Annotated in this window: 110 protein-coding genes, 2 tRNA genes and 2 rRNA genes (1 of these 114 only partly in view); 75 read left to right on the forward strand and 39 right to left on the reverse strand. The window is 54.7% G+C overall.

Annotation, left to right across the window (positions count from 1 at the left end):
• From F3J37_RS12015 to dkgB, 4 genes are all read left to right on the forward strand, one after another.
• Positions 1 to 107, forward strand: a 23S ribosomal RNA gene (locus tag F3J37_RS12015); the annotation flags it as partial.
• A gap of 229 nt (positions 108 to 336) precedes the next feature.
• A 5S ribosomal RNA gene (rrf, locus tag F3J37_RS12020) occupies positions 337 to 452 on the forward strand.
• 102 nt (positions 453 to 554) lie between these two features.
• A tRNA-Asp gene (locus tag F3J37_RS12025) sits at positions 555 to 631 on the forward strand.
• A 171-nt stretch (positions 632 to 802) separates the two neighbouring features.
• Complete coding sequence (gene dkgB / locus F3J37_RS12030; protein WP_166933605.1) at positions 803 to 1606, forward strand: 2,5-didehydrogluconate reductase DkgB; 804 nt, start codon at positions 803 to 805, stop codon at positions 1604 to 1606.
• A gap of 12 nt (positions 1607 to 1618) precedes the next feature.
• Here the strand turns inward: dkgB and yafC are convergent, their stop codons facing one another.
• Complete coding sequence (gene yafC / locus F3J37_RS12035) at positions 1619 to 2527, reverse strand: DNA-binding transcriptional regulator YafC (protein WP_166933607.1); 909 nt, start codon at positions 2525 to 2527, stop codon at positions 1619 to 1621.
• 100 nt (positions 2528 to 2627) lie between these two features.
• Between yafC and F3J37_RS12040 the strand changes: the two genes are divergently transcribed.
• Both F3J37_RS12040 and F3J37_RS12045 read left to right on the forward strand, forming a co-directional pair.
• Positions 2628 to 3806: an MFS transporter gene (locus F3J37_RS12040; protein WP_166933609.1), complete on the forward strand. Its 1179-nt coding sequence runs from the start codon at positions 2628 to 2630 to the stop codon at positions 3804 to 3806.
• A gap of 148 nt (positions 3807 to 3954) precedes the next feature.
• Positions 3955 to 4755: an endonuclease/exonuclease/phosphatase family protein gene (locus tag F3J37_RS12045; protein ID WP_034825421.1), complete on the forward strand. Its 801-nt coding sequence runs from the start codon at positions 3955 to 3957 to the stop codon at positions 4753 to 4755.
• Here F3J37_RS12045 and F3J37_RS12050 read toward each other — a convergent pair.
• The 4 genes from F3J37_RS12050 to gloB form a co-directional block, all read right to left on the reverse strand.
• Positions 4752 to 5447 carry a cyclase family protein gene (locus tag F3J37_RS12050; RefSeq protein WP_166933611.1) on the reverse strand — a complete coding sequence of 232 codons (696 nt, stop codon included), beginning with the start codon at positions 5445 to 5447 and terminating at the stop codon, positions 4752 to 4754. The genes F3J37_RS12045 and F3J37_RS12050 overlap by 4 nt on opposite strands.
• Positions 5448 to 5454: 7 nt before the next feature.
• Positions 5455 to 6774, reverse strand: a complete 1320-nt coding sequence (locus tag F3J37_RS12055; protein ID WP_166933613.1) for an MFS transporter — start codon at positions 6772 to 6774, stop codon at positions 5455 to 5457.
• Between the two features lie 305 nt (positions 6775 to 7079).
• A complete protein-coding gene (mltD, locus tag F3J37_RS12060) occupies positions 7080 to 8450 on the reverse strand; it encodes a murein transglycosylase D (protein WP_034825415.1) in 1371 nt (456 codons plus the stop codon).
• A 71-nt stretch (positions 8451 to 8521) separates the two neighbouring features.
• On the reverse strand, positions 8522 to 9277 hold the full coding sequence (gene gloB, locus F3J37_RS12065; protein ID WP_166933614.1) for a hydroxyacylglutathione hydrolase: 756 nt from the start codon (positions 9275 to 9277) through the stop codon (positions 8522 to 8524).
• A gap of 40 nt (positions 9278 to 9317) precedes the next feature.
• On the opposite strand from gloB, the gene F3J37_RS12070 reads away from it, so the two are divergent.
• Entirely contained in the window at positions 9318 to 10052 is a 735-nt protein-coding gene (locus F3J37_RS12070; protein WP_058961571.1) for a class I SAM-dependent methyltransferase, read from the forward strand.
• Here the strand turns inward: F3J37_RS12070 and rnhA are convergent.
• Entirely contained in the window at positions 10037 to 10504 is a 468-nt protein-coding gene (rnhA, locus tag F3J37_RS12075; protein ID WP_034825410.1) for a ribonuclease HI, read from the reverse strand. The genes F3J37_RS12070 and rnhA overlap by 16 nt on opposite strands.
• A 53-nt stretch (positions 10505 to 10557) precedes the next feature.
• Here rnhA and dnaQ point away from each other — a divergent pair, with 53 nt between their 5' ends.
• The 3 genes from dnaQ (at position 10558) to F3J37_RS12085 (ending at position 11500) form a co-directional block, all read left to right on the forward strand.
• Positions 10558 to 11289 (forward strand): DNA polymerase III subunit epsilon, encoded by a 732-nt coding sequence (gene dnaQ / locus F3J37_RS12080; protein ID WP_034825408.1) that lies wholly within the window; start codon positions 10558 to 10560, stop codon positions 11287 to 11289.
• A 15-nt stretch (positions 11290 to 11304) separates the two neighbouring features.
• Complete coding sequence (locus F3J37_RS28370) at positions 11305 to 11433, forward strand: hypothetical protein (protein ID WP_255464768.1); 129 nt, start codon at positions 11305 to 11307, stop codon at positions 11431 to 11433.
• A tRNA-Asp gene (locus tag F3J37_RS12085) sits at positions 11424 to 11500 on the forward strand. Before F3J37_RS28370 ends, F3J37_RS12085 begins: the two co-directional genes overlap by 10 nt.
• Positions 11501 to 11579: 79 nt before the next feature.
• Here the strand turns inward: F3J37_RS12085 and F3J37_RS12090 are convergent.
• Positions 11580 to 13073 carry an NCS1 family nucleobase:cation symporter-1 gene (locus F3J37_RS12090; RefSeq protein WP_034825407.1) on the reverse strand — a complete coding sequence of 498 codons (1494 nt, stop codon included), beginning with the start codon at positions 13071 to 13073 and terminating at the stop codon, positions 11580 to 11582.
• 145 nt (positions 13074 to 13218) lie between these two features.
• Here F3J37_RS12090 and F3J37_RS12095 point away from each other — a divergent pair, with 145 nt between their 5' ends.
• From F3J37_RS12095 to puuE, 3 genes are read left to right on the forward strand one after another with little or no spacing between them, the layout of a single operon-like run.
• A complete protein-coding gene (locus tag F3J37_RS12095; protein ID WP_045813704.1) occupies positions 13219 to 13941 on the forward strand; it encodes a GntR family transcriptional regulator in 723 nt (240 codons plus the stop codon).
• Positions 13938 to 14669 carry an allantoin racemase gene (gene hpxA, locus F3J37_RS12100; protein ID WP_166933616.1) on the forward strand — a complete coding sequence of 244 codons (732 nt, stop codon included), beginning with the start codon at positions 13938 to 13940 and terminating at the stop codon, positions 14667 to 14669. The genes F3J37_RS12095 and hpxA overlap by 4 nt, the downstream gene beginning before the upstream one ends.
• A 34-nt stretch (positions 14670 to 14703) precedes the next feature.
• On the forward strand, positions 14704 to 15663 hold the full coding sequence (gene puuE / locus F3J37_RS12105; protein WP_097117572.1) for an allantoinase PuuE: 960 nt from the start codon (positions 14704 to 14706) through the stop codon (positions 15661 to 15663).
• Between the two features lie 107 nt (positions 15664 to 15770).
• On the opposite strand, the gene hpxZ is transcribed toward puuE, so the two are convergent.
• The 4 genes from hpxZ to F3J37_RS12125 are packed head-to-tail and all read right to left on the reverse strand — an operon-like array spanning position 15771 to position 19334.
• Complete coding sequence (gene hpxZ / locus F3J37_RS12110) at positions 15771 to 16154, reverse strand: oxalurate catabolism protein HpxZ (protein WP_166933618.1); 384 nt, start codon at positions 16152 to 16154, stop codon at positions 15771 to 15773.
• Between the two features lie 2 nt (positions 16155 to 16156).
• A complete protein-coding gene (locus tag F3J37_RS12115) occupies positions 16157 to 17554 on the reverse strand; it encodes an AtzE family amidohydrolase (RefSeq protein WP_166933620.1) in 1398 nt (465 codons plus the stop codon).
• Positions 17551 to 17736, reverse strand: coding sequence for an oxalurate catabolism protein HpxX (gene hpxX / locus F3J37_RS12120; RefSeq protein WP_034825399.1), 186 nt, complete (start codon positions 17734 to 17736; stop codon positions 17551 to 17553). The genes F3J37_RS12115 and hpxX overlap by 4 nt, the downstream gene beginning before the upstream one ends.
• An 11-nt stretch (positions 17737 to 17747) precedes the next feature.
• The gene (locus F3J37_RS12125) at positions 17748 to 19334 is read right to left on the reverse strand and encodes a gamma-glutamyltransferase family protein (protein ID WP_166933622.1); all 1587 of its coding nucleotides are present in this window, start codon (positions 19332 to 19334) and stop codon (positions 17748 to 17750) included.
• A gap of 175 nt (positions 19335 to 19509) precedes the next feature.
• Between F3J37_RS12125 and hpxU the strand changes: the two genes are divergently transcribed.
• The 10 genes from hpxU to katG all read left to right on the forward strand — a co-directional run bounded on the left by hpxU (position 19510) and on the right by katG (position 29179).
• Positions 19510 to 20349: a MurR/RpiR family transcriptional regulator HpxU gene (gene hpxU / locus F3J37_RS12130; RefSeq protein WP_166933623.1), complete on the forward strand. Its 840-nt coding sequence runs from the start codon at positions 19510 to 19512 to the stop codon at positions 20347 to 20349.
• Positions 20350 to 20543: 194 nt separating this feature from the next.
• Positions 20544 to 21329 carry a transporter substrate-binding domain-containing protein gene (locus F3J37_RS12135; protein WP_058961562.1) on the forward strand — a complete coding sequence of 262 codons (786 nt, stop codon included), beginning with the start codon at positions 20544 to 20546 and terminating at the stop codon, positions 21327 to 21329.
• 4 nt (positions 21330 to 21333) lie between these two features.
• On the forward strand, positions 21334 to 22002 hold the full coding sequence (locus F3J37_RS12140) for an amino acid ABC transporter permease (RefSeq protein WP_166933625.1): 669 nt from the start codon (positions 21334 to 21336) through the stop codon (positions 22000 to 22002).
• Positions 21999 to 22655, forward strand: a complete 657-nt coding sequence (locus tag F3J37_RS12145) for an amino acid ABC transporter permease (RefSeq protein ID WP_058961561.1) — start codon at positions 21999 to 22001, stop codon at positions 22653 to 22655. The genes F3J37_RS12140 and F3J37_RS12145 overlap by 4 nt, the downstream gene beginning before the upstream one ends.
• A complete protein-coding gene (locus F3J37_RS12150) occupies positions 22636 to 23367 on the forward strand; it encodes an amino acid ABC transporter ATP-binding protein (RefSeq protein ID WP_034825388.1) in 732 nt (243 codons plus the stop codon). The genes F3J37_RS12145 and F3J37_RS12150 overlap by 20 nt, the downstream gene beginning before the upstream one ends.
• Positions 23368 to 23387: 20 nt before the next feature.
• A complete protein-coding gene (locus F3J37_RS12155) occupies positions 23388 to 24623 on the forward strand; it encodes a pyridoxal-phosphate-dependent aminotransferase family protein (RefSeq protein ID WP_097117565.1) in 1236 nt (411 codons plus the stop codon).
• Positions 24620 to 25879 carry an allantoate amidohydrolase gene (hpxK, locus tag F3J37_RS12160; protein WP_166933627.1) on the forward strand — a complete coding sequence of 420 codons (1260 nt, stop codon included), beginning with the start codon at positions 24620 to 24622 and terminating at the stop codon, positions 25877 to 25879. The genes F3J37_RS12155 and hpxK overlap by 4 nt, the downstream gene beginning before the upstream one ends.
• Positions 25880 to 25890: 11 nt before the next feature.
• Positions 25891 to 26385 carry a 2-oxo-4-hydroxy-4-carboxy-5-ureidoimidazoline decarboxylase gene (gene uraD, locus F3J37_RS12165; RefSeq protein ID WP_166933629.1) on the forward strand — a complete coding sequence of 165 codons (495 nt, stop codon included), beginning with the start codon at positions 25891 to 25893 and terminating at the stop codon, positions 26383 to 26385.
• Positions 26382 to 26717, forward strand: a complete 336-nt coding sequence (gene uraH / locus F3J37_RS12170) for a hydroxyisourate hydrolase (protein WP_034825380.1) — start codon at positions 26382 to 26384, stop codon at positions 26715 to 26717. The genes uraD and uraH overlap by 4 nt, the downstream gene beginning before the upstream one ends.
• Before the next feature lie 263 nt (positions 26718 to 26980).
• Positions 26981 to 29179, forward strand: coding sequence for a catalase/peroxidase HPI (gene katG / locus F3J37_RS12175; RefSeq protein WP_166933630.1), 2199 nt, complete (start codon positions 26981 to 26983; stop codon positions 29177 to 29179).
• A 44-nt stretch (positions 29180 to 29223) separates the two neighbouring features.
• Here katG and F3J37_RS12180 read toward each other — a convergent pair whose 3' ends face one another.
• From F3J37_RS12180 to F3J37_RS12195, 4 genes are all read right to left on the reverse strand, one after another.
• Positions 29224 to 29640 carry a helix-turn-helix domain-containing protein gene (locus F3J37_RS12180; protein WP_034825376.1) on the reverse strand — a complete coding sequence of 139 codons (417 nt, stop codon included), beginning with the start codon at positions 29638 to 29640 and terminating at the stop codon, positions 29224 to 29226.
• The gene (locus F3J37_RS12185; protein WP_166933782.1) at positions 29637 to 29948 is read right to left on the reverse strand and encodes a type II toxin-antitoxin system HigB family toxin; all 312 of its coding nucleotides are present in this window, start codon (positions 29946 to 29948) and stop codon (positions 29637 to 29639) included. Before F3J37_RS12185 ends, F3J37_RS12180 begins: the two co-directional genes overlap by 4 nt.
• A gap of 117 nt (positions 29949 to 30065) precedes the next feature.
• Entirely contained in the window at positions 30066 to 30836 is a 771-nt protein-coding gene (locus F3J37_RS12190) for an amidohydrolase (protein WP_166933632.1), read from the reverse strand.
• Positions 30824 to 31984, reverse strand: coding sequence for a pyridoxal phosphate-dependent aminotransferase (locus F3J37_RS12195; RefSeq protein ID WP_166933634.1), 1161 nt, complete (start codon positions 31982 to 31984; stop codon positions 30824 to 30826). Before F3J37_RS12195 ends, F3J37_RS12190 begins: the two co-directional genes overlap by 13 nt.
• 130 nt (positions 31985 to 32114) lie before the next feature.
• On the opposite strand from F3J37_RS12195, the gene F3J37_RS12200 reads away from it, so the two are divergent.
• Genes F3J37_RS12200 through F3J37_RS12210 form a run of 3 tightly spaced genes read left to right on the forward strand, consistent with a single transcriptional unit; the run spans position 32115 to position 33953 of the window.
• Complete coding sequence (locus tag F3J37_RS12200) at positions 32115 to 32729, forward strand: methylthioribulose 1-phosphate dehydratase (RefSeq protein ID WP_160867981.1); 615 nt, start codon at positions 32115 to 32117, stop codon at positions 32727 to 32729.
• Complete coding sequence (mtnC, locus tag F3J37_RS12205) at positions 32726 to 33409, forward strand: acireductone synthase (RefSeq protein ID WP_166933635.1); 684 nt, start codon at positions 32726 to 32728, stop codon at positions 33407 to 33409. The genes F3J37_RS12200 and mtnC overlap by 4 nt, the downstream gene beginning before the upstream one ends.
• Position 33410: 1 nt before the next feature.
• Positions 33411 to 33953 (forward strand): 1,2-dihydroxy-3-keto-5-methylthiopentene dioxygenase, encoded by a 543-nt coding sequence (locus F3J37_RS12210; RefSeq protein WP_097117557.1) that lies wholly within the window; start codon positions 33411 to 33413, stop codon positions 33951 to 33953.
• Between the two features lie 166 nt (positions 33954 to 34119).
• On the opposite strand, the gene mtnA is transcribed toward F3J37_RS12210, so the two are convergent.
• On the reverse strand, positions 34120 to 35139 hold the full coding sequence (gene mtnA / locus F3J37_RS12215; RefSeq protein WP_166933637.1) for an S-methyl-5-thioribose-1-phosphate isomerase: 1020 nt from the start codon (positions 35137 to 35139) through the stop codon (positions 34120 to 34122).
• A 105-nt stretch (positions 35140 to 35244) separates the two neighbouring features.
• Here mtnA and mtnK point away from each other — a divergent pair, with 105 nt between their 5' ends.
• A complete protein-coding gene (gene mtnK, locus F3J37_RS12220; protein WP_166933638.1) occupies positions 35245 to 36444 on the forward strand; it encodes an S-methyl-5-thioribose kinase in 1200 nt (399 codons plus the stop codon).
• Between the two features lie 40 nt (positions 36445 to 36484).
• On the opposite strand, the gene fadE is transcribed toward mtnK, so the two are convergent.
• A complete protein-coding gene (gene fadE, locus F3J37_RS12225; protein ID WP_166933640.1) occupies positions 36485 to 38929 on the reverse strand; it encodes an acyl-CoA dehydrogenase FadE in 2445 nt (814 codons plus the stop codon).
• A gap of 243 nt (positions 38930 to 39172) precedes the next feature.
• Here fadE and lpcA point away from each other — a divergent pair, with 243 nt between their 5' ends.
• On the forward strand, positions 39173 to 39751 hold the full coding sequence (lpcA, locus tag F3J37_RS12230) for a D-sedoheptulose 7-phosphate isomerase (protein ID WP_034825351.1): 579 nt from the start codon (positions 39173 to 39175) through the stop codon (positions 39749 to 39751).
• Between the two features lie 49 nt (positions 39752 to 39800).
• Complete coding sequence (locus tag F3J37_RS12235) at positions 39801 to 40568, forward strand: class II glutamine amidotransferase (protein ID WP_058961548.1); 768 nt, start codon at positions 39801 to 39803, stop codon at positions 40566 to 40568.
• Here the strand turns inward: F3J37_RS12235 and dpaA are convergent.
• A complete protein-coding gene (gene dpaA, locus F3J37_RS12240) occupies positions 40539 to 41282 on the reverse strand; it encodes a peptidoglycan meso-diaminopimelic acid protein amidase (RefSeq protein WP_058961547.1) in 744 nt (247 codons plus the stop codon). The two genes, F3J37_RS12235 and dpaA, sit on opposite strands and share 30 nt — an antisense overlap.
• Positions 41283 to 41525: 243 nt before the next feature.
• On the opposite strand from dpaA, the gene dinB reads away from it, so the two are divergent.
• A complete protein-coding gene (gene dinB, locus F3J37_RS12245; protein WP_038648775.1) occupies positions 41526 to 42581 on the forward strand; it encodes a DNA polymerase IV in 1056 nt (351 codons plus the stop codon).
• A gap of 73 nt (positions 42582 to 42654) precedes the next feature.
• Here dinB and F3J37_RS12250 read toward each other — a convergent pair whose 3' ends face one another.
• From F3J37_RS12250 to pepD, 4 genes are all read right to left on the reverse strand, one after another.
• A complete protein-coding gene (locus tag F3J37_RS12250) occupies positions 42655 to 43725 on the reverse strand; it encodes a sugar ABC transporter substrate-binding protein (RefSeq protein ID WP_166933642.1) in 1071 nt (356 codons plus the stop codon).
• A 27-nt stretch (positions 43726 to 43752) separates the two neighbouring features.
• The gene (locus tag F3J37_RS12255; protein ID WP_166933644.1) at positions 43753 to 44751 is read right to left on the reverse strand and encodes an ABC transporter permease; all 999 of its coding nucleotides are present in this window, start codon (positions 44749 to 44751) and stop codon (positions 43753 to 43755) included.
• Positions 44748 to 46253: a sugar ABC transporter ATP-binding protein gene (locus F3J37_RS12260; protein ID WP_166933646.1), complete on the reverse strand. Its 1506-nt coding sequence runs from the start codon at positions 46251 to 46253 to the stop codon at positions 44748 to 44750. Before F3J37_RS12260 ends, F3J37_RS12255 begins: the two co-directional genes overlap by 4 nt.
• 330 nt (positions 46254 to 46583) lie before the next feature.
• The gene (gene pepD / locus F3J37_RS12265) at positions 46584 to 48044 is read right to left on the reverse strand and encodes a beta-Ala-His dipeptidase (protein WP_166933648.1); all 1461 of its coding nucleotides are present in this window, start codon (positions 48042 to 48044) and stop codon (positions 46584 to 46586) included.
• Positions 48045 to 48298: 254 nt separating this feature from the next.
• On the opposite strand from pepD, the gene gpt reads away from it, so the two are divergent.
• The 3 genes from gpt (at position 48299) to crl (ending at position 50637) form a co-directional block, all read left to right on the forward strand.
• A complete protein-coding gene (gene gpt, locus F3J37_RS12270) occupies positions 48299 to 48757 on the forward strand; it encodes a xanthine phosphoribosyltransferase (protein ID WP_034825338.1) in 459 nt (152 codons plus the stop codon).
• A gap of 121 nt (positions 48758 to 48878) precedes the next feature.
• Complete coding sequence (gene frsA, locus F3J37_RS12275; RefSeq protein WP_166933650.1) at positions 48879 to 50126, forward strand: esterase FrsA; 1248 nt, start codon at positions 48879 to 48881, stop codon at positions 50124 to 50126.
• A 109-nt stretch (positions 50127 to 50235) separates the two neighbouring features.
• On the forward strand, positions 50236 to 50637 hold the full coding sequence (gene crl, locus F3J37_RS12280) for a sigma factor-binding protein Crl (protein ID WP_034825334.1): 402 nt from the start codon (positions 50236 to 50238) through the stop codon (positions 50635 to 50637).
• A 113-nt stretch (positions 50638 to 50750) separates the two neighbouring features.
• Here the strand turns inward: crl and ompC are convergent, their stop codons facing one another.
• Complete coding sequence (gene ompC, locus F3J37_RS12285; RefSeq protein ID WP_166933652.1) at positions 50751 to 51881, reverse strand: porin OmpC; 1131 nt, start codon at positions 51879 to 51881, stop codon at positions 50751 to 50753.
• Positions 51882 to 52127: 246 nt separating this feature from the next.
• Between ompC and proB the strand changes: the two genes are divergently transcribed.
• The 11 genes from proB (at position 52128) to F3J37_RS12340 (ending at position 64770) form a co-directional block, all read left to right on the forward strand.
• Positions 52128 to 53231 (forward strand): glutamate 5-kinase, encoded by a 1104-nt coding sequence (gene proB / locus F3J37_RS12290; protein WP_034825331.1) that lies wholly within the window; start codon positions 52128 to 52130, stop codon positions 53229 to 53231.
• Between the two features lie 10 nt (positions 53232 to 53241).
• Entirely contained in the window at positions 53242 to 54495 is a 1254-nt protein-coding gene (gene proA, locus F3J37_RS12295; RefSeq protein WP_166933654.1) for a glutamate-5-semialdehyde dehydrogenase, read from the forward strand.
• 352 nt (positions 54496 to 54847) lie between these two features.
• Entirely contained in the window at positions 54848 to 55579 is a 732-nt protein-coding gene (locus tag F3J37_RS12300; RefSeq protein WP_097117545.1) for a S24 family peptidase, read from the forward strand.
• Positions 55580 to 55992: 413 nt separating this feature from the next.
• The gene (locus tag F3J37_RS12305) at positions 55993 to 56271 is read left to right on the forward strand and encodes a transcriptional antitermination N peptide (RefSeq protein WP_166933656.1); all 279 of its coding nucleotides are present in this window, start codon (positions 55993 to 55995) and stop codon (positions 56269 to 56271) included.
• A gap of 181 nt (positions 56272 to 56452) precedes the next feature.
• Positions 56453 to 56920: a glycoside hydrolase family protein gene (locus tag F3J37_RS12310; protein WP_034825324.1), complete on the forward strand. Its 468-nt coding sequence runs from the start codon at positions 56453 to 56455 to the stop codon at positions 56918 to 56920.
• Between the two features lie 2 nt (positions 56921 to 56922).
• The gene (locus tag F3J37_RS12315) at positions 56923 to 57267 is read left to right on the forward strand and encodes a DUF7940 domain-containing protein (RefSeq protein ID WP_176505737.1); all 345 of its coding nucleotides are present in this window, start codon (positions 56923 to 56925) and stop codon (positions 57265 to 57267) included.
• Positions 57264 to 57557 (forward strand): hypothetical protein, encoded by a 294-nt coding sequence (locus tag F3J37_RS12320; protein ID WP_166933658.1) that lies wholly within the window; start codon positions 57264 to 57266, stop codon positions 57555 to 57557. The genes F3J37_RS12315 and F3J37_RS12320 overlap by 4 nt, the downstream gene beginning before the upstream one ends.
• A 201-nt stretch (positions 57558 to 57758) precedes the next feature.
• Positions 57759 to 59504, forward strand: coding sequence for a putative phage tail protein (locus tag F3J37_RS12325; protein ID WP_166933660.1), 1746 nt, complete (start codon positions 57759 to 57761; stop codon positions 59502 to 59504).
• Positions 59505 to 60683: 1179 nt separating this feature from the next.
• Positions 60684 to 61991, forward strand: coding sequence for an oligosaccharide flippase family protein (locus F3J37_RS12330; RefSeq protein ID WP_166933662.1), 1308 nt, complete (start codon positions 60684 to 60686; stop codon positions 61989 to 61991).
• A complete protein-coding gene (locus tag F3J37_RS12335; protein ID WP_034825312.1) occupies positions 61988 to 62983 on the forward strand; it encodes a glycosyltransferase family 2 protein in 996 nt (331 codons plus the stop codon). Before F3J37_RS12330 ends, F3J37_RS12335 begins: the two co-directional genes overlap by 4 nt.
• Positions 62984 to 63480: 497 nt before the next feature.
• Complete coding sequence (locus F3J37_RS12340) at positions 63481 to 64770, forward strand: HAAAP family serine/threonine permease (RefSeq protein ID WP_097117541.1); 1290 nt, start codon at positions 63481 to 63483, stop codon at positions 64768 to 64770.
• 37 nt (positions 64771 to 64807) lie between these two features.
• Here F3J37_RS12340 and F3J37_RS12345 read toward each other — a convergent pair whose 3' ends face one another.
• The 3 genes from F3J37_RS12345 to dbpA form a co-directional block, all read right to left on the reverse strand.
• Entirely contained in the window at positions 64808 to 66364 is a 1557-nt protein-coding gene (locus F3J37_RS12345; protein ID WP_166933664.1) for a methyl-accepting chemotaxis protein, read from the reverse strand.
• Between the two features lie 300 nt (positions 66365 to 66664).
• On the reverse strand, positions 66665 to 67627 hold the full coding sequence (locus tag F3J37_RS12350; protein WP_166933665.1) for a chemotaxis protein: 963 nt from the start codon (positions 67625 to 67627) through the stop codon (positions 66665 to 66667).
• 125 nt (positions 67628 to 67752) lie between these two features.
• Positions 67753 to 69132 (reverse strand): ATP-dependent RNA helicase DbpA, encoded by a 1380-nt coding sequence (gene dbpA, locus F3J37_RS12355; RefSeq protein WP_160867966.1) that lies wholly within the window; start codon positions 69130 to 69132, stop codon positions 67753 to 67755.
• Between the two features lie 388 nt (positions 69133 to 69520).
• Between dbpA and F3J37_RS12360 the strand changes: the two genes are divergently transcribed.
• Positions 69521 to 69718, forward strand: coding sequence for a hypothetical protein (locus tag F3J37_RS12360; RefSeq protein ID WP_038648725.1), 198 nt, complete (start codon positions 69521 to 69523; stop codon positions 69716 to 69718).
• Positions 69719 to 69796: 78 nt separating this feature from the next.
• Here F3J37_RS12360 and F3J37_RS12365 read toward each other — a convergent pair whose 3' ends face one another.
• Complete coding sequence (locus F3J37_RS12365) at positions 69797 to 71164, reverse strand: amidohydrolase family protein (protein WP_166933666.1); 1368 nt, start codon at positions 71162 to 71164, stop codon at positions 69797 to 69799.
• Between the two features lie 89 nt (positions 71165 to 71253).
• Entirely contained in the window at positions 71254 to 72114 is an 861-nt protein-coding gene (locus F3J37_RS12370) for a LysR family transcriptional regulator (protein ID WP_058961528.1), read from the reverse strand.
• 87 nt (positions 72115 to 72201) lie between these two features.
• On the opposite strand from F3J37_RS12370, the gene F3J37_RS12375 reads away from it, so the two are divergent.
• From F3J37_RS12375 to yniD, 6 genes are all read left to right on the forward strand, one after another.
• Positions 72202 to 73371, forward strand: coding sequence for a cyanate transporter (locus F3J37_RS12375; protein WP_166933668.1), 1170 nt, complete (start codon positions 72202 to 72204; stop codon positions 73369 to 73371).
• Between the two features lie 228 nt (positions 73372 to 73599).
• A complete protein-coding gene (lldP, locus tag F3J37_RS12380) occupies positions 73600 to 75249 on the forward strand; it encodes an L-lactate permease (protein ID WP_166933669.1) in 1650 nt (549 codons plus the stop codon).
• Positions 75246 to 76031 carry a transcriptional regulator LldR gene (gene lldR, locus F3J37_RS12385; protein WP_166933671.1) on the forward strand — a complete coding sequence of 262 codons (786 nt, stop codon included), beginning with the start codon at positions 75246 to 75248 and terminating at the stop codon, positions 76029 to 76031. The genes lldP and lldR overlap by 4 nt, the downstream gene beginning before the upstream one ends.
• A complete protein-coding gene (gene lldD / locus F3J37_RS12390) occupies positions 76031 to 77221 on the forward strand; it encodes an FMN-dependent L-lactate dehydrogenase LldD (protein WP_166933673.1) in 1191 nt (396 codons plus the stop codon). The genes lldR and lldD overlap by 1 nt, the downstream gene beginning before the upstream one ends.
• Before the next feature lie 67 nt (positions 77222 to 77288).
• Positions 77289 to 77717, forward strand: a complete 429-nt coding sequence (locus tag F3J37_RS12395; protein ID WP_034830472.1) for an OsmC family protein — start codon at positions 77289 to 77291, stop codon at positions 77715 to 77717.
• Between the two features lie 78 nt (positions 77718 to 77795).
• On the forward strand, positions 77796 to 77903 hold the full coding sequence (yniD, locus tag F3J37_RS28120; protein WP_097117533.1) for a small membrane protein YniD: 108 nt from the start codon (positions 77796 to 77798) through the stop codon (positions 77901 to 77903).
• Positions 77904 to 78014: 111 nt separating this feature from the next.
• On the opposite strand, the gene F3J37_RS12400 is transcribed toward yniD, so the two are convergent.
• The gene (locus tag F3J37_RS12400) at positions 78015 to 78248 is read right to left on the reverse strand and encodes a hypothetical protein (RefSeq protein WP_034830475.1); all 234 of its coding nucleotides are present in this window, start codon (positions 78246 to 78248) and stop codon (positions 78015 to 78017) included.
• A 111-nt stretch (positions 78249 to 78359) separates the two neighbouring features.
• On the reverse strand, positions 78360 to 78530 hold the full coding sequence (locus tag F3J37_RS12405; RefSeq protein WP_007887091.1) for a hypothetical protein: 171 nt from the start codon (positions 78528 to 78530) through the stop codon (positions 78360 to 78362).
• Between the two features lie 213 nt (positions 78531 to 78743).
• Between F3J37_RS12405 and F3J37_RS12410 the strand changes: the two genes are divergently transcribed.
• Complete coding sequence (locus tag F3J37_RS12410; RefSeq protein ID WP_034830477.1) at positions 78744 to 78929, forward strand: hypothetical protein; 186 nt, start codon at positions 78744 to 78746, stop codon at positions 78927 to 78929.
• Positions 78930 to 78971: 42 nt separating this feature from the next.
• On the opposite strand, the gene F3J37_RS12415 is transcribed toward F3J37_RS12410, so the two are convergent.
• Positions 78972 to 79619 carry a CPBP family intramembrane glutamic endopeptidase gene (locus F3J37_RS12415; protein WP_034830547.1) on the reverse strand — a complete coding sequence of 216 codons (648 nt, stop codon included), beginning with the start codon at positions 79617 to 79619 and terminating at the stop codon, positions 78972 to 78974.
• Positions 79620 to 79835: 216 nt separating this feature from the next.
• On the opposite strand from F3J37_RS12415, the gene F3J37_RS12420 reads away from it, so the two are divergent.
• From F3J37_RS12420 to F3J37_RS12430, 3 genes are all read left to right on the forward strand, one after another.
• A complete protein-coding gene (locus tag F3J37_RS12420) occupies positions 79836 to 82430 on the forward strand; it encodes a bifunctional diguanylate cyclase/phosphodiesterase (RefSeq protein ID WP_166933675.1) in 2595 nt (864 codons plus the stop codon).
• 322 nt (positions 82431 to 82752) lie between these two features.
• Positions 82753 to 83052 carry an I78 family peptidase inhibitor gene (locus tag F3J37_RS12425; RefSeq protein WP_045833892.1) on the forward strand — a complete coding sequence of 100 codons (300 nt, stop codon included), beginning with the start codon at positions 82753 to 82755 and terminating at the stop codon, positions 83050 to 83052.
• A gap of 172 nt (positions 83053 to 83224) precedes the next feature.
• Positions 83225 to 83542: a hypothetical protein gene (locus tag F3J37_RS12430; RefSeq protein ID WP_166933677.1), complete on the forward strand. Its 318-nt coding sequence runs from the start codon at positions 83225 to 83227 to the stop codon at positions 83540 to 83542.
• Positions 83543 to 83655: 113 nt separating this feature from the next.
• Here F3J37_RS12430 and F3J37_RS12435 read toward each other — a convergent pair whose 3' ends face one another.
• A complete protein-coding gene (locus F3J37_RS12435) occupies positions 83656 to 83910 on the reverse strand; it encodes a biofilm development regulator YmgB/AriR family protein (RefSeq protein ID WP_034830488.1) in 255 nt (84 codons plus the stop codon).
• Positions 83911 to 84302: 392 nt separating this feature from the next.
• Here F3J37_RS12435 and F3J37_RS12440 point away from each other — a divergent pair, with 392 nt between their 5' ends.
• A complete protein-coding gene (locus tag F3J37_RS12440; protein ID WP_166933678.1) occupies positions 84303 to 85610 on the forward strand; it encodes a multidrug efflux MFS transporter in 1308 nt (435 codons plus the stop codon).
• Here the strand turns inward: F3J37_RS12440 and F3J37_RS12445 are convergent.
• Positions 85549 to 88629 (reverse strand): beta-galactosidase, encoded by a 3081-nt coding sequence (locus F3J37_RS12445; RefSeq protein WP_166933680.1) that lies wholly within the window; start codon positions 88627 to 88629, stop codon positions 85549 to 85551. The two genes, F3J37_RS12440 and F3J37_RS12445, sit on opposite strands and share 62 nt — an antisense overlap.
• A gap of 253 nt (positions 88630 to 88882) precedes the next feature.
• On the opposite strand from F3J37_RS12445, the gene F3J37_RS12450 reads away from it, so the two are divergent.
• From F3J37_RS12450 to F3J37_RS12480, 7 genes are all read left to right on the forward strand, one after another.
• Positions 88883 to 89029 carry a hypothetical protein gene (locus tag F3J37_RS12450; protein WP_166933682.1) on the forward strand — a complete coding sequence of 49 codons (147 nt, stop codon included), beginning with the start codon at positions 88883 to 88885 and terminating at the stop codon, positions 89027 to 89029.
• A gap of 210 nt (positions 89030 to 89239) precedes the next feature.
• Positions 89240 to 89494 (forward strand): anti-adapter protein IraP, encoded by a 255-nt coding sequence (iraP, locus tag F3J37_RS12455; RefSeq protein ID WP_034830496.1) that lies wholly within the window; start codon positions 89240 to 89242, stop codon positions 89492 to 89494.
• Positions 89495 to 89630: 136 nt separating this feature from the next.
• The gene (locus tag F3J37_RS12460; RefSeq protein ID WP_034830548.1) at positions 89631 to 89933 is read left to right on the forward strand and encodes a PsiF family protein; all 303 of its coding nucleotides are present in this window, start codon (positions 89631 to 89633) and stop codon (positions 89931 to 89933) included.
• Between the two features lie 224 nt (positions 89934 to 90157).
• Complete coding sequence (locus F3J37_RS12465) at positions 90158 to 91681, forward strand: sodium:solute symporter family protein (RefSeq protein WP_166933683.1); 1524 nt, start codon at positions 90158 to 90160, stop codon at positions 91679 to 91681.
• Positions 91682 to 91683: 2 nt separating this feature from the next.
• The gene (locus F3J37_RS12470; protein WP_166933685.1) at positions 91684 to 92457 is read left to right on the forward strand and encodes a 6-phosphogluconolactonase; all 774 of its coding nucleotides are present in this window, start codon (positions 91684 to 91686) and stop codon (positions 92455 to 92457) included.
• Between the two features lies 1 nt (position 92458).
• Positions 92459 to 93613 carry an N-acetylglucosamine-6-phosphate deacetylase gene (locus F3J37_RS12475; protein ID WP_240154098.1) on the forward strand — a complete coding sequence of 385 codons (1155 nt, stop codon included), beginning with the start codon at positions 92459 to 92461 and terminating at the stop codon, positions 93611 to 93613.
• A 154-nt stretch (positions 93614 to 93767) separates the two neighbouring features.
• A complete protein-coding gene (locus F3J37_RS12480; protein WP_166933688.1) occupies positions 93768 to 95303 on the forward strand; it encodes an FAD-dependent oxidoreductase in 1536 nt (511 codons plus the stop codon).
• A 64-nt stretch (positions 95304 to 95367) separates the two neighbouring features.
• Here F3J37_RS12480 and proC read toward each other — a convergent pair whose 3' ends face one another.
• Positions 95368 to 96180, reverse strand: a complete 813-nt coding sequence (gene proC / locus F3J37_RS12485; RefSeq protein ID WP_034830503.1) for a pyrroline-5-carboxylate reductase — start codon at positions 96178 to 96180, stop codon at positions 95368 to 95370.
• A gap of 141 nt (positions 96181 to 96321) precedes the next feature.
• Here proC and F3J37_RS12490 point away from each other — a divergent pair, with 141 nt between their 5' ends.
• Complete coding sequence (locus F3J37_RS12490; RefSeq protein ID WP_034830508.1) at positions 96322 to 96765, forward strand: YaiI/YqxD family protein; 444 nt, start codon at positions 96322 to 96324, stop codon at positions 96763 to 96765.
• Here the strand turns inward: F3J37_RS12490 and F3J37_RS12495 are convergent, their stop codons facing one another.
• A complete protein-coding gene (locus F3J37_RS12495) occupies positions 96766 to 97470 on the reverse strand; it encodes a DUF2076 domain-containing protein (protein WP_058961466.1) in 705 nt (234 codons plus the stop codon).
• Positions 97471 to 97756: 286 nt separating this feature from the next.
• Here F3J37_RS12495 and aroL point away from each other — a divergent pair, with 286 nt between their 5' ends.
• The 8 genes from aroL (at position 97757) to F3J37_RS12535 (ending at position 103720) form a co-directional block, all read left to right on the forward strand.
• Entirely contained in the window at positions 97757 to 98281 is a 525-nt protein-coding gene (gene aroL, locus F3J37_RS12500; protein ID WP_034830512.1) for a shikimate kinase AroL, read from the forward strand.
• A gap of 111 nt (positions 98282 to 98392) precedes the next feature.
• Positions 98393 to 98584 (forward strand): YaiA family protein, encoded by a 192-nt coding sequence (locus F3J37_RS12505; RefSeq protein WP_034830514.1) that lies wholly within the window; start codon positions 98393 to 98395, stop codon positions 98582 to 98584.
• A gap of 290 nt (positions 98585 to 98874) precedes the next feature.
• On the forward strand, positions 98875 to 99627 hold the full coding sequence (locus F3J37_RS12510) for an IclR family transcriptional regulator (RefSeq protein ID WP_034830515.1): 753 nt from the start codon (positions 98875 to 98877) through the stop codon (positions 99625 to 99627).
• A gap of 169 nt (positions 99628 to 99796) precedes the next feature.
• Entirely contained in the window at positions 99797 to 101356 is a 1560-nt protein-coding gene (locus F3J37_RS12515) for an OPT/YSL family transporter (protein WP_058961463.1), read from the forward strand.
• A gap of 15 nt (positions 101357 to 101371) precedes the next feature.
• Positions 101372 to 102304 (forward strand): DUF1177 domain-containing protein, encoded by a 933-nt coding sequence (locus tag F3J37_RS12520; RefSeq protein ID WP_034830519.1) that lies wholly within the window; start codon positions 101372 to 101374, stop codon positions 102302 to 102304.
• A 2-nt stretch (positions 102305 to 102306) separates the two neighbouring features.
• The gene (locus F3J37_RS12525; protein WP_160834046.1) at positions 102307 to 102984 is read left to right on the forward strand and encodes an AroM family protein; all 678 of its coding nucleotides are present in this window, start codon (positions 102307 to 102309) and stop codon (positions 102982 to 102984) included.
• Between the two features lie 104 nt (positions 102985 to 103088).
• Complete coding sequence (gene ppnP, locus F3J37_RS12530) at positions 103089 to 103373, forward strand: pyrimidine/purine nucleoside phosphorylase (protein ID WP_034830521.1); 285 nt, start codon at positions 103089 to 103091, stop codon at positions 103371 to 103373.
• A 155-nt stretch (positions 103374 to 103528) separates the two neighbouring features.
• Positions 103529 to 103720: a hypothetical protein gene (locus F3J37_RS12535; protein WP_034830522.1), complete on the forward strand. Its 192-nt coding sequence runs from the start codon at positions 103529 to 103531 to the stop codon at positions 103718 to 103720.
• Positions 103721 to 104237: 517 nt separating this feature from the next.
• On the opposite strand, the gene rdgC is transcribed toward F3J37_RS12535, so the two are convergent.
• Positions 104238 to 105149: a recombination-associated protein RdgC gene (gene rdgC / locus F3J37_RS12540; protein WP_034830523.1), complete on the reverse strand. Its 912-nt coding sequence runs from the start codon at positions 105147 to 105149 to the stop codon at positions 104238 to 104240.
• A gap of 145 nt (positions 105150 to 105294) precedes the next feature.
• Between rdgC and mak the strand changes: the two genes are divergently transcribed.
• A complete protein-coding gene (mak, locus tag F3J37_RS12545; RefSeq protein ID WP_034830525.1) occupies positions 105295 to 106206 on the forward strand; it encodes a fructokinase in 912 nt (303 codons plus the stop codon).
• Positions 106207 to 106271: 65 nt separating this feature from the next.
• Here mak and eat read toward each other — a convergent pair whose 3' ends face one another.
• On the reverse strand, positions 106272 to 107636 hold the full coding sequence (eat, locus tag F3J37_RS12550; protein WP_166933690.1) for an ethanolamine permease: 1365 nt from the start codon (positions 107634 to 107636) through the stop codon (positions 106272 to 106274).
• Between the two features lie 270 nt (positions 107637 to 107906).
• Here eat and F3J37_RS12555 point away from each other — a divergent pair, with 270 nt between their 5' ends.
• A complete protein-coding gene (locus F3J37_RS12555) occupies positions 107907 to 108911 on the forward strand; it encodes a phosphotransferase enzyme family protein (protein WP_166933691.1) in 1005 nt (334 codons plus the stop codon).
• Between the two features lie 351 nt (positions 108912 to 109262).
• Positions 109263 to 110324 carry an AraC-like transcriptional regulator QhpR gene (gene qhpR / locus F3J37_RS12560; protein WP_166933692.1) on the forward strand — a complete coding sequence of 354 codons (1062 nt, stop codon included), beginning with the start codon at positions 109263 to 109265 and terminating at the stop codon, positions 110322 to 110324.
• Here qhpR and F3J37_RS12565 read toward each other — a convergent pair.
• Both F3J37_RS12565 and F3J37_RS12570 read right to left on the reverse strand, forming a co-directional pair.
• Complete coding sequence (locus F3J37_RS12565) at positions 110284 to 110703, reverse strand: cell envelope integrity TolA C-terminal domain-containing protein (RefSeq protein WP_166933693.1); 420 nt, start codon at positions 110701 to 110703, stop codon at positions 110284 to 110286. The two genes, qhpR and F3J37_RS12565, sit on opposite strands and share 41 nt — an antisense overlap.
• 192 nt (positions 110704 to 110895) lie before the next feature.
• A protein-coding gene (locus tag F3J37_RS12570) for an AAA family ATPase (protein ID WP_166933694.1) crosses the window boundary here: on the reverse strand, positions 110896 to 114351 show its 3' portion. It continues 222 nt past the right edge of the window; 3456 of the gene's 3678 nt are visible here — the last part of the coding sequence; its start codon lies off the right edge, out of view; the stop codon is at positions 110896 to 110898.

A 114351-nucleotide genomic window follows, 5' to 3' on the forward strand; every position in this document is an offset into this window, starting at 1 on the left:
TGAGAGTCCTGAAGGGACGTTGAAGACGACGACGTTGATAGGCCGGATGTGTAAGTGCAGCGATGCATTGAGCTAACCGGTACTAATGACCCGTGAGGCTTAACCTTACAACGCCAGAGGCGTTTTTTGAGAGACGCAGAAGTAGATTTTCAGCTTTGTTCATCCGGATAAAAGAATTAGCGATGTCCTGCGGAGTTAAGTCCGAAGGATTTTGCGCTGAGTCAAGGCGCCGACCGAGACGGAACGAAGGAGCATACTGAGGTATGTGACTGAGTTACGCGAGGGAGAGCAACGCAGCATCAGCACAAAAGACACAGGACAGAGCACAGGAATTTGCCTGGCGGCTGTAGCGCGGTGGTCCCACCTGACCCCATGCCGAACTCAGAAGTGAAACGCCGTAGCGCCGATGGTAGTGTGGGGCCTCCCCATGCGAGAGTAGGGAACTGCCAGGCATCAATTTAAGACTCATTCGTGAGTCGTGACCTTTCAGGTGACACTGAAAGGGCGAAACACCCGAAGTCAGAACGGTTTTCTGATTTTGGTACAGAATCGGTGGAGCGGTAGTTCAGTTGGTTAGAATACCTGCCTGTCACGCAGGGGGTCGCGGGTTCGAGCCCCGTCCGTTCCGCCACTTAATTGATAAGCCCTGACTTAATAAGTCAGGGCTTTTTCATGTCTAAAATTCAAGTTCAATTGTTGATTTAATCGCAATATTCTTCTGCTTATAAGCGGATTTTTCAGCAATAATAATGCTGCCACAATGTTCCCCATCGAAATCATTCACAAAACGATGAGGAAAAACATGACAATCCCTGCCCTTGGTTTAGGTACTTTCCGCCTGCAAGACGATGTTGTAATTCATTCCGTAAAGACAGCACTGGAACTGGGTTATCGTGCCATTGACACCGCGCAAATCTATGAAAATGAGGCTGCTGTTGGTCAGGCCATTTTTGAAAGTGGAATAGATCGTCACCAACTCTTTATTACCACCAAGATTTGGATCGAAAATCTCACTGCTGAAAAACTCATACCGAGTTTGCAGCAAAGTCTGTCAAAACTGCGCACCGAGTATGTTGATCTTACATTGATTCACTGGCCTTCACCTGGCGCAGCAGTCCCGGTCAAAGAGAGTATGCAGGCATTAATGGCAGCGAAAGAGGCGGGCCTGACGCGCCAGATTGGCATATCAAACTTCCCGATTGCGCTCATGAGAGAGGCCATTGCCGCAGTTGGCATTGAAAATATCGCCACCAACCAGATTGAACTCCATCCCTTCCTGCAAAACAGCGAGGTAGTTGCATTTGCTAAGCAGCAAGGAATGCACATCACGTCTTACATGACTTTGGCTTACGGTGAGGCACTAAAGGATGCGACCATCCAGGCGATTGCACGCAAACATCAGGCGACACCGGCACAAATCGTTCTGGCGTGGGCGATGCAATCTGGCTTCAGCGTGATCCCTTCTTCGACTAAGCGCGATAATCTGGCCAGCAATATGGATGCTGCTAACTTAACGCTTGATGTGGAGGATATGAAAAGCATCTCATCACTGGATCGCCAGCAGCGGTTGGTTAGCCCTGAAGGGTTGGCTCCGGACTGGGATTAAGTTACGAAATATTCAGCCCTGCATTCGCCAGGGCTGTTGCTTAACCCACTCACTGAGAAAGTCGATAAAAGCACGTGCTCGTTGGCTAACGCCCAGATCGCTGTAATAGACCGCGTTGAACGGCATCGCTACGGGTACTCGCTGCTGCGGCAACACCTCAATAAATGTTCCATCCGCGATTTCGCTGTCTACCATGTAATCGGAGAGACAAGCGATACCTTGATCATCAAGACACAGTTGTTTAATGGTTTCACCGCTGTTTGAGGACATTCCCGGCACGATGTCATAAAGATCATGACCATTCTCAGAAACAGGCCAACGGTTCAGGCGCAGCGGTTCTACGAAACCAAGGCATTCATGATTTATCAAATCTGATGTCGAAATGGGGACGCCCCTTTTCGCCAGATAAGCCGGAGTTGCTACCAATTTGCGATAGCTGATAAACAGCAAACGTGCTCGTAAGGTTGAGTCCGTCAGGTTGCCTGCGCGAATAGCCACATCGACTTTACGTTCAATCAGATTAATAAAACTCTCAGACGAAATCAGCGACAGGGTGACGTCGGGGTAGCGCTCACGGAAGGGTTTAATCATCGGCAGAATCAAATGCAGAATGACCGGCGTGGCAGCGTCTATGCGCAGAAGACCTTGCGGAGCTTGCTGACGTTCCATGAGCTCATTTTCAGCGGTCGACATCTCCTGCATAAGTTTCTGAACGCGTTTAAAGTAGTCCTCACCTTCCTGAGTGAGCGCGAGCTGACGCGTGGTGCGCGTGAGTAATGCCACTCCAAGTTTATTCTCCAGCTTTTTAACTGTACGGCTCACCGCCGAATTCGCCATCTGCAGTTGTTCCGCCGCACGGCTAAAACTACCGCTTTCGACCACAGCAATAAAAACTTTCAACTCATCCGACGATGCTTTCATTATGCTCCCCGAGGCAAAAGTCTATTCTCACTTTGCATCTTTTTGTCATTAAAGCATGAGTCGATAATGACGCCCATCAAAACATTCATGGGAGTCAATCATGCCACTTGCACTCTGGGCGCTGACTATCAGCGCCTTCGCTATCGGAACCACAGAATTCGTTATCGTCGGTCTTATTCCTACGATTGCGGAACAACTTAACATCACGTTGCCTTCCGCAGGAATGCTGGTGTCAATTTATGCCCTTGGTGTCGCCGTGGGGGCGCCAGTGCTGACCGCTTTAACCGGCAAAGTGCCGCGCAAGCCACTGCTGATAGGGCTGATGGTGCTCTTTACGTTGGGCAACCTGGTCGCCTGGTTGGCACCGAACTATGAGACATTGGTGATTGCTCGATTGCTAACGGGATTGGCACACGGTGTTTTCTTCTCGGTCGGTTCGACGATTGCGACAAGTCTGGTAAGCAAAGAGAAGGCAGCAAGTGCCATCGCCATTATGTTTGGCGGTCTGACGGTAGCATTGGTGACTGGTGTACCCTTGGGTACGCTGATTGGTCAGCACTTTGGGTGGCGTGAAAGTTTCCTCGCAGTTTCCTTGTTAGGTGTCATTGCTTTAGTCAGCAGCATGGTACTGATACCGCGTAATGTTGCGCAGCCACCTGTTACCACTTTGGCACAGCAAGCGCGCGTCATGGTGAACCCACGCCTGCTATTAATCTATGCTATTACCGCGTTGGGCTACGGCGGTGTGTTTACTGCCTTTACTTTCCTGGCGCCGATGATGCAGTCATTAGCCGGTTTTTCCCCGACAGCGGTCAGTGTCATTCTGCTGGGGTATGGTATCTCTGTAGCCATTGGTAATATCTGGGGTGGCAAGTTGGCCGATCGTCACGGGGCTGTACCCGCATTAACGCTAATCTTTAGCGCATTGGCGGTATTGCTGTTGATATTCCAGTTTACGGCTAATACACACTTTATGGCGCTGGCAACGGTGCTAGTGATGGGGATTTTTGCCTTCGCTAACGTACCGGGCCTGCAGGTCTATGTGGTGCAGAAGGCTGAGTCCTATGCGCCTGGTGCAGTTGATGTGGCGTCAGGACTGAATATCGCGGCGTTTAACATCGGGATTGCACTAGGGTCATTGGTTGGTGGTCATATTGTCGAACACTATGGTCTGGCTCAAACCCCCTGGGTTGGTGCTGTCATTGTTTTTATCGCGCTATTGCTGGTAAGACTGAGCGGTCAGCTCGACAAACCCCGTACTGCATTTGCCACGGAATAATGAGGTCAACAACCCGCTAAAGGGCGGGTTGTTACCGTAATATGCTGTGAAGCTAATTCCGACAATTAACAACGCCAATTGAAACCCTGTCCTAAAATCCCTATAACTGTCAGGTGAAGTTGTAGTCGTAAATCAGCCAGGCGGGAAAGTGCGAAAGAAAACATATGCAATGCGTTACACAGCGGGTCAGCCTGCAGAGCGGATATTTCCGCCCGGGGCGATGTTGCATCTGGGACAGGCGCTGCCGCCTGGTGCACCGTTACCTGCGGATCCTGCATTGCGGGTTTTAGTCTGGAATATCTTCAAGCAGCAGCGGGCTGATTGGATGTCCGTACTGCAGGGTTTCGGCAAAGATGCTCACCTTGTTTTACTTCAGGAAGCACAAACCACCCCTGAGTTGGTCAAATTCGCCACCAGTAACTATCTGGCGGCCGATCAGGTACCTGCCTTCGTCTTACCCCAACATCCCTCTGGCGTGATGACGCTCGCTTCTGCGCATCCTGTGTATTGCTGTCCACTGCGTGAACGCGAACCTTTGTTACGCCTGGCTAAGTCGGCGCTGGTGACGGCCTATCCACTGCCGACCGGCGAAATGCTGATGGTGGTCAATATCCACGCGGTGAATTTCAGCCTTGGCGTGGATGTCTACAGCAAGCAACTTGGTCCGATTGGCGAACAGATTCAACATCATCGCGGACCGGTGATCATGGCCGGCGATTTCAATGCCTGGAGCCGTCAGCGCATGAACGCGCTGTATCGCTTTGCCGAAGAGATGGCATTACACGAAGTGAATTTCACGGATGACCATCGGCGTAAAGCGTTTGGCCGTCCGTTAGATTTTGTCTTCTACCGTGATATGAAAGTTAGCGAGGCTTCTGTGCTGGTCACGCGCGCTTCTGATCACAATCCACTGTTAGTCGAGTTCACGCCAACAGCGCTTGCCCGCTAAGTCTCAATGAACGCAATCGCCCGCACCGGCGAGGCTGACCCGCGCTCAATTCGAAGTGGTAGTGCAAGAAAGCAAAAATGCGCAGGCAACATCTCTAAGTTAGCCAGATTTTCGATAATAAGATTATCGTTACCCAGTACAGCTAAATGCGCGGGATTTTCTGCATTGCCAAAGGCATCGAGCGAGAGGGCATCGGTGCCAATTACCTTTACACCTTTTGCAATCAGATAAGCAGCACCTTCCGCAGAAAGCCCCGGCCAATCCTGCAGAAATGCGCTGTGATCGGGTTTAAGAGCCCATTTTTCATGCCAGCCTGTGCGAAAAATGACGATGTCATCAGCCTCAATTGCGCCAAAGTCCCTTTCCCAAAGTTGAATATCCTTAACACCAAAAGTGTGGCAGGGCGCAATATGTCGCATATCCAGCAGCAGGCCCCGGCCCATTAACTGGCATACATCAATCTCTTCGATTGTCTTGCCGCCTTCAATAAAGTGTGAAGGAGCATCGACATGGGTCCCGCAATGATCCCCCATGATTATCTGGCAGTTATAATTTCCATCGCCGGTTGAATAAGTTTCATTATCCGCACGGATAAATTTCGGGTGTGTCGGCCATACGGGCATGCTGGTTTGATGTAAATGACTAAGTTCTATTATTTTGCTGCTGCGAATCTGTTTCCAGAGAGCTGTCATGTCATCCTCACTTATTCACATTTACCGTTTCTTTGAGCAGGGCAAGGGGAATGCAAGAAAGCAGCAGCATCCCGACGATTACGGCATAGTGCACGCTGAAACCCCACGTATGAATAATCCAGCCGCTAACAGGGGCGACCAGAATGCCAGCGATACCCACCGCCAAACCAATCATCAATCCAAGGCTCGAAGCTGCTGCATGAGGTGAAGAATCAATCAGCAGCGCATACGCAACAGGATAGGGCGAATTGCGGAACAGCCCCCAAAAAATCAGGATTCCCCAGGCAAGTGCGGCAGAATGAATAAAAATGCAGAGCGAACAGGCAAGGATCCAGCCCGCGATAATGATCGTCAGAGATGTCTTACGCCCGCGTTTATCCGAAAAACTGCCCCAAACGATCTGACCAATCCAGCCAGTGATGCCCGAAGCACCCGAAATGATGGCGGCGGTGGATAGGTCCAAACCGACCTCACGTGTGAGTTGAAGGGTTAAGAAGTTTGCAATCCCCATTTCAGCCCAGATAAAACCAAAGACCAGTGCAATCGCCATCAGGCAATTACGGTTTTTAAGGCAGCTAAAGGAATTTTTCAGGCTGGATTTCTGCGGTTTGGCTTCGAGCGGGCGAGTCAGTTTGTGTTCGTCGATCCAGTTAAAGACGCGTTGATGATTTTTTTTGGTTCCTATAATCAACTGCAATACCACGATGATTAATCCGATCAAAGGGATAAACAGAAATGCATGGCGCCAATCACCAAACATTAAAATTGCAGCAATTAAAATCGGACCAATGAATTGCCCAAGCGGAAAACCGGTGTGATGTACGCCAATGGCGAAACCTCGATTTTCTTTTTGCCACCACTCGCCAAGCAATGCCACATTAATGGGCTCTGAGCCGCCGGTACCCATCCCCATAAAAACACGCAGCGCCTGAAATGCCCCCAGCGATTTGCAAAATGCTGTAGCAACACCAGATATGATCTCCAACAAAACTGCCAGGCACCAGCTATAGCAGCGGCGATAACCGCTACCGATATAATCGGAAAGCAGGCCAAATAGCACCGCACCGGACAACGTACCGAAGAAGCTTAGCGAGTTAATCCACCCAGCCTGCACTTCACTAAGATTGAAATCCTTCATTATTGCCGGCAATAGGGTGGGTAAGATGATACGGTCTATCGAGTTCATCAAGATAGCAAGTGTCGTGATGACCAGCATGGCCCATGATAAAGGATGGGCACGTGGTAACCAGCGTGGTGTTGTCGTGTTCGTTTGCTGCCCTGAAGCATTATCTGCTTCCTTAAGCTGTTCGTTAAGGCTATCGCTCATTCTCAACCCTTATCCTACCGATGGTTTATCGAATCACTGAACTCACGGTTCAGCGATAGAGTGAATGCACGCCATGTAACATTTAAATTACGAATGCGGCGCCTTTCGTTAACACTATCGGTTGGCTTCTACCATACAAGTTGCTCCGGGTGGATATTTGACCAACATCACGTCTAAGGGTTTTTAATCGGGATAAAAGTCTTCAGAAGGGGAATGAGGAGAGAGGAGAAAGATAACAGGTTGCCACGACCTCGTTGAGGTAATAAAAATGAAAAAGGCTGACAAAAGTCAGCCTTTTCGACGCATTAGGTATCAGGTGTTGCGCTATTCTTCACAAACAGCGTGAGCTTATCGCCCGGCTGAATGTCTTTAGCGTCACTGTTCCAGCGCATAACATCCTGGGTGTTCACACCATGACGTTTTGCAATACTGGCAAAAGAATCACCCTTACGAACACGGTAGGTGATGCTGTTGCCGTTATCAGCCAACTGCGTTGCTTTGCCGCCCACCGTCAATTTCTGACCGATGCGTACTGAAGCACTACGCAAGTTGTTCTGCTGTTTCAGTGCACTGACGCTGACGCCAAGCTTGTTAGCAATTGCTGACAAGGTGTCGCCTTTACGTACCGTGTAGTTGTTTCCTGCTGCACTGACTTTCGCCATTTCAACAGGCTGCACGGATGCAATGTCACCGGATGCCAGTGAATTGCGCAGCTTAGCAACGTTGGACTTAGGCACCATAATATAGTGCGGTCCGTTTGGCGCAGTGGTGCCGTTTTTATAACCCGCATTGAAGCTCTTCAATTTGTTGAGCGACATGCCGGCCATATCTGCAGCCTGCGTCAGTTCAATCTGCTGTCCCACTTCCACACGTGCTAAAGCACGGCTTTCGTTCGGGGTCGGCAATTTGATACCGTACTGCTTGTTGTTCTTGAGGATTTCACTCAAGGCCAACATCTTAGGTACATAGACCGTGGTTTCGCGTGGTAACGATAAGTGCCAGAAATCAGTCGGCTTGCCGCGCGCCTTATTCTGTTTTATCGCTTTCAGCACGCGTCCTTCACCGCTGTTATAGGCGGCCACTGTTAACAACCAGTCACCGTCAAACATACCGTTCAGACGCTGCATCATATCCAGCGCAACTTTGGTCGAGGCCACCACATCGCGGCGTCCGTCATACCATTGGTTCTGTTTCAAACCATAGTTTTTGCCCGTTTGTGCAACAATCTGCCAGATGCCAGCGGCATTCGCAGAAGATGTTGCATGTGGGTCAAAAGCGCTCTCCACTATGGGTAGCAGTACCAGTTCCATCGGCATTTTACGTTTCTGTATCTGCTCGACAATCCAGTACATGTACGGCTCTGCCCGTAATGTTACATCGTGGAGATAGCTCTTATTTTTTAAAAACTTTGTTTTTTGTTCGCGGATCCGGGGGTTTTCCGGAATCCCCATCTTCAACTCGTCACTAATGTGATTCCAGAGATCGGTATCTTCTGCGAGGCTTGTTCCATCATCCTGCCAGCGCTGCGATAATAATTGATCTCCGTACTTTCCATTTTCACCTTGACCAGCTGAAGACAGGCTCTGTGCATGCTGTACGGGGATATTGGCGTCATTCCTTGATGCCTGACATCCTACCAGCAAGACCGAGGCGAGTAAGATCGCTTTAGCCTTCATGTGTGTGTCAATAGTTCGCTTAAAAGACGAGCAACTATACGTTAGGGGTACACACAACACAACCTTAAATATCAAAAACGGTCTTTCTTCTCGCGTAGATCAGCGAAAGTTTGCCATAACGGGGAGGAAGCAACATTAGTCCCCAAAGCCTTTTGTAAATCAGCATCTTGCGTACGGAGAAATAAATTTATATCCCGCTCAAGTGCCAGTTTTGTTGGCAAAGTAATGCGATTTTCTGCACGTAAGTCCTTAATTTGCTGATACCTTGCCAAAATTTTCGGGTCATGAGGCAGAATAGCCGCAGCAAACTTCATATTGGATAAAGTGTACTCATGAGCGCAACAAATCAGGGTATCTGCGGGGAGTTCATTAAGCTTTTGAAATGAATCAAACATTTGTTCTGCTGTGCCTTCAAATAATCTTCCACAGCCGCCAGAAAACATCGTGTCACCACAGAAAAGATAAGGTGAACTGAAATATGAGATATGTCCTAAAGTGTGTCCGGGTGTTGCGATGACACGGAAATCTAGCCCAAGCAGGGTAAATTCATCATTCTCGGCGACGATATGTTTTGCCCCCTTATCCGCGGTTTCCTCTGGTCCGTAAACCGCGATATCGGGATAGTGTTGCAATAATTCGGCGACACCGCCGACATGATCGTGATGATGATGCGTGAGTAAAATGGCCACCGGTTGCCACTTGTTGACTCTGATTTTATCCAGCACCGGTTGAGCCTCGCCGGGATCGACGATCAGACAGTTTTTATCATCGTCCGTCAGTGTCCAGATGTAGTTATCCTGCAACGCGGGAATACTGGTAAGATTCATAAACACCTCTCAGGTCGTAGAAAAAGGATAATGGTAGAGCATGAAGCCAGCGAAAACACGCCAGGTTCTGACTGCGCCGCGCTCCTGGCGCGATATGCCATGGGGCGATTATTTTCGCGATGCACTCACGCAGCAGTTGCAGCCTTACCTTGGAAAGCTGTATGGCTTTCATATGCTTAAACTTGGCAGCCTCAGCGCAGAAATCAATACCCGTCAGTGTGCCATATCGCATCAGGTAAATGTGGGCATTGAGGGCGATGACTTGCAGGTGATCGCCAATACCACGCAATTACCTTTTGAAGCGAAATCGATTGATGCTTGTTTGATGGCGCATACCCTGGCATGGAGTCAGGATCCCCATCGCGTGTTACGAGAAGTGGATCGCGTCCTGATTGACGATGGTTGGATGATTATCAGCGGGTTCAACCCGTTCAGCTTGCTGGGGATCAGCAAAGGTATCCCGGGTTTGCACGCCCGTGCGCCATGGAGCGGACGCATGTTCAGCCAGGTACGCTTGCTCGACTGGCTCAGCCTGCTCAACTATGAAGTGGTCTATCGCACCCGTTTTCAAGTGGTGCCGTGGCATCGGCAGGGCGGCAAAGTGATCAGTGCGCACCTGCCCGCGCTGGGATGTCTGAACATTGTGGTGGCACGCAAACGAACATTCCCATTAACGCCCACCAAAGCGAAGAAGAGCTTAAACAAAGCGCAGGTCAGACAAACGGTGAATGCCACCCGGCAATTTCGTGAAGTGAAGGATCAGGATTCGACCTGATAGCCGACATCATCCTGCGTCGGATGACCGGCTGCGCTGCGTGCCAGTTCGTCGCAGCGCTCGTTTTCCGGATGACCGGCGTGACCTTTTACCCATTCCCACTTAATTTCATGGTGGCTGAGCGCGAGATCGAGTCGCTTCCAGAGATCGACATTTTTCACCGGCTTTTTATCGGCCGTTTTCCAGCCGCGCTTTTTCCAGTTATGGATCCAACTGGTGATGCCCTGGCGCACATACTGACTGTCGGTGCTGAGCACCACTTCGCAGGGCTGCGTTAGCGCCTCTAACGCCACAATCGCCGCCATCATTTCCATGCGGTTGTTTGTCGTGAGTCGATAACCGGCGCTGAACTCTTTTTCATGTGGGCCATAACGTAAAATGGCACCGTAACCGCCGGGGCCGGGATTGCCCAGGCAGGATCCATCGGTGAATATTTCTACCTGTTTGCGCATCTCTGGTAGACTTCCTTCTGACAAAACGCCAAGTCTGACATAAAACGAGTCCTATGAGCACTGCAAATAACCGCCAGATCGTCCTCGATACCGAAACCACCGGCATGAACATGATCGGTGTGCACTATGAAGGACATCGCATCATTGAAATCGGTGCGGTTGAGGTGATTAACCGTCGCCTGACCGGCAACAACTTCCATATGTATCTCAAGCCCGATCGGCTGGTGGATCCGGAAGCTTTCGGCGTTCACGGTATTGCCGATGAGTTTCTTGCCGATAAGCCGATGTTTGCAGACATCGCCGATGAATTCCTCGAATACATCCGTGGTGCAGAGCTGGTGATCCATAACGCGTCGTTCGATATCGGCTTTATGGATTATGAGTTTGGCATGCTTAAGCGCGGTATCGGCAAAACCGACACCTTCTGTCAGGTGACAGATAGCCTGGCGATGGCGCGTAAAATGTATCCAGGCAAGCGCAATAGCCTCGATGCACTGTGTAATCGCTACGAAATCGACAACAGCAAACGTACGCTGCACGGCGCATTGCTCGATGCCGAAATTCTGGCTGAAGTGTTCCTGATGATGACGGGCGGCCAAACTTCGCTGGCTTTCTCGGCGGAAGGCGATCAGAGCAGCCAAAATACCGGCGATAACATTCAGCGCATCGTGCGTCCGAGTTCAGGATTACGCGTGGTCAACGCCAGCGATGATGAGATTATCGCACATGAAAGCCGTCTGGATTTAGTGTTGAAGAAGGGCGGAAGCTGCCTGTGGCGGGCCTGAATGGGCTGATTTTGCGTGGAAAAGCAACGTAAAGCTGAAAAAATCGGCAAACGATTCATTCCCTCAGAAAAAGCATTGACGGTTCATAAGGCTGCCATTAATATTCGCCTCGTTCTCGACGGGGAACAAAGCGCGGAGCGGTAGTTCAGTTGGTTAGAATACCTGCCTGTCACGCAGGGGGTCGCGGGTTCGAGCCCCGTCCGTTCCGCCAATCATTAAAGAAGCCGATGCAGAAATGCATCGGCTTTTTGCTTTTTCAGGCTGGCATCGGCGCCAACCTGATCATCAGATCAATCCTTCTGCACCGCCACTTCCTGACGATAGGTGCCCACTGAGACTTCACGATCGGCGCGAGCCAGCCAGCGATAGCAACCTGCACCTAATGCCACACCAATAAACCAGCTGAAGTTTGCCACGGCATGCAGTGACGGAATAAAGCTGATCACCAGGCAAATACCTACCGACGGCAGCAGTGCGGCAATCGCTTTCGGGTTAAAGCCACCGCGATACCAGTAGCGTCCTTTTGGTGTGTCATCAAACAGGTCGTCCACGTAAACCTTGCTGCGCTTAATCAGATAGAAATCGGCCACCAAAATGCCAAACAGCGGGCCGATAAAGGAGCCCAGCACATCCAGCGTGTAATGAATCAACTCCGGTGACTGGAACAGATTCCATGGCGTCAGCAGAACAGAACCCACTGCGGCAATCATTCCACCGGTACGGAAACTGATTTTCTGCGGTGAGCAATTTGAGAAGTCGAAAGCCGGGGAAACAAAGTTCGCCACGATGTTGATGCCGATAGTGGCGATAATCATGGTGAGTAAACCAATCGCGACGGCGACATCATTGCCAACCATGCTCACGGTCTCAATGGGATCGGTAATCATGCGGCCGAACAGCGATTGGGTACCTGACACGATCACCACGGTGACAATCGAGAACAGCAGGAAGTTAAACGGCAGGCCCCAGCGGTTCCCCCGGCGGATTTCCCCCATGCTTTTACCGTAGCGAGAGAAGTCACCAAAGTTGAGTAATGGGCCAGAGAAGTAAGAGACCACTAATGCGGTGGCGGTGATCATCTGCCAGGTTTGCTCACCAGTGCTTAACTGCTTGCTGGCCAGCGTAAAGGAGATACCGTCAAAGCCGGTTTTGTATACAATCCAGCCCGCCAGCGCCACCATCACCACGTAGACAGCCGGACCCGCCACATCGATAAAGCGTTTAATCGCGCTCATGCCGTGCCAGAACACCATGGCCTGCAGGAACCACATCACGCCGAAGCAGCACCAGCCCAGTTGAGATAACCCCAGCCAGCTGCTTTGCGTCATCCCGCTTAATGAAGGGAAGAACTTCAGCAGTACCAGCATCAGCGCATTAGCCGCTAAATAGGTTTGAATGCCATACCAGGCGAAAGCGATCAGGCCGCGAATCACCGCGGGGATATTGGCACCAAACACGCCGAATGCCTGACGTGAAATCACCGCGTAAGGCACGCCCGCCATCTGGCTCGGTTTGGCGACGAGGTTGGCACACAGCTGTACGATGCAGATACCTACCAGCAGACAAAGCAGCACCTGCCAGCTCGCCAGTCCCAACGTAAAGAAGCTGGCGGCGACCACATAGCCACCCATGCTGTGCACATCCGACATCCAGAAAGAGAAAATGTTATACCACGACCAGTTCTGGTCGCGCGTGGGCGCCAGATCTTCATTACACAGGCGTGGACTGTAGTGGGCGTTGGCGCCAGAGGCCACCCCGGAGGTCACTTCAGAATGATTTGGCATGAAACCTGCTCCTCTAACAACATGGGAAAAATAATCACAGCGTGAAACGGTATTGCAGGATCCAGGCCAGAATTGATTTCTTGTATACAAAAAATTAATTTCACGTATACGATGTGCTGTGCACAGACACTTACCGGAGCAGGTAATGAAGAGCGAAACAGGCCAGAAAACGGCTGCCGATCTGAATGATCGCGACGAACCCATCTATCAGGCATTACTCACTGCCATTGTTGAACATCAGCTGCCGCCGGGCAGCAAATTGCCAGAAGAGGCGCTATCAGAAGTCTTTGGTGTGAGCCGAACCGGCATTCGCAAGGTGCTACAACGCCTCGCGGCGGTGCAAATGATCACCTTGTCGCCCAGGCGTGGTGCACAAGTGGCCACGCCGGGCGTTGACGAGGCGCGCGATATCTTTGCCACACGCAGCTTACTCGAGTGCGCCAATTTGCCCGCGGTGCTGGCTCACGTTCAGCCACCACACCTTGCAGCCCTGAGCACACTCATTGAGGAAGAGCAGCAGGCTCACGAACAGCACGATGGTGCGGCGGCAATTCGGCTCTCTGCGGCTTTTCATATTCAGCTACAGGCGATTTCCGGTAATCAGGTACTGACGGATATGGTGACGCGCCTGACACAGCGCTCATCATTAGTGATTGCCGCCTATGGTGCGCCCTGGCAGCGCGGGTGTCGTTGCGATCATCACGATCGGCTGGTGGATCTGTTGCGGCAGAAAGATCTGCCGGCGCTTACCGCCGCACTGCAGCATCACTTCGAACACATCGTGGCCAGCCTGCATTTTGAGCGCAGCGGCGAAACCTTACCCGACTTCACCCGGTTATTTTCCGGTCACAATGGAGCCGCATCATGAGCCTGATTCAGGTGATCAACCCCAATACCAGCCTGGCGATGACAGAAACCATCGGTGCAGCCGCACGTGCGGTAGCGGCACCAGGAACTGAAATTCTGGCGGTGTGTCCAAGCCAGGGCGTGCCATCGATTGAAGGGCATTTCGATGAAGCGATTGCGGCGATCGGCGTACTGGAACAGGTCAGGCTCGGCAAAGCACAGGGCGTGAGTGGCCACATCATTGCCTGCTTCGGCGATCCGGGTTTACTGGCCGCGCGAGAACTGGCCAACGGTCCGGTGATTGGTATTGCGGAAGCCGCCATGCACACGGCAACGCTGGTGGCGACGCGCTTTTCAATTGTCACCACGCTACCGCGCACCCTGGTGATTGCCCGCCATCTGCTGCAGCAGTATGGCTTTACCCATCATTGTGCGGCGTTGCACGCTATCGATCTCCCGGTGCTGGCGCTGGAAGATGGCAGCGGCGTGGCGCAGGAAAAAGTGCGCCAGCACTGTATTCAGGCAAAACGCGAAGATGGCAGCGGCGCGATTGTGCTGGGCTGTGGCGGAATGGCCTCACTGGCACAGGAGCTGACTAAAGAGCTGGGTCTGCCGGTGATTGATGGCGTAAGCGCGGCGGTAAAAATGGTGGAATCACTGGTGGCGCTGGGCTTGGGTACCAGCAAACATGGCGATTTAGATTACCCGATTGAAAAACCGCTCAGCGGCGCATTTCAGCACCTAAACTAAGTGCTGGTTGAGGACTGACTAAGGAATTTACAGAATGAGTGATGTATCTGAAAAGAAAGAGTACAGCTTCAACAAAAACTACCCGCGTGACCTGATTGGTTATGCTAACCATCCGCCGCACGCGCAGTGGCCGGGCAACGCCAAAGTGGCGGTGCAGTTTGTCCTCAATTACGAGGAAGGCGCAGAAAACAATGTGCTGCACGGCGATGCAGGATCTGAACAATTCCTGTCCGATATCATTGGCGCCGCCAGTTACGCCGACCGCCATATGTCGATGGATTCTCTCTATGAATACGGTTCGCGCGCAGGCTTTTGGCGCATTCACAACGAGTTCCAGAAGCGCGGATTGCCATTAACGGTTTTCGGCGTGGCGATGGCGCTGGCGCGTCATCCGGAGATTGTGGACGCCATCAAAGTCGCGGATTACGACGTAGTCAGCCATGGCTGGCGCTGGATCCATTATCAGTCGATGGATGCTAAAACTGAACGCCAGCATATGCAGCAGGCGGTGGATGTGCTGCGCGATTTGTTTGGTAAAGCACCCACCGGCTGGTACACCGGCCGCGACAGCCCGAATACGCGCCGCTTAGTGGTGGAGAACGGTGGCTTCAGTTATGACAGTGATTATTACGGCGACGATCTTCCGTTCTGGACGCAGGTGACGTGCCAGGATGGCACGGTGAAACCGCATCTGATCATTCCTTATACGCTGGAATGTAACGATATGCGCTTCGCCTCGCCACAGGGTTTTAATACCGCCGAGCAGTTCTTTGTCTATCTGCGTGACACCTTTGATGTGTTGTATGAAGAGGGCGACACCGCGCCGAAGATGATGTCGATTGGCATGCACTGTCGACTGCTGGGCCGCCCGGGCAAATTCCGTGCCTTGCAGCGTTTCCTTGACCATATCCAGCAGCATGAGAATGTGTGGGTTTGTACGCGCCAGCAAATCGCTGATCACTGGATGGAGACGCACCCGGCTCCTGCTGTTTAACGACCAGCGATACTCCGCGCCGACACATTTGGCCGGTACGACATGAACTGTCGTACCGGCCCTGACCACGCGAGTTAAGTCTTACTGACGAGCGCCGGTTTACCCCGCTAGCTCATTAAACTCACCTGCGCCGCGACAATCCGCCACCCATAAGGCATGCGCACCCATGTTTGCTGCTGGCGACCCATCTTCTCCACGCCTTCACGCGTAAACTCAGTACTGCACACCGCGTAGTCATCTCCAAAGGTGGTGATCACCGTATTACGTAGCGTGCGCGCCAATCCCTTCGATGGACGGGCAGCGCGAAATGCACGGATCTCATCAATGCCATACAGATTTTCCCCTGCGCCCAAACGCACGGTGCGATCGTCGTGCCAAAACAATTCATCCAGCACATCAACATTGTTGCTGATCAGCGCTTCTTCATAGCGATAAAACGCAGCGGTCACCTCAGCCAGCACAGCAGGACGATCAATATGTTCAGGTGTCATGGTTACGCATCCATCAGGGTAGTTTGTGGCAGGGTCAACCCTTGCTGCTGCAGTGCCCAGGCGGCGCGCAGTGCAAGATGTTCTTTAAACGGTGCTGCGATTAACTGTAAGCCAATCGGTAATCCGCTGGCAGTTTGCAAAGGCACGGTACAGACCGGCAAGCCGAGGAAGGAAATTGGCTGCGTTAACATGCCCATACTGGCGCGCGTCGGCAAATCCTGGCCGTTAATATGAATCGTCTCTTGCCCAATGGTGGTCGCGGTGCAAGGGGTCGCCGGCGCAATCAGGACATCGAATTGTTCAAACAGCGGTAACACCTGCTGTTGGAAATGACGGCGGAAGCGCTGCGCCTGCACATACCACGCGGAAGGCAGCATCGCTCCGGCCAGCAGACGCTCGCGAGAGTTCGGTTCGAATTGCTCGGGCATATTGCGCAAAGCGGGCAGATAGTGATTGCCGCCTTCTGAGGCGGTGAGGATAAAGGCCGCTGAACGGGCAATTTCCGCGTTGGCTAACGTGACGGCTTCGCTGGCATCCAGCGCTTGTGCCACCACTTGCACGGCGGCACGCGCTTCTTCGCTGCACCAGGTCGAAAAGAAACCACCCAACACTGCGCTACGTATGCCTTCTGCGCCTTTTACTAATCCGTCACTGGCCGGTTCCTTCGCCTGCGCAGCCTGGAAAGCATCGCTGGCATCGTGACCTTGCAGCGCATCGTACACCAGACTCAAATCTTCTACCGAGCGAGCAAACGGACCGATATGATCGAGGCTGGCGACAAAAGGATGGCTGCCACTGCGCGATAAGCGACCAAAGGTCGGTTTGAGTCCATAGATACCGCACAACGAGGCCGGCACGCGGATCGAACCATTGGTATCGGTGCCCAGTGAGAAGTGCACTAAGCCTGACGCGACAGCCGCCGCCGAGCCGCCTGAGGAACCACCGGCCACGCGGCTCAAATCGCGTGGATTATGGGTCGGGCCATAATGGGTGTTTTCGGTGGTAAAGCCGTAAGCGTAGGCATCCATATTCAGCATGCCGGAGAGCAGTGCACCGGACTGACGCAGTCGACTCACCGCCCACGCATCTTCGCGGGCCGCTGCACGTTCACTGAATAAGCTGGCACCAGCAAGGGTGCTGTGACCGGCGACATCAAACAGGTTTTTAACCGCATAAGGAATACCCGCCAGCACAGGCAATACTTCACCGCGCTGGCGTTGCAAATCGACCTGATCCGCCTCGCGCAACATACGCTGACCGGTGACTTCGGTCCACGCATTGAGTGCAGGATTGTGCTCTTCAATGGCGTTCAACGTCTGTTGCGCCACTTCACGGGCGCTAATATCACCTTGATTCAGCGCATGATTGAGCGCTTTGATGGATAACGATGCCAGTTTCATGGATGAAACACTCCTGCCACTTCCAGCCGGTCATCCAGCGGGAAAGCCATGAGCGGTTCAGCCATGGCGGCGATGCGATTGAACTGCACCAGCAATTCAGCGCGACGTGCTTCGTCCAGCTCCAGAGCCAGAATCTGTTCCATTTGAGCGATATAAGCCGCCCAGTCCGGTTGCGAATGCATGATGGTTTCCTTTAAAAGCCGGCTGCGCTGCCGTTGCTACGTGGATCGAAGGCACCTTCCAGCATGCCGTTATTGTGTCTGACGATGGCGCCAGCGTGGCCGACGACTTCGCTGAAATCAGGCAACAGCTCAACGTCATGGCCGAGTTCGCGCAACTGCTGCACCGTTTCTGCTGACATGCGCGCTTCGAGTTTGAGAGAGTCAGAGGATTGTCCCCAGGTTCGCCCCAGCAACCAGCGCGGTGCACTGACCGCCTGTTGTAGTGGCTGTCCCTGAATCACGTGGCGGGTAAAAATCGCCGCCTGCGTTTGTGGTTGGCCATCGCCCCCCATTGATCCGTAAACCATCGTGCGGCCATCTTTCAGGCGCGCAGCCGCTGGATTTAAGGTATGGAACGGTTGTTTACCGGGTTCCAGCGCCAGCAGATGGCCCGGTTGCAGGCTAAAGGCTGCACCGCGGTTTTGCCAGGTAATGCCTGTACCCGGTAACACGACGCCGCTGCCAAATTCGTGATAAATGCTCTGGATAAAGGAAACGGCCAGCCCGCTGCTGTCCATCACCCCCATCCATACGGTATCGCCAGGACCTCGCCCGGTTCCCCACGGCGCGGCTTGTTGGTCATTAATTTGCGTTGCCAGTGTGGCAAGATGATCGGCGTTCAGTAGGTCTTGCACATTGAAGTCGATATGGCGCGGATCGGTGATGTGTTCGTCGCGCAAGGCAAAGGCTTTTTTGGTGGCCTCAACAATGCGGTGCACAGTTTGTGCCTCATCCGCCTCTGCCATGTTCAACCGGTCGGTGATGCCCAGAATGGCCAGCGATACCAAACCTTGCGTCGGTGGCGTCATATTCCAGATGTCGCCCTCGCTGTGTGCCAGATGTAGCGGCGTGCAGCGGCGCGCGTGCTGTTTCTGAAGATCTTCCAGGGTGATCGGCATGCCCAGCGCGGTCATTTCACGTGCCAGATGGTGGGCCAGTTCGCCGCGATAGAAACTCTCCAGACCCTGTTCACTCAACACGCTAAGTGTATTGGCAAGCGCGGGCTGGGTAAAACGGCTACCGGCACCAGGCACGGTGCCGTCAGGCAAGAAGGTCGCAGCGAAGCCGGGTTGATCAAGCAATTCATGTTGCTTTGCGGCAGTGGCGGCAGCCTGCGATGCGGTAACAGGAATGCCATCGGCAGCATAGCGAATGGCGTCACGCAGCAAACGGGCTAACGGCAACGGCGCAGAACCTAGCTCTTCAGCTAGCGTTAACGCCTCCTGCCAGCCACTCACCGTGCCTGCTACGGTGAGCGCTGCTTTAGGACCGCGATGCGGAATATGGCTTTCGCCGTGATAGAAGTCGAGGTGGGCGAGTGAGCCTGCTGCGCCACTGGCATCGATAGCGATAGGATCGCCATTGGGCGGCACGACTAACCAAAAGCCATCGCCACCCAAGCCGTTCATGTGCGGGTAGACAACCGCGATAGTGGCCGCTGCCGCTACCATCGCTTCAATCGCGTTGCCGCCTTCGCGTAAAACCGCCAGTGCGCTTTCACTGGCGAGATGATGTGGGGTGACGGCCATACCGAGCGGGGCCATGTTGCTCTGTATCATAGTGAACTCATCATCATTGATTCTTTTGTAGGGGGATTGGGTTAGTGGTCGCCGTAATGGGAGCCCCTACAAATCCGTGAGGTGATCAAAGCAAGAGCTGTTCCAGTTTTGGTCGGACATCAATGTGGATCGATTTGTGCTAGCTTGTGATGAAACGAAAGTTACAGGACCAATGATGAAACAGCTTGATGAACGCCTTCGCAGTCACTATCCGCAACTGTCGCCGCAGGAGCAGCGTATTGCCGATTTTGTGTTTGACCATTTTGATGACCTGATCAGCTACAACAGCGCCGAGCTGGCGCGGCTGAGCGGGGTATCGAAGGCGACAGTCAGCCGCCTGTTTAAACGTCTGGGCTATGAGAAATACAAGGACATGCGTGATGAGCTGCGTACGCTGCGTCAGAGCGGGATGCCCCTCACCGACAATCGCGATGCAGTGCAGGGCAATACCTTACTGTCGCGTCATTACAAGCAGGAGATGGCCAACCTGACGCAGTGGGTGAACAGCATCGACCCGCAGCAGTTTGGCAAAGTGATTCAGGCGCTGGGTGCTGCAAAGCGGGTGTTTATTATCGGCATGCGTAACGCCTATCCGGTGGCATTGCACCTGCGTCAGCAGCTGATGCAGGCGCGTCCGCAGGTACATGTGTTACCACAACCCGGCCAGACGCTGGGCGAGGAGCTGGTGGATATCACAACGGAAGATATTGTGGTCGTGATGGCCTTCCGCCGCCGTCCACGCATCATCCGCCCGCTGATGCAGCAGCTACAGCAGAGCAACATCCCGGTGCTGGCGCTGTGCGAGCCGCAGGCACAGGGCATTATCACCCTGGCACACTGGCAGCTGTGCGCGCCGCTCGATAGCGTCTCCGCCTTTGATAGCTATGCCTCGGCGATGAGTCTGATCAACCTGCTGGCAAATGCACTGCTGCATGAAATGCTGTCGCAAGGCCGTCAGCGTATTCATCAAATTGCCGATCTTTATCAGCAACTGGATGAACTGGAACACCGATAGTGGGCACCACTTTGGTGCTTTGCACCTTTTTTGATCGGATTTTAATACGGGCGCAATGCCCGTTTTTATCGCCTTAAACTCCGTGTTTATTCGTTTTTCTTCCCTTTGCGCCCCACACCCTGCGGTTGGCACATTAGTTGCAAATCGTTTTATCAAGAATCTTTTGTTTCACGATAAACTCACCGGGGTGCATAATGAAAAAAGTTTTACTGGCAGTCGCAGGCGCAGCATTGCTGATGGCTCAGGTCGGCAGTGCGATGGCCGATCAGCTACAAGACATTCAGAAGCGTGGCGTCATCCGCATTGCGGTGCCGCAGGACTTCCCGCCGTTTGGTTCAGTCGGTACCGATTTACAGCCACAAGGCTATGACATCGACATGGCCAAGTATCTGGCGAAGCAGATGAAACTGAAGTTGCAGCTCGTCCCGGTCTCCAGCGCCAACCGCGTGCCTTATCTGCAAACCGATAAAGTGGATCTGGTGATCTCCAGCATGGGCAAAAACGCCGAACGCGAGAAAGTGATCGATTTCAGCCGTGCCTATGCGCCGTTCTTCCTCGGCGTATTTGGTCCAAAAGGCGAGCCACTGAAAGATGCGGCGGCATTGAGCGGCAAATCAATTGGTGTGACGCGCGGTGCAGTGGAGGACATGGTGTTGAGCGATGTGGCGCCAAAAGATGCGCAGGTGAAGCGTTATGAAGATAACAACACCACGCTGTCAGCTTACCTGTCAGGTCAGGTGCAGTATGTCGCGACCGGTAACCTCGTGGTGGCTGCCATTGCGCGCCAGAACGCAGAAAAAGCGCCGGTGCCGCAGTTCATGCTAAAAGATTCACCGTGCTTTATCGGCCTGAAGAAAGATGAGCCAGCGCTGAAAGACAAAGTGAACGTGTTGATTGAGCAGGGCATTAAAGACGGCACGCTGAACAAGCTGTCAGAAGAGTGGCTGAAAGCCCCACTGCCAGCTAACCTCGGCGCATAACGCAATGATTGGGCAACTCAATTTTGCAGATCTCTGGCCGCACTGGCCAGAGTTACTGGCAGGGCTGTGGGTCACGATTCAGATAACGGTGCTGGCCACCGTCGGCGGGGTGAGCCTGGGGATTCTCGGCGCGGCACTGCGCAGTGGCAAACCGAGCTGGGCGAGTCGCATCTGGGGCGTTTATGTCGAACTGATCCGTAATACGCCATTCGTGGTACAGCTGTTTTTTATCGTCTTTGGTTTGCCCAATCTTGGTCTGAAACTGACGGCGGGCGAAGCAGCGCTGCTGGCGATGTTGATTAACCTTGGCGCGTACAGCACTGAAATTATCCGCGCCGGGATTCAGGTGACGCCGAAAGGGCAGTGGGAAGCGGGCCGTGTGCTGGGGTTGACCCGCACGCAGACTTTTATCCGCGTGGTTCTGCCGCCGTCGCTGCAACGTATTTATCCGGCGCTAGTCAGCCAATGCATCATTGTGATGCTGGGTTCATCGGTGGTGTCGCAGGTGTCGTACGAAGAGCTGACCTTCGCCGCCAATCTGATTCAGTCACGCACTTTCTTGAGTTTTGAAGTCTATCTGGTGACCACGTTGATCTACCTGGCGTTGTCGATTGCCATGCGACAGCTGCTGCTGGCGATGGGGCGTAAATGGTTTGGAGCGCAGCCCGCATGACAACCTTTACTGACTGGGACATCCTTCGCAACCTGCTGCTGGCGGCGCGCTGGACGATTTTACTGTCGCTGGTGGCCTTTTTTGGCGGCACGCTGGTGACCTTACCGCTGCTGTTTTTACGCCTGCTGAAGCGCCCATGGTTGACGCGCCTGATTCGCTGCTACACCGAACTGTTTCAGGGCACGCCGTTGTTGATGCAGCTGTTCCTCGCCTTCTTTGGCGTCGGGCTGTTTGGCATTGATGTGGCGCCCTGGACCGCCGCTTCGCTGGCATTAACTTTCTACACCAGCGCATTTTTGGTGGATATCTGGCACGGCAGTATTCGTGCGCTGCCGAAGGGCCAGTGGGAAGCATCGCGTTGCCTCGGACTGACTTTTGGTCAAACGCTGTTTCGCGTGGTGGCACCGCAGGCGATTCGCATCGCCATTGCGCCGACCGTAGGCTTTGCCGTTCAGGTGATTAAAGGCACCGCGCTGGCCTCGATTATCGGTTTCGTCGAGCTGACGAAAGCCGGCACTATTTTGAACAATGTGACGTATCAGCCCTTTAAGGTATTTGGCCTGGTGGCGCTGGGTTACTTCCTGATGTGTTATCCGCTGTCGCGTTACAGCCAGTACCTGGAGAAAAAATTCAATGCCGCTCATCACCATTAATCAGGTCCAGAAGTACTACGGCGACAACCACGTCCTGAAAGGTGTCGATCTGGATATCGACAACGGCGAGGTGATTTCGATCATCGGCCGCAGCGGCTCGGGCAAAAGTACCTTGCTGCGCTGCATGAACGGACTGGAGGGCTACCAGGAAGGCAGCATCAAACTCGGCGGTATGACGATCACCGACCGTGAATCCCAGGCGCGTGAAATCAGCCGCTCGGTGGGCATGGTGTTCCAGAACTTCAACCTGTTCCCGCACATGACCGCGCTGGAAAACGTGATGCTGGCGCCGCGCCGGGTGCTGAAGAAAAGCGAAGCCGAATGTCGCGAGCTGGCGACGCAGATGCTGGAGAAAGTCGGCCTCGGCGAACGCATCAACTACTACCCGGCCAATTTATCCGGTGGACAACAGCAGCGCGTGGCGATTGCCCGTGCGCTGGCGATGCAGCCGAAAGTATTACTCTGTGACGAGATCACCTCAGCGCTCGATCCTGAACTGGTGGGCGAAGTGCTGAAGGTGCTGGAACAGCTGGCTGCCGAGGGCATGACCTTGATCCTCGTTACACATGAAATGAACTTCGCCCGTGATGTGGGCGATCGCGTGGTGTTTATGCATCAGGGCCGTGTCTGGGAGCAGGGTGACAGCAAAACGCTGTTTGCCAATCCGCAGACCGCCGAGCTTAAACAGTTTATCTCCACCGTCCGTCTTTAAGTCTTCAAAAGGAATAGCACATGGATATCAGTCAGTTTTCGCAAATTAATCCACCACAACGCCTGCTGATGGGCCCTGGTCCTATCAACGCCGATCCGCGTGTCCTGCGCGCCATGTCGAGCCAGCTGCTGGGTCAGTACGATCCGGCGATGACGCACTACATGAATGAAGTGATGGCGCTGTATCGTGGTGTATTTCGTACCGAAAACCGCTGGACCATGTTGATTGACGGCACCTCGCGCGCCGGTATCGAAGCGATTCTGCTCTCGGCTATCCGTCCGGGCGACAAAGTGCTGGTGCCGGTGTTTGGCCGCTTTGGCCATCTGCTGTGTGAGATTGCCCGCCGCTGCCGCGCCGAAGTGCACACTATTGAAGTGCCGTGGGGCGAAGTGTTCACCCCCGATCAAATTGAAGACGCGATCAAAAAAGTGCAGCCGCGCCTGCTGCTGACGGTGCAGGGTGATACTTCCACCACCATGCTGCAGCCGTTGGAACAACTCGGCGCCATCTGCCAGAAATATGGCGTGCTGTTCTATACCGATGCCACCGCTTCACTGGGCGGTAACGTGCTGGAAACCGATGCCTGGGGACTGGATGCGGTCTCTGCCGGGATGCAGAAGTGCCTTGGCGGTCCGTCGGGTACTTCTCCGATCACCCTCAGCCCGCAGATGGAAGCGGTGATCCGCAAACGTAAGTGTGTGGAAGAGGGCATCCGTACTGCGGATCATCAGGATGGCGATGAGGAGATGATTTACTCCAACTATTTCGATCTCGGCATGATCATGGATTACTGGGGGCCGGAACGTCTGAACCACCATACCGAAGCCACCACCGCGCTGTTTGGTGCACGTGAGTGCGCGCGTTTGATGATGCAGGAAGGGCTGGATAACGGCATTGCACGTCATAAGTTGCACGGCGAGGCGATGCTGAAAGGTATTCAGGGCATGGGCCTCGAAACCTTTGGTGACCTGAAGCACAAGATGAACAACGTGCTTGGCGTGGTGATCCCGCAGGGCGTGAATGGCGACCAGGTGCGCAAATTGGTGCTGGAAGATTTTGGTATTGAGATCGGCACCTCGTTTGGCCCGCTACACGGCAAAGTGTGGCGCATCGGCACCATGGGCTACAACGCGCGCAAAGATTGCGTGATGCAAACCCTGAGCGCGCTGGAAGCGGTATTGAACCATGTGGGTTACCGTTCGACACAAGGCGCGGCCATGCAGGCGGCGTGGGATCATTACGGGAGCCACGCATGAGCAAAAGCCTGATGACCGCCAGCGAGGCGCAGTCCGCCGCTGCCCGCGTCATGGCACGCTGCGATGCCCTGGCTGAAATCAGTGAAAGTGAGGATGGTCTGACGCGTGTCTATCTCTCCCCTGAACAGGTCCGCGCCAACGCCCGCGTGGCAGAATGGATGCAGGTGGCCGGCATGACCACCTGGCAAGATGCTGTGGGCAATATCTGCGGTCGTTATGAGTCTGCTGAACCCGGCGCGCAGGCGCTGCTGTTGGGCTCTCATCTGGACACGGTGCGCAATGCCGGGCGCTATGACGGCATGCTGGGTGTGCTGAGTGCTATTGAAACCGTACAGTGGCTGCACGATCGTCAGCTGCGCTTACCGCTGGCGATTGAGATTGTCGGGTTCGGCGATGAAGAGGGCACGCGCTTTGGCATCACGCTGTTGGGCAGCCGGGGTATTACCGGCACATGGCCCGAGAGTTGGGTCACGCATCCGGATGGAAACGGTATAACTGTGGCGGAAGCGATGCAGGATCTCGGTCTGGACGCTGCCAACATTTTGCAGGCAGCACGCGACGTCAACGACATTGCGGCTTACCTTGAACTGCACATTGAACAAGGGCCGTGTCTGGAACAGGAAGATTTGGCGCTTGGCGTTGTGACCGCGATTAACGGCGCGCGTCGTTTGAATTGCAGCTTTATCGGTGAAGCGGGCCACGCTGGCACGGTGCCGATGACCCATCGTAAAGACGCACTGGCCGCCGCCGCCGAGTGGATGGTGTTTGTTGAGCACACCACTGCCGAGCAAGATCCACAACTGGTGGCCACGGTCGGCACCCTGAGCTGTTTGCCGGGCGCCGTGAATGTTATCCCCGGTGAAGTGCAGTTTTCACTGGATGTGCGTGGGCCGCAGGATGAGCCGCTGGAGCGCCTGTTGTCCGCGCTGCTGACACAAGCCGAAGCGATTGCCTTGCGGCGTGGACTGACTTTTACCGCTAGCGAATATTACCGTATTGCGGCAACCGCCTGTGATGCACGTTTGCAACAGGCGCTGAGCCATGCGGTGGAAACCGTACAGGGCCGCAGCGTTTCTTTGCCAAGCGGCGCAGGGCACGACGCGATTGCGATCGCCGATCGCTGGCCAGTGGGTATGCTGTTCGTGCGCAACTATCGCGGTATTAGCCATCATCCAGCCGAGTCCGTGCAGGTAGCCGATGTGGCATTGGGCGTGCAGGCTTATCTGCAAGCGGTCAACGATCTGGCACAGGCTTAAGGAGCCGTTGCATGGAGTTAGCGGTGTTTAACGATGCCACGCCCAATGAGGCACACACAGCGATAGCCCACTGCGTGGCAATTCCTGACTGGCAGCAGGCGCTGGTGGCCGCACGGCCTTTTGCGGATGTGGAAGCGCTCTATACGACCGCTGAAACACTGGCAAAGCGCTGGCAAGGTGCCGAACTGGAACAAGCATTACGCGCTCACCCCCGTATTGGTGAAAAAGCCGCGGGCGCGGGTATAGAGGCAGTATTGTCACGCAATGAGCAGTCGGCGATGCAGCAGGCCGATGGCGCGCTGCAATTTGCCATGCTGGCGGGCAATCAATCCTATGAACAGCGCTTCAACCGGGTGTTTTTGATTCGTGCCAAAGGGCGGAGTGGCGAGGAGATGCTGGCGGAATTGCAGCGCAGGCTCAACAATGATGCAGAGACAGAGCAGCAGGAAGCGCTGACGCAACTGCGTGAAATCACCCTGTTACGGCTTAAGGAGAGCATTGTATGAGCACCATTACCACTCACATTCTGGATACCGCGCTGGGTAAACCCGCTATCGGCGTGGCCATATCCCTGGAGCAGAACAGCCCGGAAGGCTGGTTGCCGATGGCGGAGGGGGAAACCGATAGCGATGGCCGTATTAAAGATTTAACGCCCGAGCCGTTAGCACCGGGCCATTATCGATTGACCGCAGAGATCGGTGACTATTTCGCTGCTGACGGACGCGATGCGCTGTACGTCAGTGCACAGATTGATTTTGTGATTGGTTCGGCGGGCAGCCATTATCATCTGCCGTTTCTGATCTCACCGTGGTCGTGGTCAACCTATCGCGGCAGCTAATTTTGTCACGGCCACCCTAAATGGCGACCCTGCAACACTCCAGTGACTGCAGGGTGCGCATTTAGGGACAACTGGCTGCAAACGACACCTGTTTTAGTGACGAAATTATGCGCAACTGACGATAAAACCCTGCTTTCTGTGCGTCATGTCACACGCTGCGCTTGAAAGACAGTAACTATCAAAACCTTCGGTTCATCCAAATATATTCTTTCACAAGGTACGGTTATCTTTACCGGACAATGTGAAGCAAACGGAGCCGAAAAATGAGCACGCACGACAATAACGATAATGCAGCAGCGTCAGGCAAGTGCCCCTTTCATCACGGGGCGTCTGAAGAAAAAAGCGTACTGGCACGTGGCGCGGGGAGCGGAACAACCAACCGCGACTGGTGGCCAAATATGTTACGTGTCGACCTGTTAAATCAGCACTCCAACCGTTCCAATCCCCTCAGTGAAAACTTCAACTACCGCGACGAGTTCAGCAAGCTGGATTACCCGGCGTTAAAAGCGGATATCCGCGCTATTCTGACCGACTCTCAATCCTGGTGGCCAGCCGACTGGGGCAGCTATATTGGGCTGTTCATTCGCATGGCGTGGCACAGTGCCGGTACTTACCGCACCGTGGATGGTCGTGGTGGTTCCGGCCGTGGGCAGCAGCGTTTCGCGCCGCTTAACTCCTGGCCAGACAACGTTAGCCTCGATAAAGCACGTCGCCTGCTGTGGCCGGTAAAACAGAAATACGGTCAGAAAATTTCCTGGGCCGACCTCTATATTCTGGCGGGTAACGTCTCGCTGGAAAATGCCGGCTTCCGCACCTTTGGTTTTGGTGCCGGACGTGAAGACGTGTGGGAACCGGATCTGGATGTGGATTGGGGTAACGAAACTGAATGGCTGGCGCATCGCCACCCAGAAAGTCTTGGCAATGCGCCGGTGGGTGCCACCGAAATGGGCCTGATATACGTCAACCCGGAAGGCCCGGAAGCCAGCGGCGATCCGAAATCAGCAGCACCAGCGATTCGCGCCACCTTCGGCAATATGGGCATGAACGATGAAGAGATCGTCGCGCTGATTGCCGGTGGTCATACATTGGGGAAAACGCACGGTGCGGCAGCCGCCAGCCATGTGGGTGTTGATCCAGAAGCCTCGCCAATTGAAGCGCAGGGCCTCGGCTGGAGCAGCAGCTACGGCAGCGGTGCCGGTGCTGATGCGATTACCTCCGGTCTGGAAGTGGTGTGGACGCAGACGCCTACCCAGTGGAGCAACTACTTCTTCGAGAACCTGTTCAAATACGAATGGGTACAGACACACAGCCCAGCAGGCGCGATCCAGTTCGAAGCGGTGGATGCGGAAGCGATCATTCCAGACCCGTTCGATCCCGAGAAAAAGCGCAAGCCCACCATGCTGGTGACCGATCTGACGCTGCGTTTTGACGAAGAGTTCGGCAAGATCTCCCGCCGTTTCCTCAACGATCCGCAGGCGTTCAATGAAGCCTTTGCCCGCGCCTGGTTCAAACTGACCCACCGCGATATGGGGCCAAAAGCGCGTTACATCGGTCCGGAAGTGCCAAAAGAAGATCTGATCTGGCAGGATCCATTGCCAGCCGCGATCCACCAGCCAACCGCTGATGAGATCACTGATCTGAAAGCGAAGATTGCTGCTTCCGGTCTCAGCGCCAGCCAACTGGTCTCTGCGGCCTGGGCATCTGCTTCCACTTTCCGTGGCGGTGACAAACGTGGCGGGGCCAACGGTGCACGTCTGGCACTGGCACCGCAAAACGGTTGGGCAGTGAATGCCAGCGTGATTCACGATGTGCTGCCAACCCTGCAAAAAATTCAGCAGGAGTCTGGTAAAGCGTCGCTGGCGGATGTGATCGTTCTGGCCGGCAGCGTGGGTATTGAAATGGCTGCCGCAGCGGCGGGCGTGGCGGTGCAAGTGCCGTTTACACCGGGCCGTGTGGATGCGCGTCAGGACCAAACTGAGGTGGAGTCATTTGACGTGCTGCAACCGCTGGCTGATGGTTTCCGTAACTATCGTCGTATCACAGGTGGCTCATCCACCGAAACCCTGCTGCTGGATAAAGCACAACAACTGACGCTGAGCGCACCGGAATTAACCGTGCTGTTGGGTGGTCTGCGTGTGCTGGGCACCAACTTCGATGGTAGTCAGCACGGTGTGTTCACCGATCGTGTCGGCGTACTCAGCAATGACTTCTTCGTCAACCTTCTGGATATGCGCACTGCATGGCGCGCCACCGATGAGAGCGCCGAGCTGTTCGAAGGCCGCGATCGTGCCAGCGGTGAAGTGAAGTACAGCGCCACCCGTGCCGACCTGGTGTTTGGTTCCAACGCCATTCTGCGCGCACTGGCTGAAGTCTATGCCAGCAGCGATGCCAAACAGAAGTTCGTCAATGACTTCGTGGCAGCCTGGACCAAAGTGATGAATCTGGATCGCTTCGATCTTTAATCACATTAAAGCCGCAGCGGTGACACGCTGCGGCTTTTTTCTGTTTAATCTTCGCGGAATGCCTCAAACGGCACGTTAAAACGTTTTGCCAGCGCAGCTTTATGCTTATCCGTTAACTTACGTTCACCTTTCAAAATCCGGCTAACATACGAACGCTGACCAATTTCCTGAGTGAAAGATGATTGGTTTAAATCGTGTTGATCCATCAAAACTCGTAGCAGCGCGACTCCACCTGGCAGAGTCTTAATGCGTGCATTGAAGGCTGAAAATTCCGGCGCGTGCTCTTCGTATTTCGCGACTTTATCAGCCAGCATATCAATCAGTGGATGAGAAGGCTGATGCTCAACCAAATACTCAACCAGCTCTAGCGCTTGCTCATAATCTGCTTTCGATTGACTACCGCCAAGCAGGGGGACGGCTTTAATCAGGTTATCTGAGGCCTGAATAGCTTCGGCGATCATTCTTTGTTCTCCCGATAGAACGTAACTAATTTGTCGTATTCAGCATGAGTACTGATGTGCTTAATGAAAATACGTCCAGCGATGAAATCGGCGAAAAACATCAACCTGAGATTGTTACTGCCAACATTGATTACCCACCATTTCGCCCGATATTTCATTCGGTCCAGGCTTGGAAAGAAATCTTTAAGCGCTTCAGGATCGGCAAAATCTCTGCCATGTAAAGTCCGGTAAGTGGCGTCCAGTGCTGCTGCATCATTGGGAAAACGCAACGCAGCCTCAGCAAACATCTTCCTTGAAATAACGTGCATCATTCCCTCGGCATGTTCCAACATGGAAACATTGTAGCCGAAGTTAGGGGTGTTTCCAATGTGGAAACAAAAATTAAAAAAGAGAGGAAGCCGCGCCAGAAAGACGCGGCAAGACGTTTACTTCAATGTATAGCCATCGGCATCGCGCCACGCCGGGAAGCGTTCGCGATAGGCTTGCAGATCGTCCAGCGACAATTCCGCATCGAGACGGGCGCGGGCAAAAGGCTCGCCTGCGGCCAGAATCTCGCCCAATGGCGAAATAATCCGACTGTCCCCGCTGTACTGATGGCTGTTGCCATCGCTACCGACGCGGTTGCAACCGGCAACGTACGCCTGGTTTTCAATCGCACGTGCTAACAGCAGTGACTGCCAGTGCAGCGCACGTGGTGCTGGCCAGTTGGCAACGTACAGCGCCAGATCGTAATCATTGTGATTGCGAGAGAACACCGGGAAACGCAGGTCGTAGCAAATCTGTGGCAGAATACGCCAGCCGCGCCAGGTGAACACTTCACGCGTATCGCCCGCGACATAGTGTTCATGTTCATTCGCCATGCGGAACAGATGGCGTTTGTCGTATTGATGCACAGTGCCATTCGGCTCGACCAGCAGAAAACGGTTCACGGCGCCTTTTTCAGTTTGAATCGCCGCGCTGCCGCCGACTAACGCATTGCTGGTTTTCGCATGGCCGTGCAACCACGCAATCACCTGCTCCTGCGGTAGCGAACTTTCTGCTGCTTCCATGGCAAAACCCGTGGTGAACATTTCCGGCAGCAGAATCAAATCGCGACCTTCAATGCCTTTCAATACGCCATCGAAGTGATGCAGGTTGGCTTCGCCGTCCATCCAGCTCAGGGTTTCCTGCAGAACAGTAATTTTTAAAGCTGACATAAGCGCTCCGCAGCGGCGATAAGTGTCGCGGGTTGTTTGGCAAAGCACAGGCGAATCAGCTTGTGCGGGAACGGATCGGCACAGAATACCGACAACGGAATGGCTGCCACGCCGACTTCTTTGGTTAGCCATTGGCAGAAACTGACGTCATCCAGATCGGAAATGGCGCTGTAATCCAGCAGCACAAAGTAAGTGCCTTCGCACGGCAACACCTTGAAGCGGCTACCCGACAATGCATCAACCAGACAATCGCGGCGTTCGCGATAGAAGGCCGGCAGGTCACGATAGTGTTCCGGCTCCTGACGCAGCATATCGGCAATCGCCAGCTGCGCCGGGGTATTAACCGAAAACGTCAGATACTGGTGTACTTTACGGATTTCGGCGCTGATCGCTGCTGGTGCAACACAGTAGCCCACTTTCCATCCGGTCATATGGAAGGTTTTGCCAAACGAAGAGACGGCAATGGCACGCTGGCGTAACTCGGCATGCGCTAACACGCTGGCGTGGCCCTCTGCATCAAAACAGATGTGTTCGTAGACTTCATCGCTCAGCACATAGATTTCCTGCTCAGCGATCGCCTGCCATAACTCGGCATAATCGCTTTTTCGCCACACGGTCGCAGAAGGGTTGTGCGGCGTATTCAGAATGACTAAACGGGTTTTCGCGCTCAGCAAGCTGCGGAATTCACTCCAGTCAACGCGGAATCCCGGTGGCTGCAATGCAATGCGTTTCAGCACGCCGCCGGCCAGTTGAACAGCAGGCGCGTAACTGTCGTAGCTGGGATCGAAGCAGATTACTTCATCGTCCGGACGCACCAGCGCCGTAATCGCGGCATACAGTGCCTCGGTCGCGCCCGCGGTCACGGTGATATCGTTGTTAACATCGGGCGTGTGACCGTAAAGCTCAGCCGTTTTATCGGCAATCGCTTCACGCAGGGGTAACACACCGATCATCGGCGCATATTGGTTTGCGCCCTGGCTCACATGATAGGCCAGACGATCCTGTAAATATTGCGGGCCGTCAAAATCCGGAAAACCCTGTGATAAATTGATGGCGTTGAACTGCGCGGCAAGGGCGCTCATTTGCGTGAAAATCGTGGTGCCGAGCGCCGGTAATTTGCTCTCGGGAGTCAGGTTGAGCTGCGTCATTATTTAGTGGCCTTAAGCGCGAATGTCGATGCGGAGAAACCCTGTGTTGCTGCCACTCTACACAGGATGCTAATATTTGGCAATCGAGACGCTTAGACGTCTAAAACAACTGCGGAGCCTCACCTTCACTATGACGGATTTTCTCCCACTGGAACATTTAGTGGCCGCCTGCCACTGGATTGGTGCAAAAGGCTGGGCACCCGCGACGGGCGGAAACATGTCGGTGCGCCAGGATGCCGAATATTGCCTGCTAAGCGCATCAGGTAAAGATAAAGGCAGTTTGACGCGTGATGACTTTATTCAGGTGGAGATCGCGACAAACAGTGTCCCTTCGGGACGTAAACCGTCGGCGGAAACCGGGCTGCATACCCTGATTTATCGCTTGTTCCCGCAGGCCGGTGCTGTACTGCATACCCATACGGTGAATTCTACCGTGCTGTCGCGTGTAGAGAAGGGCAGTGCGCTGTTGCTGAGCGGCTACGAGATGCAGAAAACCCTCGCGGGTCAGGACACGCATCTCAATACCGTTGCGATTCCGCTGTTTGATAACGATCAAGATATTGAGGCACTGGCGCAGCGCATTGAAGCTTTTGCGGCGGACACGCCTTTGCGGTACGGCTTCCTGTTACGTGGTCATGGCTTAACCTGCTGGGGCAAAGACGTCAACGAAGCGCGCCGCCACCTTGAAGGGCTGGAATTCCTGTTTGAATGTGAACTGCAACGTCGACTGCTGGAGACCCAATGATTCGCGCGATTGTTACTGATATTGAAGGCACCACCAGTGATATCCAGTTTGTGCACAATGTCCTGTTTCCTTATGCACGTCAGCATCTGGCAGCCTTCGTGCGGGATAACCAAATGGATGAGAAGGTGGTTGCGGCGCTAAACGCAGTGCGTGAAGAGTCAGCGGCGCCACAAGCATCGCTGGATGACCTCATCGCCACGCTGATCGGTTTTATCGATGAAGATCGCAAATCGCCGGGGTTGAAAGCGCTGCAAGGGATGATCTGGCGTGCGGGTTATGTTGAAGGTCAGTTCACCGGCCACCTTTATCCCGATGTGCTGCCCGCCTTTGAACGCTGGCAGCAACAAGGGATTGCCCTGTATGTTTATTCCTCGGGATCGGTGCCTGCGCAGAAACTGTTATTTGGCTACAGCGATGAAGGTGATTTAACCTCGCTGTTTAGCGGCTATTTTGATACAGCGGTTGGCGCCAAGCGTGAAACCCAGTCGTATCACAACATCGCCGAACACATTGGCCTGGCACCCTCTTCGTTGCTGTTCCTGTCAGATATCCATCAGGAACTGGATGCCGCGGCACAAGCAGGCTGGCACACATTGCAGTTAATTCGTGGCGAGGCCGATAACGCCAGTCGCCATCACCAGGTAAACGATTTTTCGCAGATTAATCCGGAGTCGATTTAACATGAGTGCACTGACAATTTTTAGCGATACCGAATCCAGCCAGCCACTGTGGCACAGTACCGATGCCGAGGCGATTCGCGAGCGCCTGAACGCCAAAAACGTGCGTTTTGAGCGTTGGGAAGCGGATCGCGATCTGGGTAACGACCCTGACGCTGAAACGGTGATCAAAGCCTATCAGCACGCGATCGATCGTCTGGTGGCAGAGAAAGGTTATCAGAGTTGGGATGTGCTGAGCATGCGTGCAGACAATCCTAACAAGCAGGCGTTGCGCGAGAAATTCCTGAATGAACACACGCACAGCGAAGATGAAGTGCGTTTCTTCGTCGAAGGGTCTGGCCTGTTTTGCCTGCATATTGGCAATGAGGTTTACCAGATTCTGTGCGAGAAGAATGATCTGATTTCAGTACCTGAAGGCACGGCACACTGGTTTGATATGGGCTCTGAACCGCACTTTACCGCGATTCGTATTTTCGATAACCAGGAAGGCTGGATCGCCAACTTTACCGGCGACAAGATTGCGGATGCTTATCCTCGTCTGGCATAACGTGCTGTGTGCTTAAACCTGCATACGCATAAATGGAATCAGCCTTTGAAAGGTCACTCTTCAGGGTGCATCTGACAACTTAGGGCTCGTCATTGTAAGGTCGCCATTTATGGCGACTTTTCATTTCTGGCGCACCGTAAACACAGGATACGCCATCTGGCGCCCCTTAAGGCTGAAAAATCCCTTCCTTAACCTGCTCTGGTGTCACGACGCCAGTATCCAACACCCAGCCGCTAATCAGTGCAGCTGGCGTGACATCGAACGCCGGATTGTAGACCACCGCATTATCCGGTGCCCACTGCACACTACCAAAACTGCCGGATACGCCGGTGACTTCACTGGCGGCGCGCTGCTCAATCGGAATGGCATCGCCGTTCGGGCAGAGGCGATCCAGCGTGGTGTGCGGCGCCGCCACATAGAACGGAATGCCGTGATAGTGCGCCAGTACCGCCAGGCTGTAGGTGCCGATTTTGTTCGCCACGTCGCCGTTAGCGGCAATGCGGTCTGCGCCAACCCAAATCGCATCGACCACGCCGCGCGCCATTAAACTTGCAGCCATCGAATCGGTGATCAGCTGGTAGGGAATGTGCAGTTCACCCAGTTCCCACGCGGTTAAACGGCCGCCCTGCAACAGTGGTCGCGTCTCATCCACCCAGACGCTTTTCACCAAACCTTGCTGATGGGCATGCGCAATCACGCCCAGTGCGGTACCCACGCCTGCGGTGGCGAGACCGCCGGTATTACAGTGCGTCAGCAGCTGGCTGCCCGGCTTGACCAGAGCGCTGCCGGCGCGGGCAATGTTGTCACACAGCTGCTTATCTTCTGCCACCAGGCGCAACGCTTCGGCGCTCAGTGCGTTTACGTGATCGCTCTCCGCCAGCGCAATCTTCATACGATCCAGATTGTTCATCAGGTTGACGGCAGTCGGTCGTGAAGCACGCAACACCTCCAGCGCTTCCGCCAATGCCGCGCGGGTGACACCTTGCTCGCCCAGCAGCGCCAGCAGCAAGCTGGCGGAAAGACCAATCAGCGGCGCACCGCGAACTCGCAGTGCATGGATATGATCGACCAACTGCGCCACAGTGTGCGCAGGCAGCCAGTTTTGTTGTTGTGGCAGTGCCTGCTGGTCGAGGATCCACAGCTGGTTATCGCGGACCTCTAGACTGGTGGTACGAAGTGTTTGCATGGTGTGAAATCCCTGTTGCGTTAATAGCGGCTATTGTGCCAACATGCGTGGCGGATGTATAGACGTCCAAACGGCTTATTACTATCGAATGTCGAGGAACAGGCAATGTCGCAATACCGTACCTTCACCGCTGCTGATGCGGTGGAATATGCTAAAAAATTTGGCGGTGTGGACGATCCGTCAGCGCTGGTGAGCGCAGAAGAGATCGGCGATGGCAATCTCAACCTGGTGTTCAAGATTTTCGATAACCTGGGACAGAGCCGTGTGGTGGTGAAACAGGCACTGCCCTATGTGCGTTGCGTGGGTGAGTCCTGGCCGTTAACGTTGGATCGCGCGCGCCTCGAAGCACAGACGCTGGTTGAACACTATAAACATTGCCCAGAGCACACGGTTAACGTCACCCATTACGATGCCGAACTGGCGGTGATGGTGATGGAAGATCTCTCCAGCCATCGCATCTGGCGCGGCGAGCTGGTGCAAGGAGCTTACTACCCTGAAGCGGGTCGTCAGCTGGGCGAATATCTGGCGCAGACGCTGTTCCATACTTCTGATTTTTTCCTGCATCCGCACAAGAAAAAGGCCGAAGTCGCGCGTTTCATTAACCCGGAAATGTGCGAAATCACCGAAGACCTGTTCTTCAACGATCCCTTTATCGATCACGAGCGTAATAAATACCCGGCGGCACTGGAGCCGCTGGTGGTCAGCCTGCGCACTGACGATGCGCTGAAAATCGCGGTGGCCGGGCTGAAGCACCGCTTCTTTGCGGATGCCGAAGCGCTGCTGCACGGCGATGTGCACAGCGGCTCCATCTTCGTGGCCGATGGTAGCCTGAAGGTGATCGATGCGGAGTTTGGCTATTTCGGTCCGATAGGCTTTGATGTCGGCAGCGCGATTGGCAATCTGCTGATTAACTACTGCTGCCTGCCGGGCCTGTTGGCCCCGCGTGAAGCGGCAGAAGGGCGCGAGCGTCGTCTGAGCGATGCGCATGAAGTCTGGACGCAGTTCTCCAGCCGCTTCCTCGAACTGGCACACGCCAACACTTCTGATGTGGCGCTGGCGTATCCGGGCTATGCGGAAGCCTTCCTGCGCAAAGTATGGAGCGATACCATTGGTTATTGCGGCACGGAACTGATTCGTCGCACCGTGGGCATGTCACACGTTGCCGATTTTAAACAGATTGCTGATGACACTATGCGTACCGAATGTATTCGTAGCTGCATTACCCTGGGACGTACGCTAATTCTGGCGGCAGATCATATTGCGGATGTCGATGCGTTAATCGCGCGGATTCGTCAGGCCGTATAAGCCTGACAAAAAAAAGCCTCCGTCAGGAGGCTTTTTCGTTTTATGCCGCTTCACTGGCGCGTGTGGCGCCTTTATCCTGCGGCTTCGGTGAGGCCAGTGCCTCCGGCACAAACTCATCGACGTTGATGGCTTTGAGACGGCTGGCTTCAGCGCGCGTCAGTACTTTGGCTTCGCTCTCATCAATCCAGCCCTCTTTCAACGCACGCTGTGCCAGCGCATCCAGACGGGTAAACGACAGATGTTTTTTCTGCTGCTGGCAAAGACGTTCATGAATCACTTCCGCTGCCATCACATCCTGCAGCGCCTGCTCCAGTTGGCCTGCTGGATTGTGTTCGCTTGGCGTCAGGTACATGCCACGGCCCAGCCGCGTACGGGTGGCTGACGGCAGTTGCAACAGCTTCGCCAGCTTGTGGTCCAGTTTGTCAGACGGTGCCGGGCAGTGTTTGCCACCGGCGAAAATCACCATGCGCAGCGCGCCTGCCACCAGGCGATTAGGGAAGTTACGCAGCAGGTCATCCATCGCCACTTCAGCCTGATGCAGCGCATCCTGCACGCCCCAGTGCACCAGCGGCAGATCGGCTTCATTGCGGCCTTCGTCGTCAAAGCGTTTCAGGGTGGCAGAGGCGAGATACATCTGGCTCAGCACATCCCCCAGACGTGCTGAGATACGTTCACGACGTTTCAGGCTGCCGCCTAACACTGCCATCGACACATCTGACAGCAGTGCCAGGTTGGCGCTCAGGCGATTGAGCTGCTGATAGTAGCGGCGGGTCACGTCGCGGGTTGGCGACGCGCTGGTGCGGCCTCCGGTTAAACCGAGCCACAGACTGCGCACTTTGTTGCTACCGACATGGCCAATATGGCTGAACAAGGCACGGTCAAAGGCCACCAGATCGTTTTTAGCCGCAGCGTTCATCTCTTCCAGCACCCATGGATGGCAGCGAATCGCGCCCTGGCCAAAGATGATCATGCTGCGCGTCAGGATATTGGCGCCTTCCACGGTAATCGCAATCGGTGCGCCCTGATAAGCCCGCGCCAGGAAGTTGTTGTCGCCCAGCATAATGCCTTTACCGCCGGCGATATCCATCGCATCGATAATGGCGCGCTGGCCGCGGTGGGTGCAGTGATATTTCACAATCGCCGACAGCACCGCCGGTTTTTCACCCAGCATAATGCCGCTAGTGATAAGTGTAGCCGCCGCATCCATCACGTAGGCGTTACCGGCAATGCGTGCCAGCGGTTCCTCGATGCCTTCCATTTTACCGATAGAGACTTTGAACTGACGACGGATATGCGCATAAGCACCGGTTGCCAGCGCAATGCTTTTCAGACTACCGGTCGAGTTGGAAGGCAAGGTGATGCCGCGACCGACTGACAGGCATTCAACCAGCATACGCCAGCCCTGACCGGCCATCGACGGGCCACCGATGATGAAATCGATCGGCACGAAAATATCTTTACCGCGTGTTGGACCGTTCTGGAACGGCACGTTAAGCGGGAAGTGGCGATGGCCAATCTCTACGCCCGGCGTTTGCGTCGGGATCAGGGCACAGGTAATGCCCAGCTCTTCCGTCTCACCCAGCAGATGATCGGGATCGGAGAGTTTAAAGGCCAGGCCAAGCACGGTAGCAATCGGTGCCAGCGTAATGTAACGCTTGTTCCATGTCAGGCGCATGCCCAGCACTTGCTGGCCTTGCCATTCGCCCATGCACACCACGCCAGTATCCGGAATGGCACCCGCATCCGAACCTGCTTCCGGGCTGGTCAGCGCGAAGCACGGAATTTCATCGCCGCGTGCCAGACGTGGTAAATAGTGATCTTTCTGCTCATCGGTGCCGTAATGCTGCAACAGTTCGCCTGGGCCGAGTGAGTTAGGTACACCCACGGTGATCGCCAGGATACCGGAAACGCCTGCCAGTTTTTGCAACACGCGCGCCTGAGCATAGGCGGAGAATTCAAGGCCGCCATACTCTTTCTTAATGATCATGGCGAAGAAGCGATGCTGCTTGAGATACGCCCACAGTTCCGGCGGAAGATCGGCCAGTTCGTGAGTGATCTGGAAATCATTCGCCATACGACAGGCTTCTTCGACCGGCCCCTCGAGGAAGGCTTGTTCCTCTTCCGTCAGTCGTGGCTGCGGATAGTTGTGCAGTTTCTGCCAGTCTGGCTTGCCACGAAACAGATCGCCTTCCCACCAGGTCGTACCGGCATCAATCGCTTCCTTTTCCGTACGCGACATCGGCGGCATCACTTTCTGGAAGCTGTACAGCGCAGGTTTGGAGAACATACTGCTACGCATGGCTGGCAGATTGAAGGGCAGCAGGATAATCGCCAGTGGCAGCAGCAGCCACGGCGTCCACAGGCCTGCAGCAGCCAGCCCGGCGGTCCATAGCAACAGGATTACGCTGCTGAGCCGCAGCGAAACTTGATGGTAAAAGAGGGCGCTAATGACAATCAGCGTCGCGACAATCGAGGCAAGCAACATAATGAACCGCTCCGTAAGTTGTAAGAGGTCTGACCTGTTATAAGGTAAGGTTTAGAGCAGTGACCGCTTTTTAGCAATCTGTTTACATCGCAATTACAACAGAACTCACAAAATCGCACTCTCTGGACACCAACAGAGCAGGAATGGCAAAGCCTGGGCCTTTTTCCCCGATGCAGGCGCTTTGCGGCTTTGTCCCATTCCGTTAAACTTGCAGAGTAAATCTTTCCTCTAAAGGACATCCCTATGTATCAGGACATTATTCGCTCAGAACTTAATGAAGCAGCCGATACGCTTAATAAATTCCTGAGTGACGAAGCGAACATTCACGCGATTCAGCGCGCGGCAGTCTTGCTGGCAGACAGCTTCAAAGCAGGGGGCAAAGTGCTCTCCTGTGGCAACGGTGGTTCTCACTGTGATGCGATGCACTTTGCTGAAGAGCTGACAGGGCGCTACCGTGAAAATCGTCCTGGCTACCCGGCGATTGCCATCTCTGATGTAAGCCACCTTTCCTGCGTCAGCAACGATTTTGGCTATGACCATGTGTTCTCGCGCTATATCGAAGCCGTAGGCCGTGAAGGCGACGTGCTGCTGGGCCTGTCCACTTCAGGTAACTCGGCGAACATCATCAAAGCGGTCGAAGCGGCACGCGCCAAAGGGATGAAAGTGATTACCCTGACCGGTAAAGATGGCGGCAAAATGGCAGGCACAGCGGATATCGAAATTCGCGTACCTCATTTTGGCTACGCTGACCGCATTCAGGAGATTCACATTAAAGTGATTCATATCCTGATGCTGCTGATCGAAAAAGAGATGGTTAAGTAATGACGCGTCACTCCTGCTCACGCGGGAGTGCTGACTTAAGGCGGTTGCTATGTGCGAATTGCTCGGGATGAGCGCCAATGTCCCCACGGACATCTGTTTCAGTTTTACCGGTCTGGTGCAGCGTGGCGGCGGAACCGGGCCACATAAAGATGGCTGGGGCATCACTTTCTATGAAGGAAAAGGGTGCCGCACATTCAAAGATCCTCAGCCCAGCTTTAACTCACCGATCGCCCGTTTGGTGCAGGAATACCCGATCAAATCACATTCCGTGGTCGCTCATATCCGCCAGGCGAATCGTGGTGAAGTGTCGCTGGAAAACACCCATCCGTTTACCCGTGAGCTGTGGGGACGTAACTGGACCTACGCGCACAACGGGCAGCTGAAAGGCTACAAACAGCTGGAAACCGGGACTTTCCGACCCGTTGGCGAAACGGACAGTGAGAAAGCGTTTTGCTGGATCCTGCATAAGCTGTCTGAGCGTTATCCGCGCACTCCGGGCAATTGGCCGGCGGTATTTCGCTACATTGCTGAGCTGGCGGCTGAGATGCGCGAGAAGGGTGTGTTTAACATGCTGCTGTCGGACGGTCGATATCTGATGGCGTTCTGCTCGACCAATCTGTATTGGATCACTCGTCGTGCGCCTTTTGGCAAAGCCAAGTTGCTTGATCAGGATGTAGAAATTGATTTTATGCAGCAGACAACGCCGAAGGACGTTGTGACGGTGATTGCGACACAGCCGCTGACAGGAAATGAAACCTGGCACCGAATAGTGCCAGGCGAGTGGGCATTATTTTGCCTGGGTGAGCGCCAGGAATGACTTCGAGGCAGCATCCGGTGTAGAAATCACCGGCGTGCTGTTCACCGCATATTGACCCGTCGTCGTCACATTAACCGTTGGCGGTATGTGGTACTTCTCAAAGTACGCATAACCCGGCTGCAGTTCACGCCAGAAGTTGATGTACGTTGAGTAGCGATGACGTTGCATGTTGCTATCGGTCATATGGAACGGATAGATATTGATCTGTACATCCTGCTGACCGTTGCGCAGCGCAGCGTTGACGTAGGTAAAGATCTCGTCCATTGATGCGTTGGTCATGGCGTAGCAGCCAATTGAGACGCAATCACCGTGAATCATCAAATAGTTACCGTCATAGCCTTTATCACGATCGTATTGATTCGGGAAGCCGGTATTAATCGCGCGGTAGAAACGGCTGTCCGGTTTTAACTGATTCAGCTTAACGTTATAAAACCCTTCCGGACTTTTAAAATCGCCCTGACGACGCTTAGGCCCTAATCCGCCAGAGAAATTACAAATGCGATAGCTGTCCAGCAGACGATATTCATTACCGATTTTGCCGTACAGTTCCAGCGTACGCTCTTCCTTGAAGATCTGAATAAAAACAGGAGTGCCAAGTAATTGTTTCTTTAACTCTTTGCTCACCGGTGCCGACAGTTGCGTTGGCTCTGGCGAAATGGCCCAGCTAAGGACTGGCATAAGAATCATCGCAAGCCACAATGCGATTCTGCCCATTCTGTGTGTACCTTGAAGTGAAGAGAGACGATGACGCTGAGCGTCTTGGTATTGCATTATCGGAAATATCCGCTACCGCAGCGCAACATTAACATTGTCTGAGGTTTAATCAAGACAGTCTCCGTGAAAATGGTGCAATCCTAAAGGGATTACGACCAGAATTTTGTAAACTTTAATTCATCGCTCAACAAATATTGCCGAAGTTTTTTACTGCTGTATACTTATCCAGTGCTCGGAGGGCGTATGCGCAAAATCATTCATGTCGATATGGACTGCTTTTTCGCGGCCGTTGAAATGCGCGACGATCCTTCATTAACGGATATACCTATCGCCATTGGCGGCAGCCGGGTGCAGCGTGGCGTCATCAGCACTGCCAACTATCCCGCGCGCAAATATGGCGTGCGCAGCGCGATGCCGACGGCAATGGCGCTCAAGCTCTGCCCGCATCTGAAATTACTGCCTGGACGCTTCGATGCCTATAAAGAGGCGTCACGCCAGATACGCGATATTTTCGCACGCTACACCCCATTGATTGAGCCCTTATCACTGGATGAAGCGTATCTGGATGTCACTGACAGTGAACATTGTCAGGGTTCGGCCACACTGATGGCGCAGGCAATCCGTGCCGATATCCTGCGTGAAACCGGACTAACCGCCTCTGCTGGCATCGCGCCGATCAAATTCCTCGCCAAGATCGCCTCAGATTTGAATAAGCCCAACGGGCAATACGTCATTACACCGCAAGTGATGCCGGACTTTTTACTGACGCTACCGTTGAGCAAAATTCCTGGCGTAGGAAAAGTGGCGACCAAAAAACTGGAAGAGATGGGACTGCGCACCTGCGCCGATGTGCAGAGAGCCGATCTCGCCTTGCTGCTGAAGAGATTTGGTAAATTCGGCCGCGTGCTCTGGGAGCGCAGCAACGGCATTGATGAACGCGATGTGGTGGTGGAGCGCGAACGCAAGTCGCTCGGTGTCGAACGCACATTGATGGAGGACATCCACAACTGGGAGCAGTGTCTGGCAATCATTGATTACCTCTATGCTGAGCTGGATCGACGCCTGACAAATATCCGTCCCGACAAGCAAATCGCGCGTCAGGGCGTGAAGCTCAAATTTAATGATTTCCAGCAGACCACGCAGGAGCATGTCTGGCCGGTGTTGAACAAGGATGACATGATCGCAGTGGCGCGGCAGGCATGGGATGAAAGGCGTGCCGGGCGCGGCGTGCGGTTGGTGGGATTGCATGTGACGCTGGTGGATCCGCAATTGGAGCGGCAGCTAGTGTTGGGTTGGTAAAACCTTGAGTATGGCCTTGGCTATCATCCTGGCGGCTTGAAGCGCCGCCAGGATGCCCTATTCGGCCACTGAATTACTTCTTAGCGTTCTTCGCTTCCAGCGTGGCAAACCACGGCGCAACAAAATCGTTGTTCACACCCCAGCCTGGAATAATCTTGTTCAGGGTTGCTACGTTAATCGCCCCTTGCTGGCTATTCAGCAACTGCTGCGAAATGGAAGAGGCTTTGAATTCGTAGCTTGCCGGAGTAGCTTCACCCGCGATTTTATTGGCCACTAAGCGCATATTGACCGCACCGATGGTTTTTGGATCGACCGCGACCGTCTGCACCCATGGGCTGTTCTTCTCATGCATCAACTGCAAGTCCTGGTTGGACACGTCAATACTGTAGATTTTGATTTCAGTACGACCATTCTCTTGTAGCGCTTTATAAGCACCCTGACTGAACGCATCCCACGACGCCCAAATCGCATCTATTTTACCTTTTGGATATTTTGCCAGGATCGCACCCACTTTGTTGGCGGTGTCGCCCTGTACATCGGTAGAAACTGCGCCAATGGATTCCAGCTGATGAATGCCTGGATTCTCTTTCAGCAGTTTCTCATACACCACCTGGCGACGTTCCTGCGGCGGGAAGCCTGCGACCCACAGTTTGATGATGTTGGCTTTACCATGGAAATCACTGATCAACTGACCCAGTGACGACTGCGCCAGCGAGGCATCATCTTGCGCAGTGACGGTCACGCCATTGACCGGCGTATTTACCGGGGTATCAAAGACGGACAGTTTGATACCTGCATCGACAATGTGTTGCACCAGAGCGGTGGAGTAGGGTTCTTTGCCGTGAGAGAGAATGATGCCATCGTATTTCTGGCTGATCGCCTGATTAACAAAGTCCTGGAAACGCGCATCATCGCCGTTACTCAGGAAAGTACTGACTTTAAAGCCCAGTTGACGACCTTGCTGAATGGCACCGGCAATAAACTGCGTGGTGTTATCGTCAGACCCCAGGTTACGGATGATGGCGATGCGCACCGGACCTTCGTGATTCGCAATCGCTGCGGGAACCGGGGTAACGGTATCGGCAAAGGCAGCGCTGGCGTTCAGCAGGCTTAATGCCAGCAGCGAAAGGGTAATTTTTTTCATTAGAATCTCTTTCTCAGTAAACGCGCCTTAGCGGCGCTGAATGTAGGTAATCGCCAGGGCCAGAGCCAGCACCAGGCCTTTGATAATGTCCATGGCGTAATAAGGCACGGACAACATCACCAGCCCGTTCTGCAACACACCCAGAATCACCGCGCCCACCAGCGTACCGAGCGCGTTAGGTTTGCCGGAACCGGCCAGCGAGAAGCCGATCCATGCTGCGGCAACGGCATCCATCAAATATCCACTGCCGGCGTTCACCTGCGAGGAGCCAATACGCGATGCCAGCAGAATGCCGCCTAATCCGGCCAGCAGCGATGCGAGTACATAGGCCAAAACGCGGTAGCGCGTGGTGCGAATACCGGAAAGGCGTGCGGCTTCTGGATTGCCACCCAGCGCGTACATGCGACGGCCATGCTTGGTCAATGACAGCGCCAGTTGTGCCACAATCGTCACCACCAGCATGATGATCACAATGGTCGGCACCTGACCCAACAGACCGAACGCTGCGGGGATAGTGCCCTCCGCCATATCGCCGCTTGGCATCACCATATTCTCGGTAATCGAACCGCCGAAGCTGTAAGTCATCGCCACGCCCTGAATGACAAACAGGGTGGCCAGTGTAGCCAGCATGTCGGGAATGCGCAGGATGACGATAAGGAAGCTGTTGAGCAGTCCCACCAGGGTGCACAGCAGCAGCGTGATGATGATGGCTTCGGTGGTGCCAAAGCCGTGCCAGACAAACAGTGAAATCACCAGCGCATTGGCCAGTGAGGCGGTTGAGCCTACCGACAAATCGAAGCCGCCGATGGTCAGCGAAATCGACACACCAATCGCAATCACCGTGACGATGGCGATGGATCGCAGGATGTTGATGATGTTGGTGGGCTCGAGGAAGCTGTCCGATGCCAGGCCAAACCCGGCGATCAGGATCACCACGGTCAACAACATGCCCCATTTGTAGAGGAAATCGAATAGTTTATGACGCAGAGAAACCTGCGGGTTCAGGGATAGTTCTTTGCTGCTCACGCAGGGGTTCCTCCGGTGGAATAAAGCAATAGCATCTCTTCTGTGGCCTCACGACCTTCCATCTCTGCCACAATGCGCCCATCCCAGAGCACACAAATACGGTCACATAAGCCGACCAGTTCGGAAAACTCGCCCGAAGCGTAGATGATGCCTTTGCCTTCACGTGCCAGGCCGTCAATCAGGCTGAACAGATCGGTTTTGGCTTTGATATCGACACCTTTGGTTGGCTCATCAAAGATCAGCACGTCAGCGTTGTTGCGCAGCCATTTGCCAATTGCCACTTTTTGCTGGTTACCGCCTGACAGACGACGCAGAATCTGCGCCGGGCCGGTGGTACGCACGTTGAGGCGCTGAATCACCTCTTCAGCCCAGCGCCAGGCCTGACGATGATCGAACAGGCTCCAGCGCGAAAAGCTGTTGTCGGCACTGACGCTCAGGTTCATGCTCACCGGTTCATCGATAAAAATACCTTCCTTGCGACGCTCTTCCGGCACCAGCGCCATGCGGTTTTCCACCGAATCATGTGGAGAAAGCGGTCGCCACGGTTTGCCGTGCAGCTCGCCTTTTTCTACGCGGCTTTTGTTTGCACCAAACAGCGCCTTACACAGCTCGGTTTTCCCTGCACCCGCTAAGCCGGCAATGCCGAGGATTTCACCTTTGCGCAGATGCAGTGAAATGTCCGCCAGCAGCTGGTCATCGTGCAGACCTTCCACCGACAGCAGCAGCGGTTGTTCACTCTGTTCACGGCGAGGTGGATAGACATCGGTCAACTGGTGTCCCAGCATTTTCTCAACAATCTGCTCGCCACTCAGTGCCGCCATTGGGCAGCTCTCAATCAAACGGCCATCGCGCAGCACGGTTAAGCGATCGCAAATCGCTTTGAGTTCGTGAATGCGATGGGAGATAAACACCACGCCAATGCCGTTGCTTTGTAAACGACGCACCACGGTAAACAGACGCTCGCTTTCATGCTGATCCAGCGGCGCGGTCGGTTCATCCAGAATGAGAAAACGGCAGTGATGGGAGAGGGCGCGCGCCAGCAGGATTTGTTGTTTCTCCGCCAGCGAGCAGCGTTCCACCAGACGATTAACATCGATGTTCACTTCCAGCTGATTGAGCAGGGCACGCGCCTGGCGACGGATTTCACGCCAGCTATAGACATGGCCAGGTTCTGCCAGCTGATCGAGCAGGATGTTTTCTGCCACGCTGAGCTGCGGCACCAGCGCCACATCCACCTCCTGCTGCACCAAATGAATACCGAGTTTTTTGGCATCGCGCGGGGTGCGAATCGAGACCGGCTGGTCATCCAGCAGAATTTCACCGCTGTAATGATTATGCGCGCCGGATAGCACCGCCATCAGGGTGGATTTTCCTGCGCCATTGGCCCCGGTCAACGCATGCACTGATCCGCCCTCGGTCAGAAAATCGACCTGGGTCAGTGCGGCAAAACCGCCAAAAGCGATGGAGATATTACGCATCTCCAGGCGGTTAATCGCACTCATGGGGCAGGCCTTTCATTAAGAGAGTGGGTGGCATTTTTTCTGAACCCATAACGCTGGGCAACAAACGAAAGCGCATAAGCTAGCACGAAATCTTATTAGCCATCCAGACATCTGGGCGTAACGGCGTCTAAAACTAGAGAGGGAGTGTGGAGTGGTAGAATGCTGGGGTAATAAGCAGGATTTATAGTGAAATATGCTGCATGTTACTGTTGGTCTCAAAATGGGTTCCGGCAAATATTGCGACCTTATTAGCAAGAGAATCCTTAACCTCAGGATTGCAGGCATAAAAAAACCAGGCCTTAGCCTGGTTCCTTACAGCATCGCAAAGACTTACGCCTTCTCTGGCACCACGTTCAGCAGCGCAGTCAGCAGTTTCCAGTACAGACCGACGCTCTCAATGTGCACCTGCTCATCCGGTGAGTGTGGACCGGTAATGGTTGGCCCAATCGACACCATATCCATGTTCGGATACGGCTTCTTGAACAGACCACACTCCAGACCCGCGTGAATCACCTGAATGTTTGGCGTTTTGCCAAACAGGGCTTCATAGGTTTTACGCGTCAGCGCCATCACCGGTGAATCAGCATCAGGCTGCCAGCCAGGATAACCGCCTTTTGGTGCGGTTTTCGCGCCAGCCAATTGGCCCAGTGAAGTCAGGGTTTCCACCACCCAATCTTTGCCGGTGTCGATCAGTGAACGAATCAGGCAGATGATTTCGGCATTGTCCTGATCCATGGTCACCACGCCGACGTTCAGCGAGGTTTCCACCACGCCTTTGGCCACGTCAGAGTTGCGAATCACACCGTTCGGGGTGCTGTTCAGCAGGTTGATGAAGCGATCGCGGCTGTCGGTGGTCAGCGCCTGGCCCTGATGTGCCAGCGGCTCGGTGGTTAACGCAATGTTCTTCTCTTTAATGCCCAGCTCGTTCAGCAGCGTGGCCTGGAAATGAGCCGCAGCCGATTTGAGTGCATCCACTTTATGGCTGTCGATTGCCAGCGTGGCAAAAGCTTCGCGCGGAATCGCATTACGCAGCGTGCCGCCAGTGAACTCAATCAGACGCACATCCAGTTCCTGCGCGTAGACCGCAAAGAAACGCGCCAGCAGCTTGTTGGCGTTGCCCAGACCATGATGAATATCGGCACCGGAGTGGCCGCCTTTCAGGCCTTTCAGCGTTAGCTTCAGGGTTTCAAAGCCCGCAGGTACGGCTTCACGGTTTAATGGCAGGGTGGTGATGAAATCAATACCGCCCGCGCAACCCATGTAGATCTCACCCTCTTCTTCAGAGTCGGTGTTGATCAGGATATCGGCTTGCAGCCAGTTTGGCTGGAGACCAAAAGCGCCATCCATGCCCGATTCTTCGGTCATGGTCAGTAGCACTTCCAGTGGGCCGTGGGTCAGGCTGTTATCAGCCAGCACCGCCAGCGCAGAAGCCATGCCAATACCGTTGTCGGCACCCAGCGTGGTGCCACGCGCTTTAACCCACTCGCCATCAACATAAGGTTGAATCGGGTCTTTAGTGAAGTCGTGCACCGTATCGTTGTTCTTCTGCGGCACCATATCGAGGTGCGCCTGCAGCGCGACAGGGGTACGTTTTTCCATGCCCGCAGTGGCCGGTTTACGAATCAGGATATTGCCGACCTGATCGCGCTCAACCCAAAAGCCTTGCTCTTTGGCCCAGTTGACCACGTGTTCGGCCAGCGCTTCTTCATGGTAAGAAGGGTGTGGAATGGAGCAGATTTTAGCGAAAATATCCCACAGCGGTTGGGGGGAAAGTTGCGACAATTCAGACACAATGCATCTCCTGTGTCAGCGCGGCGGACATACCGCTCGCACGCCGGGTTCCAGTGAAAGATCGCCGTCAGCACATCTGACGTGATGTGGCTGAGAATATCACTGTTTTTCACCGGGTGCGTACTCAGGCGCGCTAAAATCCTGCATCCAATGCGACAGATGCTGGTTTTTAACGCGTCAGATCCTTATAATCTCGCGCAACCTTTTCCCCCTTGCCTATTTTTAAACCAACATTGTTGGTCGGGATTTCTTTTATGAGCGAAAAATACGTCGTCACCTGGGACATGTTGCAGATCCATGCCCGCAAACTGGCCCAGCGCCTGCTTCCTGTGGAACAGTGGAAAGGTATCATTGCGGTCAGCCGCGGTGGTCTGGTTCCGGCATCGCTGCTGGCGCGTGAATTGGGTATTCGCTATGTCGATACCGTCTGCATCTCAAGCTATGACCACGATCATCAGCGCGAAATGAAAGTGCTGAAGCGTGCGGAAGGCGACGGTGAAGGTTTCATCGTGATTGATGACCTGGTGGATACCGGTGGCACCGCGCAAGCGATCCGCGATATGTATCCAAAAGCGCGTTTCTGCACCATCTTCGCTAAGCCAGCTGGTCGTTCGCTGGTGGACGACTACATTGTTGATATTCCTCAGAACACCTGGATCGAACAGCCGTGGGACATGGGCGTGGTTTACATCCCGCCAATCGTCAAAAGCTGATTGATGCAACGCAAACAACGCCCGGTTATGCCGGGCGTTGTGCATTCTACGCCTCGCACCCAACATGTGGGTGCAGTACACTCTTAGGCATCTATGCGACTATCGCGGGAGAACGTCTAAGATGTCGGATAAAAACCTCAGCGAAGAGCTTTTTAAGCCCCGCTTTAAACACCCGGAAACCTCCTCTCTGGTGCATCGTCAGCACCATCATCCGGTTCAGGTGCACAACACCCTCGAAGGGGATACCCAACCTTGCTGGTATCGCATGCTCAACAAGCTGCTGTGGACGTGGCGCGGCCTGTCTCCGCAGGAGATCAGCGAAGTGCTGGCGCGCATCGCTATCAGTGAGTATGAGCACACTGATGACACCCAACTCGACACGGTGATTGGCTATCGCGGGGGTAACTGGAACTTTGAGTGGTCGAAGCAGGCCGCCATGTGGCAGCAGCGCGCGATGGAGAATGAAGATCACGAGGAAGCCGGGCATCAGTGGATGCGCGCATCTAATCTCTACAGTATTGCCGCCTATCCCTATATCAAAGGCGATGATCTGGCCGATCAGGCACAGGTGCTGGCAAACCGGGCATACGAAGAGGCCACGCAGCGTCTGCCTGGTGAGCTGAAAGCGCTGACCTTCCAGATCAGCGGTGGCAGCCCGGTCACCGGTTTCCTGCATATGCCTGCTGAGGCCAAAGCCCCATACCCAACGGTGCTGCTGTGCGGTGGCCTGGATTCGCTGCAGAGCGATCATTATCGCCTGTTCCACGATTATCTGGCGCCGCGTGGCATCGCCATGTTGACGCTGGATATGCCCTCTGTGGGCTTCAGCAGCAAATGGAAGCTGAACCAGGACACCAGCCAGCTTCACCAGCAGGTGCTGCGTGAGCTGAGCAATGTGCCGTGGATTGATCACACGCGCGTTGCACTGTTTGGCTATCGCTTTGGCGCCAATGTCGCCACCCGACTGGCTTATCTGGAAGTGCCACGCCTGCGTGCGGTCGCGACACTGGGCGCGATGGTGCATAACGTGTTTGTCGATGAGCAACGCCAGCAACAACTGCCGGACATGTACATGGATATGCTGGCCAGTCGCCTGGGGATGCCTTCCGCGTCTGACAGCAACCTGCGCATTGAGCTCAATCGCTATTCACTGAAGGTGCAGGGTCTGTTGGGGCGTCGCACGCCGACGCCGATGCTGGCGGCATACTGGCCGGGCGATTTGTTCAGCCCAGAAGAAGAGGCTCAATTGATTGCCAACTCTTCCGCACAGGGCAAAGTATTGGCAATACCCGCCACGCCGGTGTTCTCCAGTTTTGAGAAAGCGTTAAATCAAATCTGTGACTGGTTAGCAAAACAATTGGGTGTATGACTGGCAAAAATTCGACGCTCTGCTACTACTTATATCCGGGATATTTTGCGTTGCGCGCGTGATTCGCGTAACGAGAAACAATTTTACGGTTATTTGAGGGAGAATTAGCATGACGTTACCGAGTGGTCATCCCCGTAGTCGCCTGCTGAAGCGCTTCACCGAATTGGGGCCGTACATCCGTGAAGGAAAATGTGAAGAGCAGCGTTTCTTCTTTGATTGCCTGGCGGCGTGTGTCAACGTTAAACCCGCACCCGAACTCCGTGAGTTTTGGGGCTGGTGGATGACGCTGGAAGCGCATGAAGACCATTTCACCTATGAATACCACTTTGGGTTGTTTGATAAAGACGGTGACTGGGGTGTGGCAACGATCAAAGGCAAAGAGAACAACGAGAAAGTGGAGAGTACGCTGCGTAATTTCCATGAGCGTCTGAAAGCGGTGTTGAAGGATCTTAAGTTGGATCTCAAACCTGCATCGGGTTTTAAAGAAGAGCCGGTCAAGCTCAGCGCTTAAGCACGCCATCGTCGGGCTCGGCTTGTAAGCCCGCTAAACAGACAAAAAGAAGAAAGAGCCGGTGATGAGCCGGCTCTTTTTTTTATAGACACATTGAGGGTAAAGCTAACGACTTAGAACTGGTAAGTCAGACCTACAGCAACGATGTCGTCGTTGTTGATGTTCAACTTGTTGTTGTCATCCAGTTGGTTGATTTTGTAATCAACGAAGGTAGACATGTTTTTGTTGAAGTAGTAGGTCGCGCCAACGTCGATGTATTTAACCAGATCTGCGTCGCCGATACCGTTTTCCATGTCTTTGCCTTTGGTCTGCACGTAGCCGATGGACGGACGCAGGCCAAAGTCGAACTGGTACTGAGCAACCAATTCAATGTTCTGTGCTTTATTAGCTGCACCAGAAATTGAAGAACCTTGGTAAGTACCGCTGAACGGGGTCATGTTGCGAGTTTCAGTATAGATAGCTGCCAGGTAAACGCTGTTCGCGTCATACTTCAGGCCAGCACCCCATGAATCTGCTTTATCGCCGCCGCCATAAACGCGGTTTTTCTGCGCCAGGGTGGTGTTAGAAGAGGTAATGGCAGTCATCAAGCTCACACCGGTATCACCGATGGTGTAACCCAGTGATGCACCGTAGCCGTCGCCATTCTGACGAGTACCGTCTGGTGAGCCGCCAGTTGAGCTTGCGCCACGACCGTTAGCAGTTTTGTCATCGTTTTTGCCCTGGTATTGCAGCGCAAAGCGCAGGCCATCAACCAGACCAAAGAAATTGCTGTTGCGGTAAGTTGCTACACCAGTAGTACGCTGAGTCATGAAGTTGTCAGAACGCGCAGTACCGTCACCACCGAACTCTGGGAATACGTCAGTCCATGCTTCTACGTCGTACAGCACGCCGTAGTTACGACCGTAATCGATTGAACCGTACTGACCAAATTTCAGACCAGCAAAGCCCAGACGAGTTTTGTTGCCTGAGTTAGCGTCAGAACCTTCAGAGTTGTTGACGTTATACTGATATTCCCACTGGCCGTAACCGGTCATCAGATCGTTGATCTGCGTCTGTCCTTTGAAACCGATACGAACGTAAGATTTGTCACCGTTGTTTGAGTCAGCGTCGCTGAAATAGTGTTCAGCTTTAACGCGGCCGTAGAAGTCCAGCTTGTTACCGTCTTTGTTATAAACTTCTGCGGCGTGAGCAGCGGAGGTCAGTGCCAGCGCAGATACGACTAATGCCAGTGTGCTCTTCTTCATTTGCTATCAATCCCAATGAGTAAAATTTGTTGTACCCTTGAAAGGGTTTGTAAAACAGGGGACTTTTTACCGACTGGTGATGAAAGTTTTATGACAGTTTTTCTGATTTCTTGTTAATCGCGAACTTTTGGTCTACTGCATTGTCAGGGGATTTTTGTGCTTTTCCCCTTGCTGTTATTGGCTTCCTTGCTCACTCCTGATAAAACGTCCCTTCGCAGAATTTTTTTCTTATATGGCAGGAAAAACATGAGTGGCAGTCAGACCCTTGTGGTCAAATTGGGTACCAGCGTCCTCACCGGCGGTTCGCGTCGGCTGAATCGTGCGCACATGGTGGAGTTGGTTCGTCAGTGTGCACAACTGCACGCGGCGGGTCATCGTATCGTTATCGTCACATCAGGCGCGATTGCCGCTGGACGCGAACACCTGGGTTACCCCGAACTGCCGCCCACCATCGCCTCAAAGCAGCTGCTGGCTGCAGTGGGGCAGAGCCGTTTGATTCAGCTGTGGGAGCAACTGTTCTCGATTTACGGTATTCATATCGGTCAGATGCTGCTGACGCGTGCGGATATGGAAGATCGTGAACGCTTCCTCTACGCACGTGACATGCTGCGTGCGCTGCTGGATAACCACATCGTGCCGGTGATTAACGAGAACGATGCTGTTGCTACCGCTGAAATCAAAGTGGGCGATAACGACAACCTGTCTGCGCTGGCGGCGATGCTTGGCGGCGCGGATAAACTGCTGCTGCTGACCGATCAACAGGGCCTGTTCACCGCCGATCCTCGCACCAATCCGGAAGCGGAACTGATCAGCGATGTGCACCAGATTGATGATGCGTTGCGCACGCTGGCCGGAGGCAGTGTTTCCGGCCTCGGCACGGGTGGCATGGCGACCAAACTGCAGGCGGCCGATGTGGCCTGCCGCGCCGGTATCGACGTGATCATTGCGGCGGGCAGCCGCCCGGATGTGATCAGCGACGTGCTGTATGGCAAACCGGTGGGCACCCGTTTCCACGCACAGCAATCACCGCTGGAGAACCGCAAGCGCTGGATCTTCGGCGCACCGCCAGCTGGCGAAATTGTCATTGATGACGGTGCGCTGGCTGCGGTATTAGAACGCGGCAGCTCACTGCTGCCGAAAGGCGTGCGTGAAGTGCAGGGCAACTTCTCTCGTGGCGAAGTGATCCGCATTCGTAACCTGCAAGGGCGTGATATTGCCCACGGCGTGACGCGCTACAACAGCGACGCCATGCGCATGATTGCCGGTCATCACAGCCAGGAAATCAGCGACATCCTCGGTTACGAATATGGCCCGGTTGCGGTGCATCGTGACGACATGATCGTCAGTTAAGGAGCAGATGATGTTAGAAGAAATGGGAAAAGCGGCGCGTGCAGCGTCGTACAAGCTGGCAGAACTCTCCACTGAACAAAAAAATCAGGTGCTGCTGACGATTGCCGATCGCCTGGAAGCGGAAAGTGCCGACATTCTGGCGGCTAACGAGCAGGATCTGGCTGATGCGCGGCAGAATGGCATGAGCGCGGCATTGCTGGATCGCCTGACGCTCAATCCACAGCGTCTGAAAGGTATCGCTGACGATGTGCGTCAGGTGTGCCGTTTGGCCGATCCGGTCGGACAGTTGATCGATGGCGGCGTACTGGACAGCGGTTTACGTATTGAACGTCGCCGCGTGCCATTGGGCGTGATTGGGGTGATCTATGAAGCGCGTCCTAACGTCACCGTGGATGTGGCTTCTCTGTGCCTGAAAACCGGCAATGCGGCGATTTTGCGCGGCGGTAAAGAGACCTATCGCACTAATGCGGCTACCGTTCGCGTAATCCAAAACGCGCTGAGCGAGCATGGCCTGCCAAAAGGTGCGGTGCAGGCGATTGAAAACCCGGATCGCGAGTTGGTTAACCAACTGCTGAAACTTGATCGCTACGTCGATATGTTGATTCCACGCGGCGGTGCAGGGCTGCACAAGCTGTGTCGTGAAAATTCGACGATTCCGGTGATCACCGGCGGTATCGGTGTGTGTCATCTCTATCTTGATGAAACCATGGAAATCGAACCCGCGCTGGAGGTGATTGTTAATGCGAAAAAACAGCGTCCAAGCGCCTGCAATTCACTGGAAACCTTGCTGATTCACCGCGATCAGGCTGAACGCTTTATTCCTGCATTTTTGCAGCGCATGGCGCAGGAAAACATCCCGCTGCACGGCGATGAAAATGTCCTGTCGCTGCTGCAAAACGGCCCGGCCAGCGTGGTGGCGGTGAAAACCGAACAGTATGACGATGAGTGGTTATCCAACGACCTTAACGTCAAGCTGGTGGCAGATCTCGACGATGCGGTTGCGCACATTCGCGAACACGGTACGCAGCATTCGGATGGCATCCTGACGCGCAGCATTGGCAACGCCAACCGCTTTGTGAATCAGGTCGATTCCTCCGCCGTTTATGTCAATGCCAGTACGCGTTTCACCGATGGCGGGCAGTTCGGTCTGGGCGCGGAAGTCGCGGTCAGTACGCAGAAGCTGCATGCGCGTGGCCCGATGGGGCTGGAAGCGCTGACGACCTACAAGTGGATTGGCTGGGGCGACGATACGCTGCGCGGCTAATTTTCACTTCTGCAACACAATGGGCACCGTAAGGGTGCCCATTTTTTTTGCTTCCGATCCAATTATTTCCAGAGCTTTTTGATTTATTTCTGTCATCTATGGCGCCGACGCGCTTTTTCGCGCATTTTTTGTTTTAGGTGCTGGTATCAGCGTCACAGAACAATCCTGAAAACCCCTGTCAGAACAAGCTGTAGGGCATTCATTGCTGGTTTCCACCCCGTCGAAGAGGATAATGATCATCCAGCTTCATTGATAAAAGCTGTTGGGTAGTAAACTGACGGTAATATAAAATGAACTGGTAGCAAAAAAGAAAATAACATTCAGTCTTTAACTGATGGCAGATTATTAACTGATGGTTAAAAAAGAGAGTAACAGACAAGCTTTTACTGCCAGGCTGATTGCCGCGTGTGATAGCGCGGGAATTGTCGGACATGGACGAAACAAACAGGTTGCACAGGCGCTGCAGAAAAGGGGATGCAGGATCTCAACACCGGGGGTCTGGAAATGGTTTAACGCTCAATCGATTCCGGATGACAGTAATCTACTGGCGCTCAGCCAGTTGCTGGACGTGCGCGTAGAGTGGCTGCAGTTTGGCATGGAGCAACCCGATGCCACGGTGAGCCAGCATGCACTTATTGACCCGCAACATCGGTTCCGCGTCGAGAGTCTGGATATTGGGCAGCGAAGCGCCCAGGGCATTGCTGCGCGTGATGAACTGGTCGAAACCATTCAGGCTATCGAGTATGGGCTGGATGAGGCACGCGTGCTGTTCAGCGGCCGTCCGGCAGAGAGCATCCGCCTCATCGCGCTAAACAATGATTCGATGGCCGGCACCTTTGCGCCACGTGATCAGCTGTTCGTGGACATCAGCGTGCATCGCTTTGACGGAGACGGGATTTACCTGTTTACGCTGGATGATCAACTTTATCTCAAACGTCTGCAGCTGCAACACAGAAAGGTCGCGGTCATCTCCGACAACAAGCGCTATGAGACCTGGTACTTAACGCTGGATGAGGCGGCCTCATTGCAGGTCGTGGCGCGCGTCATCATGAGCCAGGCGCGTGATTACCAGATTTTAGGTTGATCACAAAACGCGCTGAGCAGGTAAAAAAATATTCCGGCTGAAATCATAAATTTAACCGATGGTAAATAAAAAATTAACTGTTGGTGTTTGCCAATGCATTAGAACCTGTTAATAATTTGACCATGGAAGGACGACATCACTGCTCCCGGATGAGCCCGCTCTTAAACAATTGAGGCGCTGCACAAGCGCGATACCCACCACCCAAAGTCAGTGAATTTTGGGATGGGGTGGATGCGCATTATGCAGCGTCGTCAGCTCTCTTCTGACTTCACTCTCCTCTGCTTATCCCTGGCCGCGAACGCAGCCGGGCGGGTCGATGTCGAGTGTTTGCAGTGGAATCACGGATGCCTCGGCTTCAGCCGACACGCCGCGCCTGCCACCCCATCGCCAAAGACTCATTCACAGGAGGAGTTATGGCGATTATCCAGTATGGCAAGTCAGTCTTCACCGGGAACGCGCGCACCCGCCGTCACCGACGCCGCCAGTCACTTAGCCGCCTGAAGCGCAGTATCGACTGCGCTTTAGGCCTTGAGCCCGATACCCCAAATTTGCGTACTGCAGAACGAATTTGCCAGCGCCAGACGCAATCGCGAGTCGATTGTGCGGTAATGGCCCCCACACCACGTCAGGCCGAAAGCGCCAGCTTCGACAACTGCTGTCTGCCCCACGTCCATTTGTACGCCGTGCGCTAAATCCTTGTCATATTTCCCAGCTTTAAGCGGAACGTTTCGTTATTGCTCACTGTTTAGCCTCGCTTGAGCGTAGCGCGGATTACGCGTGGTCTCAGAAGGGCGGATAGATCAGTGAGATTTATGTTTTGGAGTCTTTGCGCAGTCATTTTTGCATCGTTGCGCCCGTCAAAGAGGAATCGCTATGAGCCAGATTATTGCCATTTTGAATTTTGAAGAGGGCTACCGCGAGGCGCCCTACCTTGATACGCAAGGGTTTCCTACCGTGGCCGGCGGTATCCGCATCGGGCCTAAAGGAGCCTCACTCAGCAACTACATCTTCCAGGTACCGCGACGAGTCGGGGATGTGTGGAAGCAGTGCATTGTGGAGAACAAAGTGCTGGAGATGAACCAGCGTGCTCTGGTGCAGCAAGCGCTAAGCAAGTGCAGTGAGGCGCGCTGTGATGTGCTGATCAGCATGGCATATCAATTGGGCGTTGATGGGTTATCCCTGTTTCGCGGCATGCTGAGCGCCATCACCCAGGGGGACTTTAATGGCGCCGCCAATGCCATGCTCGACAGCTTGTGGGCACGGCAAACGCCCGGGCGCGCACGGCGTCACGCTGAGGTCATGCGCAGCGGCAGCTACGACATTTATCGGGGGCTGTTATGAACATGAGATGGATGGTGTTTGTCATCGCGGTGCTGGCAGCAGTGATTGTGCTGTTGTTGCTCCAGCGTTTTACCACGCTGGAGTTTGTGAAGCATGCGCGACTGTTGTTCAAAACCTGGTCAGTATGGCTGGCTTCATTGGGCTCGATGCTCAGCGCCTGGGCGCAATCCTTCCCCTCATCCGCGCTGGATGCCTGGAATGCATTGCCTCAGGACATCAAAGACATTCTTCCCCACAACTACCTCGGGTTGATTGGCGCCTTCATGGTGGCGATGGGGGTTCTGGCGCAGTTTGTCCGACAGAAAAACCTGATTGAACAGCGCAAGACGCTGGAGGAGAAACCATGACGCTTATTACTTCACTACTTGGCGGCAGCTGGCACTGGCTGGCTGCGCTGGCGGGCATTGTTGCGGCACTGGTGGCCAGCTACTTCGGTGGCAGAAAGATTGGCAAGGTGCAGCAACAAGCCAAATCAGAGGTGGACTTCGCGAACAAAGCGGCCGTGCAGGCTGTCTCGGTTAACCAGCAGCAACAACAGTTGCGCGAGGAGGCTAAACGTGTGGAAGCCAGCAATCTTAATCTTGATGACGCTGCTGCTCGCGACAAGCTGCAGCACTCGAAATACAACCAGCCCTGAATCTCCCGTCGTTATCGACTCTGCTTGCACGCTTTTCTCCCCGATTTACACCCACGGCAATGATGCCGAGCGTATGGATGTTCGCACCGTGCGCGCCATCAATAACCACAACGATCTCTGGGAACAGCACTGCGGCCGATTGGCGCAGTAACGCCGTTCCCACACTTGCATTGCAAACCTGAAAAGGCCGAGGAGGCTATGATGATCGAAGTTAATTCATTCGCAGAACTGCGCACCACCACGCCGACTAAAAATGGCGATCTGGCGTTTTTGCGCCGCTACAACGCGGACTCCACCTTCCATGGAGGCGGTGACTTCACCGGTTTTATTGGCACCACTACTGCGACAGATGATGGCGGTACCTTAGCCATCGGTAATGGCTTTTACTGGAAACGCGTGATTAACGATCCTTCTGACGTGAACGTCTATCACTTTGGTGCCAAAGGAGACGGTTATGCCAATGACACGGACGCGGTTAATCGCATGCTAACCTGGACGCAGAATTACAGCGGTAATATTAAGGACCTGCCGATTCGTTTTCCCGGCGGGAAGTTTCTGATCAGTCCAATTGATATCAGCGGCACCGATAACGCCTTCTTCGGTCTGCAGGGTGATGATGTTGAGCTGGGTTCGCTGCCGCGTACCACGATTATCTCGGATAAGAGTGCCAACCCGGTATTCAAGGTGAAGGCGCGCCGCACCTCAATTCGCGGCATTGCCTGGAATGGTCAGGCCTCGGCCGATATCACCACCAACAAAGGTACCATCACTGCCGATATGTGCAGCAATGTTCAGCCGTTCTTCGAAAATACCTGTATCGAAGGCACCACGGTAAACATCTATTGTTTCCGCGCACAGAATAACGGTGGCACGGTGATTAAAGTGCTGGATACGCTGGACACCAAATTTGACCAGATTTATACCCTCTACACCTATGCGCGCGTCTTCGATGTGGGCTGGTCAAATTCACCGAATGGGGTATGGGATCACTCTACCGCGATTGAGATTTGTAACTGTAACTTCCAGACGGGTTATGGTGACGCCACGTTGTATATGCCGCGCTGTACACAGGGGATTTTGCGCAATGTGTGGATCGAGCACACGCGCAATCCAGGAGACTTGTCGGATGGTGGCTGGACCATTGACACGCTCAATATTGAGGATTGCGGCAATCCTTTCAATCTCAATAATGCGCGCGTGGTGATGCGTCAAATCAACCTGCAATCTGGCGCGAAAGTGTCGAACGATCTGGTGGCCGGCAGATGGCTCTCCACCTTCGAATATGGTTATCGCCGCGACGAGAGTTACGGTAGTTTCCTGACTGGATCGCTACGTGCCGGCTATTATAGCGGCTACAAGATCACCAATAACACGTCAACTGACAACTGGTATCGCCTGGGGCAGCTGTTCTTCCCGAATGCGAACCAGCAGTGGGTGATGGAGTTTATTGGTAAAGCCGATGCCACCCAGCCCACCGGCACCGCCGGCACCCCGGTTAACGTGGCAAGTAGCGGCAAAACCTGGATCAATTTGCAACGGCTGGAAACGGTGTGGGCGGATGCCTTTCATATGGGGCAGCCCGCCATCCTGGATATGCGTTACGGCCGTGTCGGTACCACTTATGCCGTGGTGTGGGTGAAGCTGAAAGCGAACAGTGGTGACACCATGCTGAACCTGAAAACCACCGGCCCAACGCGTTTCGATTCAGGCTCATGCTCGCTGTTCCAGTCTGATCTGTCGGTTGTTACCGATACCACCAACATGGGCACACTGAAGCCAGCCGCACGCTTTGGCATGCACAATGGGCTGGCGGGGATTGGTGCTAATGAGAAGGGCGTGCTGACAGTTGCCACTGCCGCCGGAACGCCAACCAATGCGACTACGCCGACGGGCTTTGTATTGGTCAATATCAACGGTATTGACCGTAAACTGCCCTACTACGACTGAGACCCATCTATCTGGCGAGGCTGCGGCCTCGCTTTTTTTTTGACCAAAATACACGTTGAGCGTCTCAGGTGCGTTGTCTCTTTAATTCTGGTTCCTGGCACGCCAGCCGCATAGGATGGCGATTTTCTCAGATAGAATGTGTTAATTCTCTTTTTATTTACGTTAATGCGTACAAAAAAACGTTAATCTGGAGATGGTGTAGTTTTCAGTACGGCACCAGGCAATAAAACGGTTCAATATATCAGGTCCGTTCTTATCTCCAGATTCATTACAGTTTAATTTGCCCGGATAATTAGCAGGTTAACTTACAGAACAAGGTGTTAGCGAAAAATGGTCTTGTAAGTTCATTTCGATCTTATTATTCCTAACAGTATTTGACTGCCGCCTTAATCATTTTTCTGAAAACCGATTCATCCGCGCTAATCTTTCCCCTTCTGCGATATCCCATTTCCAGCTAAGTAAATTCCGTATTGGCCTCCAGGCCATTGACCTCATCGCGTTGTCTGGTGAGAATGCGATTAAAAGTTTGAATCAGATCGCAAAATTAGGGCCCTGAGCCCATTGCAACACGGCTGCGAGAGCCATGTTGAATTAACGCCACTTGCCATTATCGAACGGCGAAAGACGCATCGAGATAATAAAAAGGCAGGGCATACAGCAAAATCGTTAATGTCGTAACGTTCGTTGAGAAGGCCGTCTTTAGATGTACCTTTTCAATCCCGGTCGGCATTTCTTGTGGTGCAAAAAAATTCAGTAGGCTGCACCCGCTTTAATCATATTGAATGGCATGTTGATAATTGGCGTTTCTTATTGATGTCACGGTGATTGCACTAAGCGTCATCTTGTCTTCGAAATAAGACTTAATGTAACTGCATGATATTTAACTGAACTCGTCTGAGTGCAGTGCGGTTTCTTTGCGCCAAAAATAGCCCGTAACAGGTAGTCAGTACACTGGTAGCTGTAAGCCAGGGGCGGTAGCCTGCGCTTTTAGTTAAATGAATGAATAATAAAATTGCACGATTTGATTAGCGATAATCTTATTTAACCCACCGTTTTATGAGAGTTAAAAGGCCGGCGATTTCTGCCTGAGGAAACTCCTAAATAAATCAAATTTAATGTTAAGCCGGACGAAAGGGACGTGAAGTTTGGCTTAGTCATGATTCTCACTGAGGTTGATCTGTGAAAGATAAATTAAAAAATTCGATGTGGATGATTGCTGAAAAACTCATCGCAGTGTTTGGACTGATTTTTGTGACGTCCTATGTCGCGAAATATGTTGGACCGACCACCTTCGGCATTATCTCACTCTCCATGCTGGTGTTTCAGTTTATTCAGTCGATCGCCGTGATGGGCAGCGATGTGATTTTGCTGAAGCGTATTTCGCAAAATCGTCATTCAGGTATTCGCCTGATGATGGCGACTTTTCTGCTGGTGATGCTGATTTACTGCGGTTTAGCGCTCAGCGGCATGGTGATCATGGGAGAGGCGTGGAGCCGTGAAGCGCTGGTATTTATCTGCGCAGCGGCGATTGCCTGTCTGTTCTCGTCGATTGATCTGGTCAATATCTACAACGAGGCCATGCTCAACGCTCGACTCAATGTGATCGCCAACGTGATCGGCCTCGCCATCAGTCTGTCAGTGCGCTTCATTATTTCGTATCTGCAACTGGACCCTCAGTTTCTGGCGATCCCCATTGTGCTGGCTACGTTGCTGCCGTTCAGCATCAAGCTGGCGATTTTCTGGCGCTATCATCGCCAGGGGCCGATTCCGGCGCTGCGCCACATCAAAAAGTATTCGCGCTACATGGTGGCTTCTGGCATTTCGCTGGTGTTCTCGGTGATCGCTATCGCGATTTATACCCGCGTCAACCAACTCAGCGTTTCGTATTTCCTCGGTGTAAAAGAGGCGGGGATATTTGCTGTTGCCATGACGCTGGCAACCTCATGGGTGTTTTTACCTAATGCCTTGTTGGCCTCGTTTTTTCCGGCGTTCTTTGCCGAGCGTGATGATGAGCAGTCAATTATCAAAGCGCAAAAACTGCATCTGCTGGTCGTGGGGGTGTCCGCCATTGTGATCATGGCGATATGGCAACTCGCAGGTTGGTTTATCCGTGACTTTTACGGCGAGGCGTATCTTGATGCCATCGCGCCGACGCTGCTGCTCAGTGTGGGCGCGATGTGTGGTGTGCTCAGCAGCCTCATGGACCGTTTTATTATTAAGTACAACGGTTATCGCTTTTTAGTGAAAAAGACCTTTGCGGTATTAATTATCTGCCTGGCATCGTCCATTTTATTGGTGCCGCTTTTGGGTTTAACCGGCGCTGCCCTCAGCGTGGTATTAACCGAATTCCTCTCTTTCTCGCTGCTTAATTATTTCTTCACTGCGCAACCGGTGATGCGTATTCATCAGATTTTTTTCAACCCCAGGAAACTATGGCAGTTATTTGTCAATTACAAAACCTCAGACAGTAAAGAGAGTTTATCATGAATGAAAAACCACTTTTCAGTATTATTATTCCCGTCTATAACTCACAAAAAACCATCAAGCGGACATTGCTGAGTGTGCTTAATCAGACGTTCAGCGATTATGAAATTGTGGTGGTTAATGATGGTAGCACTGATTCAACCCTAAACGTACTGGAGGAGTTTTCACGTTATTCTCAGGTCACGGTAATAAACCAAAGGAACGCCGGTGTCAGTGCGGCTCGCAATAGCGGATTGCAACAGGCCAGTGGGGAATATGTTCTCTTCCTCGATGCAGATGATTGGGTGGATGATGATTTTCTGATGATCTTCAAACAGAATCTGGATGCATGGCCAACGGAGTCGGTAGATTTGATGGTAGGCAACCTCAACGACGGCCGTGTGGGCAAGGTCTCTCAGGCTGGCTTCTTCAGCAACGAGGATATTCCTTATGTGCTCGGTGAGCTGGAGATGAGCGACAACATTGGTTATTTGCATAATAAGTGTTATCGCCGTCAGATACTGAGTGAGCTGAATCTACGCTTTATTGAGGGGATCTCAATGAGTGAGGATCTGTTATTTAACCTCAAATTCTTCAGCTGTATTAGCAATTTTCTGGTCACTCAGGGAACAGCTTACCACTATGAAGATGTTGCTGGTTCATTATCCAAGCAAAAGGTGCATTACAGCGAGCTTAAAGTCAGGAAACAGTTTCTGACCACGCTGTATGATTCTATCGTTGAAAAATACCAGGGAAGTAATCTCGATTACCTGCTAAAAGGCATTTCAAAACGCGTACTGGCGTTAGATATGCAAATTGTCACGGCGATGTATCATTCGTCGTTTTCACCTGCGGATATCGCGCAGGAAATAAATGAAATAAAGCGGGGGAAATACTCGAAAGGGATTTTCATTCTGCTGAATAAAAATGAAAAATTGAAGTACATGATTATGAATTTGAATACTATCACAGCGTACTATTTCCTTTATGCACTCTACAGAATGCGCGCATTCTGATTTGAAATTCCCCCGGGATTATTCTCTGTCATTGTCTGCTGCGGATATTCCTCAGAATACCGAGTGGAACATTGGCTTCGCCAGAGAGCAGTTGCCGGGGGAGTTTCACCTTTCTCTACTGCAGTGCCTGTGGCAACGGTTCGCCGTTGCCACATTTTCCCCGTCCGCATAGCCCACTTTCAACGCCTCCCACTCGCGCATCACTCTCCTGTCAGCATCCCGTTCAGCCTGCAAATCGAACCCGACAAATCCTTGCACTCCTTCATGCTCTCAGGTCAAATAGCGCCCATGCAAACGTTTGCGTGCGTGAATCATGCATATCTGTCGGTTTAATAACCGATTTGCGCATTTATGATGGCTTTGTGATGCATGTCTTGCGTTCAGGCAACCTTAAGTCGTCAAAAACGCGTAGCATGTGCCCCGTCGCACCAATGGCATGTTTAGCCGCCGTGATTTCGGCTGCATTGTTTAAAAAGCTTTAAATTCTGGAGAGACAGATGGACAACTCACAAACCGTTGCGCAGGGCACGGTTGAGGCCCGTTCAACAGGCTGGCGTAAGAGTGATACCGTGTGGATGCTGGGCCTCTACGGTACAGCGATAGGCGCAGGCGTTTTGTTCCTGCCTATCAATGCAGGTGCAGGTGGTCTAATCCCCCTGATTATTATGACCATCCTCGCGTTCCCGATGACCTACTATGCACACCGAGCTCTGACGCGCTTTGTGCTGTCGGGTAAAAACCCCGGTGAAGATATTACTGAAGTGGTGGAAGAGCATTTCGGTGTGGGCGCAGGCAAGATCATCACCTTGCTCTATTTCTTCGCTATTTTCCCGATCCTGCTGATGTACAGCGTGGCGATCACCAACACCGTCGACAGCTTTATCGTGCATCAACTCGGGATGGTCTCGCCGCCGCGTGTGGTGCTGTCATTGGTACTGATCATCGGTATGATGACGGTGGTACGCTTTGGCGAGCAGATGATCGTCAAGGCAATGAGCGTGCTGGTGTTCCCGTTTGTCGCGGTGCTGATGCTACTGGCCGCCTATCTGGTGCCACACTGGCACGGCGCTGCACTGGAAACGCTGTCGTTCAGCCAAAGCGCTGGCGATAGCAGCATCTGGATGACACTGTGGCTGGCAATTCCGGTGATGGTGTTCTCCTTTAACCACTCGCCGATTATCTCGTCGTTCGCGGTGGCGAAGCGCAACGAGTATGGCGCAGCAGCGGAAAAGAAATGCTCACGCATTCTCGCTAGCGCACACTTGATGATGGTGGTGACGGTGATGTTCTTTGTGTTCAGCTGCGTGCTGAGCCTGTCACCGGCGGATTTGCAGGCGGCGAAAGAGCAGAACATCACCATTCTCTCCTATCTGGCAAACCACTTTAATGTGCCGATGATTGCCTGGATGGGACCGATTGTGGCGATGGTGGCGATCACCAAATCGTTCCTCGGCCACTATCTGGGTGCGCGTGAAGGCTTCAATGGAATGGTGGTGAAATCGCTGCGCAGCCGGGGAAAAAACGTGTCGCCTCAGCGTCTGAACCGCGTCACAACCGGCTTTATGCTGCTGACGACCTGGCTGGTTGCCACCTGGAACCCGAGTATTCTCGGCATGATTGAAACCCTCGGCGGGCCGATCATTGCGATGATTCTGTTCCTGATGCCGATGTACGCGATTCAGAAAGTCCCGGCGATGCGTCAGTACAGTGGCAAAATCAGCAATGTGTTTGTGGTGATTGTTGGCCTGTTAGCGATTTCGTCGATTGCGTATTCGCTGATGCATTGATGCAAAAGGGCGGCGCGACTCCTCGCGCCGCTCTGTCTTACACTGCCGCGGTCTTGAAGACGCTCATTGACTGCGCCAGACGATCGGCCTGTTCCTGCAACGCTTGTGAAGCGGCAGAGGCTTCCTGCACCAACGCGGCATTTTGCTGAGTGACCGCTTCCATCTGAGTTATGGCCAGATTGATCTCACTGATACCACTGCTCTGCTCGCTGCTGGCAATGGTAATTTCACTCATGATATCCGCCACGCTCTTCACGCTGTTCACCACTTCACCAATGGTGGTTCCCGCGTGCGTCACCAGACGGCTGCCTTCATCCACTTTCGAGACTGAGTCTTCAATCAGGACTTTGATCTCTTTCGCGGCAGAGGCGGAGCGCTGTGCCAGATTGCGCACTTCGGTGGCGACCACTGCAAATCCACGGCCTTGTTCACCGGCGCGAGCAGCTTCAACCGCAGCGTTAAGCGAGAGAATGTTGGTCTGGAAGGCAATGGAGTCGATCACGCTGATGATATCGACAATCTTTTTAGAAGAGAGAGTGATCGCCTCCATCTTCTCGATGACCTGTTCCATCACCACGCCACCCTCTTTGGCAACGGTTGAGGTGGTGGCCACCAGCTGATTGGCTTCACGCGCGTTATCCGCATTGTGCTTCACGGTCGCGGTCATCTGCTCCATGGCGGAGGCGGTCTCTTCCAGCGAGCTGGCCTGCTGCTCGGTACGGGATGAGAGATCGATGTTGCCGCTGGAGATCTGATTTGAGGCCACGGCAATCGTGTCAGAACCGGCACGCACGTTGGACACGATGGTCAGCAGGTTATCGTTCATCGCCTGCAGCGCCTGCATCAGCACGGCGGTTTCATCTTTGCCGCTGACCTCGATGTGGGAGCTGAGATCGCCCGCCGCCACTTTCTCGGCGATGCCAACGGCTTCATTGAGCGGGCGGACAATTGAGCGCGTCAGCATAAAGCCAAGCAGCACGGAGGCGGCAATCGCAATCGCCGAGAAGATCAGTGTGATTTCGATGGCGGTAGAGCCGTCATCAATAATGCCCGTCCCCTCTTTGCGCAGTTGATCCGACTGTGAGTTGGCAAAAGCCACCGCGCTATCAAGGAAGGTATTCTGGGTGCTGGTGATTTTTTTCAGCACAAACGTGCTCGCCTCATCCAGTTTTCCTGCGCGCACTAAGTCCAGCACTTCATTCTTTTGCTGCTCAAACAGCTGGCTGGCGGCCAGCAGACCGGCGATTTTCTTTTTACCGATTTCGGTAACCTGAATGGCTTCGATCTTTTTCATGGCGCTGTTGGTGCGCTCGGTTGCCTCATCCAGCTGCTTAAAACGCTGTACGTTGTTTTCCGGGCGCAGCGTATCAATCACCATGCCGCGTAAGTATTTGATCTGATCGTTCACACCATCGCGCACGTCAAAACCCAGACGGACTTTGACATAGCGGTCTTCCACAATGGAGGTGATGCCGTTTTTAATGTTGTTGATTTTCATAATCGACGTCACACCGACAACCCCCAGAAGGGCCACAACAAGTGCGAAGGCTATCCCTAAACGGACGCCCACTTTCATATTCTTTAAGCTCAACATTGGTTCTCCCCGTAATGCTAAATAGTGTTGTTTTCAAGACGGAAAAGCAGGCGGTTAGCCCGCATCAGGCTGATGTTTTATAAGATAAAGATACTTACCGGGCGTAATTAATCTGGTGTGGCAGCGCCGGTTCAAGCGCTATCAGTTATCGGTTGTTAATGTTTTAACTTTAATTTTTTAGAGGTGCGTCACAAAACCGTTAATATGATTAATGAGTGGATCGGTTTTATCTGGAAAGGCAGGACGTAAAAAAGGCGCGAATAACGCGCCTTATAGGGAGGTAGGTGAGATTAGAAAGGATTAACGTTTCTTTTCCAGCACGCGATGGATCACGCTCGACAGTTCATTAATCTCAAATTTCGCCACATAGCCATCGGCGCCGACTTTACGCACGTGGTCTTCGTTGGCACTGCCGGAGAGCGAGGAGTGGATCACCACCGGAATCTGACGCAATGCATCATCACGTTTGATATTACGCGTCAGGGTAAAGCCATCCATCTCTGGCATTTCCAGATCGGTTAACACCAGCGCGATTTTGTCGTGTATCGACTCGCCTGCCGCTGCGGCTTCTTTCTGCATCTCGTTAATTTTGATCCAGGCTTCCAGACCGGTGTTATGCATGATGGCCGGAATGCCCATGCTTTTCAGACCCTGTTCCAGCAACTGACGCGCCACTTTGGAGTCTTCCGCGACAATCGCCACCTGGCCAGGCTTGAGGTTGAAATCTTTCGCCGTCTCAGCACTTGGCTCAACGCCACGCACCGAAGGGATGATGTCATAAAGAATCTGCTCAACGTCCAGCACCATTGCCAGATTGTTGCTCTGACCGTCGGTATCGAGGCAGGCGATACTGGTGATATTGCGGCTGCCAATGCCGGCTTCGGCAGTGTGCACCTGGTTCCAGTCGAGACGGACGATATTCTCTACCGACTCAACCGCGAAGGCTTGGGTGCTGCGCGCATATTCGGTCACCAGCAGCAGATTGAGGCCGGTTTCCGGTTTACAACCGGTCACTGCGGGCAGGTCGATGACCGGGATAAACTGACCGCGAATACTGGCCATACCGAGCAGCGGTGACTGCACACCCGCTGCACGGGTAATGGTGGGCATCGGTACGATTTCGCGCAGTTTAAACACGTTGATGCCGTATAGCTCAGATTTGCCTTTCAGCTGATCGGAACCCAGGCGGAACAGCAGCAGTTCGAATTTATTGGAAAGCGCAAGGTTAGCGCGTTCATCGATCTCTTTCTGAAAATTATCCATCATGGCCTCAAGCGGAATCTGGGCTGGGTAAAGGGGCAATGATTAACTTATCGGCAGCGCGGAAAAAAAATGAAGGGGCGGGGCAGAAAATTTAGCGCGAGAGTGAATACCCTCGCGCAAAGGGATTACTTCAGCAGGATGGCGCGGACGCTTTTGCCTTTGATCTTGCCTTCTTTCAGTTTGATCAGCGCTTTCTTCGCTTGTGCGGCATCGATCGCCACATAAGCGTGGGTTTGCGTCAGGTCGATCTTACCGATTTGATCAGCGCTGAATCCGGCTTCACCGGTGAGCGCGCCGAGGATATCGCCAGGGCGGATTTTGGCTTTGCGCCCACCATCAATGCACAGCGTCATTTTGGTGGCAGGCAGAGCTTGCGCCGCTTTCCCTTTCAGGGTAGCGGAGGAAACCCAGTTGAGTTTCTGGCTCAGATACTCTTCCAGCGCATTAGCACGCACCATTTCATCGGGCGCGACGAAGCTGACCGCCAGTCCTTTTTCGCCTGCACGACCGGTACGGCCGATGCGATGGATATGCACTTCAGGATCCCATGCCAGTTGGAAGTTCACCACCAACGCCAGCGATTTGATATCCAGCCCGCGTGCAGCCACGTCGGTGGCAATCAGCACGCGGATGCTGCCGTTGGCGAAACGGATCAGCACTCGTTCACGATCGCGCTGCTCCAGATCGCCATGCAGTGCCAGTGCACTGATTTGACGATCGTTCAATGCCGCTGCGACGTCATCACACTCACGTTTGGTATTACAGAACACCACGCAAGAAGCGGGCTGCTGCTGGCTGAGCAGGGCACTGAGCAGATTGCCACGCTCACTGACGCTGGCTTCGATAAATTGCTGATCAATAGCAGGCAGTTCCGCTTTGTCTTCCGTGGCCACGGCCAATGCATCGCGCTGGAAACGCTGGCTGAGGCTGGCGATGGTATCCGGCCAGGTGGCAGAGAACAGCAGCGTCTGGCGTGCATCCGGCGTGAAACCAATGATCGCTTCCATATCGTCTCGGAAGCCCATCTCCAGCATGCGATCGGCTTCATCTAACACCAGCGTTTGCAGTGCGGTGAGATCGAGGTTGTCGCGCTTCAGGTGATCAAGGATGCGGCCCGGCGTGCCGACCACAATATGCGGTGCGTGCACCAGCGAATCGCGCTGCGCACTCATCGGTTGACCGCCGCACAGCGTCAATATTTTGATGTTGCGGGTAAAACGTGCCAGCTGACGCAGCACATTACTCACCTGATCGGCCAGTTCACGCGTTGGACACAGAATCAACGCCTGAGTTTGGGTTCGGGTGTTGTCAATGCGCTGCAGCAAGCCAATACCAAAGGCTGCCGTTTTACCGCTGCCGGTTTTCGCCTGCGCACGCACATCGCGCCCTTCAAGAATGGCGGGCAATGAAGCCGCCTGAATAGGTGTCATGGCGTCGAAGCCCATCTCGCGCAGGTTGTCGAGTTGGCTGGCAGGGAGTTGCGTCAGGGTAGAAAAAGCGGTCACGGGAATGTCTCAAATAGCGGTCAGGATTGCGGCGGTCAGTCTCGCAGAAAGGGCTGCTATCGGCAATGCAAATCGCGCAATTGATAACATATTGAAATCAATTAGCGCGATGATCGTTTGGTTAAATATTCGCCTTTAATGGGTGTAAAATTCTAATCATTTTATTCTTCGTGACCGGTTGCTTCAAAAGATGTGAAACGTCTTTCCTGAATGAAAAGGTGTAATTAGCGTTGATAAAGGGACTATATAGCGTCTTTTTGACCTGTTTTTGTCTATGTTACGCTTATGTGTCACTTAAGATGGGTAAAATTCCGATTAAAATAACCTGCCGTTTTGCTTTATATTTGGCGCGCCATTTGGCAAACAATAATATATTCAGAGGTCCACTTTGAGTCTTTACGTCCAGGGACAAAACGAAGACATTCTGAAAATCGTCGGCCGCGCCGTGTTAACCCTGCATCTGCACGGAGAGACCTTATCTTCGGATAAAGTCAGCTCCATGATTGCCTGTTACGCGGAAGAAGAGCCTGTTAGCGACGATGAAAACCAGCGTTTATACGCGCTGGCGATTCAGATGTTATCGTAAATCCAGCAACTCGCATGGGGCGCTTGCCGCCCCTGCATTTTTCGTTCATCAAGCCTCCGTAAGGAGGCTTTTTTGATCTCAGACGCTGAACACCGGCATACCGCTGTGGAAGGTAGCTCGTACCGGCGAGATGCGGGCGACAGCCTCAGCGGAACAGCCTGCTTCAACCAGCATCATGCTGGCGTCATCCTGCACTTTCGGCCACTGGCGATCGCCCCGGTTCGACAGCGGCAAAATGCCACCGGTGGCGATATGCAGCGCACGGCTCAAACTAAACTCATCAGAGCCGCGATAGAGTTGCGCATACAGGTTGGCTTTCTCCAGCATGCTGCCGGTGCCGAAGGGTGACCAGTGATCGATCACGCTATCGGTGCCGGTCATCACCGTGATGCCCGCAGCCTGCAACTGGGGTAACGGCATAGTGAGTTTGCCGATGGGGATGGTGGACGCCACGCTCATCTGCTGCTCGGCCATGCCTGCAATCATCTGATCCAGCGCTTTACCCTCCAGCGTGCCCAGCGCAAAGCCATGGCTCAGCGTCACTCTGCCTTTGAGCGGCGGGTTCTTCGCGATGGTGTCCACCATATACTGAATGGCCGCCACGCCAGAAGGTGCGGTTTCGTGCAGATGGATATCGACGCCACGATCAAAATCGAACGCAATCTGGAACATAGCATCCAGCGAGGCCTGCATCGCGCCATCCACATTGGTGGGATCCAATCCGCCAACGTACTGCACGCCCATCTGCATCGCTTCGCGCATCAGGCCATCCACTTTGGAATGCAGTAAACCGTGCTGTGGGAAGGCGACAATTTCACAGGGAAATTCGGGGTGGTTCGCCAGCGCCCGCTTCAGATGCTCCAGGCTTTTTAGGCCACTCACCGGATCGATGTTGCAATGGCTGCGTGCTTCGGTGGTGCCTTTGCTGTGCAGCAAACCGATCAAAGCTTCGGCACGCGCCTGCGAGGTTGGGAGCAACTGCGGGATTAATACCTGCTCACGGGCGATCATATCCATGATTGTTTTGCCCTGACGCGGGCGTGGCGCTTGCCAAGGGCCGCTGTAAAATGTTTTGTCCAGGTGGATGTGCATGTCGCGGGTGCGTGGCAACAGCAGCGAGCCTTCGGCATCCCATTGCGGAATGTCGGCGTTGCGCGCTTTACCAGCGGCTTCGATGGCGGCAAATTTGCCATCTTTGACGGTGATATCGTAAAGCGCAGTACGCGTCGCGATGATGTCGTTGCCCTCACGCTCAAAGCCTTCCTCGAGGCGTACGTTGAGCAATTGGTAATGATCCACGCGCGGCGGCGGCGTAGAGATTGGCGCTGCGGCGGAAGAGTGCGAGGATGCGGCGGCGCTCATGCCGGCAGCCAGTAGGCTTCCGGCTGCGGTGAGGCGGACGCCCTGGCTAAGGAAATCGCGACGGCTGGGTGAAGTGAGGTGCATCAGAGGCTCCAGTCAACAAGGAAAACGTTAATCTGGCAAAACCCGGGCTGCGGCGCTGCGATATTTCCCACTGCTGAGCAGTGGGAAAATCACTGCCACTTTAACTGGCAAAATTCCACTAACGCCACGGCCAGCGCCTGTTGCAAATCATCCTGTGGAGAGCGGCAAAACAGCGCCAGCTCAAAGTGGCTGATCGGCGGTAAGCCTGCGGCTTCGTCCAGCACACGATGGCCGGGCAGGCGACAACTGGCAGGCAGCAGCGTTAAACCTAATCCGGCCGCGCTGGCACTGGCGAGTGCCACCAGACTGGCGCTGCTGTAGCTGATGCGCCAGCTGCGGCCCAGCGCATCCAGCGTCTGACACATCTCCTCGCGATACAGTCCCTGCTGGGGAAATACCACCAGCGGCACTGGCGTCTGCTCAAAGCAGGGGTGTTCGGCGCTGTCCAGCCACAGCAGGGGCTCCGGTCGCGCTGCCAATGGGCGTTCACCGCCGGGTTGCTTGATCAGCATGATATCCAGCTCTTCTCGCTGCCACGCACGATGCAAGTCGACATACATGCCGCTCATCACGTCGAGGCGCAGCTGCGGATGCTCGCGGCTGAACTGCGCCAGCAGTGCTGCGGTGGGGGCAGCAAAATCCTCTGGCACGCCAAGACGCAGGACGCCATCGCGCCACTTGTCGCTCAGTACATCGTGCGCTTCGCCGTTAAGCGCAATGATCCGGCGGGCATAGCCCAGTAATTTCTCTCCCTCTTCGGTCAATACCACCTGATGCGAGGTGCGTTCCAGCAGCGCTTTACCAATCATCTCTTCAAGGCGGCGCACCTGCTGGCTGACGGTGGATTGCGATAGATGCACGCGGTCGGCGGCGCGCGTAAAGCTGGCGGTTTCGCATACCGCAACAAAACTGAGTAACTGCTGCGGCGTAAACATCGGCTGACGATTCATTTTTCCACTGATCACTATGGTGTTATTTCATTTCCAAATAGTAACCATTGCTGCGACCCTGACAACCTTTCTACTGCAGGATTGTGTATGAACCGACATTCCAACGGATTGACGCTCGCCGCTTTGGTGCTGGCCGGGCTCAATATGCGTCCGTTACTGACTTCTGTTAGCCCATTGCTGGGCGAACTGCGCCAGGCCATGAGCCTCTCTTCCATTGCCGCTTCGTTGTTACCCGCCGTACCGATGGTGATGATGGGCGCGGTGGCGCTACTCAGTGCCTCCCTGATGCAACGTGTTCCGCTGCAACGTTTGTTGATCGCCGGGCTGGTCCTGCTGCTGCTGGCGCTGGCCGCACGCGGTGTGATTCAGGACGGACAATGGCTGGTGGTCAGCGCGCTTTTTGCCGGGCTGGGGGTTGGCGTGGTGCAGATGGCGATGCCAGGGTTGATCCGCCAGCGCTTTGCCCAGCGCAGCGCCCCCGTTACCGGGTTGTGGGCGGGCGCGTTGATGGGCGGCGGAGGATTGGGGGCAGCACTTTCGCCGTGGCTCAGTGCGCATTTCGGCTGGTCACTGGCGCTCACCGGTTGGGCACTGCCCGTATTGCTGGCGATTGTGCTGTGGTGGATCGTGCGTGTGCCGGTGGCGCAAAGCGCAGAGTCGGTATCTATGCCCTCGCTATGGCGAAAACCGCGCGCCTGGTCGCTGGCACTCAGTTTTGGCCTGGTCAATGGCGGTTATGCCACGTGCGTCGCCTGGCTTCCGGATGCTTATCACCACCTTGGCTGGTCAGCACAGGCGGGCGGCTCGTTACTGGGGGTGATGATCCTTTGCCAGGTGGCTGGCGCATTATTGATGCCCTTGCTGGCGCGCAAGGCGGATCGTCGTCCACAGCTGATCATCAGTCTGGTTTGCCAGCTGGTCGGTATGAGCGGTTTCCTGTTTGCCCCCCTGCTGGCGCCATGGTTGTGGGCGGCGATTGCCGGATTTGGTTTAGGGGCTGCATTTCCGCTGGCGATGGTGCTGGCGCTCGATCACCTGCCACATCCGCAGGCCGGCGCACGCCTGGTGGCGTTTATGCAGGGCGCAGGTTTCATCATCGCCGGGTGTATGCCGTTTATTGCCGGTCAGTTGCAGGTGCTGACGCACAGTTTTACCAGCGTGTGGATGATGCAGGGCGCCGTAACGGTGGGATTGATCGTGCTGAATCTTCGCTTTCATCCCCACAGTTATCGTCGGGCCTTTGGTCAGACAGAATGATGATTGGTCCTACCAAAACGATTTAAATGTTGCCACATCGTCACATAACACGAAAAATAACCCCAACCTCGTTGCTTTAGGTTAACAATGCATTAACTATCTGGAGCCAGAAAGCCCCGCATCGCATTTTGGTCCTACCAATTTCAGTGAGCAGAAGGGCAAGACCTGCGGCGCAAACCTGCATTGCCGTTGCGCTGCACTCATCTGGTAACCTCTGGAGATAACGGCATGCCGGTGTGGCAACAAAACTACGATCCTCTCAACAATCTGTGGCTCTCCAGCCTGGTGGCGGTGATCCCGATTGTGTTCTTCTTCTTCGCCCTGCTGAAGCTCAAGCTGAAAGGCTATCAGGCGGGCACCGCCACGGTGGTGATTGCACTGCTGGTGGCGCTGTTCCTGTATGGCATGCCGTTGGGCCAGGCGCTGGCTTCCGTGGTCTATGGCTTCCTGTACGGCCTGTGGCCAATCGCCTGGATCATCGTCGCGGCAGTATTTGTGTATAAAATCTCGGTGAAAACCGGACAATTCGACATCATCCGTGCTTCGATCCTCTCCATCACACCCGATCAGCGCTTGCAGATGCTGATCGTCGGATTCTCCTTCGGCGCGTTTCTCGAAGGGGCGGCGGGTTTTGGCGCACCGGTGGCAATCACCGCAGCCCTGCTGGTGGGATTGGGCTTTAATCCGCTGTACGCGGCTGGCTTATGCTTGATCGTCAACACCGCGCCAGTAGCCTTTGGTGCGATGGGGATTCCGATTATTGTCGCCGGTCAAGTCACCGGACTCGACAGCTTCCAGATTGGCCAGATGGCCGGGCGTCAATTGCCGTTCCTGACCCTCATTGTGCTGTTCTGGATCATGGCGATTATGGATGGCTGGCGCGGTATCAAGGAAACATGGCCAGCGGTGATCGTCGCGGGCGGATCGTTCGCCATTGCGCAGTTCCTCAGCTCCAACTTCCTTGGCCCGGAATTGCCGGACATCATCTCGTCACTGGCCTCTCTTATCTGCCTCACGCTGTTCCTGCGCCGCTGGAAGCCAGTACGTATTTTCCGTTTCGATGAGAAAACCGCCGTTGACCCGACGCAAACCTCTCAGCGCTATACGCTGGGCCAGATTGTGCGCGCGTGGATGCCATTCCTGTTCCTCACGGCTACCGTCACCCTGTGGAGCATTCCGCCGTTCAAGGCGCTGTTTGCTAAAGGTGGCGTGATGTATGACTGGGTGTTCAGCGTTCCGGTACCGCTGCTGCATGAGCTGGTGGCACGTATGCCGCCGGTGGTGAGTGCGGCAACGCCTTATGCGGCCATCTTCAAGTTTGATGTGCTGTCAGCCACCGGTACAGCGATTATCGTGGCGGCGGTGCTGTCCGTGATCTGGCTGCGTATGAAGCCCGCTGCGGCGATCCAGACCTTCGGTGAGACGCTGAAAGAACTGGCACTGCCCATCTACTCCATCGGTATGGTGCTGGCCTTCGCCTTTATCTCCAACTACTCCGGATTGTCTGCCACACTGGCCTTAGCGCTGGCCCACACCGGCAATGCCTTTACTTTCTTCTCGCCGTTCCTTGGCTGGCTTGGCGTGTTTCTGACAGGATCCGATACCTCTTCAAATGCGTTGTTCGCGGCGTTGCAGGCCACCACCGCGCAGCAGATTGGTGTGTCGGATGTGCTGCTGGTGGCCGCCAACACCACGGGTGGCGTGACGGGTAAGATGATTTCACCGCAGTCGATCGCCATCGCCTGCGCCGCCGTGGGGCTGGTGGGTAAAGAGTCGGATCTGTTCCGCTTTACCGTTAAACACAGTCTGCTCTTCACCTGCATGGTGGGGGTGATCACTACGCTGCAAGCTTATGTCTTAACCTGGATGATTCCATGACAGAAAACACGCCGCGATTAGCGGAAACGCTACGGGCGCGATTGCTCGCCTTGATTGAGGAACACCAGCTGGAGCCGGGTATGCGCTTACCGGCCGAGCGCCAGCTGGCCGCTGAGTTCGGTGTGTCACGCTCATCATTGCGTGAGGCGATTCAGCAGCTGATCAGTAGCGGCGTGTTAATCAGTAAACGCGGCGGCGGTACCTGGCTGTGTGAGCCGCAGGAGCCCTGGTCGGAACAGCGTATTGTTGAGCCGATTCGCCAACTGCTGGCGGACGACCCGGATTATCGCTGGGATATTCTGGAAGCGCGTCACGCCATCGAAGCCAGTACCGCCTGGCACGCCGCCTTGCGTGCCACTGAAGCGGATAAAGAGAAGCTGCGTCTTGCCTTTGATGCTCTGCTCAAGATGCACGACTGTGACGATCCCGATATCGCGGCGCAGGCCGACCTGCGCTTCCATCTCGCCATCGCTGAGGCCTCGCACAATGTGGTGCTACTGCAAACCATGCGTGGTTTCTTCGATTTGCTGCAGTCTTCGGTACTGCACAGCCGCCAGCGCATGTACACCCAGCCGGTGATTTTTAATCGCCTGAATGAACAGCACCAGGCGATGTTCGATGCGGTGATGGCAGGTGATGCCGAGGCGGCACGCCAGGCAGCGATGGATCACCTCGGCTTTGTTCATACCACCTTGAAATCACTCCATGAAGATGAAGCCCGGCAGGCGCGCATTACCCGCTTGCCAGGCGAATCCCTGGATAATCGTAAGGAAAAAAACTGATGATCATCTCTGCAGCCAGTGACTATCGCGCCGCGGCGCAACGCATTCTGCCCCCGTTCCTGTTCCACTACCTTGACGGCGGCGCGTATGCCGAACACACCCTGAAGCGCAATGTGTCCGATCTGTCGGACGTGGCGCTGCGTCAGCGGGTGCTGAAGAACATGTCCGATCTCAGTCTGGAAACCAAACTGTTCAACGAAACGCTGTCGATGCCTGTCGCGTTAGCGCCCGTGGGTTTGTGCGGCATGTACGCGCGACGCGGGGAAGTGCAGGCCGCGCGTGCAGCGGCACTGAAAGGTATTCCGTTCACGCTCTCCACGGTATCGCTGTGTCCGATTGAAGAGGTAGCGCCAGCCATTAATCGTCCGATGTGGTTCCAGCTGTATGTGCTGCGCGATCGTGGCTTCATGCGTAACGCACTGGAACGCGCGAAAGCGGCGGGCTGCTCGACGCTGGTCTTTACCGTGGATATGCCGACACCGGGCGCACGCTATCGCGATGCGCATTCGGGCATGAGCGGGCCAAACGCGGCGATGCGTCGCTACTGGCAGGCGGTAACGCATCCGCAGTGGGCGTGGGATGTGGGGCTGCATGGCCGTCCGCACGATCTCGGTAATATCTCAGCCTATCTCGGTAAACCTACGGGGCTGGAAGATTACATTGGCTGGCTGGCCAATAACTTTGATCCGTCGATCTCATGGAAAGATCTGGAGTGGATTCGTGAGTTTTGGGATGGCCCAATGGTGATCAAAGGCACTCTGGATCCCGAAGATGCGCGTGATGCGGTGCGCTTCGGCGCGGACGGTATTGTGGTGTCGAACCATGGCGGACGCCAGCTGGATGGCGTGCTGTCATCGGCGCGCGCGCTGCCCGCCATTGCAGACGCGGTGAAAGGCGATATTGCCATTCTGGCCGACAGCGGTATCCGCAACGGGTTGGATGTGGTGCGCATGATCGCGCTCGGTGCAGACACGGTGCTGCTGGGCCGCGCCTTTATCTATGCGCTGGCGACGCATGGTCAGCGTGGCGTTGAGAATTTGCTGAATTTGATCGAAAAAGAGATGAAAGTGGCGATGACGCTGACCGGGGCCAAAAGCATTGCTGAGATCACCCAGGACTCGCTGGTGCAGGCAAATGCGCTGCTGAGCGAAGCGGGATTGCATCCGGCCCGACCGCGTGCCGTGAGCTGAGGCGCGAAAAGCAAAATGGGAGGGGTTGTCTATACTGATCTCCTGTCTGACTAACAGGAGGAATGACATGACCATTCATAAGAAAGGATCGGCCCATTGGGAAGGCGACATCAAAGGCAAAGGCACCGTGAGCACCGAAAGCGGCGTGCTGAGCAACCAGCCTTACGGTTTCAATACCCGCTTTGAGGGTGAGAAGGGCACCAATCCGGAAGAGCTGATCGGAGCTGCACATGCGGCGTGCTTCTCCATGGCGTTGTCGCTGATGCTGGGTCAGGCTGGGCATCCGCCAAAAAGCATCGACACCACGGCGGATGTGTCCCTGGACAAGAAAGGTGAAGGTTTTGCCATTACCAAAATCGCACTCACCAGCACCATCGCGCTGCCAGGTATCGATAGCGCCAAATTTGATGAGATTATTCAGAAAGCCAAAGCGGGCTGCCCGGTGTCACAAGTCCTGAATGCTGAAATTAGCCTGGACTATACGCTGAATAATTAATCGCCCTTACGCTTTACCAGCGTTAGAATAACGATGCGCCTCAGGGCGCATCGTTGCTTTCTGCCGTCTGGAGGATGCGTGGGGAAAAAACTGGCTGCAACTAAACACTGGAAAATGATTGTGGTGCTGCTGTGCATCTGCGGCGCGCTGATGCTGATTCGCTGGGCGGCGATGATATGGGGTTGAAAGACTGGATCTGCCGCCATAAGCTCGGCGTGCTAGTGATGGTGATTCTGGTGCTGGAAGGGGTGCACTATCTGCTGACCGCCTCCTGGTTGCCATGGCAACTCGGTTGATTCAGGCGTACTCGCTGTCTGGATGGCGAACGTTACGCACACTGCTGCGCGCAATGCGATAGGCCTTGCGTGGGTCGCCCGCCACAAACTCAAAGGTCGGCGAGTAGTAGAATGGCAACCAGCCTTCAAAGCTGCTCTCCCACTCCCAGCGCACCGGGCAGGGCCAGAGAATGCCATCATACAAAATGTAATAAACCCAGCGTCCGTTTGGACGACGGGGGCGAGTCTTCTTCATGGGATTCACAACGGTAATAGTGTAAAGCAGCTTATATTTTGGACGCTATGCGCCGATCTTGCAATGCCGTCTGGCTTATTTTTGTACAGCTCAAATAAAACTGGCACCGAATTAACGGTGCACTTCCCCGCACAGCAGGACCACATTCGGTCGAACTTTATGGATGCGGTCGGCCATTTGCTCACAGGCCACTTTGGTCGGGTAGATACGTTCTGACACCGGTAAGGCGTCACAGGCATCATGTCCACACGCGCTCACTAACAACACAAAACCAATCAGCATGATTGGACTCCTTAAACACGTTCCTGATGATACGGAAGCAGTGGCTGTTCGTTCCTTTTTTTAATCCAGTATAGCCAAACGGCAGGAGAGTCAATGATCACCTTGAGCGGCCTTGTGGTGCGAACGGTGAGATTATAACCAGCCGGACGCACAACAGCATGACAATCTGAGCTAAACTGTGCGGCCCTGACAAAAATGATGAGTGAGTGACCAATGTTGAACGAAATTGCCCATCCGGCCAGCAGCCCAAAACAAGCCGCGCTGCAACTGGTGATTGAACTGGTGCGTGCAGGCAAACTCAGCCCAATGCAAGGCGATGCTTCAAACATGATTTCAATTTACGAGCAGTTCAAAGCCCATTTTGAGGCGGACAAACACAAAGACTCGGCCATTTCCTGATGCTTTTATTCTGAAAACAGCGCAATCTCTTGCGCTGTTTTTTTATGCATAGAACCAGGCGGGCAGAATCGCGATCAGGTTATTCAGCGTATGCAGGAAGATGGGCAGCGCGAGGCTATTGCTGCGCAGACGGGCGTAACACAGCAACAGTGAAAACAGCGTCAGGGCCACGATGGTCTCCCAGTGCACGTACTGCGTGTGCATCGCGGCGAACAGCAGCGAGGTGAGTAGCATGCAGGCGAAGCGACTTTTCGGCGCCCATAACAGAAACCCCTGCAACAGAAAACCGCGGAACAACACCTCTTCAAACACTGGCGCGAGCAGCACGGCGGTCAGCAGCAGGATCAACATCGAACTGCGACCCTGTTGGCTCTGGGCAATCAACCAGCCTTCCGGTTGCAGGAATTGCGTTTGCGCCACCATCAGTGCCACCAGCGCACCCACAAACAGCAACGCCTGGCCGGGACGGAGATATCCCAGCGGAATGTCAGTGCGGCGTTGGCAGTAAAAACGATACAGCGGGTAAATTACCGCGAATTCGAACAAGCAGAGCACCGGCACCAGTAAACCGTTATTACGCAGCGCCCCGTAGTTGGGAAACAGCGTAATCAGCATGGTCACGACGTAATACACCACAAAGCTCGCGGCATAGAACAGCGTCAGCGTCACTTTGTCGGATTGGGTGTCCATAATTAGCTCAACGGGCAGAGGAAAACGCATAGTAGCAATGGCGATCATTGCTGTCGAGATGGCCCCACACAGAATCGCACTGCTCAAAAATTCCGCCGCGAGGACTAAATCTGCGGCGGCCTGCGCCGATAACCGAAAAAACCATTACAGGACAGAGGCGTCTTGAACGCGCACCCTGTCTTCTCTTTTGCTGCCTCTGTTTTGCGAGCATATTGCATGAATTCTGAGTATCACCGGCACGCGACCTTGCCTGCCAGGGCTAATATGGAAGCGCACACCGTTCGGGTGACGCGACGCAGTTTGCGCACCTTAACGTCGTTGCTGTTTGGCGTGCTGCTGCTTTCAGTCGTGATGGTGCTGGTGATAGCCCACCGACAAAACAGCGACTCGATCCAGCAGGATGTCAACCTGATGCGCCAGGCCTGGCAACAGCAGCAGGAGAAGATGATCACCGATGTACGTGATTACGCCAACTGGGGGGAAGGCTGGAAGAATCTGCACCTGACGGTAAATAAAGTCTGGGCGTGGGACGAGGAGAACTTAGGGCCGGGACTGTATAAGGAGTATCACTATGACGGCGTGTTTGTGATCGATGGCGCCGGCAAAACGCGCTATGCGGTAGTAGATGGCAAATTGTCAGAGGCTTCGCTGGAGAGTTGGCTGGGCGGGCAAACTGCACTGTTGCTGGCCGCCGCCCGTCACCAGCCTGACGATGGCATTACGCGCAATGCGATAATCAATCAACAGCCGGCATTGGTGGTAGCCGCGCCGATCACGCCAGGCAAAGTGCCCGATCTCCCCACTATCCCAGGCCCGGCTTCGGTGATGGTGTTCATCAACATCATGACGCCGGAAAAATTGCAGGCCCTTGGCAAGTCGCTCAATGTGATCGCTCCGCGCATTGCCAATGGCTTAAACGATGCGTTGTATGAACCGCGGTTGGTCGAACCGGTGATTCAGGGCGAGCCGCTGGTGCTTCGCTGGCAGGCCAAAAATCCCGGCTTCGGCGTGATCTGGCTGATGATGCCCTTACTCTGTTTCACTGTACTGGCGGTCGCTCTGGTGACACGGCGGGTGATCCGCCATGCGCTACATAACGCCGTTATTTCCGATCGTCGCTTTGAAATGCTGGCCATCAGCCAGCGTGAACTGGCCAACAGTGAAGAGCGTTTCCGCGACCTGGCTGAAGCCGCTTCGGACTGGATTTGGGAAGTGGACGATCAGGGCCGCCTTTGCTATCTCTCCTCGCGTTTTGCCGCCGTTACCGGACACGAGGTCAAAAGCTGGATTGGGCGGCCGCTGGATCAACTCCTCAGTCATCCCAGCCATTCGCTGGTGGCCTGGCTGTTGCGTCAGGGCGATGAAATGCAGCATGTGCCGCTGCGCTGCCAGTTTATGGCTGCCAATGGCGAGCGCCGCATCGGCGAATTGATGGCGAAAACCATTCGTCGTAATGGACTGCGCACCGGCTTTCGCGGCACGGTGTCCGATATTACCCATGAGGTGGATGCAGAAGCGCGCATCCAGTTCCTGTCACGTCATGATCTGCTCACTGGCCTCGCCAACCGCATGCAGCTACAGGAATTCCTGACCACACATCTGGAAAATGCCACGCAAGAGGCACCGCTGTTTGTGATCAGCTTCGATCTCGATCAGTTCAAACCGATCAACGATTCTTGGGGCCACGCGGTGGGCGATGTGGTGCTGAATGAGATCTCTCAACGGCTGAAAAACCTGATCGGCCCAGATGAACTGGCGGCACGACTGGGCGGAGATGAGTTTATTCTACTGCTGCGCGAAAGCTCGCGCGCCGGTCTGGAGTATCGCTGCCGCGCACTGCAACGCGCCGTCCATCAGCCGATTATCAGCGGATCGCATCAACTGAGTCTTACAGCCAGCATGGGGATTGTCAGCGCGCCGCAGGATGCTAGCCAGCCGGAAGCCTTGCTACGGCTTGCGGACATCGCTCTCGGCCAGGCACGCACGGCTGGACGCGATCGCTGGGTATGGTACTCCAACGATATGGCCAACCATATTCAATCGAAACGCGATATGGTGCAGGCGATTGAAGAGGCGCTGCGCAACAACACGTTTTCCCTGCACTATCAGCCGCGTTACCAGCTGCAAAGTGGACAGCTGGCTGGCGCGGAAGCGCTGATTCGCTGGCAAGTGGCTGAGGATCAATGGATTACCCCTGACCGCTTTATTCCGCTGGCGGAAGAGAATGGGTTGATCGCTGCCATCAGTGACTGGGTGCTAATGCGCGCCTGCCATGATGCCAGCGATTGGGGCGACCAGCGCTACGTATCCGTGAACATCTCTCCGGTGGAATTCCGTAACAGCGATCTGGTGGATCGTGTCGCACACGCGCTGGCGGTGAGCGGTTTACCGGCCACACGGCTGGAACTGGAGATCACTGAAAACGTGACCTTCGAGCATCCCGATCGTGCGCTGGAAATCATGCAGGGGTTACGTGCGCTGGGCGTGCGGCTGACGGTGGATGATTTTGGTACTGGCTATGCTGCCTTAGGCTATCTCAAAACCTTCCCGTTCAATGGCTTGAAAATCGATCGATCATGGATGAAAGAGTTCCCGGAATCCAGGCAGGCGCAATCAGTGGTGGCGGGGATTGTCGGATTGGCGCGGGCATTTGCACTCACCATCACGGCAGAAGGGATTGAAACCGAAGCGCAGCTCAATGAGCTGAAGGCGCTTTCTTGTGAAGAGGGGCAGGGCTATTTTCTCGGCAAGCCAATGCCACTTGCGGCGTTTAAAGTGCGCTTGCAGGATGAAAAAGAAGCCGCTCAATAAGTGCGGCTTCTCGGTTATGGCGGCAGTTTAGCCGCCCGTCTCATCAGGGCTTAACGCACCCGAACCGCAACCACGGTCATCAGGATGGCAAAGCCGATAAAAATGGCAAGTTCCATCATCGTCACCTCAGATAATTCTTAGTTAATTGTAGTGACTCAGCGCGTGAACTTTAGACCGTGTGTGCGGTTAATCCTGGAAGTTGAGAGGAAGATCGCGCGTTAGAGCACAATTATTCGACTAATCCTCTGTCATTGTTTTCACAATAAGGGCTTGCTTTGTTACTCTCGGGAACGGTTCGTTTACTATCCAGGAGGAGAAACTTGTGACCCATTATGGAAAAGCGTTACTGGCCACGGCCTTTTTTGCCTTAACCGCCTGTCAGTCCGCCAGCAAACCGGACAGCACCGCTGCCGTCAGCCACGATCCCGAAACCGATCAGTGTGGCGCATCGCAATATCAGAATTATATCGGCCAGCCACTGAGTAGCCTTGATACCCAACGGTTTGCGGTGCCGGTGCGCGCCATTCCGTGGAACGGTGCCGTCACCATGGACTTCAACCTGCGCCGCCTGAACTTTACTGCTGATCAGAGTGGGAAAATTTCGCGGGTTTATTGCGGATAAATTCAAACGGACATCGCATTGTCATCGGGCTGTCATGGCGCCGGGCGAGGATAGCTGCGCATTACGGAGATTTCCTCGTCACTCTCGAATATGCAATGCTCGTCTTGTTTCTTCCCGCCTCGGCGGGAATTTTTTTTTCTATTAATCCGTACTGGATTGATGAGGAGCGACGATGAGACACACCAAAAAAATTCTGCTAATCACCCTGCTATTAAGTCCACTGGCGCACGCCTCGAGCGAAGCCGCCTGGCAGCAAAACAGCCAAACCCGGCAGCAAGCCTGTCTGAAAGCCAGCGGCCTGAAAGGGGTGAAGGTGGTGGGGAAACCGATTCAGTATGACGACAGCGTCGGCTACGACGCGTTACTGCTGGAAGGGCGTTATCCGCAGAAGCACATGAAAAATCAGATTGGGCGTGAGCTGTGCCTGTACCAGCGTACAAGCGGAAAAGCGGTGGTCAGCGAGGCCGATCACCTGCGCGCAGTGAAGTAACACGATATGGAGGCGCGCCCGCATACGGCGCGTCTTGAAGTCCCTGAACGCTGCAATTGTCCTAAATTCCGCCGCACACAAGGCGATTTTCCCGGCGGCTGAATGACGGCACCCTACGGCTTTTGTTGCCTGTCTTCCAGCAACTGCGCCAACAGATTGCGATAGCTTTGGAGCTGCTGCTCATCCCCTTCAAATTCCAGTTTGGCAATCACCCGCGCAATGATCGCTTTGCTGGTCGCGGGCTGACCATCATCCATCAATTCGCGCATGATCGCTGCCAGCAGATCGCTCTCGTGCGGCGCATGCCAGGCAGGACTGTTGAAGTAATCGGTAATCGCCCGGCTGGCGCTGTTAGGATGTGCTCTCATGGCTGACCTCCGCAGAGACAACGATGCCCACCGCCGTTTATTGGCAGCATTGGGAAACATGGGTTAAGCATGGGAACTGTCCAGAACGGGCAGCGCCTCGCCAGCGATGGCCGGTGATTTTTTAAACATAGATGCGGCGTCGAATATTGTCAGTAATGGATAGACATATTTTTTCACGTTTGCTCTCTATCGCGATGCGCTTATCTTGCTGAGTTGTTTGTTTCAGCACATAAAGACACTACAAATCGTGCCCCTTACACTATTTGCTGTGAGCAGAATCACGCACGGCAGCGGAAAACTGCGTTTTTAACCCGATGCCATGTTTTGCCGTCCAGCGATGTTATGAGGTTGTTAGACTGAACCCTCATTTCATTTTTCTGATGCTCACGCCCATGCTACGCTCCATCGAGTCCTGGAAGGTCAATCTGATTTCGGTCTGGTTTGGCTGTTTTTTTACCGGATTAGCCATCAGCCAGATCATTCCCTTCCTGCCGCTCTACGTTGAGGAACTCGGTATCCATGGCACCAATGCACTGAGCGTCTGGTCGGGTCTCACCTTCAGTATCACCTTCATCGTATCTGCTGCGGTGGCACCGCTGTGGGGCAGTCTGGCTGACCGTAAAGGGCGCAAGCTGATGCTGTTACGCGCATCCTTTGGCATGGGCGCGGTGATTCTGCTGCAGGCGTTTGTGACCGAAGCATGGCAACTGCTGCTGCTGCGTGCGCTAATGGGCCTGACATCCGGTTATATTCCTAATGCGATGGCGCTGGTGGCCGCTCAGGTTCCGCGTGAGCGCAGCGGCTGGGCATTGAGCTGTGTCTCCACCGGACAAATTGGCGGCGTGATTCTGGGGCCGATGATCGGCGGGCTTCTGGCTGACTGGCTGGGACTGCGCATGGTGTTTATTGTCACGGCAGTGCTGTTGATGGTGAGCTTCCTTGTCACGTTGTTCCTGATCAAAGAGACCGGCTACACGCCAGTGAGCAAGCAGGACAAAATGAGCGGACGCGAGGTGTTCCGCAGCCTCGACAATCCTCGCCTGATGATGTGCTTGTTCGTCACCACCATGGTGATCCAGATGTGTAACGGCTCGGTGAACCCGATCCTGACGCTGTTCGTGCGTGAGCTGGCGCCCGATGCGCAGAATCTGGCCTTCCTCAGTGGTGTGATTGCCGCACTGCCGGGCGTTTCGGCGCTGATCTCCGCCCCTCGTTTGGGTAAGCTGGGCGATCGCATTGGCACCCAGCGCATTCTGATAGGCACCATGCTGTTTTCTCTGGTGTTGCTGATGGCGATGTCATTCGTTACCAGCGCCACCCAGTTAGGCGTGCTGCGTTTCCTGCTGGGCTTTGCCGATGGCGCGATGATGCCTGCAGTACAAACGCTGCTGGTACGCCACTCGCGCGATAATGTCACCGGACGCATCTTTGGCTACAACCAATCCTTTATGTATCTCGGCAACGTGGCCGGCCCGCTATTGGGTGCGGCGGTGTCTGCTGCGACCGGCTATCGCTGGGTCTTCTTCGCTACCGCCGTGGTGGTGCTGTTGAATGTCCTGCTTCTGCGCCGCTTCTATCGCCGCCCGAAAACCGAGCTGACTCCACCGCTGAGCCAGCAAGGTGAGGCGGCGAAGAAGTCTACTGGCGCAGCGTCAGCGCGTAGTGCCACTGCTGCTGAGAAAGCAAAAACTCCGGGCTGACGCTGGGGCTCCAGGAATCGTCACCGCCCACGCCCATATGGAAGCCATCAAGGTGCAGCCAGCAGCCTTCCTCTTCCCGCAACAGATGGCGATGCGAGGTATCACGCAGTTGTTCGAGGCTGTAGCGGCTGAGCGAGAACGCAAAATCGCCGCTCGCCTGCCAGCTGCCGGTATCAAGCTGGCGCGTACCGCAGCGCAATCCATTTTCACCGGGAAACACATAGGCGGTACTCAGCGAAGTCAGCGGCTGCTGCCAGTGTGAAAACTGCGCCGCCAGCTGACGATCCGGATAGTTTTCATGCGGGCCCAGGCCGAGCCAGCTCACACTCTGCGGCGCGCTCCTCAACTGACAACGCAACCCGATGCGCGCGGGAGCAGGCAAGCCCGGCGCCTGTTGCACCTCGACACTGACGCTCAACTCACCGTTGCCACCGATCTGATAACGCTTGTGGCTGGTAAAGATCACCTGCCCATTGGCCTCCCACTGATGCCAGGTTTCAATCAGCACGCTGTGTTTCAGACTATCGACCTGCATATCCAGCAGCACTGCCTCCAGCTGGTTATAGCCCGCGTGTTTCCAGCGCTCCACCCAGGCATTGGGATCGACATTGGCGGCTTCACTGGTGCCGATATCGTTATCAATCGGCGCGCGTACAAAGCACTCCTGCAATGACGTCAGCATCGTCTCTTCATCGTTAACAAACCACTGCACCAATTCCCCACTGCGGCGCGAGAAGTGCCAACGCTGTTGCGGCAGTTGCACAGCAACCAGATCGTGATTGGCAATCAGTTCTGGCGCAGTGGGCGTGGCATCAATCACACGGGGCACTAACGCGGCGGGCAGCGGCCACTGATCCCAGGCCACGCGGGCATCGGCTTCCGACCATGCGGTGGCAGCGATCTGATGCACCGCGAGATTCAGCCACGCATTCCCCTGTAAATGTTCAGCGGCTGGAATATCAATCGTCTGGCTGCCCTGCGCGGTGAGATGCAGCGGCAGTTCGCCCTGCGCGACGGAAACGCCATCCTGTTCAATCGACCAGCGCAGCACTTCATTATCGCTGCTGCGGAACAGGTACTCGCTGGAGATCGTGAAACGCCAGGCGTTACTGGCATCGCGCTGGAACTGGAAGAATTGCTGTGCACGCTGCGCTTCAAACAAAGCCGGATGCGGCGTTCGATCGGCAAACACCAGACCGTTCATACAGAACTGGCGGTCGTTAGGCGTGTCGCCAAAATCGCCGCCGTAAGCCTGCCATGGCTGGCCTTGTTCGTCATAACGCGTCAGGCTTTGATCGACCCAATCCCAGACAAAACCGCCCTGCAGGCGCGGGAACTGACGGAAGGCCTGCCAGTATTTGGCGAAACCCCCGAAACTATTGCCCATGGCGTGCGCATACTCGCACAGGATCAGCGGACGCGTTTCACCCGGCAGGCCAATCCATTTTTTCAGTGACCACTTCGGTACGGCAGGGAAGGGCTGATCCTGATCGACGCGCGCATACATTGGGCAGACAATATCGGTGGCGGCGGTATTGGCGCCACCGCCTTCATATTGCACCGGACGGGTCGGATCGCTGCTTTTCACCCATTGATAGAGCGCATCATGGGTACTGCCATGGCCGGACTCATTGCCGAGTGACCAGATGATGATACAAGCGTGGTTACGATCGCGCTGCACCATGCGCGTGACGCGCTCGCTATAGGCGGCGAACCAGCGTGGATCGGCCGATAAACGGTTCATTGGCTGCATGCCGTGGGTTTCAATATTGGCCTCATCGACGACATACAGGCCATATTCATCGCACAGGCGATACCACAGCGGATGGTTGGGATAATGCGCACAGCGAACGGCGTTGAAGTTGTGGCGCTTCATTAATTCAATATCGCGCCGCATGCTGGCTTCATCCACCACCTGGCCATTTTCCGGATGATGTTCATGACGGTTCACGCCGCGAATCAGCAGAGCCTTGCCGTTGACGCACAGTTGACCGTTTTCAATGCTGACACGCCGGAAGCCGACATCGTAGGCTTCGGCTTCAATCACCTGCCCGTAGTCATCCAATAGCGTCACCACGGCACGATAGAGATGGGGCGTTTCCGCACTCCACAGCAGGGGATTTTTTATCGGCAGCACCAGCAGCGCGCGCTCTGGGTAATGCCCACGTTCGTCAATCACCGCACTGCCCGGCGCTTGTTCTTCACTGCCGATGCAGGTTTCGTCCTGCCACAGGCTCACACGCAGACGGCACTGATTAAGCGGTCGTTCACTGGCGTTAATTTTGACACTCACGCGCAGATCGCCACGGATATATTCCGGGCTCAGCGCCGTTTCGATTTGCACATCGGCCAGTTGGGTTGATGGCTTATGGAGCAGGCTGACGTCGCGGAAAATCCCGCTCATGCGCCACATATCCTGATCTTCTAAATAGCTGCCATCGCTCCAGCGCAACACCATCACTGCCAGTCGGTTCTGGCCACGCTGCAATGCCTGACTCAGATCAAACTCGGCTGGCAGTCGGCTGTCCTGTGAATAGCCGATCCACTGGCCGTTACACCACAGGAAAAAGGCCGAGTTAACGCCGTCAAACACAATGCGCGTTTGTCCTTGCGTCCGCCAACTCTCATCGACATTGAATGTGAGCGAATAACATCCGGTGGGGTTTTCCTTAGGAACAAACGGCGGGTTCACAGGAATTGGATATTGCACGTTAGTGTAGATTGGCGCGTCAAAGCCATGCAGCTGCCAGTTTGCAGGCACGGGCAGGGAGTGCGCGCCAGGCAAATCCTGCATCAACCAGCTTTGTGGCACCGCTTCAGGCTGTGAGAAATAGCTGAAACTCCACTGTCCATTCAGTAACTGGCGTGATGGGGAAGGGGCATCGTCGCGCGCACTGACTTCATCGCGCCAGCTGGAAAACGGCGGATGGGCATCCAGACGGTTCAGGCTAGTGATCACCGGATTTTCCCAGTCGCGACGCGCCAGGATATCACTGAGAGAAAGGGTGGGCAGGGTCATGGTAAGATCTCATTGATTGTAATGCGCTCACATTGCGTCATTTCGCGCGGCGTGTAAAGTGATCGACCGCCCGCAATGGTTGAAATTTTCTTCAATATGATGATGCCTCTGTGGTTTTTTTGCGGGCGTAGTGCCAGTAATTTGTTAAGCGTGGTGAGCAGAGATGAATAGCGCCGGGTTGCAGAGAATTCTGTATTGTCGTGCCCGTTACCGCCTCATACACTCAGCCCGATTTCACCATCCAGAGGTAATTATGGTCCGTATTATTAAACTCGCTGCCGTTGTGGCATTGGTGACCGCGTTGAGCGGTTGTATCTTCCCACCGCCGGGTGGCGGAGGCGGTTGGGGTGGTCCTGGCGGCGGTGGCGGTCCAGGTCGTGGCTTTATGGGACCCCATTAATTAGCGCCAGACGTTAATGCATGATTACGCGCGAAACGTTTCGAAAAAGCCCTATCAATGAAGTGAAACGTTTCGCCGTTACATATTGAAATTCCGTTTCTTTTTTAACGCTGCGCTTATTCTAAATTTTAAGCAAACCGCCAAAAATCCCTGTTGTTTTAACCCCCTCAATGCTAACGTCTGTTTTCCATCTCTTATTGAGCCTGTCGCATGAAAAACCTTATCGCGGAACTTCTGCTAAAACTGGCTGAGAAAGAAGAAGAGTCAAAAGAATTAGTGGTCCAGGTAGAGGCATTAGAAATTGTGCTGACGGCCATGCTGCGTAAGCTGGATCCTGAACAATTCAACGAGATTGCGGCCGGTATCGCCACCGCGATGCCTCCACTTGCCCCTGCGGCAGAAACCCCAGATACCACTCTGCTGCGTAACTACGTTGAAAAGCTGCTGAATCATCCCCGCGTGTAAGCGTCACGCCACGCTGAAGAACCGATTTTGCTGTTAGCGTGCTCGCAGCAAGCTCTGGACGAGGGAATATATTTTTTTCTGCATTGCTTATTTCCTGCCATGATTAAGAGGCAATAATTCTATGGAGATTCCGGCAATGAAATCGTGTCTTTTGGCAATGATAGCAGCAGGCCTGCTGTTGGCGGGCAATGCGGGTGCAGCAGAGAAAACCGCCCAACAAAATAAAATGACCATGTGTAATCAACACGCTTCCTCTCAGGATTTAAAAGGGGATGCGCGTAAATCCTTCATGAGCGACTGTCTGAAAAAAGACAGCAAGATGGGCAGCATGACGCCGCAGCAAATGAAGATGAAAACCTGTAATACCGACGCGGCTGATAAAAAACTCAGCGGCGATGCGCGCAAGACCTTTATGAGTTCCTGCCTGAAAAAAGCCTGATCGAATTGCACCTGATCTAGGGGTTCATACTGTGTATGAGCCCTTTTTATTGCCTCTCACTCACTGGTCAGAAGAAAAAGTAATAGCCGGAGCGTCGTCACATTTTAAGCGCGGTAACAGTGCCAGGATGTATTAATCCTAAATAAGGACTAATTAAAAAATAATCTATCCTTCCCCTCGAACCGGATGCTTTCGTCGGGCAGCTTTGACCTGTGGAGACGGCTATGAATGTGCTTGATTATGCTGTGATGGCGCTCTATGCGCTGATGATAGTGGCCATTACGCTCTGGGCGATGCGTAAAGTCGGCAGCACGCGTGATTTCTTTGCGGCAGGCGGGAAAATGCCCTGGTGGTTGTCGGGCGTCTCGCATCATATGTCCGGCTACAGTGCGGCCGTGTTCGTGGCCTATGCGGCAGTGGCTTATAACATGGGCATCACCATCTATTTCTGGTGGGCGTTTCCCATCTCCGTTGCGGTATTAATCGGGTCGCGCCTGTTTGCTCCACGCTGGGCCCGACTGCGAATTCATATGAATATCGAATCGCCGATGGAGTACCTCGCGACGCGTTATAACCTGCCAACGCAAATGGTGCTGGCATGGAGTGGGGTGCTGCTGAAAACCTTCGACGTCGGCGCCAAATGGGCCGCCATTGCCGTGATCATCAATGTCTTTACCGGGTTAGATCCGTTGATTGGCATCTGTATCTCCGGGGCGCTTAGCCTGTTTTATACCGTGATGGGCGGTTTATGGGCTGATGCCTGTAATGATTTCGGCCAGTTTGTGGTGCAGTTTATCGCCGCGATTGTCATGGTGGTGGCCGTGGCGATGCATCTGGGCGGTTTCGGCGAGCTGCTCACCATCTGGCAACACCTGCCTGCCACCCACACCGACATCGTTCAGGAGCCGTATACGCTCGGCTTTATCCTCGCCTACTTTGTGATTTACACCCTGAGCTACAACGGCGGCACCTGGAATCTGGCACAACGCTTCATCGCCGCACCGGCGGGTCGCGATGCACGTAAAGCGGCGTTGCTCTCGGCCGCACTTTACCTGATTTGGCCGCTGATACTGTTCTGGCCAATGTGGGCGGCACCGCTGCTGTTCCCCAATCTTAGCGATCCTTCACGTTCATACTCTGTGATGGCGATGGAATTACTGCCGAATGGGTTAATCGGTTTAGTGCTGGTGGCGATGTTCACTCATACGCTGTCGATGACTTCATCAGATGCCAATGCCATCACGGCGGTGGTCACGCGTGACATTCTGCCCGGCATGCTGCCGCGCCGTTTTCAGCGCGGTAAAAGCTCGCTACTCGTCGCGCGTCTGACGGCTTTTCTCTTCATCATCACCACGTTGATTATCGCCATGAATGCCAGCCGTTTCGGCGGTGTGCTTTCACTACTGATTATCTGGTTCGGTGGATTAGTGGGTCCCATTTCGATTCCGATGCTTTTAGGCTTACTGCCTGCATTTCGTCGTAGCGGCAGTGCCGCAGCACTGGTGAGTTGGGCCGTGGGCGTGGGCACCTTTTTCTGCGTGAAATTTATCTTTACTGATGTCAGCACTGCCACTCAGGTGGCCGCCCCCGTGATGTCATCGCTGGTGCTGTTTGTGGTGATGGGATGGCTGCGTCGTGCGCCGGTCAGTCCGGAAGTCGACGCGCTGCTCGCGGCACTCAATCAGGATCAGGATATGCCCGCCAGTGCGCACTGGCCGAAAAGTCACAACGCTTCTCAGGAGGGATAAGAATGACGCTTTTACAACAGGGAAAGCGCGACCGCTTGTGGGTCAAGCGCTTCGCCCATCGTGATGCATTAGGCATCGCGGCGGCAGAGGATGCCATCGCCTATTTGCAGCAATTACTGCAACAGCAGGCGGTGGTGCGGATGGTATTTGCTGCCGCCCCCTCACAACATGAGTTTCTTGCCGCGCTGGCTGCCGCGCCGAATCTCTACTGGTCGCGTATTCACGCGTTCCATATGGATGAATACATTGGGTTGAATGAAGATGCGCCGCAGCGCTTTAGCCATTTCCTGCGTGAACATCTGTTTGACCGGGTACAACCTGGCGAAGTGTATCTCATCCCTTCAGGTGGCGATCCTGCGGAAGTGTGTCGCGAATATGCGCGCAAGTTGGAGGCGGCACCGATCGATGTGGTCTGTCTGGGCATTGGTGAAAATGGCCATCTGGCCTTTAACGATCCGCCGGTAGCGGATTTCAGCGATCCGCTTAGCGTCAAGACAGTGCAACTGGATCACGCCTGCCGTCAGCAGCAGGTCAACGACGGCTGTTTCCCCACACTCGAGCAGGTGCCGACGCACGCGGTGACGCTGACCATTCCCGCTTTGATGCGTGGCACCAGGTTGTTCTGCATGGTGCCGGGCGCGACCAAACGGGCAGCGGTGCAGGCAACATTGCACGACGCGATATCCACGGCTTGCCCGGCAACCCGATTGCGCCAGCATCCCAACTGCACGCTATATACCGACGCCGATGCCTGCGCGGAGGTGATTTTTGACTGAAATGCTATTACGCGGTCGCGATTACCGCACGCTGGATCCGATTGAGCTCTACATGTGTGAAGGCCTGCTGGCAGAGGTGCGATCGTTGCCAGAGCCTGACAACGATCTGATTCTGGCGCCGGGGCTGGTGGATCTGCAAGTTAACGGCTTTCAGGGCGTGGACTTTAATCACTTTCCTTTTAGCGAACAGGATGTGCTGAATGCCACGCACGCGTTGTGGCAACAAGGGGTCACCAGCTTTATGCCGACGGTGATCACCGCTCAGCCCGGAGAGATTGCGCAAGCGTTGCAGCGACTGGCCAGCGCCTGTGAGCACTATTCGGACGTCGCGCTGGCGGTGCCGGGTTTTCATCTGGAAGGGCCATTTTTGTCACCGGAGGATGGCCCGCGCGGTGCGCATCCACGGGAGGCGATCTGTGCGCCGGATGTGTTTCTGTTTGAAAGCTGGCAACGGGCCGCGCAGCAGCGCATTGGTTTGCTGACGCTCTCAGCGGAATGGCCGCAAAGCAGCGAGCTCATCCGGCATTGCGTGGCGCAGCAGGTGCGAGTGGCGATTGGGCACACCTCAGCCTCTGCCGCGCAGATTCATGATGCGGTGCTGGCGGGCGCTTCGCTTTCAACTCATCTGGGCAATGGCGCCCACCTGCAACTGCCGCGCCATCCCAATTACATCTGGCAGCAGCTGGCGGAAGATGCGCTGGCGGCTACGCTGATTGCCGATGGTGATCATCTGCCCGCGGAAGTATTGAAAGTCTTTATGCGGGCAAAGGGCGAGCAGGCGCTCTTGGTGAGTGATGTGACCTGCTTTGCCGGACAGCCGCCGGGCATCTACGATTCGGCAATAGGCGGACGCGTGCAACTGAGCGCGGAAGGGCGGCTGAGCATGGCGGATGCGCCACAGTTGCTGGCCGGTTCCGCGCGGGGCCTGCTGGATGGCGTCAATTTTCTGCTGCGGCAACAATTAACCCCTTTGCAGCAGGCGATTGAGATGGCCTCGATTCGACCGGCACGGCAGTTAGATTTGCCACAGCAGCATGGGTTGGCACCCGGCGCACCGGCGGATGTGTTGTTGCTGAAACCCCAGCCAGATGGGAGCGTGGCGTTAGTCGCGTGTATCAAAAAGGGCAAAAAGGTGTGGCAAGCCGCCTCAGCCTGAAGCGCGATTTTATTTTCCTCACTAACGGTGTGATAAGTAATAGCTTATCCGCCGTTACGCTTTGTTTCTCCAGCGAAATTCTCCTGCTTTGCCAGGCTTACTGTTTGTAGGGATTTAATGTCGTCAAATCCAATAACAACGCAGGAGGCTAATCGTGAGCTATCAATCTGTCGTGGAACTCAAGTCGCTGGCGCAGCGCAAACCCACCAAATTCACCGTGGGTGATATCGATATGGTACTGATTCGCGATGGCGAACGAGTGCAGGCGTTGCAGGCAAAGTGCCCCCATGCAGGAGCGCCGTTAGAGCAGGGCGCAATCTGCGGCGATAAGCTGGTGTGTCCGTGGCACAAGGCGGTATTTCAACTGCGTGATGGCAAAATGTGTGAGCCGCTGGCATTGGCCAATCTTAAACGCTATCCGGTGCGTGTTGAACAGGGCAAGGTGCTGGTCAATCCGCAGGCGATGTCGCCTGCCAGCGCCCCCGCCGCTCAGGGCGAATCACCGGTGTGCGTGATTTTAGGTTCTGGAGCCGCAGGCAGTGCGGCGATCTGGACGCTACGCGATGAAGGTTTCAGCGGGCGCATTGTGCTGGTGGAGCGCGAATCCGCCGCCCCTTACGATCGCACCGCGCTGAGCAAGTTTGTGCCTTCGGGAAAAATGGCGATCGAGGATGTGCCTAAACTGCTTAAGCCGGATGTGCTGGGTTCGCTACAGCGTATTCAGGGCGAGGTCGCGCAACTCAAGGCGCAGGATCAGACGTTGATTCTTGCGGATGGTCAGACAGTGAAATTTGACCAGCTACTTATTGCCAGCGGCGGCGTGCCGCAGCCGCTTAACATCCCCGGTAAGGATTTGCAGGGTGTGCATCTGTTACGTTCGCTAAATCAGGCGGAGGAGCTACTCAAACAGGTGGATGAAACAGAGCAGCTGGTGATAATCGGCAATAGCTTTATCGGTATGGAGATGGCGGGCGCGCTGCGCAATCGGGATGTGGATGTCACGGTGATTGCCCGTCATCCACTGCCGTTTGCAAAGCAGTTTGGTGAAGAGATTGGCCGCTATTTTTACGATCTGCATCGCAGCAATGGGGTGAAATTTGTTGAGGGTGAGCCGGAAGCGCTGGAAGGGAATGAGCAGGTGCAAGTAGTGCGCCTGAAAGGAGGGAAATCAGTGCCCGCAAGTCAGGTGCTGTTTGCCACTGGCGTGAAACCGGCGACAGATTTCATCCACGATTTGCCACTGCAGGACGATGGCAGCCTGCTCGCCGATGGGCAGCTACGCGTTGCTGACAATATCTGGGTCGCGGGTGATATTGCCCGTTATCTCACGCCGCGTGGCCCGCAGCGCATTGAACACTATCGTGTGGCACATCAGCAGGGACGTATCGCGGCACTCAATATGCTGGGCAAAGGTGTGATGTACGATCGCGTGCCGTTTTTCTGGACTGCGCACTACGGCACGCGCTACGAATATCTGGGCCATGCCGAAGAGTGGGACGACTACCGACTGCTGGGATCGCTTCAGGACAAAAGCTTTATCGCCTTTTACTCTCGTCAGGGCATCATCGCGGCGGTGTGTTCAGCTGGGATGTACACGCTGACCGCGGCGCTGGTGGAAGCCATGCAGCAACCGATGACGCTGGCGCAAGGGCTAGCGCTATTTGAAGCCTATCAGGGACAGGACGCGTAAAAAGGGGGGCAAGACTGGGCGGGATCAGGTGCGCGGGCAGACGCACCTGATGAAACCCAATAGGTTACTGCTTACTTAATGCCTCGGACTTAGCCATACACTGCTGCATTGCGTTGATCACCGCCGCGCGGAAGCCTTTCTCCTCCAGCACTTTCACCGCTTCGATGGTGGTACCGCCAGGTGAGCACACCATATCTTTCAATTCGCCAGGGTGTTTACCGGTTTCCAGTACCATCTGCGCGGAACCTTTTACCGCCTGCGCGGCAAATTGATAAGCCTGCGCACGCGGCATACCGCCAAGCACGGCAGCATCTGCCATTGCTTCGATAAACATAAATACGTAGGCCGGAGCCGAACCACTCACACCGACCACGGCATGAATCAGATATTCATTTACCACCGCCGCTTTGCCGAAGCTCTCGAAGATGCCAACCACTTCGTCGACTTCATGCGGTTCCACCAGTACGTTAGGGGTAATCGAAGTCATGCCTTCGTTCACCAGCGACGGCGTATTCGGCATCACGCGGATGATTTTGCGGTCGTGCCCCAGCACGGCGGCCAGTGAATCGAGGGTGACGCCTGCGGCGATCGACACCACCAGCGAATCCTTCTTCAATTGACCCGCGAGATCTTTCAGCACTTTGAGAATCACATTCGGTTTCACGGCACCAAACAGGATATCGACTTCACGTGCCAGACTCTCTGGGCTTTCAGCCGCTGTCACGCCATATTGCTCTGCCATCGCCTGATTGGTGGCCGGTTTGCGGTCGCAAACCCAGATGTTAGCCGGGGCAATCAGCCCGCTGTTGACCAGTCCGCTGATAATGGCCTTCGCCATATTGCCGCAGCCGATAAACCCGATTTTCTTCTCCAGCATCGCTCTATCCTTTAAGTGTTCATTTTCTCGTGCGAGTTAGCTTACGACAGCTGTGCTGAATAACAAGCCGCGTAAAAATATTTGCCATTCTGCCGCAAGCGGGCAAGATCGCCTGCAATTCTGTAGGAAAAAGGAAAACACATGTCGATTTGGGTTGATGCTGATGCCTGCCCCAATGTCATCAAAGAAGTGCTGTACCGAGCCGCCGAACGCGCCAAAATCACCGTGACTTTCGTGGCGAATCAGCCGCTGCGCGTACCGCCATCACCGTGGCTGAAAACGCTGCAGGTGGCTGCGGGATTTGATGTGGCTGACAACGAAATCGTCAAGCGTGTGCAGCCGGGCGAGCTGGTGATCACCGGGGATATTCCCTTAGCGGCAGAAGTGCTGGAGAAGGGCGCTGCGGCGTTGAATCCGCGCGGCGAGCGCTACTCACCGGATACCATTCGTCAGCGTCTGACCATGCGTGATTTTATGGAAACAATGCGAGCGAGTGGCGTGCAAAGTGGCGGCCCGTCGGCGCTAAACCAACGTGACCGCCAGCTGTTTGCTAACGAATTGGATAAGTGGTTACGCCAGCGCTAATCAGACGAAGCTGTCATCGTCGTCGTAGTCGCCGCCACCAAAGTCACTGAAGTCGTTGTTATCCGCAAAGCTGTTGTTATCCCAGCTGGCGTTGTCGTTCAGGAAGGCATTGTTGCTGTCATTACCGTTAAAGGTATCGAGGCTGTTATCCACCTGCGGCAGCGCCGGCTCGTTGATAATGTTCACAATCTCTTCCGGCTGAGAATGATGGAACATGCTGGTGAGCATATCGGCCATCACCACACCCCCGGCCACACCTACAGCTGTCTGTAATGCACCACCGAGGAAACCCGTGCCGCGCGCAGGCGGAGCCGCATATTGCTGTTGGGGCTGCGCGTATTGCTGCTGAGGCTGCTGCGGCGCGCTGCCCCACACTGGCTGTTGCTGCTGCGGCGCAGACTGGCGAGAACCGCCGCCAAACAGACTCGACAGGAAACCACCGCTGCTCTGCTGCGGTGCTTGCTGTTGTTGTTGCTGAGCCTGTGCCAGGCGATTCTCCAGATCGGCCACCTGAGCGTTGAGTTTTTTCAGCGCTGCTTCCTGAATCAGGATTGCCTGTGACATGTAATAAGGCGCACCAGGCTGGCTCTGCAAGTGCTGTTTAATCAGCTGTTCGGCACCGGCATCACGCGGTCCGCTCTGGGTTTCAGCCTGTTTCAGTCGGCTAAAGAGATTATCGATTAACTGTTGTTCTTCATTCTGCATGGTGTGAACCTCCAATGATTCGTACCTTCTTATATGTGGTCAACGTGACAGAAAGTAAATCAATGGCCTGGTAAGGAAATGTTGCCCGTGCTTACAAATAGGTTGATGCACGAAACGCGCATCATTTTATCGTTATTAATCATATTGATAGTGAATTCGTGGCCGTAAATACGCGTAAATCGTGCTTCGCGGGTGGCTGATAAAATAAAATCCAGGTATCATGCGACGCAATATTGACCTGATGACCTTGCCCGTGCGGCATAAATACGGCGGAGGATGAGCCCGGATGTCATTACCCATCTATCTGATCGGCGCACGCGGTTGCGGTAAAACCACTATCGGCCAGGCCCTTTCTCAGGCGCTTGGTTATGCCTTTAGCGATACCGATCATAACCTGCAGCTCACGACGCAACGCACCGTGGCGGAAATCGTCGCGGCTGAAGGCTGGGACAGCTTCCGTGCGCGCGAAACTGAGTCGCTGCGGGCGGTCACAGCGCCGGCAACGGTGATTGCCACCGGCGGCGGGATGGTGTTGGCTGAGGTGAATCGTCGCTTTATGCGCGAACATGGGCAGGTGATTTGGTTGAATGCCCCGTCAACGGTACTGGCCGATCGTCTTGAACGTCAGCCCGAAGCCGCGCAGCGCCCGACGCTAACCGGTCGTCCGATTGCCGAGGAGATGAGCGATATTCTGCGCGAGCGCGCGCATCTTTACCGCCAGACCGCGCACCATGAAGTGAATGCCATGCAGGCGCCAGAACAGGTTGTTGATCAAATTCTGCAATCCCTCTCGCTCGCCCGCGCCAGCTAACCCCTTCAGATTTATCCCTCTTTTTTCTCGCGATCCTCCATTGTCTATACTTTATTAGAGACAGGGGGATCGCCGCTGTCTGTGTGGAAACCAGACATAAGAGGGAAATCTATGCCAACCAAACCACCGTACCCGCGAGAAGCGCGCATCGTTGCCGTAGAGAAAGGCGCGGCAGGCAATACTGTGACGTGGTATGAGTTACGCGCTGACCATCCGAAGCCCGATTCATTGATCAGTGAGCACAAAACTGAAGCCGAAGCGCAGGATGCCAAAGCGCGTTATGAAGACGCGGATAAAGAGTAATTCTCGCGGGCAGGGACGCCTGTTAATCACTGATTACTTTCCGTGGCTAAACAGTTATTTTCAACTGCCTTAAAATGACTAATATGCCCGCCAGAACCGCCATCCTTTTCTGCTGTTATTCCTGCTTGCCTGATAACGTCACTTTATTTTCAGTTTGCGCCGTATTTTATGCTGCGTTAAATCGAAGAAAATATTGCCGGTTCAAAATTTGCGCTTGACCCGATCAGCAGAGCGAATTACTTTCACTGTATTGATATAGGAACTCAGTTCCACATAGTGAAACCGACGCCATGACCACACTTGAAAACGCCGCTGCCGTACTTAAGCTTTTCCAGCGCTTTGGCGTGACGCAGGGCCATCCAGGCCTGACCTTCACCGAGGTGGTTGACGCGTTGGGATTGCCGAAAAGTACCGTTTCTCGCCTGCTGGCGACCATGGAAAGTGAAGGATTGCTTGAGCGTGATCCCGATAGTCGCTGTTTCCAGATTGGTCGTGTGTTGCTTTCAGTTGCGGGGCACTACTTATCTACGCCGTTGGTGGATAGCGCTTCTGCGCCGATGGCGCAGTTGGCGGCCAGCAGTGGTTGTATGGGGTACATCTCCGTGCTGGATGGGCAAGACGTTCTGGTGATGCGCATGTATCACGGCCGTTTTTTCACCCAACTCGTCACGCCGCCAGGTACGCGTGTTTCCCTTTCCGGTACCTCTACCGGGCGCGTGCTGCTGGCACAGTTGAGTGATGACGAAGTGCGTGCGCGTTTTGCCGATGACTGGCAAGCCGCATCCGCAAACTCGCCGCTGAACATTGATGCACTCTGTAAAGAATTAGCGGTGATTCGCCAGCAGGGCTGGGCACTGGCACGCAATGAGACGTTGCCAGGCATCAGCTCACTGGCGGTGGCGGTCACCAATAAGCATCGCGGCGAAAGTGCCGCACTGTGTCTCTCGTTTCTCTCGCAAGAAGCGGCCCCGGGTTATCCGGACGCGCTGCTCAGCGAACTGCGCGCAACGGCTGCATTGATGGCCGAGAAATACGGCGCATAACCTTATTTTCGATTTAAAGGCGTTTATTCGCGCCACACCAGGGAAATAGCAGGTCTTCGGACCTGCCTATTTCAAAATCAGGGAACGATTTATTAAAAGCGTTGATGTCCCGCGTGTCGGGCATAAAACGTATTACGCGTTTTCTACAGGGTGAAAATACGGGGATAATATGCGTCAACATAATCCAATAAAAAGTATCGGCGTGGGCTTAATGCTGGTTCTGCTGTCTGTAGCAGGTGCCATCATCGGGGTTCAGCTGATTACCACCATTGGGGTGACACCCAATACCTCTATTATCGGTGCGCTGTTTGCCATGTTGCTGGCGCGCATTCCTCTGCAATGGTTCCGTCGTTATCGCTCCATCGAAGTACAGAACCTTGCGCAAACTGCCATCTCTTCTGCCACCTTTGGTGCGGCGAACAGTCTGCTGATGCCGATTGCCGTGCCCTGGGCGCTGGGTGAACCACAGCTGGTACTGCCGCTGTTTGTCGGTGTCAGTGCGGCGATGCTGCTGGATGCCTATCTGCTATACCGCCTGTTCGATACCCGCGTGTTCCCGGCCAGCAATGCGTGGCCACCGGGCGTGGCAGCCGCGGAAGCGATCAAAGCCGGCGATAAAGGCGGCCGTCAGGCGTGGTTGCTGGTGGTGGGTATTGTCGGCGGCATTGCCGGTTCGATGTTGAAAATCCCCATGTCAGCCTTCGGTACTGCTTTTATTGGCAATATCTGGGCGCTGAGCATGTTGGGTATTGGTTTTCTGTTGCGTGCTTATGCGCAACCGGTTGCTGGTATCGATATCAATGCGTTGTATATCCCACACGGCATGATGGTCGGCGCAGGATTGGTGGCGCTGATTCAGGTCGTGCAGGTGATTGTCAGCCGTCGCAACGATCAGCTGAATGTCAGCCGCAGCGACAGCGAAGTGAAGCGTTCTCTCGGCTTCGGCACCGTTGGCTACATCATCATCTCCACGCTGCTGGCACTGGCGGGCGGTTTGTGGAGCCAGATGGGCTTGCCGATGCTGGTGCTGTTTATCGTGTATGCCGCGTTTGCTGCCTTCGTGCATGAATTGATTGTCGGCATCGCCGCGATGCACTCAGGCTGGTTCCCGGCCTTTGCCGTAGCGCTGATAACCCTGATCCTCGGAATTCTGCTCGGCTTCCCGCCGCTGGCGCTCTGCCTGTTGTGTGGCTTCACCGCCGCAACAGGACCGGCCTTTGCCGATATGGGCTACGACCTGAAAGCCGGCTTTATCCTGCGCGGTAACGGTGCCGATCTGCAGCAAGAGCTGTGGGGCCGCCGTATACAGTTAATCGCCGCGATGATCGCCTTTGTGATCTGTATTCCAGTGGTGTGGTACGCACACAACCTGTTCTTCGCCGAGAATCTGCTGCCGCCAGTGGCGCGCGTTTACGCCAAAACTATTCAGGCCGGTGCCGAGCCAGGCATTGCCGGAAGTTTGCTGATGTGGGCGATTCCGGGGGCGATTATTCAGTTTATCGGTGGGCCGAAGCGTCAGTTAGGCGTATTGCTGGCGACCGGTTTGTTAATCAACAACGCCGCAGCAGGTTGGGCGGTGATGGTGGGGATCGCGCTGCGTATCCTGATCATTCGAGTGTGGGGCGAGCGTGGACGTTCACCGATGGAGGTGATGGCCGCAGGGTTTATTGCGGGCGACGCGCTGTACAGCTTCTTCCATTCTCTTTTTGCCAGTAGCACCAAGAAATAACCCAGGGAATTCAATATGAGTTTACAGCAGACACTGCAGGTTTTTGAGTTACTCGATAGCGCCTACGTGGATGGCCAGCAGGTGGTGGATCTTTTTGCCAGCTACCCAGGCGTGACCGCCAGCTTCAAGCGCGTCACCGGCCCGAAAGGGCGTACTGATTTCGTGCGCATTGATATTCCAGGTGCGCAGGGCAAGAGCAAAGGCGGCACTGCACCCACGCTGGGCATTGTCGGTCGTTTGGGCGGCATCGGTGCGCGTCCAACGCGTATCGGTATGGTGTCGGATGCAGATGGCGCAGTGGCGGCGGTGAGCAGTGCGCTGAAGCTGGCACAGATGCAGACCAAAGGCGATGTGCTGGCGGGTGACGTGATTATCACTACTCACATCTGCCCGGATGCGCCAACCCGTCCGCATGAGCCGGTGGATTTCATGGACTCGCCATGCGATGACATCACCATGAATGACAACGAAGTGATCGACGGCGTGGACGCGATTCTCTCCATCGATACCACCAAAGGTAACCGTATCCTGAATCATAAAGGCTACGCGATCTCGCCCACAGTGAAAGAGGGTTACATCCTGCGCGTATCAGAAGATCTGCTGCGCATTATGGAGATGACCAGCGGTCTTCCTGCTGTGACCTTCCCGATCACTACGCAGGACATCACGCCTTATGGCAATGGTGTGTATCACCTTAACAGTATCCTGCAGCCGTCAACTGCCACCGATGTGCCGGTGGTTGGCGTGGCGATCTGCGCGGAATCGGTCGTGCCAGGTTGCGGCACCGGTGCCAGCCATGAAGTCGATATCGCGGCGACCGTGAAGTTTGCGGTGGAAGTGGCGAAAGAGTTTGGCCGTGAAACCTGTCAGTTCTATGACAAACAAGAGTACGCATTACTACACTCTTTGTATGGTAGTCTCAGTCACCTGCGTACGCGGAAAGCCTAATGATGAAACAGTCCCTGGTTACCTTAACGATTGGTCAATCCCCGCGTAGCGATATTCTGCCGCTGCTGCAGGATCACTTACCGGAAGAGCAAGTCGCTCACGCCGGATTACTCGACGGGCTGACACTCGCTGAGGTGGAGCAGTTCTTCTCGCCTGAAGCGGGTGAGAAGGTGCTGGTTTCGCGTATGACCACCGGCGAGCAGGTGCGCCTGTCGGGGCCAAAAGTTGAGCAGGGACTGCAACGCAAGATTACGGCACTGGAACAGCAGGGCTACGATACGATTTTGCTGCTGTGTACCGGTGAATTTGGCACGCTGAAAACCGAAAAGGCGCTGCTGCTGGAGCCGGACCGCATTATCCCACCGTTGGTCAAGGCCATCGTGCAGGAACATAAAGTGGGGATTGTCGTGCCGGTAGAAGAGCAGATCGCTGAGCAGGCCAGTAAATGGCGGAATCTGAACAGCGCGCCATGCTTTGCCGTCGCTAGTCCTTATCTGGCACAGCAGAATGATTTGATCGAGGCGGGCCTGTCGCTGCAAGAGCAGGGTGCGGATGTGGTGGTGCTCGACTGTATTGGCTATCACCAGAAGCACCGGGATTTCCTGCAGAAAATGCTGGGCATTCCGGTACTGTTATCCAACGTGCTGGTGGCGAAGTTAGCGGCAGAGTTGATCGTCTGACTGAGGCCGATCACAAGTCGCGATCTGTATTGCTTTTTCGCGTGACAGATCAGCGAGTTCCCTTGTAATCTGCCAGACACCATAATGTGCTGTGAGGAAGTAACATGCTCAACGTAAGTGAGTATTTCGACGGAAAAGTGAAATCCATTGGTTTCGACAGCGTGACCATTGGCCGTGCCAGCGTTGGCGTGATGGCAGAAGGTGAATACACCTTCGGTACAGGACAGCCGGAAGAGATGACGGTCGTGAGCGGCGCACTGAAGGTGCTGCTGCCAGGTGAAACCGAGTGGAAATGGTACGAAGCCGGTTCGGTTTTCAACGTGCCGGGCCACAGCGAATTCCACTTGCAGGTGGCTGAGCCAACGTCTTATCTGTGCCGCTATCTGTAAACGCTGACTTTCAGCATGAGTCATCATTAAACCGGGAATGCTTTTAGCATTCCCGGTTTCTTTTTGGCTTCAGCGTAGCCAGGAATCAAACTAAGGTGTGTCTATGTTGAGCCTGGTAAAGCTATTTTCACGAAAATAGAAAAGGATGTGTTCTCATGGCAGAGATTATATTCAATAAAGCCGCGCTTGAACGTTTGGATAGTCCTGAACAGCCTGAAGATGAACGCCAGAAGAACGCATTGTTTGAATTGGCAATGATCGCAAAACATGAAATCGCAAACGATCAGGGAATGACATTGAGGGAAGCTCTGGCGAAATTACGTATTGCCAGAACGAGACATCGTTAAACTGCCGTGTTTTCTTTTGTGCGGAAGTGCGGGCCAGTGCACCTCTGCTGCTGCCGGGCTGTCCTCACGCCGCTTCGCGGTGCCTTCGGCTGCAACGTCGTGCCGGGCGGATCGTTCGGGTATGGCCATCCATGGCCGACCCGAACTGCCTGGCACAACGTTTTCGCCTCAGCGCTGCGGATAGCCCTTGCAGCAGCAGAGGTGCTCAGGCCTTCACTATAGTGCCCATTTCAACAACTCGCACTGAAGCTTCAGAGCAGGCTGGTGTTGTTCAGGGGCTGGCAATCCGCAGCGCTGAACGTAATGAGGATGCCAGGAGAGCACGCATGGATGCGGGCGAAAGGCGGGGCGGCACACGATGTGCCATCCCCGCCGGTCCGTCAGGCAGATGAATGAAGTGAAGGAACCGCGTTAGCGGCGCGAGGACCGCCAACTCCTGAACGGCACCAGACTACGTTATCAACCGTCGCTTAACGGACAAGCACTACGCTACAGCGGGGTTAGATCAATAAAAGCTTCAGCGCTTAGCTTCGCCGCCTAACGCTTCCACCAGATTACTGATCAATGCGGCCAGTTCGCCGGTCATCAGGGTGAAATCAGCATCAAAACGCTGGGCAAAATCATCGCGGTCGATGTCGTCATTCTGCTCACGCAACGTGTCGCTGAACTTCAGACGCTTGATCGAGGCATCGTCGGCAATCACCAGCTGAATACGCTCCTGCCAGTCCAGAGCCAGTTTGGTCACCACTTTGCCAGCTTCGATGTGGGTGGCGATCTCATCGGAGATCAGATCCTGTTTCTTACAGCGAATCACGCCGCCATCTTCCAGAATCGCTTTTAGTTCAGCTTCATCCATCAGCGCGAACCCCGCTGGCAGTTCGCCTGAACGCACCCATTCGGTCAGCGTCAGCTCAATCGGAGTTTCCAGCGTTAGCGGCACCACTGGCAGCGAACCGATGCTTTTACGCAACAGCGCCAGGGTGTCTTCGGCTTTTTTAGCGCTGGCGCAATCGACAATGATCAGGTTGTTCACGGTATCGATCCACATAAACGTCTGGCTGAAACGGCTAAACGCGCGTGGCAGCAGGCTATGCAGCACTTCATCTTTCAGCGAGTCTTTCTCGGTCTTCTTCAGCTTGCGGCTCTGTTCCGCTTCCAGCTTATCGATCTTCGCTTCCAGCGCCTGCTTCACCACCGGCGAAGGCAGGATCTTCTGCTCGGTACGCGCGCAAATCACGATTTGACCGTTGATTTCATGCGTCAGCGCTTCGCCGCGGTTGCCCATCGGTGACACCCAGCCGGTTTTCGCCATATCCTGGCTGCCGCACGGCGAAAACGTGAAGGCGTCGAGCTGTTTTTCCAGATCGTCTGCGGACAGCGGGATGTCACGATTCAGACGATAAACCATCATATTTTTAAACCACAACATCGGGATTCCTTACCGTGGGTGCGATCGGGCGCACAAGTCTCAAAGTCAGCGCGCATGATAGCGAAACATCGGATTGGTTTCATTGCCTTTCCCGATTCAGCCTTCTACTGTATCTGTCACCTGAACGAATAATGAGGAATAAATCGTGCGTATTGGGATTGATTTAGGCGGTACCAAGATTGAAGTGATTGCGCTCTCCGATCAGGGGCAAGAGCTGTTCCGTCACCGCGTCAATACCCCGCGCGATGACTATGCTGCCACGGTGCAGGCGATTGTTGATTTAGTGCTGCTGGCAGAAGAGAAAACCGGAGAAAAAGGGTCGGTCGGCATTGGCATTCCCGGCACCATTTCGCCGTACACCCAGCGGGTAAAAAACGCCAACTCCACCTGGCTGAACGGACAGCCGCTGGACAAGGATTTGGCGCAGGCGCTGAATCGTGACGTGCGCATCGCTAATGACGCGAATTGTTTAGCGGTTTCCGAAGCGGTGGATGGTGCAGGTGCGGGTCAGCCGTTGGTGTTCGCAGTGATCATCGGCACTGGCTCGGGCGCGGGCGTGGCGATTGGCGGTGAATCGCGCATTGGCGGCAATGGTAATGCGGGCGAGTGGGGCCACAATCCTTTGCCGTGGATGGATGAAGATGAACTTCGCCATCGCGAAGAAGTGCCTTGCTATTGCGGTTTGCAGGGCTGTATTGAAACCTTTGTATCGGGCACCGGCTTTGCCATCGATTATCAGCGTTTGAGCGGTAAAGCATTGAAGGGCGCAGAGATCATCAAACTGATTGAGCAGCAGGATCCGGTAGCAGAGCTGGCGATGAGCCGTTACGAAATGCGCTTAGCTAAGTCGCTGGCGCAAGTGGTGAATTTGCTCGATCCGGATGTGATCGTGCTGGGCGGCGGGATGAGTAATAACGATCGCCTCTATCAGACCGTGCCTGCGCTGATGAAGCAGTGGGTGTTTGGTCGCGAGTGTGAAACGCCAGTGCTGAAAGCGGTGCACGGCGATTCCAGTGGCGTGCGCGGCGCAGCATGGTTGTGGCCGCTGAAATCCTAGAAAAAAGGTCGCCTCAATAGCGACCTTTGGACGGGGGCGCTAGTTTGCGCCCTCTGGTCCCGCGATTACTCACCCATCAACATCGCATCCTGCGGCGCATTCTGACGCTGAGTTTTGGTCGCGAGGAAGTAAATATATCCCACCACCATAATCCCCACGAACAGGCCGCCAATCACCGGGTTGAACCACAGCATGGCAATCAGACACACCAGTGACAGCACCAGCGCGATACCGGGAATAATCGGATAACCCGGTGCGCGGAAGCTGCGTTCCATGTCGGGTGCGGTGCGGCGCAATTTGAACAGGCTCAGCATACTCATCAGGTACATCACGATGGCGCCAAATACTGCCATGGTGATCATCGCCGCCGTCAGCGTCATGCCCTGCAGGTTGATCAGACCATCACTGTAGATTGCCGCGATACCAATTACGCCACCGGCAATAATGGCGCGATGCGGCGTCTGGAAACGTGACAGTTTCGCCAGCCCCTGTGGCAAATAACCGGCGCGCGCCAGGGCAAAGAACTGACGTGAATAGCCGAGGATAATGCCGTGGAAGCTGGCGACCAGTCCGAATAAGCCAATCCACACCAGCATATGCATCCAGTTTGAATGCTCGCCGACGATCATCTTCATCGCCTGCGGCAGCGGATCGTTGATGTCAGACAGTTTACGCCAGTCGCCTGCGCCGCCCGCCAGCAGCATCACGCCAATCGCCAGTACCACCAGCGTCAGAATCCCGGTGATGTAAGCTTTGGGAATGGTGCGCTTCGGATCTTTGGCCTCTTCGGCGGCCATGGCGGCGCCTTCAATGGCGAGGAAGAACCAGATGGCAAAAGGAATAGCCGCGAAGATGCCGGAAAGGGCTGGCATACCGAAATGATCGCTTCCCGCCCAACCGTTAGCGGCAAAATTGGCGATACTGAAGCCCGGCGACACTACGCCCATAAACACCAGCAGTTCCAGCACCGCCAGCACCGTCACCACCAGTTCAAACATCGCCGCCAGCTTCACGCCGAGGATATTGAGGGTCATGAAAACCAGATAAGCGCCGACCGCAGCGGTTTTCGGGTTGAGATCCGGGTACTGCACGTTGAGATAAGCACCAATCGCCATGGCAATCGCCGGTGGGGCGAAGACAAACTCAATCAACGTCGCCAGACCGGCAATCAAACCACCGGTTTCACCAAAGGCGTGGCGACTGTAAGCAAACGGGCCACCGGCGTGTGGAATGGCGGTGGTCAGTTCGGTAAAGCTAAAAATAAAGCAGGTGTACATGGTGGCGATCAGTGCGGTAGTGATCAGGAACCCCAAAGTGCCCGCCACGCCCCAGCCATAACTCCAGCCAAAATACTCCCCGGAAATTACCAGTCCAACCGCGATACCCCACAAATGCAGAGTGCCCAGCGTGGGTTTGAGCTTACTCGTCATAATCGTCTCCCCGTCGTGATTGTTGTGCGGCGGCTGCACCGCGCTGTTTTGTTCTATGCACTACAGTGAAGTGATAATGCCGCCGCCTGCAGCGGGAAAACTTGACGCAGGCGCAGTGAGTTTTGTCCTCCACGGTCAACTCTGAGGCAAGAAAAGTGCCAGATGTACGCTGCGGTCAACTTTGGGTTATCTGCGGTCAAGCAGTCAGAACGCTGTCATCCCATGCTGATAACACTTGCTACCCATAAGATTGATGCTGGAGAAAGATGAATGAGCGCGAAACAATCCGATTCCCTGACCGATGCTGCAATGACGCTATTGGCACAGCAGGCGCTGGCCTGTTACCCCGCGCCATTCCACGGCGAGCTAAAGCTACTTTGTCGCTCGGAGAACGCCACCTTTCTGTTGCTGGCGGGCGGTAAACGTTATGCGTTGCGCCTGCATCGACCTGACTATCACAGCAAAGCGGATATCCAGAGCGAGCTGCTGTGGCTCGACGCGCTGCGTGAGATTGGCATTATGGTGCCGCAGGCGATCCCGGCCAGTGATGGCGAAACGGTGCTGACAATAGGCATGCCCGATGGCGGCGTGCGACACGCGGTACTGTTCCACTGGATCGAGGGCGAGATGCCCACCACCGATGTCGATCCCAAAGCGTTCCAGCAGCTCGGGCACATCACTGCGCGCCTGCATCAGCACAGCCGCAGCTGGCAAAAACCGGCTGGCTTCCAGCGTATCATTTGGGATCATCACACCATGGTCAGCGATCACAGCCACTGGGGCCGCTGGCAGGATGCGCCCAATCTCAATCCTGCCGATCATGGCATTGTCGCTGAAGCGGTAGCGCGGGTCGGGCAAGAGTTGCAGGGCTTTGGTAAAGGACAGGATCGTTATGGCTTGATCCACGCTGATCTGCGCCTCACCAATTTGCTGCTGCACAAAGGTGAAACCCGGGTGATCGATTTTGATGACTGCGGCATGGGCTGGTATCTGCACGATCTGGCGGCGGCGATCAGTTTTGTTGAGCATCATCCGCGTGCCGCCGAATGGGTGGATAACTGGATCCTGGGATACGAGCGTGTGGCGCACATCACTGATGAGGAGATGGCGCTGGTGCCGACGCTGTTGATTCAACGTCGTATCCAGATGACCGCATGGATGGGCACCCATGCAGACACCGAGATGGCGCTGAGCCTGGGGCCGCGTTGGGCCGATCACTCGGTGCGTCTATGCCGTCGCTATCTGGAAACCAATCAGCTGCCGGTTGGTGTTTGAGTTGCACCAGTAGCGGGCAGCAGTGCGTCGTAGCGGCGCAATTTATTGCGCTCTGTGAGATGACCTTCACGCCGTTGCGCGATAAATCGCTCCCTGATGCTGTGTGCTGAGCGTGAGCGGGGCGCAACGGAATGCCTCCGTATCCTTGAGCTGCGCTTAGCCAGATGCGCATCATTGCACAGGCTTCAGCATGCCACTGGACCTTTAGCAAGGTGGGCATCAACGCGCACGCTGAGAAAGGGTACAGAATCTAGTCGGGTCGTCATTGATGGTGGCCTCTTCAAGCGTCATGGTACGAATCTTGCTGGATCCCACCATTAGTTTCACTCGCGCGATCCCTGTGAGGTTCCGATGCAATCACTGATGACTCCCTCTGAAGCGTACAATTCGCTCTCAGCTCAGGCCAGCAACCGTGGCGTACTGGCGGCAGCTGCAACCGGCTTAAGCACCTTTATCACCGACAAAGGCGGCGATGTTGATCGTATTTTTGGTATCAGCGGCATTGATTCCGAACTGCTGGCCAGCCCGACGCTCAGCCTTGGTCTGGTCAACTATTGCCGAGTGATGGAAGAAGCGGCGCGCCACTCTGGTTTTGATAACTTCGGTTTGCATTACGGCAAGCAGTTCAAACCGCAGTCATTAGGGCTGATTGGCTATATCGGCTTATGCTCACCGACGCTGGAGCAGGCGCTGCACAACGTGGTGAATGCTTTCCCCTGGCATCAGCACGATACGCTGACGCGCCTGGTCGATAAAGGCGACTGCTGGCGGCTGGATTATCAGGTGCGACACGGGGCGATCCTCTCACGTCGGCAGGATGCGGAATTGACGCTCGGCATGTTCCTCAATCTGATCCGTCACGTGGCCGGCAAAAACTGGGCGCCGCGCGAGGTGCATTTTGAGCATCCCCGGCCGGAGCAGTGGCACGAGCACTGCAAAGTGTTTGATGCGCCAGTGTGGTTCGATCAACCGTTCAACTCACTGCTGATCCCCAAACGCGATCTGCTGCGCACCATGCCAGAGCAGGATCCGATGTTGTTAATGGTGATGCAGGATGCCATCCGCCGTCTGAATAGCAGCGCTTCACTGCAAAGCGTGGTGGAGCAGGCGCGTTCGCAGGTCAACTTATCGTTGATGCAGGGCGAACCGGTGCTGGAAGAGATCGCGGATAAAATGGGGCTGTCGAGCTGGTCGTTGCAACGGCGGCTGCGCGAAGAGGGCATCAGCTTCACCGCGCTGGTGGATAAAGTGCGTTGCGAAATGGCCACGCACTACCTGCAACAAAAGCAGTTGCCGATCTCGGAGATGGCGCTGCTACTGGGCTATTCCGAAGTCAGTGCGTTTTCACGCGCCTTCCGGCGCTGGTTTGGCATTAGCCCGCGCCAGTGGCGACAGGATGGGCTGGCGAGTTAGCCTGATGCGGCGCAAAGCCGAACCACGCGGGTTGGGTGCGATCCGGTGGCGGCGGTAATCCTTTCGACTGACCAATCAACTGCCAGGCGCGCAGGCACAGGGTTTCATCACCTTGCGTCTGCGTGACTGCATAGCGCCCGCTGTTTTGCCACTCCAGTCGCACCATACATTGCTGTCCCGCGTAATGTGCCGCATCGGAAAATTGCCGGTTGAGCTGTCGCTGCATCTCATTAGCCCATTTGCAGGATGCGCTGCCCGGTTCGCTCTGTGGCTGGCACAGGTTGGTCATACTTTCCATGGGATGCGATGGGGCATGCTGGCAGGCGCTGAGTAGGGTACTCAACAACAATGTGCCAGCAACACGGCGAAATACGTTCATCAATTTGCCCGGATTTGCAAAACATGGTGGCCAGTTTATCGAGCAGTAGGGGGATTGCTATGGCATTTCTCTGACTCTGATTAGATCCAGAATTTTTCGCTCAATGGCTCGCACGACGCACAGCTGAATGTCAGGTGCGGCCAGACAGCCGCACCCTGTGAAAAGAGGCTCATTTGATGGCGGGACGGACGTTTATTCCCCCGGCAACTCCAGCTTGCTGTAACCCAGTCCATTCATCTTCCGCACCCTGATCTGCACCGGAATACGTTCTTTCATCGCTTCAACGTGACTGATCACGCCGATGGTTTTACCGCTGGCGTTCAATGCGTCGAGGGCATCCAGCGCGGTGTCGAGTGTTTCGGCGTCCAGCGTGCCGAAGCCTTCATCAAGGAACAGCGATTCGATGCGCGTTTTGTGGCTGACCAAATCAGACAGCGCCAGCGCCAGTGCCAGACTCACCAGGAAGCTTTCGCCGCCGGACAGCGTGCGGGTATCGCGCGTGGCATCGGCCTGCCAGGTATCGACCACTTCCAGCTCCAGCTCATCGGTGACACGGCGTTGCAACAGGTAGCGTCCGTGTAAGCGATCCAGCTGACGGTTCGCCAGCCATACCAGATGATCGAGCGTTAATCCCTGGGCGAAGCGGCGGAATTTATCGCCTTTGGCTGAACCGATTAAATCATTCAGGCGACCCAGTTGCGTCAACTCCACCTCGTCATTGGCAATCTGCGTCAGTAATGATTGCTGCTGCTGACGCTGTTGGGCATCACTGTGCAACTGCTGCTGCGCTTCACCCTGCTGACGGGCATTGTCGCGCAGGGCCAGACGCAGGGATTCCAACTGTTCAGTGATACCCGCCGCCACTTCGTCACTTAGCGTGGCAGGGCGCTGTTGCTGATGGGCAGTGACGCGCTGCGCCAGCTGTTGGTGCAGGGTAATCTGCTGCTGACGCTGTTGCTCCAGGGCTTGCAGATGCTGGCGCAGATGCTGAATGTCCTGTTCGTCCAGCAACGCGCTGCGCAATGTCTGCTCGTCGGCGAAGTCGCTCTGCTGGAGTGCGCTGTTAAACGCCGTTTCTGCCGCCTGCATACGCAGATGCATGGCCTGAAGTTGGCTATCAATTTGCTCACACTGACCATTCAGGCTGTGCAGCTGGCTTTGTGCCTGCTGCCACAGTTGTAACTGCTGCGCCAGCGCCTGTTCGCACTGTTGCAGCAAGGCCTGCTGCTGCTGACGCGCAACGCTCACCTGACGATCGCCAAACAGTTGCTGACGCTGCTGCTGCTGTTCTGCGTGCTGCTGTTGCAGGCTGCTGAGCGCGTGCTGCAATGTCTCCAGCTGCTGCTGCTCGCGCGTCAGGTTGCTTTGCAGGTTGTTCTGCTCGCTGTCGGCTTTAACCAACTGCGGCTGTAACTCAGCCAGCAAGCGCTCACTCTGCTGCCAGGCTTGCCAGCGCTGCTGCAACGTAGCCAGCCAACTGGCACGGGCATCGCGTTCGGGCAGCGCAAACTGATGTGCCGTAAGCTGCTGTTCCAGCTGCTGCGCTAACTGCTGCCAGGCGCTATGTTCCTGAGTTTCCCGCTGATTAAGTTCATCCAGCGTTTGCTGCAGGTTGTTCAGTTGCTGTTGTGCCAGCAGTTGGGCGCTATGCTGCTGCTGCCACTGTTGTTGCTGTACCAGATGCGCGTCTTTGGCCTGTTGTAACGCTCGCGCCGCATTTTCGCGCTGCTGCAGTTGCTGCTGCTGCGTGGCTTCCTGCGCATCCTGCTGCTGTTGCCACGCCGTAAAGACTTCCTGCTGATCTAACGTGCAGGTAAGTGCCAGCTCACCGCTGAAAGCTTGCCACTGCTCGCGCGCCACCGCGAGTTGCTGTTCGAATTCGGCAATCTCCTGTTGCAGCACCTGCTGCTGCTGCAGCGACAGCTTGTGCTGTTCACTTTTCGCCGTGCCTGATTCTTTGAGCTTGTTAACCCGCGCTTCCTGTGCCGCCAGCCGCTGTTGGTTTTCACCCGGTTGTAATTGCTGATACTGCGCAATAGCCGGATGCTGGCACGAACCGCACAGCGGGCAGGGCTGATCGGGCTGCAGCCGGGCGCGTTCATCAGCCAACTGTGCAATGGTGCGCTCCAGCTCGCAGATTTTGCGCAGATCGAGCAGCGTCTGGTTCTCACGTTTGTAATCGTCGCGCAGTGCCTGCAAAGCACGTTCGTCTTGCTGATGCTGTTGCTGTAACAGCGTGAGTTTTTGTTGCCGCTGGTGCAACTGCGGCTGCAGCGACTGCCAGCGTGCCGCTAATAAGCTGAGCTGGTGGCGTGCCGCGCGCTGCTGTTGATGCTGTGTCAGCGCGTCACGCAGTGAGGTGCTGCTGATTTCAGTCTCAAGTGAAGTGAGTGCCTGCTCCGCTTGCTGACGTTGCTGGCTGGCCTGCGTCTCAGCCTGCTGCAGAGGTTGTAACCTGCGATTACCTTCGGCAATCGCCTGCTGCTGCTGGGTCAGTTGCGCGTTTTGCTGCTGCTGTTGCGCACGAAGTTGTGTCAGCGCCTGCTCGCGTTCATCGAAACGGGCGATATCAGCTTGCCAGCGCGTCAGTTCTGGCCCCCAGTCTGCTACCGCCGCTTCACGGCTGCGAAATGTCTGCTGTTCTGCCAGCTGCTGTTGTAAGCGCTCACGGGTTAGCAGATGCTGACTGAGCGCGATCTGGCTTTGCTGCACTGTCTGTGACTGTTGCGCATGCAGGCGCTGCTGCTCCGCCAACTGCTGTACGAGGCTGGCGAGCTGTTGGTCGAGCGGAATCACCTGTTCGGTAAGCAAGGTTTCCAGCTGCTGCTGATCGGCGAGTGCCTGCTCACGCGCCTGTTGTGCCGCCTGATAACTTTTTTCACCCTGCTGCAGCGCGGTTTGTGCATTTTGCTGCTGCGTGTGGAGCTGCTGTGCCTGCTGGGTTGCGAGCTGGTAATCTTGTTGCAACTGCTCACGCTGCTGAAGTTTTTCTCGCAGCTTTTCAGCCGGTTCCGCGCGCGCCAGGCGTTGGCGATCGCTCTCCGCCTGCTGCCATGCCTGTTCGGCATCCTGGTTCGCCTGTTCGACTTGCTGCTGCTCCTGCGCCAGCTGTTGCGAGTGCGTCAGCCACTGTTGTTGCTGTTGCGCTTGCTCAAGCTGCTCGCTCAGCGTTTTTTCCTGCGCCGTTAAGGCTTCAACCTGCTGCATCAGCTCTGTGCGACGCGTCTCATCCAGCAGCATCATGCCGCCAGCGCGGGCGCGCAGTGTCTCCAGATCGCTGCGTGCGGTGCGCCAGCGCTCGTAAATCTGCATCGAGATTTGGCCGTAAATTTCGGTGCCGGTGAGTTCTTCCAGCAGTTCGGCGCGTTCGCCCGGCCTGGCGTTGAGGAAGGCAGCGAACTGGCCTTGCGACAGCATCATTGAACGGGTGAAACGGTCAAAATCGAGGCCAGAAAGGGTTTCGATGAGCTTGAGTTTGTCACCCACCTTATCGGCCACAATCTGGTTATCCGCCACGCGCGCCAGCTCGACACGCGGTGCCTGCAATTTGCCATCCGCCTGGCCGCGTGCGCGGTTCTGGCTCCAGAAGGCGCGCCAGGCTTCGCCTTTGATCTCAAATTCCACTTCTGCCAGACATTCGGCGGTGTC

This window comes from Candidatus Pantoea communis (assembly GCF_011752685.1).
GTDB lineage: Bacteria > Pseudomonadota > Gammaproteobacteria > Enterobacterales > Enterobacteriaceae > Pantoea > Pantoea communis.

Bases quoted from the DNA above. Each gene is read 5' to 3' on its own strand.
- crl (WP_034825334.1), top strand. From the start codon at position 50,236: ATGACGTTACCGAGTGGTCATCCCCGTAGTCGCCTGCTGAAGCGCTTC.
- qhpR (WP_166933692.1), top strand. From the start codon at position 109,263: ATGCAATCACTGATGACTCCCTCTGAAGCGTACAATTCGCTCTCAGCT.
- lldD (WP_166933673.1), top strand. From the start codon at position 76,031: ATGATCATCTCTGCAGCCAGTGACTATCGCGCCGCGGCGCAACGCATT.
- F3J37_RS12140 (WP_166933625.1), top strand. From the start codon at position 21,334: ATGATTGGGCAACTCAATTTTGCAGATCTCTGGCCGCACTGGCCAGAG.
- F3J37_RS12350 (WP_166933665.1), bottom strand. From the start codon at position 67,627: ATGGATAATTTTCAGAAAGAGATCGATGAACGCGCTAACCTTGCGCTT.
- F3J37_RS12210 (WP_097117557.1), top strand. From the start codon at position 33,411: ATGAGTGCACTGACAATTTTTAGCGATACCGAATCCAGCCAGCCACTG.
- F3J37_RS12235 (WP_058961548.1), top strand. From the start codon at position 39,801: ATGTGCGAATTGCTCGGGATGAGCGCCAATGTCCCCACGGACATCTGT.
- mtnC (WP_166933635.1), top strand. From the start codon at position 32,726: ATGATTCGCGCGATTGTTACTGATATTGAAGGCACCACCAGTGATATC.
- dkgB (WP_166933605.1), top strand. From the start codon at position 803: ATGACAATCCCTGCCCTTGGTTTAGGTACTTTCCGCCTGCAAGACGAT.
- F3J37_RS12180 (WP_034825376.1), bottom strand. From the start codon at position 29,640: ATGATCGCCGAAGCTATTCAGGCCTCAGATAACCTGATTAAAGCCGTC.
- F3J37_RS12325 (WP_166933660.1), top strand. From the start codon at position 57,759: ATGATCGAAGTTAATTCATTCGCAGAACTGCGCACCACCACGCCGACT.
- F3J37_RS12405 (WP_007887091.1), bottom strand. From the start codon at position 78,530: ATGCTGATTGGTTTTGTGTTGTTAGTGAGCGCGTGTGGACATGATGCC.
- F3J37_RS12520 (WP_034830519.1), top strand. From the start codon at position 101,372: ATGAGTTTACAGCAGACACTGCAGGTTTTTGAGTTACTCGATAGCGCC.
- dinB (WP_038648775.1), top strand. From the start codon at position 41,526: ATGCGCAAAATCATTCATGTCGATATGGACTGCTTTTTCGCGGCCGTT.
- yafC (WP_166933607.1), bottom strand. From the start codon at position 2,527: ATGAAAGCATCGTCGGATGAGTTGAAAGTTTTTATTGCTGTGGTCGAA.
- mtnA (WP_166933637.1), bottom strand. From the start codon at position 35,139: ATGCAAACACTTCGTACCACCAGTCTAGAGGTCCGCGATAACCAGCTG.
- F3J37_RS12430 (WP_166933677.1), top strand. From the start codon at position 83,225: ATGAGACACACCAAAAAAATTCTGCTAATCACCCTGCTATTAAGTCCA.
- ompC (WP_166933652.1), bottom strand. From the start codon at position 51,881: ATGAAGAAGAGCACACTGGCATTAGTCGTATCTGCGCTGGCACTGACC.
- gpt (WP_034825338.1), top strand. From the start codon at position 48,299: ATGAGCGAAAAATACGTCGTCACCTGGGACATGTTGCAGATCCATGCC.
- F3J37_RS12465 (WP_166933683.1), top strand. From the start codon at position 90,158: ATGAATGTGCTTGATTATGCTGTGATGGCGCTCTATGCGCTGATGATA.
- F3J37_RS12365 (WP_166933666.1), bottom strand. From the start codon at position 71,164: ATGCACCTCACTTCACCCAGCCGTCGCGATTTCCTTAGCCAGGGCGTC.
- F3J37_RS12320 (WP_166933658.1), top strand. From the start codon at position 57,264: ATGACGCTTATTACTTCACTACTTGGCGGCAGCTGGCACTGGCTGGCT.
- proC (WP_034830503.1), bottom strand. From the start codon at position 96,180: ATGCTGGAGAAGAAAATCGGGTTTATCGGCTGCGGCAATATGGCGAAG.
- F3J37_RS12260 (WP_166933646.1), bottom strand. From the start codon at position 46,253: ATGAGTGCGATTAACCGCCTGGAGATGCGTAATATCTCCATCGCTTTT.
- F3J37_RS12340 (WP_097117541.1), top strand. From the start codon at position 63,481: ATGGACAACTCACAAACCGTTGCGCAGGGCACGGTTGAGGCCCGTTCA.
- hpxU (WP_166933623.1), top strand. From the start codon at position 19,510: ATGAAACAGCTTGATGAACGCCTTCGCAGTCACTATCCGCAACTGTCG.
- F3J37_RS12250 (WP_166933642.1), bottom strand. From the start codon at position 43,725: ATGAAAAAAATTACCCTTTCGCTGCTGGCATTAAGCCTGCTGAACGCC.
- F3J37_RS12305 (WP_166933656.1), top strand. From the start codon at position 55,993: ATGGCGATTATCCAGTATGGCAAGTCAGTCTTCACCGGGAACGCGCGC.
- F3J37_RS12420 (WP_166933675.1), top strand. From the start codon at position 79,836: ATGAATTCTGAGTATCACCGGCACGCGACCTTGCCTGCCAGGGCTAAT.
- hpxK (WP_166933627.1), top strand. From the start codon at position 24,620: ATGAGCAAAAGCCTGATGACCGCCAGCGAGGCGCAGTCCGCCGCTGCC.
- F3J37_RS12505 (WP_034830514.1), top strand. From the start codon at position 98,393: ATGCCAACCAAACCACCGTACCCGCGAGAAGCGCGCATCGTTGCCGTA.
- F3J37_RS12375 (WP_166933668.1), top strand. From the start codon at position 72,202: ATGAACCGACATTCCAACGGATTGACGCTCGCCGCTTTGGTGCTGGCC.
- F3J37_RS12495 (WP_058961466.1), bottom strand. From the start codon at position 97,470: ATGCAGAATGAAGAACAACAGTTAATCGATAATCTCTTTAGCCGACTG.
- mltD (WP_034825415.1), bottom strand. From the start codon at position 8,450: ATGAAGGCTAAAGCGATCTTACTCGCCTCGGTCTTGCTGGTAGGATGT.
- F3J37_RS12415 (WP_034830547.1), bottom strand. From the start codon at position 79,619: ATGGACACCCAATCCGACAAAGTGACGCTGACGCTGTTCTATGCCGCG.
- uraD (WP_166933629.1), top strand. From the start codon at position 25,891: ATGGAGTTAGCGGTGTTTAACGATGCCACGCCCAATGAGGCACACACA.
- F3J37_RS12555 (WP_166933691.1), top strand. From the start codon at position 107,907: ATGAGCGCGAAACAATCCGATTCCCTGACCGATGCTGCAATGACGCTA.
- F3J37_RS12200 (WP_160867981.1), top strand. From the start codon at position 32,115: ATGACGGATTTTCTCCCACTGGAACATTTAGTGGCCGCCTGCCACTGG.
- F3J37_RS12335 (WP_034825312.1), top strand. From the start codon at position 61,988: ATGAATGAAAAACCACTTTTCAGTATTATTATTCCCGTCTATAACTCA.
- F3J37_RS12070 (WP_058961571.1), top strand. From the start codon at position 9,318: ATGAAGCCAGCGAAAACACGCCAGGTTCTGACTGCGCCGCGCTCCTGG.
- dnaQ (WP_034825408.1), top strand. From the start codon at position 10,558: ATGAGCACTGCAAATAACCGCCAGATCGTCCTCGATACCGAAACCACC.
- F3J37_RS12090 (WP_034825407.1), bottom strand. From the start codon at position 13,073: ATGCCAAATCATTCTGAAGTGACCTCCGGGGTGGCCTCTGGCGCCAAC.
- F3J37_RS12190 (WP_166933632.1), bottom strand. From the start codon at position 30,836: ATGTCAGCTTTAAAAATTACTGTTCTGCAGGAAACCCTGAGCTGGATG.
- dpaA (WP_058961547.1), bottom strand. From the start codon at position 41,282: ATGGGCAGAATCGCATTGTGGCTTGCGATGATTCTTATGCCAGTCCTT.
- F3J37_RS12565 (WP_166933693.1), bottom strand. From the start codon at position 110,703: ATGAACGTATTTCGCCGTGTTGCTGGCACATTGTTGTTGAGTACCCTA.
- mtnK (WP_166933638.1), top strand. From the start codon at position 35,245: ATGTCGCAATACCGTACCTTCACCGCTGCTGATGCGGTGGAATATGCT.
- lldP (WP_166933669.1), top strand. From the start codon at position 73,600: ATGCCGGTGTGGCAACAAAACTACGATCCTCTCAACAATCTGTGGCTC.
- lldR (WP_166933671.1), top strand. From the start codon at position 75,246: ATGACAGAAAACACGCCGCGATTAGCGGAAACGCTACGGGCGCGATTG.
- proB (WP_034825331.1), top strand. From the start codon at position 52,128: ATGAGTGGCAGTCAGACCCTTGTGGTCAAATTGGGTACCAGCGTCCTC.
- F3J37_RS12115 (WP_166933620.1), bottom strand. From the start codon at position 17,554: ATGAAACTGGCATCGTTATCCATCAAAGCGCTCAATCATGCGCTGAAT.
- F3J37_RS12535 (WP_034830522.1), top strand. From the start codon at position 103,529: ATGGCAGAGATTATATTCAATAAAGCCGCGCTTGAACGTTTGGATAGT.
- aroL (WP_034830512.1), top strand. From the start codon at position 97,757: ATGTCATTACCCATCTATCTGATCGGCGCACGCGGTTGCGGTAAAACC.
- uraH (WP_034825380.1), top strand. From the start codon at position 26,382: ATGAGCACCATTACCACTCACATTCTGGATACCGCGCTGGGTAAACCC.
- rdgC (WP_034830523.1), bottom strand. From the start codon at position 105,149: ATGTTGTGGTTTAAAAATATGATGGTTTATCGTCTGAATCGTGACATC.
- F3J37_RS12300 (WP_097117545.1), top strand. From the start codon at position 54,848: ATGGTTAAAAAAGAGAGTAACAGACAAGCTTTTACTGCCAGGCTGATT.
- F3J37_RS12445 (WP_166933680.1), bottom strand. From the start codon at position 88,629: ATGACCCTGCCCACCCTTTCTCTCAGTGATATCCTGGCGCGTCGCGAC.
- F3J37_RS12155 (WP_097117565.1), top strand. From the start codon at position 23,388: ATGGATATCAGTCAGTTTTCGCAAATTAATCCACCACAACGCCTGCTG.
- F3J37_RS12440 (WP_166933678.1), top strand. From the start codon at position 84,303: ATGCTACGCTCCATCGAGTCCTGGAAGGTCAATCTGATTTCGGTCTGG.
- hpxZ (WP_166933618.1), bottom strand. From the start codon at position 16,154: ATGACACCTGAACATATTGATCGTCCTGCTGTGCTGGCTGAGGTGACC.
- rnhA (WP_034825410.1), bottom strand. From the start codon at position 10,504: ATGCGCAAACAGGTAGAAATATTCACCGATGGATCCTGCCTGGGCAAT.
- F3J37_RS12185 (WP_166933782.1), bottom strand. From the start codon at position 29,948: ATGCACGTTATTTCAAGGAAGATGTTTGCTGAGGCTGCGTTGCGTTTT.
- F3J37_RS12195 (WP_166933634.1), bottom strand. From the start codon at position 31,984: ATGACGCAGCTCAACCTGACTCCCGAGAGCAAATTACCGGCGCTCGGC.
- F3J37_RS12370 (WP_058961528.1), bottom strand. From the start codon at position 72,114: ATGAATCGTCAGCCGATGTTTACGCCGCAGCAGTTACTCAGTTTTGTT.
- F3J37_RS12475 (WP_240154098.1), top strand. From the start codon at position 92,459: ATGCTATTACGCGGTCGCGATTACCGCACGCTGGATCCGATTGAGCTC.
- iraP (WP_034830496.1), top strand. From the start codon at position 89,240: ATGAAAAACCTTATCGCGGAACTTCTGCTAAAACTGGCTGAGAAAGAA.
- F3J37_RS12490 (WP_034830508.1), top strand. From the start codon at position 96,322: ATGTCGATTTGGGTTGATGCTGATGCCTGCCCCAATGTCATCAAAGAA.
- F3J37_RS12050 (WP_166933611.1), bottom strand. From the start codon at position 5,447: ATGACAGCTCTCTGGAAACAGATTCGCAGCAGCAAAATAATAGAACTT.
- F3J37_RS12435 (WP_034830488.1), bottom strand. From the start codon at position 83,910: ATGAGAGCACATCCTAACAGCGCCAGCCGGGCGATTACCGATTACTTC.
- F3J37_RS12125 (WP_166933622.1), bottom strand. From the start codon at position 19,334: ATGATACAGAGCAACATGGCCCCGCTCGGTATGGCCGTCACCCCACAT.
- hpxX (WP_034825399.1), bottom strand. From the start codon at position 17,736: ATGCATTCGCAACCGGACTGGGCGGCTTATATCGCTCAAATGGAACAG.
- F3J37_RS12395 (WP_034830472.1), top strand. From the start codon at position 77,289: ATGACCATTCATAAGAAAGGATCGGCCCATTGGGAAGGCGACATCAAA.
- fadE (WP_166933640.1), bottom strand. From the start codon at position 38,929: ATGTTGCTTGCCTCGATTGTCGCGACGCTGATTGTCATTAGCGCCCTC.
- F3J37_RS12145 (WP_058961561.1), top strand. From the start codon at position 21,999: ATGACAACCTTTACTGACTGGGACATCCTTCGCAACCTGCTGCTGGCG.
- F3J37_RS12400 (WP_034830475.1), bottom strand. From the start codon at position 78,248: ATGAAGAAGACTCGCCCCCGTCGTCCAAACGGACGCTGGGTTTATTAC.
- hpxA (WP_166933616.1), top strand. From the start codon at position 13,938: ATGAGCCTGATTCAGGTGATCAACCCCAATACCAGCCTGGCGATGACA.
- lpcA (WP_034825351.1), top strand. From the start codon at position 39,173: ATGTATCAGGACATTATTCGCTCAGAACTTAATGAAGCAGCCGATACG.
- frsA (WP_166933650.1), top strand. From the start codon at position 48,879: ATGTCGGATAAAAACCTCAGCGAAGAGCTTTTTAAGCCCCGCTTTAAA.
- F3J37_RS12410 (WP_034830477.1), top strand. From the start codon at position 78,744: ATGTTGAACGAAATTGCCCATCCGGCCAGCAGCCCAAAACAAGCCGCG.
- F3J37_RS12515 (WP_058961463.1), top strand. From the start codon at position 99,797: ATGCGTCAACATAATCCAATAAAAAGTATCGGCGTGGGCTTAATGCTG.
- eat (WP_166933690.1), bottom strand. From the start codon at position 107,636: ATGACGAGTAAGCTCAAACCCACGCTGGGCACTCTGCATTTGTGGGGT.
- F3J37_RS12525 (WP_160834046.1), top strand. From the start codon at position 102,307: ATGAAACAGTCCCTGGTTACCTTAACGATTGGTCAATCCCCGCGTAGC.
- katG (WP_166933630.1), top strand. From the start codon at position 26,981: ATGAGCACGCACGACAATAACGATAATGCAGCAGCGTCAGGCAAGTGC.
- F3J37_RS12095 (WP_045813704.1), top strand. From the start codon at position 13,219: ATGAAGAGCGAAACAGGCCAGAAAACGGCTGCCGATCTGAATGATCGC.
- F3J37_RS12040 (WP_166933609.1), top strand. From the start codon at position 2,628: ATGCCACTTGCACTCTGGGCGCTGACTATCAGCGCCTTCGCTATCGGA.
- F3J37_RS12135 (WP_058961562.1), top strand. From the start codon at position 20,544: ATGAAAAAAGTTTTACTGGCAGTCGCAGGCGCAGCATTGCTGATGGCT.
- gloB (WP_166933614.1), bottom strand. From the start codon at position 9,277: ATGAATCTTACCAGTATTCCCGCGTTGCAGGATAACTACATCTGGACA.
- ppnP (WP_034830521.1), top strand. From the start codon at position 103,089: ATGCTCAACGTAAGTGAGTATTTCGACGGAAAAGTGAAATCCATTGGT.
- F3J37_RS12345 (WP_166933664.1), bottom strand. From the start codon at position 66,364: ATGTTGAGCTTAAAGAATATGAAAGTGGGCGTCCGTTTAGGGATAGCC.
- F3J37_RS12510 (WP_034830515.1), top strand. From the start codon at position 98,875: ATGACCACACTTGAAAACGCCGCTGCCGTACTTAAGCTTTTCCAGCGC.
- F3J37_RS12460 (WP_034830548.1), top strand. From the start codon at position 89,631: ATGAAATCGTGTCTTTTGGCAATGATAGCAGCAGGCCTGCTGTTGGCG.
- F3J37_RS12150 (WP_034825388.1), top strand. From the start codon at position 22,636: ATGCCGCTCATCACCATTAATCAGGTCCAGAAGTACTACGGCGACAAC.
- F3J37_RS12310 (WP_034825324.1), top strand. From the start codon at position 56,453: ATGAGCCAGATTATTGCCATTTTGAATTTTGAAGAGGGCTACCGCGAG.
- F3J37_RS12315 (WP_176505737.1), top strand. From the start codon at position 56,923: ATGAGATGGATGGTGTTTGTCATCGCGGTGCTGGCAGCAGTGATTGTG.
- F3J37_RS12055 (WP_166933613.1), bottom strand. From the start codon at position 6,774: ATGAGCGATAGCCTTAACGAACAGCTTAAGGAAGCAGATAATGCTTCA.
- proA (WP_166933654.1), top strand. From the start codon at position 53,242: ATGTTAGAAGAAATGGGAAAAGCGGCGCGTGCAGCGTCGTACAAGCTG.
- F3J37_RS12450 (WP_166933682.1), top strand. From the start codon at position 88,883: ATGGTCCGTATTATTAAACTCGCTGCCGTTGTGGCATTGGTGACCGCG.
- F3J37_RS12470 (WP_166933685.1), top strand. From the start codon at position 91,684: ATGACGCTTTTACAACAGGGAAAGCGCGACCGCTTGTGGGTCAAGCGC.
- puuE (WP_097117572.1), top strand. From the start codon at position 14,704: ATGAGTGATGTATCTGAAAAGAAAGAGTACAGCTTCAACAAAAACTAC.